At 58.4% G+C, this 112,766-nt stretch carries 104 protein-coding genes, 10 tRNA genes, 3 pseudogenes and 1 riboswitch (2 of these 118 only partly in view); of the genes and pseudogenes, 74 read left to right on the forward strand and 43 right to left on the reverse strand.

Going from position 1 to position 112,766, the window contains the following annotated elements; genetic code table 11:
• A protein-coding gene (locus tag WG29040_RS11300; RefSeq protein WP_003442847.1) for an ATP-binding protein crosses the window boundary here: on the forward strand, positions 1–879 show its 3' portion. The gene continues 468 nt to the left of window position 1, outside the view; only the last 879 of its 1,347 coding nucleotides appear in the window; its start codon lies beyond the left edge, outside the window; its stop codon occupies positions 877–879.
• Between the two features lie 309 nt (positions 880–1,188).
• Positions 1,189–2,523, forward strand: coding sequence for a dicarboxylate/amino acid:cation symporter (locus tag WG29040_RS11305; RefSeq protein WP_003442846.1), 1,335 nt, complete (start codon positions 1,189–1,191; stop codon positions 2,521–2,523).
• A 49-nt stretch (positions 2,524–2,572) separates the two neighbouring features.
• Here the strand turns inward: WG29040_RS11305 and WG29040_RS11310 are convergent, their stop codons facing one another.
• Both WG29040_RS11310 and WG29040_RS11315 read right to left on the reverse strand, forming a co-directional pair.
• Positions 2,573–3,067 (reverse strand): SprT family zinc-dependent metalloprotease, encoded by a 495-nt coding sequence (locus WG29040_RS11310; protein ID WP_010655746.1) that lies wholly within the window; start codon positions 3,065–3,067, stop codon positions 2,573–2,575.
• A 155-nt stretch (positions 3,068–3,222) separates the two neighbouring features.
• Positions 3,223–3,825 carry a Yip1 family protein gene (locus WG29040_RS11315; protein WP_003442844.1) on the reverse strand — a complete coding sequence of 201 codons (603 nt, stop codon included), beginning with the start codon at positions 3,823–3,825 and terminating at the stop codon, positions 3,223–3,225.
• Between the two features lie 268 nt (positions 3,826–4,093).
• Between WG29040_RS11315 and ttcA the strand changes: the two genes are divergently transcribed.
• Both ttcA and WG29040_RS11325 read left to right on the forward strand, forming a co-directional pair.
• Positions 4,094–4,918, forward strand: a complete 825-nt coding sequence (gene ttcA, locus WG29040_RS11320; protein WP_003442843.1) for a tRNA 2-thiocytidine(32) synthetase TtcA — start codon at positions 4,094–4,096, stop codon at positions 4,916–4,918.
• Positions 4,919–4,942: 24 nt separating this feature from the next.
• Positions 4,943–5,614, forward strand: coding sequence for a DNA-3-methyladenine glycosylase I (locus WG29040_RS11325; RefSeq protein ID WP_003442842.1), 672 nt, complete (start codon positions 4,943–4,945; stop codon positions 5,612–5,614).
• A gap of 368 nt (positions 5,615–5,982) precedes the next feature.
• Here the strand turns inward: WG29040_RS11325 and WG29040_RS11330 are convergent.
• From WG29040_RS11330 to arsC, 5 genes and pseudogenes are all read right to left on the reverse strand, one after another.
• Positions 5,983–6,069: pseudogene (locus tag WG29040_RS11330) on the reverse strand (DUF2069 domain-containing protein); the annotation flags it as partial.
• Between the two features lie 205 nt (positions 6,070–6,274).
• Positions 6,275–6,361 (reverse strand): annotated as a pseudogene (locus WG29040_RS11340) (DUF2069 domain-containing protein); the annotation flags it as partial.
• Positions 6,362–6,566: 205 nt separating this feature from the next.
• Positions 6,567–6,980 (reverse strand): DUF2069 domain-containing protein, encoded by a 414-nt coding sequence (locus tag WG29040_RS11350; protein ID WP_003442841.1) that lies wholly within the window; start codon positions 6,978–6,980, stop codon positions 6,567–6,569.
• Positions 6,973–7,578, reverse strand: coding sequence for an NAD(P)H:quinone oxidoreductase (wrbA, locus tag WG29040_RS11355; protein WP_010655748.1), 606 nt, complete (start codon positions 7,576–7,578; stop codon positions 6,973–6,975). Before wrbA ends, WG29040_RS11350 begins: the two co-directional genes overlap by 8 nt.
• Entirely contained in the window at positions 7,575–7,928 is a 354-nt protein-coding gene (arsC, locus tag WG29040_RS11360; RefSeq protein ID WP_003442835.1) for an arsenate reductase (glutaredoxin), read from the reverse strand. Before arsC ends, wrbA begins: the two co-directional genes overlap by 4 nt.
• A gap of 126 nt (positions 7,929–8,054) precedes the next feature.
• Here arsC and WG29040_RS11365 point away from each other — a divergent pair, with 126 nt between their 5' ends.
• A complete protein-coding gene (locus WG29040_RS11365; RefSeq protein WP_127196162.1) occupies positions 8,055–8,519 on the forward strand; it encodes a TlpA disulfide reductase family protein in 465 nt (154 codons plus the stop codon).
• 87 nt (positions 8,520–8,606) lie between these two features.
• Here WG29040_RS11365 and WG29040_RS11370 read toward each other — a convergent pair whose 3' ends face one another.
• The 4 genes from WG29040_RS11370 to WG29040_RS11385 are packed head-to-tail and all read right to left on the reverse strand — an operon-like array spanning position 8,607 to position 13,295.
• The gene (locus WG29040_RS11370; RefSeq protein ID WP_003442829.1) at positions 8,607–9,011 is read right to left on the reverse strand and encodes an META domain-containing protein; all 405 of its coding nucleotides are present in this window, start codon (positions 9,009–9,011) and stop codon (positions 8,607–8,609) included.
• Positions 9,008–9,445, reverse strand: coding sequence for a hypothetical protein (locus tag WG29040_RS11375; RefSeq protein ID WP_127196163.1), 438 nt, complete (start codon positions 9,443–9,445; stop codon positions 9,008–9,010). The genes WG29040_RS11370 and WG29040_RS11375 overlap by 4 nt, the downstream gene beginning before the upstream one ends.
• Before the next feature lie 50 nt (positions 9,446–9,495).
• Positions 9,496–10,485 (reverse strand): 2-hydroxyacid dehydrogenase, encoded by a 990-nt coding sequence (locus tag WG29040_RS11380; RefSeq protein WP_003442823.1) that lies wholly within the window; start codon positions 10,483–10,485, stop codon positions 9,496–9,498.
• Between the two features lie 44 nt (positions 10,486–10,529).
• A complete protein-coding gene (locus WG29040_RS11385) occupies positions 10,530–13,295 on the reverse strand; it encodes a response regulator (protein WP_003442820.1) in 2,766 nt (921 codons plus the stop codon).
• 200 nt (positions 13,296–13,495) lie between these two features.
• On the opposite strand from WG29040_RS11385, the gene WG29040_RS11390 reads away from it, so the two are divergent.
• The 7 genes from WG29040_RS11390 (at position 13,496) to WG29040_RS11420 (ending at position 21,903) form a co-directional block, all read left to right on the forward strand.
• Entirely contained in the window at positions 13,496–14,224 is a 729-nt protein-coding gene (locus WG29040_RS11390) for a response regulator transcription factor (RefSeq protein ID WP_010655749.1), read from the forward strand.
• Positions 14,214–15,578 (forward strand): sensor histidine kinase, encoded by a 1,365-nt coding sequence (locus WG29040_RS11395; RefSeq protein ID WP_127196164.1) that lies wholly within the window; start codon positions 14,214–14,216, stop codon positions 15,576–15,578. Before WG29040_RS11390 ends, WG29040_RS11395 begins: the two co-directional genes overlap by 11 nt.
• 201 nt (positions 15,579–15,779) lie before the next feature.
• A complete protein-coding gene (cysM, locus tag WG29040_RS11400) occupies positions 15,780–16,682 on the forward strand; it encodes a cysteine synthase CysM (protein ID WP_029612294.1) in 903 nt (300 codons plus the stop codon).
• Positions 16,682–18,034, forward strand: a complete 1,353-nt coding sequence (gene rlmD / locus WG29040_RS11405; protein WP_127196165.1) for a 23S rRNA (uracil(1939)-C(5))-methyltransferase RlmD — start codon at positions 16,682–16,684, stop codon at positions 18,032–18,034. Before cysM ends, rlmD begins: the two co-directional genes overlap by 1 nt.
• 119 nt (positions 18,035–18,153) lie before the next feature.
• Positions 18,154–20,406, forward strand: a complete 2,253-nt coding sequence (gene relA / locus WG29040_RS11410) for a GTP diphosphokinase (protein ID WP_003442805.1) — start codon at positions 18,154–18,156, stop codon at positions 20,404–20,406.
• A 95-nt stretch (positions 20,407–20,501) separates the two neighbouring features.
• Positions 20,502–21,335: a nucleoside triphosphate pyrophosphohydrolase gene (mazG, locus tag WG29040_RS11415; protein ID WP_003442803.1), complete on the forward strand. Its 834-nt coding sequence runs from the start codon at positions 20,502–20,504 to the stop codon at positions 21,333–21,335.
• Positions 21,336–21,357: 22 nt separating this feature from the next.
• Complete coding sequence (locus WG29040_RS11420) at positions 21,358–21,903, forward strand: DUF2058 domain-containing protein (protein WP_003442800.1); 546 nt, start codon at positions 21,358–21,360, stop codon at positions 21,901–21,903.
• 102 nt (positions 21,904–22,005) lie between these two features.
• On the opposite strand, the gene WG29040_RS11425 is transcribed toward WG29040_RS11420, so the two are convergent.
• The 4 genes from WG29040_RS11425 to purM all read right to left on the reverse strand — a co-directional run bounded on the left by WG29040_RS11425 (position 22,006) and on the right by purM (position 24,944).
• Positions 22,006–22,188, reverse strand: a complete 183-nt coding sequence (locus tag WG29040_RS11425) for a hypothetical protein (RefSeq protein WP_003442797.1) — start codon at positions 22,186–22,188, stop codon at positions 22,006–22,008.
• 325 nt (positions 22,189–22,513) lie between these two features.
• Positions 22,514–23,227 carry a DUF3108 domain-containing protein gene (locus WG29040_RS11430; RefSeq protein WP_003442792.1) on the reverse strand — a complete coding sequence of 238 codons (714 nt, stop codon included), beginning with the start codon at positions 23,225–23,227 and terminating at the stop codon, positions 22,514–22,516.
• Between the two features lie 8 nt (positions 23,228–23,235).
• The gene (gene purN, locus WG29040_RS11435; RefSeq protein ID WP_003442790.1) at positions 23,236–23,886 is read right to left on the reverse strand and encodes a phosphoribosylglycinamide formyltransferase; all 651 of its coding nucleotides are present in this window, start codon (positions 23,884–23,886) and stop codon (positions 23,236–23,238) included.
• Positions 23,886–24,944: a phosphoribosylformylglycinamidine cyclo-ligase gene (gene purM / locus WG29040_RS11440; RefSeq protein ID WP_003442788.1), complete on the reverse strand. Its 1,059-nt coding sequence runs from the start codon at positions 24,942–24,944 to the stop codon at positions 23,886–23,888. The genes purN and purM overlap by 1 nt, the downstream gene beginning before the upstream one ends.
• A 378-nt stretch (positions 24,945–25,322) precedes the next feature.
• Between purM and WG29040_RS11445 the strand changes: the two genes are divergently transcribed.
• The 5 genes from WG29040_RS11445 to WG29040_RS11465 all read left to right on the forward strand — a co-directional run bounded on the left by WG29040_RS11445 (position 25,323) and on the right by WG29040_RS11465 (position 29,912).
• Positions 25,323–26,330, forward strand: coding sequence for a DUF2066 domain-containing protein (locus tag WG29040_RS11445; protein ID WP_127196166.1), 1,008 nt, complete (start codon positions 25,323–25,325; stop codon positions 26,328–26,330).
• Positions 26,331–26,363: 33 nt separating this feature from the next.
• A complete protein-coding gene (locus WG29040_RS11450; RefSeq protein WP_003442784.1) occupies positions 26,364–27,437 on the forward strand; it encodes an AI-2E family transporter in 1,074 nt (357 codons plus the stop codon).
• A gap of 227 nt (positions 27,438–27,664) precedes the next feature.
• Entirely contained in the window at positions 27,665–28,369 is a 705-nt protein-coding gene (gene hda, locus WG29040_RS11455; protein WP_003442781.1) for a DnaA regulatory inactivator Hda, read from the forward strand.
• Positions 28,370–28,604: 235 nt separating this feature from the next.
• Positions 28,605–29,228 (forward strand): C40 family peptidase, encoded by a 624-nt coding sequence (locus tag WG29040_RS11460; protein WP_010655754.1) that lies wholly within the window; start codon positions 28,605–28,607, stop codon positions 29,226–29,228.
• 144 nt (positions 29,229–29,372) lie between these two features.
• The gene (locus tag WG29040_RS11465) at positions 29,373–29,912 is read left to right on the forward strand and encodes a C40 family peptidase (RefSeq protein WP_003442777.1); all 540 of its coding nucleotides are present in this window, start codon (positions 29,373–29,375) and stop codon (positions 29,910–29,912) included.
• A 51-nt stretch (positions 29,913–29,963) separates the two neighbouring features.
• Here the strand turns inward: WG29040_RS11465 and WG29040_RS11470 are convergent, their stop codons facing one another.
• Positions 29,964–31,271 carry a sorbosone dehydrogenase family protein gene (locus WG29040_RS11470; RefSeq protein ID WP_037001549.1) on the reverse strand — a complete coding sequence of 436 codons (1,308 nt, stop codon included), beginning with the start codon at positions 31,269–31,271 and terminating at the stop codon, positions 29,964–29,966.
• A 109-nt stretch (positions 31,272–31,380) separates the two neighbouring features.
• A riboswitch (cobalamin riboswitch) is annotated at positions 31,381–31,624 on the forward strand.
• 79 nt (positions 31,625–31,703) lie between these two features.
• On the opposite strand from WG29040_RS11470, the gene cobO reads away from it, so the two are divergent.
• The 14 genes from cobO to WG29040_RS11535 all read left to right on the forward strand — a co-directional run bounded on the left by cobO (position 31,704) and on the right by WG29040_RS11535 (position 43,102).
• Entirely contained in the window at positions 31,704–32,315 is a 612-nt protein-coding gene (gene cobO, locus WG29040_RS11475; protein ID WP_003442773.1) for a cob(I)yrinic acid a,c-diamide adenosyltransferase, read from the forward strand.
• A 10-nt stretch (positions 32,316–32,325) separates the two neighbouring features.
• Positions 32,326–33,639, forward strand: coding sequence for a cobyrinate a,c-diamide synthase (locus WG29040_RS11480; protein ID WP_010655756.1), 1,314 nt, complete (start codon positions 32,326–32,328; stop codon positions 33,637–33,639).
• A complete protein-coding gene (gene bluB / locus WG29040_RS11485) occupies positions 33,636–34,286 on the forward strand; it encodes a 5,6-dimethylbenzimidazole synthase (RefSeq protein WP_127196167.1) in 651 nt (216 codons plus the stop codon). The genes WG29040_RS11480 and bluB overlap by 4 nt, the downstream gene beginning before the upstream one ends.
• On the forward strand, positions 34,283–35,191 hold the full coding sequence (gene cbiB / locus WG29040_RS11490) for an adenosylcobinamide-phosphate synthase CbiB (protein ID WP_003442764.1): 909 nt from the start codon (positions 34,283–34,285) through the stop codon (positions 35,189–35,191). The genes bluB and cbiB overlap by 4 nt, the downstream gene beginning before the upstream one ends.
• Positions 35,184–36,176, forward strand: a complete 993-nt coding sequence (gene cobD, locus WG29040_RS11495) for a threonine-phosphate decarboxylase CobD (RefSeq protein ID WP_010655757.1) — start codon at positions 35,184–35,186, stop codon at positions 36,174–36,176. Before cbiB ends, cobD begins: the two co-directional genes overlap by 8 nt.
• Positions 36,173–37,624, forward strand: a complete 1,452-nt coding sequence (locus WG29040_RS11500; RefSeq protein ID WP_127196168.1) for a cobyric acid synthase — start codon at positions 36,173–36,175, stop codon at positions 37,622–37,624. The genes cobD and WG29040_RS11500 overlap by 4 nt, the downstream gene beginning before the upstream one ends.
• A 76-nt stretch (positions 37,625–37,700) precedes the next feature.
• Complete coding sequence (cobU, locus tag WG29040_RS11505; RefSeq protein WP_003442759.1) at positions 37,701–38,222, forward strand: bifunctional adenosylcobinamide kinase/adenosylcobinamide-phosphate guanylyltransferase; 522 nt, start codon at positions 37,701–37,703, stop codon at positions 38,220–38,222.
• A complete protein-coding gene (gene cobT / locus WG29040_RS11510) occupies positions 38,219–39,274 on the forward strand; it encodes a nicotinate-nucleotide--dimethylbenzimidazole phosphoribosyltransferase (protein ID WP_010655758.1) in 1,056 nt (351 codons plus the stop codon). Before cobU ends, cobT begins: the two co-directional genes overlap by 4 nt.
• Positions 39,271–39,846: an alpha-ribazole phosphatase family protein gene (cobC, locus tag WG29040_RS11515; protein WP_127196169.1), complete on the forward strand. Its 576-nt coding sequence runs from the start codon at positions 39,271–39,273 to the stop codon at positions 39,844–39,846. The genes cobT and cobC overlap by 4 nt, the downstream gene beginning before the upstream one ends.
• 2 nt (positions 39,847–39,848) lie before the next feature.
• Positions 39,849–40,586 carry an adenosylcobinamide-GDP ribazoletransferase gene (locus WG29040_RS11520; RefSeq protein ID WP_127196170.1) on the forward strand — a complete coding sequence of 246 codons (738 nt, stop codon included), beginning with the start codon at positions 39,849–39,851 and terminating at the stop codon, positions 40,584–40,586.
• A gap of 115 nt (positions 40,587–40,701) precedes the next feature.
• A complete protein-coding gene (locus tag WG29040_RS11525) occupies positions 40,702–41,115 on the forward strand; it encodes a MarR family winged helix-turn-helix transcriptional regulator (protein WP_003442752.1) in 414 nt (137 codons plus the stop codon).
• Positions 41,116–41,167: 52 nt separating this feature from the next.
• The gene (locus WG29040_RS11530; RefSeq protein WP_010655760.1) at positions 41,168–42,376 is read left to right on the forward strand and encodes an MFS transporter; all 1,209 of its coding nucleotides are present in this window, start codon (positions 41,168–41,170) and stop codon (positions 42,374–42,376) included.
• On the forward strand, positions 42,373–42,495 hold the full coding sequence (locus tag WG29040_RS24525; protein WP_256675183.1) for a hypothetical protein: 123 nt from the start codon (positions 42,373–42,375) through the stop codon (positions 42,493–42,495). Before WG29040_RS11530 ends, WG29040_RS24525 begins: the two co-directional genes overlap by 4 nt.
• A 55-nt stretch (positions 42,496–42,550) precedes the next feature.
• The gene (locus WG29040_RS11535) at positions 42,551–43,102 is read left to right on the forward strand and encodes a glutathione peroxidase (protein WP_010655761.1); all 552 of its coding nucleotides are present in this window, start codon (positions 42,551–42,553) and stop codon (positions 43,100–43,102) included.
• Positions 43,103–43,187: 85 nt separating this feature from the next.
• On the opposite strand, the gene WG29040_RS11540 is transcribed toward WG29040_RS11535, so the two are convergent.
• The 3 genes from WG29040_RS11540 to WG29040_RS11550 form a co-directional block, all read right to left on the reverse strand.
• A complete protein-coding gene (locus tag WG29040_RS11540; protein ID WP_010655762.1) occupies positions 43,188–44,456 on the reverse strand; it encodes an OmpP1/FadL family transporter in 1,269 nt (422 codons plus the stop codon).
• Positions 44,457–44,602: 146 nt separating this feature from the next.
• Entirely contained in the window at positions 44,603–45,082 is a 480-nt protein-coding gene (locus WG29040_RS11545) for a hypothetical protein (RefSeq protein ID WP_003442713.1), read from the reverse strand.
• A 266-nt stretch (positions 45,083–45,348) separates the two neighbouring features.
• Positions 45,349–45,573 carry a hypothetical protein gene (locus WG29040_RS11550; protein WP_003442709.1) on the reverse strand — a complete coding sequence of 75 codons (225 nt, stop codon included), beginning with the start codon at positions 45,571–45,573 and terminating at the stop codon, positions 45,349–45,351.
• A 971-nt stretch (positions 45,574–46,544) separates the two neighbouring features.
• Between WG29040_RS11550 and WG29040_RS11555 the strand changes: the two genes are divergently transcribed.
• Positions 46,545–46,868, forward strand: coding sequence for a hypothetical protein (locus tag WG29040_RS11555; RefSeq protein ID WP_039735148.1), 324 nt, complete (start codon positions 46,545–46,547; stop codon positions 46,866–46,868).
• Positions 46,869–47,041: 173 nt separating this feature from the next.
• Positions 47,042–48,406 (forward strand): DNA recombination protein RmuC, encoded by a 1,365-nt coding sequence (rmuC, locus tag WG29040_RS11560; protein ID WP_177412972.1) that lies wholly within the window; start codon positions 47,042–47,044, stop codon positions 48,404–48,406.
• A 99-nt stretch (positions 48,407–48,505) separates the two neighbouring features.
• On the opposite strand, the gene WG29040_RS11565 is transcribed toward rmuC, so the two are convergent.
• A complete protein-coding gene (locus WG29040_RS11565) occupies positions 48,506–51,976 on the reverse strand; it encodes a PAS domain-containing hybrid sensor histidine kinase/response regulator (RefSeq protein ID WP_003442704.1) in 3,471 nt (1,156 codons plus the stop codon).
• A 238-nt stretch (positions 51,977–52,214) separates the two neighbouring features.
• Between WG29040_RS11565 and WG29040_RS11570 the strand changes: the two genes are divergently transcribed.
• Both WG29040_RS11570 and WG29040_RS11575 read left to right on the forward strand, forming a co-directional pair.
• A complete protein-coding gene (locus tag WG29040_RS11570; protein ID WP_010655765.1) occupies positions 52,215–53,366 on the forward strand; it encodes a TDT family transporter in 1,152 nt (383 codons plus the stop codon).
• 133 nt (positions 53,367–53,499) lie between these two features.
• The gene (locus WG29040_RS11575) at positions 53,500–55,374 is read left to right on the forward strand and encodes an MFS transporter (protein WP_127196205.1); all 1,875 of its coding nucleotides are present in this window, start codon (positions 53,500–53,502) and stop codon (positions 55,372–55,374) included.
• A 71-nt stretch (positions 55,375–55,445) separates the two neighbouring features.
• On the opposite strand, the gene sugE is transcribed toward WG29040_RS11575, so the two are convergent.
• From sugE to rdgC, 3 genes are all read right to left on the reverse strand, one after another.
• Entirely contained in the window at positions 55,446–55,760 is a 315-nt protein-coding gene (gene sugE / locus WG29040_RS11580; RefSeq protein ID WP_003442696.1) for a quaternary ammonium compound efflux SMR transporter SugE, read from the reverse strand.
• Between the two features lie 118 nt (positions 55,761–55,878).
• On the reverse strand, positions 55,879–56,844 hold the full coding sequence (locus WG29040_RS11585; RefSeq protein WP_127196171.1) for a bile acid:sodium symporter family protein: 966 nt from the start codon (positions 56,842–56,844) through the stop codon (positions 55,879–55,881).
• A 72-nt stretch (positions 56,845–56,916) separates the two neighbouring features.
• Complete coding sequence (gene rdgC / locus WG29040_RS11590; protein ID WP_003442690.1) at positions 56,917–57,837, reverse strand: recombination-associated protein RdgC; 921 nt, start codon at positions 57,835–57,837, stop codon at positions 56,917–56,919.
• Positions 57,838–57,997: 160 nt separating this feature from the next.
• On the opposite strand from rdgC, the gene WG29040_RS11595 reads away from it, so the two are divergent.
• From WG29040_RS11595 to WG29040_RS11610, 4 genes are all read left to right on the forward strand, one after another.
• Positions 57,998–58,073 (forward strand) — tRNA-Val (locus WG29040_RS11595).
• A gap of 19 nt (positions 58,074–58,092) precedes the next feature.
• A tRNA-Asp gene (locus WG29040_RS11600) sits at positions 58,093–58,169 on the forward strand.
• Between the two features lie 219 nt (positions 58,170–58,388).
• Positions 58,389–58,464: transfer RNA gene (locus WG29040_RS11605), tRNA-Val, on the forward strand.
• A 19-nt stretch (positions 58,465–58,483) separates the two neighbouring features.
• Positions 58,484–58,560 (forward strand) — tRNA-Asp (locus WG29040_RS11610).
• A gap of 196 nt (positions 58,561–58,756) precedes the next feature.
• Here WG29040_RS11610 and WG29040_RS11615 read toward each other — a convergent pair.
• From WG29040_RS11615 to WG29040_RS11650, 8 genes are all read right to left on the reverse strand, one after another.
• Entirely contained in the window at positions 58,757–61,195 is a 2,439-nt protein-coding gene (locus WG29040_RS11615; RefSeq protein WP_127196172.1) for a TonB-dependent siderophore receptor, read from the reverse strand.
• A 76-nt stretch (positions 61,196–61,271) separates the two neighbouring features.
• Complete coding sequence (locus tag WG29040_RS11620) at positions 61,272–62,258, reverse strand: FecR family protein (protein ID WP_127196173.1); 987 nt, start codon at positions 62,256–62,258, stop codon at positions 61,272–61,274.
• 7 nt (positions 62,259–62,265) lie between these two features.
• Entirely contained in the window at positions 62,266–62,784 is a 519-nt protein-coding gene (locus WG29040_RS11625; RefSeq protein WP_003442682.1) for a sigma-70 family RNA polymerase sigma factor, read from the reverse strand.
• Positions 62,785–62,927: 143 nt separating this feature from the next.
• Positions 62,928–63,662: a phosphoadenylyl-sulfate reductase gene (locus WG29040_RS11630; RefSeq protein ID WP_003442671.1), complete on the reverse strand. Its 735-nt coding sequence runs from the start codon at positions 63,660–63,662 to the stop codon at positions 62,928–62,930.
• Between the two features lie 68 nt (positions 63,663–63,730).
• On the reverse strand, positions 63,731–65,074 hold the full coding sequence (pabB, locus tag WG29040_RS11635) for an aminodeoxychorismate synthase component I (protein ID WP_127196174.1): 1,344 nt from the start codon (positions 65,072–65,074) through the stop codon (positions 63,731–63,733).
• Positions 65,075–65,278: 204 nt separating this feature from the next.
• On the reverse strand, positions 65,279–66,262 hold the full coding sequence (locus tag WG29040_RS11640; RefSeq protein ID WP_003442658.1) for an alpha-L-glutamate ligase-like protein: 984 nt from the start codon (positions 66,260–66,262) through the stop codon (positions 65,279–65,281).
• Positions 66,262–67,794 carry an inactive transglutaminase family protein gene (locus WG29040_RS11645; protein WP_003442656.1) on the reverse strand — a complete coding sequence of 511 codons (1,533 nt, stop codon included), beginning with the start codon at positions 67,792–67,794 and terminating at the stop codon, positions 66,262–66,264. The genes WG29040_RS11640 and WG29040_RS11645 overlap by 1 nt, the downstream gene beginning before the upstream one ends.
• Positions 67,795–67,799: 5 nt before the next feature.
• Complete coding sequence (locus WG29040_RS11650) at positions 67,800–68,336, reverse strand: ATP-dependent zinc protease (protein WP_003442655.1); 537 nt, start codon at positions 68,334–68,336, stop codon at positions 67,800–67,802.
• Positions 68,337–68,615: 279 nt separating this feature from the next.
• On the opposite strand from WG29040_RS11650, the gene WG29040_RS11655 reads away from it, so the two are divergent.
• From WG29040_RS11655 to prpF, 5 genes are all read left to right on the forward strand, one after another.
• A complete protein-coding gene (locus tag WG29040_RS11655) occupies positions 68,616–69,338 on the forward strand; it encodes a GntR family transcriptional regulator (protein ID WP_003442652.1) in 723 nt (240 codons plus the stop codon).
• Positions 69,335–70,222, forward strand: a complete 888-nt coding sequence (gene prpB, locus WG29040_RS11660; protein WP_003442649.1) for a methylisocitrate lyase — start codon at positions 69,335–69,337, stop codon at positions 70,220–70,222. Before WG29040_RS11655 ends, prpB begins: the two co-directional genes overlap by 4 nt.
• A 101-nt stretch (positions 70,223–70,323) precedes the next feature.
• Positions 70,324–71,451: a 2-methylcitrate synthase gene (gene prpC, locus WG29040_RS11665; protein WP_003442646.1), complete on the forward strand. Its 1,128-nt coding sequence runs from the start codon at positions 70,324–70,326 to the stop codon at positions 71,449–71,451.
• Positions 71,452–71,585: 134 nt separating this feature from the next.
• Positions 71,586–74,177, forward strand: coding sequence for a Fe/S-dependent 2-methylisocitrate dehydratase AcnD (acnD, locus tag WG29040_RS11670; RefSeq protein WP_127196175.1), 2,592 nt, complete (start codon positions 71,586–71,588; stop codon positions 74,175–74,177).
• A gap of 47 nt (positions 74,178–74,224) precedes the next feature.
• Positions 74,225–75,415, forward strand: a complete 1,191-nt coding sequence (prpF, locus tag WG29040_RS11675) for a 2-methylaconitate cis-trans isomerase PrpF (protein WP_003442640.1) — start codon at positions 74,225–74,227, stop codon at positions 75,413–75,415.
• 252 nt (positions 75,416–75,667) lie between these two features.
• Here prpF and pyk read toward each other — a convergent pair whose 3' ends face one another.
• The gene (pyk, locus tag WG29040_RS11680) at positions 75,668–77,119 is read right to left on the reverse strand and encodes a pyruvate kinase (protein ID WP_003442637.1); all 1,452 of its coding nucleotides are present in this window, start codon (positions 77,117–77,119) and stop codon (positions 75,668–75,670) included.
• A 153-nt stretch (positions 77,120–77,272) separates the two neighbouring features.
• On the opposite strand from pyk, the gene WG29040_RS11685 reads away from it, so the two are divergent.
• The 3 genes from WG29040_RS11685 to sbcB all read left to right on the forward strand — a co-directional run bounded on the left by WG29040_RS11685 (position 77,273) and on the right by sbcB (position 79,696).
• Positions 77,273–77,653 carry a tol-pal system YbgF family protein gene (locus tag WG29040_RS11685; RefSeq protein WP_127196176.1) on the forward strand — a complete coding sequence of 127 codons (381 nt, stop codon included), beginning with the start codon at positions 77,273–77,275 and terminating at the stop codon, positions 77,651–77,653.
• A gap of 176 nt (positions 77,654–77,829) precedes the next feature.
• Entirely contained in the window at positions 77,830–78,189 is a 360-nt protein-coding gene (locus WG29040_RS11690; protein WP_003442630.1) for a PilZ domain-containing protein, read from the forward strand.
• A 61-nt stretch (positions 78,190–78,250) separates the two neighbouring features.
• Positions 78,251–79,696 (forward strand): exodeoxyribonuclease I, encoded by a 1,446-nt coding sequence (gene sbcB / locus WG29040_RS11695; protein ID WP_127196177.1) that lies wholly within the window; start codon positions 78,251–78,253, stop codon positions 79,694–79,696.
• Between the two features lie 80 nt (positions 79,697–79,776).
• Here the strand turns inward: sbcB and mvaT are convergent, their stop codons facing one another.
• Positions 79,777–80,154, reverse strand: coding sequence for a histone-like nucleoid-structuring protein MvaT (gene mvaT / locus WG29040_RS11700; protein WP_003442624.1), 378 nt, complete (start codon positions 80,152–80,154; stop codon positions 79,777–79,779).
• 348 nt (positions 80,155–80,502) lie between these two features.
• On the opposite strand from mvaT, the gene purU reads away from it, so the two are divergent.
• Positions 80,503–81,351, forward strand: coding sequence for a formyltetrahydrofolate deformylase (gene purU / locus WG29040_RS11705; RefSeq protein WP_003442621.1), 849 nt, complete (start codon positions 80,503–80,505; stop codon positions 81,349–81,351).
• A gap of 114 nt (positions 81,352–81,465) precedes the next feature.
• A complete protein-coding gene (locus WG29040_RS11710) occupies positions 81,466–81,663 on the forward strand; it encodes a hypothetical protein (RefSeq protein WP_127196178.1) in 198 nt (65 codons plus the stop codon).
• A 7-nt stretch (positions 81,664–81,670) separates the two neighbouring features.
• Here WG29040_RS11710 and WG29040_RS11715 read toward each other — a convergent pair whose 3' ends face one another.
• The 4 genes and pseudogenes from WG29040_RS11715 to WG29040_RS24715 all read right to left on the reverse strand — a co-directional run.
• A complete protein-coding gene (locus WG29040_RS11715) occupies positions 81,671–82,438 on the reverse strand; it encodes a DUF2334 domain-containing protein (RefSeq protein ID WP_127196179.1) in 768 nt (255 codons plus the stop codon).
• The gene (locus tag WG29040_RS11720; protein ID WP_010655776.1) at positions 82,431–83,543 is read right to left on the reverse strand and encodes a glycosyltransferase family 1 protein; all 1,113 of its coding nucleotides are present in this window, start codon (positions 83,541–83,543) and stop codon (positions 82,431–82,433) included. The genes WG29040_RS11715 and WG29040_RS11720 overlap by 8 nt, the downstream gene beginning before the upstream one ends.
• Positions 83,544–83,673: 130 nt before the next feature.
• Positions 83,674–84,513 carry a methyl-accepting chemotaxis protein gene (locus WG29040_RS24710; protein ID WP_369826387.1) on the reverse strand — a complete coding sequence of 280 codons (840 nt, stop codon included), beginning with the start codon at positions 84,511–84,513 and terminating at the stop codon, positions 83,674–83,676.
• Between the two features lie 18 nt (positions 84,514–84,531).
• A pseudogene (locus tag WG29040_RS24715) lies at positions 84,532–85,563 on the reverse strand (cache domain-containing protein); the annotation flags it as partial.
• A 196-nt stretch (positions 85,564–85,759) separates the two neighbouring features.
• Between WG29040_RS24715 and WG29040_RS11730 the strand changes: the two are divergent.
• Positions 85,760–87,232, forward strand: a complete 1,473-nt coding sequence (locus WG29040_RS11730) for a helicase HerA-like domain-containing protein (protein WP_127196181.1) — start codon at positions 85,760–85,762, stop codon at positions 87,230–87,232.
• Positions 87,233–87,328: 96 nt separating this feature from the next.
• Here the strand turns inward: WG29040_RS11730 and WG29040_RS11735 are convergent, their stop codons facing one another.
• Positions 87,329–87,787 (reverse strand): DUF721 domain-containing protein, encoded by a 459-nt coding sequence (locus tag WG29040_RS11735; protein ID WP_003442603.1) that lies wholly within the window; start codon positions 87,785–87,787, stop codon positions 87,329–87,331.
• A gap of 308 nt (positions 87,788–88,095) precedes the next feature.
• Between WG29040_RS11735 and secA the strand changes: the two genes are divergently transcribed.
• The 4 genes from secA (at position 88,096) to WG29040_RS11755 (ending at position 93,806) form a co-directional block, all read left to right on the forward strand.
• Positions 88,096–90,849 (forward strand): preprotein translocase subunit SecA, encoded by a 2,754-nt coding sequence (secA, locus tag WG29040_RS11740; RefSeq protein ID WP_010655778.1) that lies wholly within the window; start codon positions 88,096–88,098, stop codon positions 90,847–90,849.
• 116 nt (positions 90,850–90,965) lie between these two features.
• Positions 90,966–92,183, forward strand: a complete 1,218-nt coding sequence (gene argJ, locus WG29040_RS11745) for a bifunctional glutamate N-acetyltransferase/amino-acid acetyltransferase ArgJ (protein WP_003442593.1) — start codon at positions 90,966–90,968, stop codon at positions 92,181–92,183.
• 49 nt (positions 92,184–92,232) lie between these two features.
• Complete coding sequence (locus WG29040_RS11750; protein ID WP_003442582.1) at positions 92,233–92,865, forward strand: glutathione S-transferase; 633 nt, start codon at positions 92,233–92,235, stop codon at positions 92,863–92,865.
• Positions 92,862–93,806, forward strand: a complete 945-nt coding sequence (locus WG29040_RS11755) for a Nudix family hydrolase (RefSeq protein WP_127196182.1) — start codon at positions 92,862–92,864, stop codon at positions 93,804–93,806. Before WG29040_RS11750 ends, WG29040_RS11755 begins: the two co-directional genes overlap by 4 nt.
• 115 nt (positions 93,807–93,921) lie before the next feature.
• Here WG29040_RS11755 and WG29040_RS11760 read toward each other — a convergent pair whose 3' ends face one another.
• Entirely contained in the window at positions 93,922–94,677 is a 756-nt protein-coding gene (locus WG29040_RS11760) for a hypothetical protein (protein WP_177412966.1), read from the reverse strand.
• 307 nt (positions 94,678–94,984) lie between these two features.
• Here WG29040_RS11760 and WG29040_RS11765 point away from each other — a divergent pair.
• From WG29040_RS11765 to WG29040_RS11820, 12 genes are all read left to right on the forward strand, one after another.
• Positions 94,985–95,060 (forward strand) — tRNA-Glu (locus WG29040_RS11765).
• Between the two features lie 2 nt (positions 95,061–95,062).
• Positions 95,063–95,138: transfer RNA gene (locus tag WG29040_RS11770), tRNA-Gly, on the forward strand.
• A 103-nt stretch (positions 95,139–95,241) separates the two neighbouring features.
• Positions 95,242–95,317, forward strand: a tRNA-Glu gene (locus tag WG29040_RS11775).
• Positions 95,318–95,322: 5 nt separating this feature from the next.
• A tRNA-Gly gene (locus WG29040_RS11780) sits at positions 95,323–95,398 on the forward strand.
• Between the two features lie 173 nt (positions 95,399–95,571).
• Positions 95,572–95,647: transfer RNA gene (locus WG29040_RS11785), tRNA-Glu, on the forward strand.
• 5 nt (positions 95,648–95,652) lie between these two features.
• Positions 95,653–95,728: transfer RNA gene (locus tag WG29040_RS11790), tRNA-Gly, on the forward strand.
• A gap of 188 nt (positions 95,729–95,916) precedes the next feature.
• Complete coding sequence (locus WG29040_RS11795; RefSeq protein ID WP_127196184.1) at positions 95,917–96,858, forward strand: fatty acid desaturase; 942 nt, start codon at positions 95,917–95,919, stop codon at positions 96,856–96,858.
• Positions 96,859–96,876: 18 nt separating this feature from the next.
• Positions 96,877–97,668 carry a phosphate/phosphite/phosphonate ABC transporter substrate-binding protein gene (locus WG29040_RS11800; RefSeq protein ID WP_127196185.1) on the forward strand — a complete coding sequence of 264 codons (792 nt, stop codon included), beginning with the start codon at positions 96,877–96,879 and terminating at the stop codon, positions 97,666–97,668.
• 124 nt (positions 97,669–97,792) lie between these two features.
• The gene (locus tag WG29040_RS11805) at positions 97,793–98,341 is read left to right on the forward strand and encodes a sigma-70 family RNA polymerase sigma factor (protein WP_003442573.1); all 549 of its coding nucleotides are present in this window, start codon (positions 97,793–97,795) and stop codon (positions 98,339–98,341) included.
• Positions 98,338–99,360 (forward strand): ABC transporter substrate-binding protein, encoded by a 1,023-nt coding sequence (locus WG29040_RS11810; RefSeq protein ID WP_010655782.1) that lies wholly within the window; start codon positions 98,338–98,340, stop codon positions 99,358–99,360. The genes WG29040_RS11805 and WG29040_RS11810 overlap by 4 nt, the downstream gene beginning before the upstream one ends.
• Before the next feature lie 26 nt (positions 99,361–99,386).
• Positions 99,387–100,238, forward strand: coding sequence for a proline/glycine betaine ABC transporter permease (locus tag WG29040_RS11815; protein ID WP_003442571.1), 852 nt, complete (start codon positions 99,387–99,389; stop codon positions 100,236–100,238).
• Positions 100,235–101,068: a glycine betaine/L-proline ABC transporter ATP-binding protein gene (locus tag WG29040_RS11820; protein ID WP_127196186.1), complete on the forward strand. Its 834-nt coding sequence runs from the start codon at positions 100,235–100,237 to the stop codon at positions 101,066–101,068. Before WG29040_RS11815 ends, WG29040_RS11820 begins: the two co-directional genes overlap by 4 nt.
• Here WG29040_RS11820 and WG29040_RS11825 read toward each other — a convergent pair.
• A complete protein-coding gene (locus tag WG29040_RS11825; RefSeq protein ID WP_127196187.1) occupies positions 101,061–101,687 on the reverse strand; it encodes an alanyl-tRNA editing protein in 627 nt (208 codons plus the stop codon). The two genes, WG29040_RS11820 and WG29040_RS11825, sit on opposite strands and share 8 nt — an antisense overlap.
• 87 nt (positions 101,688–101,774) lie before the next feature.
• Between WG29040_RS11825 and WG29040_RS11830 the strand changes: the two genes are divergently transcribed.
• On the forward strand, positions 101,775–102,701 hold the full coding sequence (locus WG29040_RS11830) for a LysR family transcriptional regulator (protein WP_003442568.1): 927 nt from the start codon (positions 101,775–101,777) through the stop codon (positions 102,699–102,701).
• Positions 102,702–102,791: 90 nt separating this feature from the next.
• Here the strand turns inward: WG29040_RS11830 and WG29040_RS11835 are convergent, their stop codons facing one another.
• Positions 102,792–103,208, reverse strand: coding sequence for a PA2817 family protein (locus tag WG29040_RS11835; RefSeq protein WP_003442567.1), 417 nt, complete (start codon positions 103,206–103,208; stop codon positions 102,792–102,794).
• Between the two features lie 62 nt (positions 103,209–103,270).
• The gene (locus WG29040_RS11840; protein ID WP_003442566.1) at positions 103,271–105,718 is read right to left on the reverse strand and encodes an acyl-CoA dehydrogenase; all 2,448 of its coding nucleotides are present in this window, start codon (positions 105,716–105,718) and stop codon (positions 103,271–103,273) included.
• Between the two features lie 149 nt (positions 105,719–105,867).
• On the opposite strand from WG29040_RS11840, the gene WG29040_RS11845 reads away from it, so the two are divergent.
• The 3 genes from WG29040_RS11845 (at position 105,868) to WG29040_RS11855 (ending at position 108,346) form a co-directional block, all read left to right on the forward strand.
• A complete protein-coding gene (locus WG29040_RS11845; RefSeq protein WP_127196188.1) occupies positions 105,868–106,491 on the forward strand; it encodes a glutathione S-transferase family protein in 624 nt (207 codons plus the stop codon).
• Between the two features lie 146 nt (positions 106,492–106,637).
• Entirely contained in the window at positions 106,638–107,570 is a 933-nt protein-coding gene (locus tag WG29040_RS11850; RefSeq protein ID WP_003442562.1) for an ABC transporter ATP-binding protein, read from the forward strand.
• Positions 107,567–108,346, forward strand: a complete 780-nt coding sequence (locus WG29040_RS11855; RefSeq protein WP_003442560.1) for an ABC transporter permease — start codon at positions 107,567–107,569, stop codon at positions 108,344–108,346. Before WG29040_RS11850 ends, WG29040_RS11855 begins: the two co-directional genes overlap by 4 nt.
• Before the next feature lie 218 nt (positions 108,347–108,564).
• Here WG29040_RS11855 and WG29040_RS11860 read toward each other — a convergent pair whose 3' ends face one another.
• Positions 108,565–109,080 carry a DUF2062 domain-containing protein gene (locus WG29040_RS11860; RefSeq protein WP_003442559.1) on the reverse strand — a complete coding sequence of 172 codons (516 nt, stop codon included), beginning with the start codon at positions 109,078–109,080 and terminating at the stop codon, positions 108,565–108,567.
• A gap of 133 nt (positions 109,081–109,213) precedes the next feature.
• On the opposite strand from WG29040_RS11860, the gene WG29040_RS11865 reads away from it, so the two are divergent.
• The 4 genes from WG29040_RS11865 to lpxK all read left to right on the forward strand — a co-directional run.
• Entirely contained in the window at positions 109,214–111,430 is a 2,217-nt protein-coding gene (locus WG29040_RS11865; protein WP_177412967.1) for a DNA internalization-related competence protein ComEC/Rec2, read from the forward strand.
• 118 nt (positions 111,431–111,548) lie between these two features.
• Entirely contained in the window at positions 111,549–112,184 is a 636-nt protein-coding gene (locus tag WG29040_RS11870; RefSeq protein WP_003442555.1) for a MotA/TolQ/ExbB proton channel family protein, read from the forward strand.
• Positions 112,181–112,609, forward strand: coding sequence for a biopolymer transporter ExbD (locus tag WG29040_RS11875; RefSeq protein WP_003442553.1), 429 nt, complete (start codon positions 112,181–112,183; stop codon positions 112,607–112,609). The genes WG29040_RS11870 and WG29040_RS11875 overlap by 4 nt, the downstream gene beginning before the upstream one ends.
• Positions 112,609–112,766: the start of a tetraacyldisaccharide 4'-kinase gene (gene lpxK, locus WG29040_RS11880; protein WP_127196189.1), read on the forward strand. Its footprint extends 853 nt past the window's final position; only the first 158 of its 1,011 coding nucleotides appear in the window; it begins with the start codon at positions 112,609–112,611; its stop codon lies beyond the right edge, outside the window. Before WG29040_RS11875 ends, lpxK begins: the two co-directional genes overlap by 1 nt.

Consider the following 112,766-nt stretch of genomic DNA (forward strand, 5'->3'; position numbering starts at 1 on the left):
CTGACCCTCGAGGGGCTGCGTGAAAACCTCTATCTGGGGTTCGGTGCGGCCCTGGGTGTACTGCTGGCTTTGCTGTGGATCGGTTTGACTTGGGGGTTACGTGCCTTGCGACGTTTGAGCCAGGAGCTGGACCAGATTGAATCCGGTGAGCGCGAAAGCCTCAGCGAACAGCATCCTCGTGAGTTGCTGCGTTTGACCGGCTCATTGAACCGTCTGCTGCAAAGTGAGCGCGAGCAACGTACGCGTTATCGTGATTCCCTCGACGATCTGGCCCACAGCTTGAAAACCCCGTTGGCGGTGCTGCAAGGCGTCAGTGAAAGCATGGCCCAGCGTCCGCAAGATCGTGAACAGGCCTGGGTGCTGCAAAGTCAGATTGAACGCATGAATCAGCAAATCAGCTATCAGTTGCAGCGCGCCAGCTTGCGCAAGAGCGGTCTGGTACGCCACCAGGTGGAGCTGATTCCGGTGGTTGAAAGCCTGTGTAACACGCTGGACAAGGTCTACCGCGACAAACGGGTCAAGGTCAGTTGTGACATCCCGCCATTGAGTCATGTGCCCATTGAACAAAATGCGTTGCTGGAGTTACTGGGCAACCTGCTGGAAAACGCCTATCGACTGTGTCTTGGACAAGTGCGCATCAGCTTGCATCGCAATGCTTATGGGGTTGAAGTCTGCGTGGAAGACGATGGTCCCGGCGTACCGGCTGATCAGCGCGCTCGGATCTTGCGCCGCGGCGAACGTCTGGATCGCCAGCACCCGGGGCAGGGTATCGGGCTGGCAGTGGTCAAGGACATCATTGAAAGTTATGACGCCAAACTCACCCTGGATGACTCATCCCTGGGCGGGGCGGCATTTCGAATTCATTTCCCGGCATTGTAATCCCCAGCAGGGGCGGTCTTTTTAAGGCGGATATCCGCCATCTGCGCCGCCTCTCCCCTTCGAAAAGGCGGAAACCCGCCAACTATTGTCCGACAAAATCCCTGCGCTATTTCCCTCCAGGCGAGTCGCCTGCGCTATTGCGGGGCTTTTGTTCAATGTGGCCCGCGCCTTGCAAAGTGTGTTGTGAGAGGTCTGCCGCTTGAGCAGCTCAACACAACAAATCCCTCCAAGTACAGGAGGGTTCGCGCTTTGGGTATCACCGGTCTCAGATGGAATGACGACTGAGTGATGCACTTGAGGAACTTTGCAATGACGACTCGTCAGCCACTGTACAAATCCCTGTATTTGCAAGTGATCGTAGCGATTGCTATCGGTATTTTGCTGGGCCATTACTACCCGGAAACCGGGGTTGCACTCAAACCCCTGGGTGATGGCTTTATCAAACTGATCAAGATGGTAATCGCGCCCATTATTTTCTGTACGGTGGTGAGCGGTATCGCCGGCATGCAAAGCATGAAGTCGGTCGGCAAGACCGGTGGTTATGCGTTGCTCTACTTTGAAGTAGTGTCGACCATCGCCCTGCTGATCGGGCTGGTTGTGGTGAACGTGGTTCAACCGGGCGCGGGCATGCACATTGATGTGGCCACCCTGGACGCCTCCAAAGTAGCGGCCTACGTGACTGCCGGTGCGGACCAGAGCATCGTTGGTTTCATCCTTAACGTGATCCCTTCGACCATCGTCGGCGCGTTTGCCAATGGCGACATCCTGCAAGTGCTGATGTTCTCGGTGATCTTCGGTTTCGCCCTGCATCGACTGGGTGCTTACGGCAAGCCGGTGCTGGACTTTATCGATCGCTTCGCCCACGTGATGTTCAACATCATCAACATGATCATGAAGCTGGCGCCCCTGGGTGCGCTGGGTGCCATGGCGTTCACCATCGGTGCCTACGGTGTGGGTTCGCTGGTGCAACTGGGTCAGTTGATGATCTGCTTCTACATCACTTGCGTGTTGTTCGTACTGGTCGTACTGGGCGGCATCGCTCGCGCTCACGGCTTCAGCATCCTCAAGCTGATTCGCTACATCCGTGAAGAGCTGCTGATCGTTCTGGGCACCTCCTCGTCGGAATCGGCCCTGCCACGCATGCTGGTGAAGATGGAGCGTCTGGGGGCGAAGAAGTCGGTAGTGGGTCTGGTCATTCCGACCGGCTACTCGTTCAACCTCGATGGCACTTCGATCTACCTGACCATGGCTGCCGTGTTCATTGCGCAAGCGACTGACACCCACATGGACATCACCCACCAGATCACTCTGCTGCTGGTGCTGCTGCTGTCGTCCAAAGGTGCTGCAGGCGTGACCGGCAGTGGCTTTATCGTACTGGCCGCGACCTTGTCGGCTGTAGGCCACTTGCCGGTTGCCGGTCTGGCGCTGATTCTGGGTATCGACCGTTTCATGTCCGAAGCCCGTGCCCTGACCAACCTGATTGGTAACGCTGTCGCCACGCTGGTGGTTGCCAAGTGGGTCAAGGAACTGGACGAAGACAAGCTGCAGGTGGAGCTCAGCTCCGGTGGCAGCCCGTTGAATGACATGCGTCCTGTGGACGACCTGGGCGTAGCTGAAGGCGCGGCCCCGGTACTGTCGAAGTAAGCTCAGGCGGATAAAAAACCCATCTTCGGATGGGTTTTTTTATGCCTGTTCATTCGACGCGGGTTTCACCACTGAACACCAGCGTGTTGCGGCAGCGCCGGCACAGGTAGCCACGACCTTGCTTGACCAGGCCGTGGCGCTGGGCGGAAAACGCAAAATCGCTGTCCGGGCAAGGACAGCGGTAGATATAGCGCGTGGCGCTGCGGCGTTTGATGGCGTAGGTGTGGCAGCGGTTGGGCGGCAGTTCATAGACCCCGCGCATGATCAACTGCCACTCTTCGCCATGGGGGGTGATGCGGTCGCCAAACAATTGGTGGGCAATCAGGTGAGCGACCTCGTGAGCGACTGTTTGCTTGATGAAGTCTTCACTGTTTTCGCGGTACAGCTGTGGATTGAAACGCAGCAGGTTTTCGTGCAAATGCGCGACACCGGCCTTTTGCCCACGTAGCTTGAGGCTGACCACGGGGCGTTTGAAAGGGCGTTTGAAAAATTTTTCGGCCTGTTGAAAACAGTCTTCGACGCGGGTATTGAGCAACTCGGGCATGCGGTTCGGTTCTCCAGAGCTGGCGATTATGCCGCAAGCGGCAGGAGTTCCGAAGCTGATCACGCCCAATGGTCATACAACCATTCTGTACCTGCAGGAGCGAGCTTGCTCGCGAGGTTTTTCAACCCCAACCCTCGCGCCTGCAGGGTTTGCGCTCAGTTGGTATAGACCGGACCTACCCCCAGGCCCCAGATGATCACGGTAAACGCCATGATCGCGACCAGCACCACCAGGCCGACTGCCAGCACCGAACTGGAAAACAAAAACCCTTCGTCCGGGTCGATGTTCATAAAGGTCGGCAGGCCGACATAAAGCAGGTACACGGTGTAACAAATGGCCGCGGTGCCGACCATCATGCCCAGCCACATATGCGGATACAGAGCGGCCAGTCCCCCGATAAACAGGGGCGTAGCGGTGTAAGTGGCGAAGGCGATGCAACGGGCCATGCTTGGTTGCGCATCATAAGTACGCGCCATCCAGTGAATAAAGGCCCCCATCACGCCTACGCCCGCCAGCATCGCGATATAGGACATCAGGGTCATCCACAAGGCGCTGTCGGTGGTCAGCATCACTGCTGCCCGGCTGCCGATGGACCAGCCGACCTGTGTGGTGCCGATAAACGCCGAAATGGCCGGTATGGCAGCCAAAATCAGGGTGTGGGTGAAGTACATGTGGCCGATGCTTTCCTCTGCATCGCCACGGATTTCGCGCCACTCTTGATCGGGATGGGTGAAAAGCCCCACTACGTGATGGATCATGGCTATCGCTCCTGTAAAAAACGCATCGCCCCCAGAGGGACACGTGCCGGTCGCGCAGCCAGATGGTGGGTTCAGATACATGGGCATGCGGCCTTAGTCGCAGTATAGGAAAACTGATGCCCAATGAACCCGGGCCCTTAGAGCATATTGCGCTGTCAGGCGCCGGCTTATCGCGTTGCTGTCTTTAACCTTTGCAGGGGCTTCGTACAGCGGGTTTTTTTAAGTAAAATCCCCGGTTTTTGGTCTTAACTCGCGGGTTTGAAGCGCTATGGGCACTCTTTCGGTCTCTCAAAATAAACTCCAGAAACGCTTGCGCCGACTGACCGGTGAGGCTGTGGCCGACTTCAACATGATTGAGCACGGCGACAAGGTGATGGTCTGCCTGTCGGGTGGAAAAGACAGCTACACGCTGCTGGATGTGCTGCTGCACCTGCAAAAGGTCGCGCCCATCCAGTTCGAAATCGTCGCCGTGAACATGGACCAGAAACAGCCGGGCTTTCCCGAGGACGTGTTGCCGGCCTATCTGAAGTCATTGGGTGTGGAATATCACATCGTTGAAAAAGACACCTACTCGCTGGTCAAAGAACTGATTCCTGAAGGCAAAACCACCTGCTCGCTGTGCTCGCGCTTGCGGCGCGGCACGCTGTACACCTTTGCCGATGAGATAGGTGCGACCAAGATGGCCCTGGGGCATCATCGCGATGACATCGTTGAAACCTTCTTCCTCAACATGTTCTTCAATGGCAACCTCAAGGCGATGCCGCCCAAGCTGCGCTCCGATGACGGTCGCAACGTGGTCATCCGGCCGTTGGCCTACTGCAACGAGAAAGACATCCAGGCCTACTCCGATTGGCAGCAGTTCCCGATTATTCCGTGCAATTTGTGCGGCTCCCAGGAGAACCTGCAGCGTCAGGTGGTTAAAGACATGCTGGTGGAATGGGAGCGCAAGACGCCGGGCCGCACCGAGAGTATCTTTCGCAGCCTGCAAAACGTGATGCCGTCGCAACTGGCGGACCGTAACCTGTACGACTTCAAGAGCCTGAAGATTGACCAAAACGCCGCACCGCGGTTCGTCAATCTGCTCAATCTGTAAGTCTGATAGCCAAGAGGAGAGGGCATGCGCGACTACAAATGGCTGCATGAATATTGTTTGAATCGCTTTGGTTCGTCAGCCGCCCTGGAAGCCGAGTTGCCCGTCCCCAAAACTGCTGAGCAGTTGCGCCGGATCAGTGACGATCGCTACCTGTCGACCCTGGCCTTGCGGGTGTTTCGCGCGGGGCTCAAGCACAGTGTGGTGGATGCCAAGTGGCCGGTATTTGAACAGGTTTTTTTCGGTTTCGACCCTGAAAAAGTGGTGCTGATGGGGGCCGAGCATCTGGAGCGTCTGATGCAGGATGCGCGGATCATCCGTCACCTGGGCAAGCTCAAAAGCGTGCCGCGCAACGCGCAGATGGTGCTCGACATTGCCAGGGAACACGGCAGTTTCGGCGCCTTTATTGCCGACTGGCCGGTGACCGATATTGTTGGGCTGTGGAAATACCTGGCCAAGCACGGGCACCAGTTGGGCGGGCTGTCGGCGCCGCGCTTTTTACGCATGGTCGGCAAGGACACTTTTGTGCCGAGCTATGACGTGGTGGCGGCGCTGAATGCGCAGCAACTGGTGGACAAGGCACCGACCAGCTTGCGCGACCTGGCGATAGTGCAGAACGCTTTCAATCAATGGCACGCCGAAAGCGGCCGGCCCATGTGTCAGTTGTCACAGATGCTGGCGTTCACGGTTAATCACTGACATTAGGTCGTTTTTATCGCTGGCAAGCCAGCTCCCACAGAGTATGCATTTAACTTATGGGAGCTGGCTTGCCAGCGATGGAATCAAGCGCCTTCACCCGCCAGCCGGCGGTCCAGTTGATAGCGCTAGCGCACATGCTGCATGGCGCTGCCAAACACTGCCACGCTGGTAAGCCAGCTCCCACAGAGTATGCATTTAACTAGTGGGAGCTGGCTTGCCAGCGATGGAATCAAGCGCCTTCACCCGCTAGCCGGCGGTCCAGTTGATAGCGCCAGCGCACATGCCGCTGCCAAACACTGCCACGCTGGCAAGTCAGCTCCCACAGAGAGTGCATTTAGCTTGTGGGAGCTGGCTTGCCAGCGATGGAGTCAAGCGCCTTCACCCGCCAGCCGGCGGTCCAGTTGATAGCGCCAGCGCACATACAGCATGGCACTGCAAAACACTGCCACGCTGGCAAATCAGCTCCCACAGAGAGTGCATTTAGCTTGTGGGAGCAGGCTTGCCAGCGATGGATTCAAGCACCTTCACCCGCCAGCCGGCGCTCAAGTTGATAGCGCCAGCGCACATGCAGCATGCCGCTGCCAAACACTGCCACGCTGGCGAGTCAGCTCCCACAGAGAGTGCATTTAACTTGTGGGAGCTGGCTTGCCAGCGATGGAATCAAGCACCTTCACCCGCCAGCCGGCGGTCCAGTTGATAGCGCCAGCGTACATACAGCATGGCACTGCAAAACACTGCCACGCTGGCAAGTCAGCTCCCACAGAGCGTGCATTTAGCTTGTGGGAGCTGGCTTGCCAGCGATGGAATCAAGCACCTTCACCCGCCAGCCGGCGGTCCAGTTGATAGCGCCAGCGCACATACAGCATGGCACTGCCAAACACTGACATGCTGGCAAGTCAGCTCCCACAGAGAGTGTATTTAACTTGTGGGAGCTGGCTTGCCAGCGATGGAATCAAGCGCCTTCACCCGCCAGCCGGCGGTCCAGTTGATAGCGCCAGCGCACATACAGCATGGCACTGCAAAACACTGCCACGCTGGCTGCGATTTCCAGCAAACCGAACACCTGCCGGTTCGGGTCGAATGCGGCCAGTGCACCTTTGATCAAGTACAGGTTGACCACATAGCAGGTGAACGAGTGCCCGCGTGCGCTGCCCATCAGCATGCCCGGCACCAGAAACATCAGCGGCACCAGTTCGATCAGCAAGATCACCCAGGGGCGCGCGCCATGCAGGTTGGCGAACCCCAGGTAATAGACGCAGAGCAGGCCGACCAGCCCGAAGAAGCTCACCAGGCTCAGTACCCGCATCAGCTTTACCCGGGGTGCCAGCCACTCGATGGAAGGCAACACTTTTGGCTTTTTAGCCACGGGTGTTCTCCAGTCTCAGGGCGGTGGTCGCCAGGCGCTGCCCCAGTGCCCGGCACAGGGCTACTTCGTGCTCGTCCAGCTTGCGCTTGCCATCGGCTCCGGCATGGTGGCTGGGACCGTAGGGAGTGCCGCCGCCCGTGGTATTGAGCAGCGATGTCTCACTGTAAGGCAGGCCGGTGATCAGCATGCCGTGATGCAGCAAGGGCATCATCATCGACAGCAGGGTGGTTTCCTGGCCGCCGTGCAGGCTGGCGGTGGAGGTGAACACGCCGGCAGGCTTGCCGACCAGGGCACCGGTCAGCCACAGGTTGCTGGTGCCATCCAGAAAGTACTTGAGCGGGGCGGCCATGTTGCCGAAACGGGTCGGGCTGCCGAGCGCCAGACCGGCGCAGTTTTTCAGGTCGTCAAGGCTGGCATACAGCGCGCCCTCGGCCGGAATGTCCGCAGCCACGGCTTCGCATTCGCTGGAGACGGCCGGCACGGTGCGCAAGCGCGCTTCAAGGCCGCCCTGCTCGATGCCCCGGGCGATTTGCCGGGCCATTTCATTGGTCGAGCCATTGCGGCTGTAATACAGCACCAGAATGTAGGGTGTGCTCACGGCAGGATCTCCAGGACTTTTTCAGGCGGACGGCCAATGACCGCTTTATCACCTGCCACCAGAATCGGACGTTCGATCAATTTCGGGTGTGCGGCCATCGCGGCGATCAAATCCTCGTCACTGAGGCCGGCATCGCCCAGGTTGAGGGTTTTGTATTCCTCTTCGCCGGTGCGCAGCAACTGGCGCGGGCTGATGTCGAGTTTGCCCAGCAGGCTGTGCAATTGCGCAGCGTCCAGAGGGGTATCGAGGTAGCGCACCACGGTCGGGGTGAGGCCGCGGGCTTCAAGGATTTCCAGCGCACCGCGGGATTTCGAGCAGCGCGGATTGTGATAAAGCGTCAGATCGGTCATGTGCGGGTCGCATCTTGCGTAAGGTGGCGGCTATTCTACCCGTCTGGCGAGCGTGTCTGAACCGCATGCGGTGATTGGCCGCCGTACAAAGACTTTTTGACTGTATTTACCCACAAGGATCAACACATGTTTAAGCGGCTTTTCGCGGTAGTTACCGTCGCCACCACGTTACTGCTGAGCGGTTGCGGTATTGATTACGGGGTCGATCAACATGGACAGAAGGTCGCATCCGAGCGTCTGGACAAGCAATGGAAGGTCATTAATTACTGGGCCGAGTGGTGTGGCCCGTGCCGCATTGAAATCCCGGAACTCAATGAGCTGGAGAAGCAGTTGCAGGGGCAGTCGGTGGGCGTGTTCGGGGTGAACTACGATGGCTTGCAGGGCAAGGAACTGAGCGATGCCAGTTCTGCGATGGGCATTACCTTCACCGTGCTGGCGCAAGATCCGGCCGAGCATTTTGATCTGCCGCGCAGCGAAGCATTGCCGGTGACCTACATCATTGATGAGAAGGGCAAGGTCATGGCGCAGATGATGGGCGAGCAGACCGCCGCCGGGGTATTGGCCAAGATCAAGGAACTACGCGGTAATTAAGCCCGCTGCCCTGTAGAAGCGAGCGTGCTCGTGATCTTTTAATCTTCAAAGATCACGAACCGGCCCGCTGCTGCAGTGGCGCGGCAATCAGCCTTCTTCAGGCCACAGCCGCAACGGCTTGCCTTCGGCAGGCCAGAAACGCACCTGTTCGATCGGGGAGATGTCCCAGCGCTGTACGGTTTGCAGGGCTTCGAAGAATCGTTGCTCCTGCTCCATCAACGCCGGAGCACAGGCTTTGCGGGTGCTGCCGACGCCACCAAAGGTCAGTTTGTCGCCGTCCAGAGTGTAGGGCGCAAACCAATGATTACAACCACCGTTGCCATAGGCCCGGCCGCCTTCATCGAAGGTCACGGTCAGATGGCTGTAATCCATCAGTGGCCGCTCGCCAATCCATTCCACGACGTAGGCACGGTTGTGCTGCAATTGCACCGGATCGCCTGCGCAGCCTGCCAGGCTTGCGCCCAGCAATGCCAACAGGGTCAGGTGTTTCATAGCGCGGCCTTTCGGCATTGCGGGCACTGGTGCTTGCTGCCTTCAGTGCTCCAGCCCAGCTCGGCAATGCGCAGGCTGGCGGCAGGTTTCTGCGCTTTGGTACCGAGCTTGGCGTCTACCGCGAACTCGAACTTCAGTTCTTTGCCACAGGCATCGCAATTGACTTGCCATTGATGAATCGCCAACTCACCGAAAACCGGTCCTTTGGTGACGGCAACCCACTGGCCGCGCGGGTTGATCAGGTGGCGCACTTTGTCGACGGTCAGGCGCATGGACAAGTCCTTGCTGCCTTTGAGCGTCACGATCAGTACGTCACCGGTCTGGATCGAGCCACCGTTGCCGGTGACTTGATACAGGCCTGGCGCCAGGGCGCGGCATTCAATCAGGGTGTGCTGCGGGTTAAGCAGGCTGTAGCGAAAATCGTGTTCGACCATGGGTCCTCCAAATAGGCCGCTATGCTAGCACGCAGCCGAGGTCTGGCCTTTCAACCTTCGATCAGGTTTTGTGGCGTGCCGTTGCTCCAGGCCGCAATGTTGTCCAGTGTGGTGCCGGCAATCGCGCTGAGTGCCTCGCGGGTGAGAAAGGCCTGGTGCGCAGTAATGATCACGTTGGGGAAGGTCAGCAGCCGCGCCAGCACGTCATCCTGCAACGGTAAATCGGAGCGGTCCTCAAAGAACAGCTGGGCTTCCTCCTCGTACACATCCAGTCCCAGGTAGCCCAACTGACCACTTTTCAGCGCCTCGATCAGTGCCGGTGTGTTGACCAGTGCACCGCGCCCGGTATTGATCAGCATGGCGCCATGTTTGAGGGTCGCCAGCGACTGGCTGTTGATCAGGTGCTTGTTATCCGCAGTCAGCGGGCAGTGCAGGCTGATGATATGCGAGCCTGCCAGCAGCTCGGGCAAGCTTACATACTGCGCACCCAGTGCCAGCAGTTGTGCATTTGGATACGGGTCAAAGCACAGCAGCTTGCAGCCGAAGCCGGCCATGATTTTGCCGAAGGTCGCGCCGATCTGGCCGGTTCCGACCACGCCGACGGTCTTGCCGACCAGGTCAAAGCCGGTCAGCCCGTGCAGGGTGAAGTCGCCTTCGCGGGTTCGGTTGTAGGCGCGGTGCAGGCGGCGGTTAAGCGCCAGGATCAGGGCCACGGCATGTTCGGCCACAGCATGGGGCGAGTAGGCGGGAACCCGCACAACGCTCAAACCCAGGCGCTTGGCGGCGGCAAGATCGACATGGTTGTAGCCGGCCGAGCGCAGGGCGATCAGGCGGGTTCCTCCAGCGGCCAGTTGCTCCAGTACCGGGGCACTCAAATCGTCGTTGATAAACGGGCAGACCACCTCGTAATCATGGGCAATGGCCGCAGTATCGAGGCTCAGGCGCGCCGGTTGAAAGTGCAGTTCAAGACCCTCGGGTTGCGCGGCGGCAGTAAAACTGTCGCGGTCGTAGGTCTGGCTGCTGAACAGGATCGTGCGCATGAGATCTTCCTTGGGGTGTGTGGGGTGGTGACGGTCTTGCCTGGTTACGCGGTACTGCGTGCCTCTTTGGCCAGGCGGATAATGGCCTCGTCCAGTTCGTTGAGGGCGGCGTAGGCGTGCGGGCTTTCTTGCTTGAGCAGGGTTTCGCTGCGCTGGCAGGCGGCACGCAATTGCGGTACCCCGCAGTAACGTGTTGCACCGTGCAGACGGTGTACGCGTTCGATCAGTGCATTGTTGTCCTGGTCCTTGCGCGCCAACAGGATCGCTTCACGATCTGCCTCCAGCGAGGCCAGAAGCATGGCCAGCATGTCGATAGCCAGATCGGCTTTGCCAGCGGCCAGTCGCAGGCCTTCTTCGTGATCAAGAATCGGTAGTTTGGCGTTGGGGCGGGCAGGCTCGTAGCCGCTGTCCTGGACTTGATTGCGCAACGCCAGCCCGGTCCACTTCAGCACCACTTGCGCCAACTGCCGTTCGCTGATGGGTTTGGTCAGGTAGTCGTCCATGCCGCTCTGCAGCAGGGCGCGTTTTTCGTTGGCCATGGCGTGGGCCGTCAGCGCGACAATGGGCAGCGGCGCATTGTGCTGCCCGGTTTCCCACTGGCGCACCACTTCGGTGGTTTCCCGCCCGTCCATGCCGGGCATCTGGACGTCCATCAGCACCAGGTCGAAGGCTTCATTCTTGACCGCTTCAATGGCGGCATAGCCGCTGTCCACGGCCGTTACCTTGGACCCCATGTCTTCCAGAAGGGTTTGCACCAGCAACAGGTTGGCCGGGTTGTCATCGACGCACAAAATCCGCGGTGCACGGCTGGCCAGCAGTTCGCCGGGCTCGGTGCGGGCCTGTCGCGGGTTGATCAGGTCGGCCAGGGTGCGCCGCAGTTTTCGGGTGCAGGCAGGTTTGGATTGCAACTGGCTGTGGGGATTGGGCACCGCCGTATTGAACAGTACCTGCTCGGTGGTCGGGCACAGCACCAGGACTTTGCAGCCCATATGTTCGAGGTCCCAAATATGCTGGTTGAGGCGCTCGGGCGGCATGTCTTTGGCCGTGACCCCAAGGACCGCCAGATCAATGGCCTGAGGCGTCTGATGGGCACCGGTCACGCAATTGGTGAGCTTCTCCAGGGTGGTAAACGGCGTGACTTCAAGTCCGCAGTCTTCCAGTTGATGCTGCAATGCCTGGCGTGCCAGATCGTGTTTCTCCAGCAAGGCTACGCGCCGGCCCGGCAGCGGGGCAGCGGGCAAATCTTCAGCATCGTCCCGGGCTTTGGGCAGCTTGACGCTGATCCAGAACACCGAGCCTTCGCCGGGGGTGCTCTCAACGCCAATTTCGCCGCCCATCTGTTCCACCAGACGCTTGGAAATGACCAGTCCCAGGCCAGTACCGCCGGGTTGGCGTGACAGGGAATTGTCGGCCTGGCTAAAGGCCTGGAACAGTGCCCGTACATCCTGGCTGGTCAGGCCGATACCTGTGTCTTGCACGCTGATGCGCAACTGCACGCAGCCGTCGGCATTATTGTCATCTTCATCTTCGAGCATGGCCCGCACCGCAATCGTGCCCTCGCGGGTGAACTTGATGGCGTTGTTGACCAGGTTGGTGAGGATTTGCTTGAGCCGTAACGGATCGCCAATCAGCGACAGGGGGGTGTCGCGGTAGACCAGACTGACCAGCTCCAGGCTTTTTTCGTGGGCTGACGGGGCAAGGATGGTCAAGGTGTCCTGCAACAGGTCGCGCAGGTTGAACGGGGTACTGTCCAGTACCAGCTTGCCGGCTTCGATTTTCGAGAAGTCCAGAATCTCGTTGATGATGCCCAGCAGGCTGTCGGCAGATTTCTCTATGGTGCTCAGGTAATCGTACTGGCGGGGTGTCAGCTCGCTTTTTTGCAGCAAGTGGGTGAAGCCCAGGATGCCATTGAGCGGGGTGCGGATTTCGTGGCTCATGTTGGCCAGAAATTCGGACTTGATGCGGCTGGCCTCAAGCGCTTCCTTGCGGGCCAGATCGAGCTCCAGGTTCTGGATCTCGATGGTTTCGAGGTTTTGACGCACGTCCTCGGTGGCTTGGTCGACGCTGTGTTGCAGTTCTTCCTGGGCATTTTGCAGGGTTTCGGCCATGCGGTTGATGCCTGAGGCCAGTTCGTCCAGCTCGTGGCTGCCCAGGGGTGGCAAGCGGGTTTGCAACTTGCCGTCCTTGAGCTGGGACACGGCATGTTTGATCCGGTCCAGGGGAGCATTGATCGTGCGACTCAAACGCAATGCCAGCAGCGTGGTAAACACCAGTCCGCTGACAATCAGCATCAAGCTGGCAAACAGGCTGCGGTAGCCGCGCAGCAGCATGTTGTTATGGGACAGTTCAAGCTCGACCCAGCCCAGCAGGCGATGGGCTTCGTTAGGTATTACATCGCCCGCCAGGTTGCGATGACGACCAAATACGGGCAACAGATAGCGTGTGGCATCGTTGTCGGAGCGCTGCTGTAGTTGGGTGCCGTAACCCAGTGGCGGCTGGTTGATCATGGTCGGGCCGGCATGCACCAGAGGCTCGTGGTTGGCATCAAGGAATGCCACGGACCTTACATCTTGTTGTTCCAGGGCTTCGTTGGCGATGCGGGTCAGCAGGGCAATGTCATTGCGGCCCATTGCGGGGGCAGCCAGGGGGGCGAGCTGTTCGGCGATCATTTCGCCGCGTTGCAACAGTTGCGCTTGCAGCTCTGACTGCTGCAACCACGTGAAGTAGCCACCCAGTACCATCGCCATCAGCGTGACGGGCAATAACGTGAGCAACAACACACGACCTTTGATACCCAGGTTCTTAAGCACGCAACTCTCCAGCCCTACATTTTTATAAGTGTTTCCTGAGCGTCCGGCGCAGGCCAGGTGCCAGTGTAGCCATTTGAAGCATGGCAAATCCGTGAAAATTTGTCGTCAAGGCCTGGATCAGGCTTTGTAGACCCTGTGCCGGTTGCTCGTGGTGGCCCAATATTGAATAATCGATGATTGAGAATTACTTGCAGACGCTAATGAATCCCGTAGCTGTTAGCCCGTCCCGCCTGTTGGCGATTGAAGACGACCCTGTACTGGGCGCCTACCTGCATGAGCAGTTGCTGCGCTGCGGGTTTGAGGTTGTTTGGTGTCAAAACGGTCAGGAGGGGCTGGCACGTGCCCGGCAAGAACCGTTTGACGTGGTGCTGATGGATATCCTGCTGCCGGGCATGAATGGCCTGCAGGTGCTCACGCAATTGCGCCAGACCCATGCACTGCCAGTGATTCTGATGTCCGCCCTGGGGGCCGAGGCGGATCGTATCAGCGGCTTTCAGCTGGGAGCCGATGACTACTTGCCCAAACCGTTCAGCATGGCCGAATTGCGGGTGCGGATTCAGGCCATCCTGCGCCGGGTCGCGCTGGACCGCATGCCGCGCCAGGCACCGGTGGCGGATGGGGCCCCGGGCGAGTGCGAGCTGTTTGTCGATGAAGAAACTGCCGATGTGCGCTATGGCCAGCAATGGGCCGGCCTGACCCGCAGTGAATACCGTTTGCTCGACACGCTGCAGCGCAATCCTGATGAAGTACTGAGCAAGGCATTCCTCTATCAACAGGTGCTGCAGCGTGGCTATGCGGCCCACGACCGCAGCCTGGACATGCATATCAGCCAGATCCGGCGAAAACTCAAAACCATCGGCTACCACACACGGGAAGTGCGTACCGTGTGGGGCAAGGGGTACGTCTTGAGTGCCAGCGATGCGCTGTAAGGTGCCCGGCAAGCATTCGGTGTTCTGGAAACTGGCGTGTTTGCTGGTGGCTTTTTGTTTGTTGATGATCTGGCTCAGTTGGTCATGGGGCCGCTACATGGACAAGCGCACCGGCTATTTAACCGAGCTGGCACAGAGCACCCTGGTGCGCTATGCGGGGGAGGCCGAACGCGCCTGGGAGACCGGCCAGCAAGCGGGTGTCGACCAGTGGTTGCAGAAGATGGGGCGCAAGGAACCGGGCTGGATCGGTGTGGTGGGGCAGGACCTGCAAGCACTCAGCAGTTATCCGTTGAGCGAGACCGAAAGTCAGCGAATGACCTTTCTGCGCGGTCTGGACTGGCCCATCAGCCACGTCAGAACGGCCCGGCCGTGGATCAAGGTGCCGTTCCCCAAGGATAGTTCTGCGGGGTACCTGATTATTGAACTGCCCCAGCGCTTTATGCCGGGCCATTCGCAACTGATCTGGCGCATTCTCACCAATGGTGTGATTCCGGGCCTGTTCACGTTGCTGCTATGTGTGGGGCTGTACCGCTTACTGATCGTGCCGCTGAACCATTTGCGCGAGCAGGCCAGCGCCTGGCGGGCCGATCAGCTGGGTACAAGGCTGTCGAGCCAGACCACCAGCCGTCAGGACGAGCTGGGGGACCTGGGGCGGGCATTCGATCAAATGTCCGAGCGCCTGCAAAGTACCGTCAACCAGCAGCAACAACTGCTGCGCGACTTGTCCCATGAGCTGCGAACGCCTTTGAGTCGGCTGCGGGTGGCCTGCGACAGCGAGCAGGACCTTGAGGCCCTGCGCGAACGCCTGGGCCGTGAAGTTGATGGCATGCAGCGGCTGGTCGAAGACACCCTGCAACTGGCCTGGCTGGATGCCGAACGCGGGCCGTTGCCGGTGGAAGACATTCAGATCCAGGCGCTGTGGGAGATGCTCACTGAAAACGCCGGCTTTGAAAGTGGCTGGCCGCAATCGCGGTTGCCCTGCTTTGTTGAAGCTGATTGTTGGGTGCGAGGGCATTTGAACAGCCTGGCCCAGGCCCTGGAGAACATCCTGCGTAATGCCATTCGTCACTCTCCGGCCCAAGGTACTGTCAGTCTGAACGGGCAGCGCGAGGGCGAGATGTGGCATTTGTGGCTCGATGATCAGGGCGGCGGGGTGGCGGCTGAAGAGCTGGAACGGATCTTCGCCCCCTTTACCCGGCTCGATGGTTCACGCCCGGGTGATGGTGGCTTTGGTCTGGGCTTGAGCATTGCGCGCAATGCGCTGCGGCTGCAGGGCGGCAGTTTGTGGGCGGAAAATGTCGGGCCGGGCTTGCGGGTGCATATCCGGTTACCGGCCAGTTCCGGGCAGTCCTAATTACTTGTGGGGGCTTGCCGGCGCTGGGGGTTTTCCAGCCCGGGTTGTTCACCTCACAGGCAAGCCGTCTGCCACCGGGTTTGCAGTGTTTGCCCGGGAGGCTTATAGCCTTTCGCCATAAGCACCGTACTTTGCGTGATATGGGCTGTGGGCGTTTGTCGGTATGATGTGCGGCCCCGCGGTCTGGATTGCGAATACGCCATGATATTGCAGTACCCAACTATCGCCGATTGCGTCGGCAACACCCCGCTGGTGCGCTTGCAGCGCCTGGCGGGAGACACCACCAATACCTTGTTGCTCAAGCTCGAAGGGAATAACCCTGCGGGTTCGGTCAAGGATCGCCCGGCTCTGTCGATGATCAGCCGCGCCGAAAACCGCGGCCAGATCCAGGCCGGCGATACCTTGATTGAAGCCACCTCGGGCAATACCGGGATTGCGCTGGCGATGGCTGCCGCGATCAAGGGCTACAAGATGATCCTGATCATGCCCGACAATTCCAGTGCCGAGCGCAAGGCCGCCATGACCGCCTATGGCGCCGAGCTGATTCTGGTCAGCCAGGAAGAGGGCATGGAAGGGGCCCGCGATCTGGCCGACAAGATGCAGGCCGAAGGCCGTGGCAAGGTGCTCGATCAGTTCGCCAACGGTGATAACCCCGAGGCGCATTACACCAGCACCGGCCCGGAAATCTGGCGCCAGACCCAGGGTACGATCACCCACTTCATCAGTTCGATGGGTACCACCGGCACCATCATGGGCGTTTCGCGCTATCTCAAAGAGCAAAACCCGAACGTGCAGATCGTCGGTTTGCAGCCGATGGAGGGCGCCGCCATTCCGGGCATCCGTCGTTGGCCACATGAGTATCTGCCCAAGATTTATCAGGCCGACCGGGTTGACCGGATCGTCGACATGGCCCAGCGCGAAGCCGAAGACGTGACGCGTCGCCTGGCCCGGGAAGAAGGCATTTTCTGCGGTGTGTCTTCAGGCGGGGCAGTGGCAGCGATGCTGCGCTTGTCCCAGGAAGTCGAAAATGCGGTGATGGTCGCGATCATTTGCGACCGGGGCGATCGTTATCTGTCGACCGGCATTTACGATGAGCCGAACTGATGGCTAAGCAAGAAAGAGGGCTGCGCTTCCAGCCAGCTGGCGGTACCAAGGCTGCGCAAGTGCCTGTGGGCAAAAAACAGCGTTTGAACATCGAGCGTCTGGCCAACGATGGCCGTGGCATAGCCTTTGTAGAAGGGCGTACCTGGTTTGTCTCGGGCGCCCTGGCCGCAGAGGAAGTAGAAGCACGGGTTCTGGGGGCGCACGGTAAAGTCGTCGAAGCGCGCACCGAGCGCGTGTTCAAGGCCAGCGACGTACGGCGCGTGGCCCCTTGTGCCCATGCAGGTAAATGCGGTGGTTGCAGCCTGCAACACTTGCCCCATGAAGAGCAGCTTGCACTTAAACAGCGCATGCTCGCCGAGCAACTGTCCCGCGTGGCCGGTGTCGAACCTCAGGAGTGGGCGCCGCCGCTGACCGGCCCCGAGTTTGGCTATCGCCGCCGGGCACGCATTGCCGTGCGCTGGGATGCGCGGGCCAAGCACCTGGAGGTCGGTTTCCGCGCTGCCGGCAGTCAGGACATCGTGGCCATCGATCACTGTTTGGTGTTGGTACAGGCATTGCAACCTATCATGGCCGGGTTGCCTGCCATGTTGCGTCAACTGAGCAATCCCAAGGCTTTGGGGCATGTCGAACTGTTCAGCGGTTCGGCGATTGCCGTGTTGCTGCGTCATATGGCACCGCTTAACGATGCCGACATGCAGGTTTTACAAGCATTTTGCCTCACCCATGACGCCCAGCTGTGGCTGCATGGCGACGCCGGGCCACAGCCGGTCGATGTGAACCAGAACCTGGGCTACCGTTTGCAGACGTGGAATCTGGAGTTGGCCTATCGCCCGGGCGATTTTGTTCAGGTCAACGCCGGCGTCAACGAAGCGATGGTGTCCCAAGCATTAGCGTGGCTTGCTCCGCAAGCTGATGAACGGGTTCTTGACTTGTTCTGTGGGCTGGGTAACTTCGCATTACCGCTGGCGAGCCACGTGCGCGAGGTGGTGGCTGTCGAAGGTGTTGCGACCATGGTCGAACGCGCCGCGCAAAACGCGGTCAGTAACAAGCTGAATAATGCAGCGTTTTTCCAGGCGGACTTGTCGCAGCCGCTGGACGACGCAGCCTGGGCCAAAGAGGGCTTTGCCGCCGTACTGCTCGACCCGCCGCGTGACGGGGCTTATGAAGTGGTGCGCAAACTGGCGGGGCTGGGAGCCAAACGTTTGGTGTATGTGTCGTGCAACCCGGCAACGCTGGCGCGCGACACCCTTGAGTTGATGAAGCAGGGTTATCGGTTAAAACGTGCCGCAATCCTCGATATGTTCCCGCAAACAGCGCATGTCGAGGCGATGGCGTTATTTGAAGCAGACTAGGACGTCTGTCTATTTCAACTGGCCCGCAACCCCGTGCTGCTGAGCCCTGCAGCGCGTGGTTGGTATTAGGGGCGGTGATTTTGACACATTGAATCTGTGTCGTAGGGAAGGTAAGCAAGATGGTACAGGTCAGAGCACACCAGCCGATCAACACCGACGGCAGTCTCAACCTCGAGGCATGGCTTGATCACGCGGTGAGTGTCGATGCGGCGCTGGACCGTGAAGCCTTGAAGGAAGCGTGCGAGTTTGCGCGTGAGGCGGAACAGCAGGCCAATGCGGCTAAAAACCTGTGGGCCGAAGGCATGTCGAGCTTTCGCACCGGTTTGGAAATCGCCGAGATTCTCGCTGATCTCAAGCTGGATCAAGACTCTCTGGTGGCAGCGATTCTTTACCGCTGTGTTCGCGAAGGGCAGGTGCAGTTGCCTGCCGTCAGTCAGCGCTTTGGTCCGGTGGTGGCCAAACTGATTGATGGCGTGCTGCGCATGGCGGCCATCAGCGCCAGTCTCAGTCCCCGTCAGTCCATGGTGCTGGGCACCCAGGGCCAGGTCGAAAACCTGCGCAAGATGCTGGTCGCCATGGTCGATGACGTGCGTGTGGCACTGATCAAGCTGGCCGAGCGTACCTGCGCCATTCGTGCGGTCAAGAATGCGCCGGATGAAAAGCGCAACCGGGTTGCCCGCGAAGTGTTCGATATTTACGCGCCGCTGGCACACCGTCTGGGTATCGGCCATATCAAGTGGGAACTGGAGGACTTGTCCTTCCGCTACCTCGAGCCTGAACAGTACAAACAGATTGCCACTTTGCTGCATGAGCGCCGGCTTGATCGCGAGCGCTTTATCAGTGACGTGATGAACCAGTTGCGCACTGAACTGGTGGCCACCGGGGTTGACGCCGATATCAGCGGCCGGGCCAAACATATCTATTCCATCTGGCGCAAAATGCAGCGCAAGGGCCTGGCCTTCAGCCAGATCTACGACGTGCGTGCGGTCCGGGTTCTGGTCCCGGAGATGCGCGACTGCTATACCGCGCTGGGTATCGTCCACACGTTGTGGCGACACATTCCCAAAGAGTTCGACGATTACATCGCCAACCCCAAAGAAAACGGCTACCGCTCGCTGCACACTGCGGTGATCGGGCCTGAAGGCAAGGTGCTGGAAGTTCAGATCCGCACCCACGCCATGCACGAAGAAGCGGAACTGGGGGTTTGCGCACACTGGCGTTACAAGGGCACCGACGTAAAAGCCGGGTCCAACCAGTACGAAGAGAAAATTTCGTGGTTGCGTCAGGTGCTGGAATGGCACGAAGAGCTGGGAGACATTGGCGGCCTTGCCGAGCAGCTGCGGGTCGATATCGAGCCGGACCGGGTTTATATCTTCACCCCTGACGGTCATGCGATCGACTTGCCCAAAGGCTCCACTCCGCTGGACTTCGCTTATCGGGTGCATACCGAGATCGGCCACAACTGCCGTGGCGCCAAGATCAACGGGCGCATCGTGCCGCTCAACTACACCCTGCAAACGGGTGAGCAAGTCGAGATCATCACCAGCAAGCACGGCACGCCGAGCCGCGACTGGCTGAACCCGAACCTGGGCTACATCACCACGTCCCGGGCGCGGGCCAAGATCGTTCACTGGTACAAGTTGCAGGCCCGCGACCAGAACGTTGCCGCCGGTAAAACCTTGCTCGAGCGCGAGCTGAGCCGTTTGGGCTTGCCGGGTGTGGACTACGAGAAGCTCGCTGACAAAGCCAACATGCGAACCGCCGAGGACATGTACGCGGCCCTCGGTGCCGGCGATCTGCGGTTGGCGCAACTGATCAACCTGGCGCAACAGCTGGTGGAGCCGGAGCGCGGCAACGAGCAGATGGAGCTCATTCCCCGCAAGGCCACCGGCTACAAGCCGGGCAAGCGTGGAGATATCCAGATCGAGGGCGTGGGCAACCTGCTGACCCAAATGGCCGGATGCTGCCAGCCACTGCCGGGCGATGCGATTGTCGGCTACATCACCCAGGGTCGTGGTGTGAGCATTCACCGTCAGGACTGCGCCTCGGTGCTGCAACTGGGCAGTCGTGAGCCAGAGCGGATCATTCAGGTCAATTGGGGGCCGATCCCGGTCTCGACCTATCCGGTCGATATCGAGATCCGTGCCTACGACCGTTCGGGATTGTTGCGTGACGTGTCCCAGGTGCTGCTCAATGAGCGGATCAACGTGCTGGCGGTCAACACCCGCTCGAACAAGGAGAACAACACGGCGTTGATGTCCTTGACCATCGAGATCCCGGGGCTGGATGCATTGGGGCGTTTGCTGGGGCGGATTTCGCAGCTGCCGAACATCATCGAAACCCGCCGCATAGGGCGCAGCGAGCCACGCTAGCGGCGAGCTTTGAGCAGCAAGCAGCAAGTTAAAGCCGGGCGCGGTCTGTCTTGGTTTTCTCTTGCAGCTTGCCGCTAAAAAACTGAAGGATCCTGATGCATACCTTGGACGATTTGCTGTTTTTGATGACCCGACTGCGGGATCCGCAGTACGGCTGCCCGTGGGATATCAAGCAAACCTACGCCACGATCGTGCCCTATACCCTCGAAGAAGCCTACGAAGTGGCTGATGCCATTGAGCGCAGCGACTTCGAGCATTTACAGGGCGAACTGGGCGATCTGCTGTTTCAGGTGGTGTATTACAGCCAACTGGCCCGCGAAGAAGGGCGGTTTGAATTCGCCGGGGTGATCGACAGCATTACCCGCAAGCTGATTCGTCGTCATCCCCATGTATTCCCGACTGGCGATCTGTATGCGCCGCTGGATGTGCCGCGCCTGAGCGAAGAGCAGGTCAAGGTGCGCTGGGATGAGATCAAGGCCCAGGAGCGAGCAGAAAAGTCTGCGGCACCCGAGCAGTTGTCGTTGCTCGATGACGTGCCTGTGGCCTTGCCGGCCTTGTCCCGGGCCGCCAAGTTACAAAAGCGCGCGGCTCAGGTCGGGTTTGACTGGCCTGCTGCTTTGCCGGTACTGGACAAGGTTCGTGAAGAGCTGGACGAAGTGCTGGAGGCCATGGCGGATAACGATTCGGTGGCGATCCATGATGAGATTGGAGACCTGCTGTTTTCAGTGGTAAACCTCGCCCGGCACCTTAAAGTTGATCCCGAAACAGCCTTGCGCGGTGCCAATGCTAAATTTGACCGACGTTTCCGGTTTATTGAGCAGGCATTGCGCGATACCCTGCGTCCCATTGAAGATTGCACCCTTGAAGACTTGGACGCCCTGTGGGGCGAAGCCAAGCGTCAGGAAAAGAATTTACCCAGCTGCGGCTGAGTTTGCCTAAGTGAGTAAGTAGATGAGCATTTCCCTACGCGACCAGTTGCTCAAAGCCGGACTGGTCAACGAGAAGCAGGCCAAACAGGCCGGCAAAGAAAAGCAAAAGCAGCAACGCCTGGTACACAAAGGCCAGATTGAGCAGGACGATACTCAGCAGCGTCTGGCTGCCGAAGCCAAGGCCGAAAAGGTCAAGCGCGACCAGGAGCTCAATCGTCAGCAACAGGAAAAGGTCGAGCAAAAGGCCCGCGCGGCGCAGATCAAGCAACTGATCGAAGTATCGCGTCTGCCCAAGCTGACCACCGAGGACTATTACAACTTCGTTGACGACAAGAAGGTCAAGCGCCTGTCGGTCAACACCTTGATGCGCAACAAGCTGGCCAATGGTTCGCTGGCAATTGTGCAGCACCAGGGTGGTTACGAAGTGATTCCCCGTGAGGCCGCACTGAAGATCCAGGAGCGCGACCCGCGCCGTATTGTCCAGCTCAACATCCTGGTGGAGTCGAAGACGCCGGAAGAAGACGATCCGTACGCGGCTTATCAGATTCCGGACGACCTGATGTGGTAACCCCGCAGGAGCGAGCTCGCTCCTGCAGGTGTTGATTGCCCCGGATACGACAAACCCCGCTTCGGCGGGGTTTGTGTTTTTCAAGTCTGTGGTTTTAGTGACTCATGCCTGATGTTTCTGCGCTTCCAGCTTTTCCAGCTCAGCCTTGTAGCTTTGAGCGTCGCTTTCGCGGTGGAACATACCAACCAGTACGTCTTCCTGATGCACGTCCCACAGGTGAATACCGTGGGCCACAAGCTGGTGGAACATACGTGAATCGTCGCGTTCAGTTACTTTGATAGTCATCTGCTTGCTCCAAATTCTGATGGGGATCTGCGGCAAGGCGTCGCAGGTCTTCTTTATAGAATTTGTTAGCTTCCTAAGTAAATAGCCAATTGTCATGCTGTCATGTTGTTAAAAACGTCATATCGCTGCAGCCCTTTAACTACGGGGTGTTTACGAAATGATCCAATAGTTTTATGACAAATGTTTCATGTTGGAAGGCTTTCTGATGGCAGGAGAGGCGGCTCCTGCGGGGATAGCGCTTTGCACTCAGATATGAGGTTCAGAAACGAAAAAACCTCGCCGAAGCGAGGTTTTGTCTTACAGCTTGCAGCTCAGGGCTTGCCGCTTAGTTGCCCTTGACTGTTTTGCCATTCACCGTGCCGTCCAGCAGCATGATGTTGTATTCCTTGCCGTCTTTTTCGACCTGACGCAGTTTTACCAGCAGACCATCCCAGTTCTTGGCGAACCACATTTCAGTGATGCGCTTGTTCTGGGACGGGTCGCGAACACGTTCGACCTTGATCGCGTCTACCTTGCCGGCTTTGGTCTCGACCACTTCCGGGCCGATGACGCGGAAGTCATAGGTATCAACATCGTTGCCATCGACCACCTGATAGCTCATCGACTTTTTGCCCGCAGCCACATCGCGCTGCAGGGCCAGTTGGTAGGTGGACTTGTCGAGCATGCCGGTCAGCAACTTCACGTTCACCGGCTCTTTATTGTCGGTGCCGGTGACGGTCATGTCGGACCAGTCGAAATTGAGATCGATGTTCTTGGCCTTGCCCAGACCTCCACGTTCGAAGTGGTAGGTCAGCGGAACCGGCTTGTCTTTTTCCAGCTTGAGGGTGCTTTCTTCGTTCAGACTGGCCACCAGCATCGAGGCCTTGAAGTTCAAGGTCCAGTTGCCGTCGCTGTTTTTAGTCAGGCTACGCTCGGCAGAACCGCTCATTGGCAACTGTTTCCAGTCTGCGGTGTAGCTGGCGTTGAAAGGCTGAAGATCGGCCGCCTGCACTGCTGGAATAGTCAGCAGGCTGAGGGCGAGGAGCAGGGCACGACGCATAATGTCTCCTAGGTTCGTATCAAGTGGCCGCTGGCCGCAAGTAATTGACCGTCTAATAATGCGCCTTGCTCGTCAAGTGCCAAACGACCTTCGGCAAACCAGCGCACTGCAAGCGGATAAATCCGGTGTTCCTGGGTATGAACCCGTTGCGCCAGACTGTGTGGCGAGTCGTCGGACTTTACCGGCACTACTGCCTGTACGACCAGAGGCCCGCCATCGAGTTCCTCGGTTACAAAGTGCACGCTGCAGCCGTGCTCGCGATCACCCGCCTCCAGCGCGCGCTGATGGGTATGCAAGCCTTTGTATTTGGGCAGCAACGAGGGGTGGATATTGAGCAGGCGACCCTGATAGTGGCGTACGAAGTCTGCGCTGAGAATGCGCATGAATCCGGCCAGAACCACCAGTTGCGGTTTGAAAGTGTCAATGACTTCGATCAGTGCAGCATCGAAGGCCTCGCGGCCCTCGAATGCTTTGTGATCCAGTACGCAGGTATCGATACCTGCGTCTTTGGCGCGTTGCAGGCCGTAGGCATCTGCGCGGTTGGAAATCACCGCGCGAATTTTAGCCGGGCTGTCCTTGATGTCATTGCTGTCGATCAAGGCCTGCAAGTTGCTGCCGGTGCCGGAAAGCAGCACCACTACATCACAGGTGTCAGGCATTAGTGCGCCTTGAGGTTTTGCAGCTCAACTTGTGGCGCGCCTTCGGCGGCCGTTTCGATATGGCCGATCACCCATGGCTGCTCGCCAGCTTCACGCAGTACGTTCAGGGCGGTCTCTACGTCGGCCTGGGCTACGCAGATCACCATGCCTACGCCGCAGTTCAGCACGCGATGCATTTCGGTTTCGGCCACGTTGCCTTTTTCCTGCAACCAGTCGAATACCGCCGGGCGCTGCCAGCTGGCAACATCAACTACCGCCTGAGCGCCTTTTGGCAGAACGCGCGGGATGTTGTCGAGCAGGCCGCCACCGGTGATGTGGGCCATGGCTTTGACAACGCCGGTGTCTTTGATCAGCTTGAGCAGCGGCTTGACGTAGATGCGGGTCGGAGCCATCAGCAGATCGGTCAGCGGCTTGCCGTCGAGCTGGATGTTTTCGATGTCGGCACCGGACACTTCGATGATCTTGCGGATCAGCGAGTAACCGTTGGAGTGCGGGCCCGAAGATGGCAGGGCGAGCAGGGCATCACCGGCAGCAACCCGGGAGCCGTCGATGATTTCGGACTTCTCTACAACGCCAACGCAGAAACCGGCCAGGTCGTAGTCTTCGCCTTCGTACATGCCCGGCATTTCAGCGGTTTCGCCGCCTACCAGCGAGCAGCCGGACAGTTCACAGCCAGCGCCGATACCGGTAACCACCTGGGTCGCGGTTTCTACGTTGAGCTTGCCGGTGGCGTAGTAATCGAGGAAGAACAGTGGCTCTGCGCCGCACACGATCAGGTCGTTAACGCACATTGCAACCAGGTCGATGCCGATGCTGTCGTGTTTGTTCAGGTTCAGTGCCAGGCGCAGCTTGGTACCTACACCGTCGGTGCCGGAAACCAGAACAGGCTGCTTGTAGCCAGCCGGAATTTCGCAGAGGGCGCCAAAACCGCCGAGGCCGCCCATCACTTCCGGGCGTGCAGTGCGCTTGGCCACGCTCTTGATGCGTTCGACCAATGCTTCACCGGCGTCGATGTCTACACCGGCGTCTTTGTAGCTCAGGGATGGTTGCTTGCTCATAATCCAGGCCTTTAGGGGGGATTCGGGGGTATCGACCGAGTTCAGAGGGCTGGCTTGCACGTGCTCAGGTATTGAACGGAGCATTTACATGGCGCCCGGCTGTTGCCGGTCTGCGAAGGCGCGCGATTTTATCAGGCTTGAAGGGCAGCGGCCATCCTCGGGCCGACAGGCAGGGTTATATCTGTCGAAAAAAACCTTTTTTAGTCGTATTAGGGTCTGTGCCCGGGCCTGTATAAGGTATAGATGTCTGGTTTCTATTTGTTATACCGAATGAAAACTGCTGGGTTGGGGTGAATGATTCGGCTGCGGCCCTGTCTGAAGCCTTGTCGAGTGTTTTTATACGGCTTTTATAGTGTCTTTTGCCGTCGGGAATTTTTCATGCGCTTTCATCAATTTTTAGCTGTGGGCTGTTTGTCATTTTTTAGCCTGGCCAGTCACGCCGAAATTCTGACCGGTCTGTATCAAGTTCGGGAACCGGTCTCCAGTCAAACTCCAGAAGAACGTACCCAAGCCACGCAAAAAGCCCTGGAAACCCTGGTTTTGCGCCTCACGGGCGATGCCAAGGCTGTACAGAACCCGGCACTGGAAGCGATTCGCAAAGACCCGCAGCAAATCATCAGCCAATACGGTTATGACGCGGGCCCGCCCGAAATCCTGCAAGTTGACTTCGATCCTGTGAGCACTGACCGGGCTCTGCGCCAGGCCGGATTGTCGCTGTGGGGCACCAACCGTCCGGCGCTGCTCGGCTGGTGGTTGAATGATTCGGTTGACGGATCGAGCCTGGTCGGTGATGGCCAGTCGGCTGCCGGACCTTTGCGGCTCGCGGCGCAACACCGCGGCTTGCCGCTGCGCCTGCCGTTGGCGGACTTGAGTGAGCAACTGGTCGGAACTGCGGAAAATCTCGAGGGCAGTAACCCGGCCCCCTTGAAGGATGCTTCCGAGCGTTACGGCGCAGATGCATTGCTGGCCGTGCATGCCCGTGAGGATGATGGCAAGTGGAGCGCCAAGTGGCGTCTATGGGTTGGCGATCAGCAAGAACAAGGCACTGCTGAAGCGTCCGATCAGGCCGCTCTGGCTGATGCGGTGATGCTGGCCGTGAGTCAGCGGCTGGCCCCGCGCTATGCAGTCAAGCCCGGTATTTCCACTGAGCAGTTGCTGCAGGTGCAGGGCATGACGCTGGAGCGTTACGCGCAGTTGGGGCGTTTGCTCGAGCCGTTTGGTGGTCAGCTCAAAAGCGTCGAGGGTGACCGCATTGTTTATCAGGTCAACGGTAGTGCCGAACAGTTGCGCTCACAGCTGGGCCTGGCCCAGTTGCATGAAGTGACTGCTGATCAGGCGCAGGGCGCAACTGATGCGCCGGGCGTGCAGTTACGGTTTCGCTGGTAGGTTTTTTTCTTCTATATAAAGGATGGGTAGTTCATGGCAGATTCGCGGCGTTGGGTATGGTGGGGCGTAGCGTTTGCAGCGGCCTTGTTCGTGTATTTTTTGCATCCAATACTCACGCCGTTTCTGGTCGCGATCGTTCTGGCCTACATGTTCGACCCTGTGGTTGATCGTCTTGAAAAGTACGGTTTTTCAAGAACCTGGGGCGTCGTCACGGTTTTCGCGCTGTTCACCGTCATTTTCATGACTCTGCTCCTGGTGTTGGTGCCGTTGCTGGCCAAGCAGTTGCTGAAACTCTATCAATTGGCACCTCTGGTGCTGGATTGGCTGCAGCACACGGCCATGCCCTGGGTACAGGCCAAGTTCGGGTTGAGTGACGGTTTCTGGCAGTTTGACAAGATCAAGGCGGCGATCACCGAGCACGTGGGGCAGGCCGGCGACATCGTCGGGGTGGTGTTGTCCAAGGCGACCGCTTCAAGTCTGGCGCTGGTAGGCTTTCTGGCGAATCTGGTGCTGATTCCGGTGGTGGCGTTTTACCTGTTGCGGGACTGGAACATCTTGCTGGAAAAAATCCGCAATTTGCTGCCGCGTGACAGTGAAGAGCGGATTGTGTCCCTGGCCAAAGAATGTCACGACGTACTAGGTGCGTTTGTTCGCGGTCAGTTGCTGGTGATGCTGGCGCTGGGGGTTATCTACTCGGCCGGGCTGATGCTGGTCGGGCTTGAGCTGGGGCTGTTGATTGGACTGATGGCAGGTCTGGCGGCCATCGTGCCCTACATGGGCTTTATCATCGGGATCGGCGCGGCGTTGACCGCAGGCCTGTTCCAGTTCGGCGGTGACCTGTACCCGATGCTCGGCATCGTGGCGGTGTTCATGGTCGGGCAGGCGCTGGAAGGCATGGTGCTGACGCCATTACTGGTGGGAGACCGGATCGGCCTGCACCCGGTAGCGGTGATCTTTGCCATTCTGGCCGGTGGCGAGCTGTTCGGTTTCACCGGGGTGTTGCTGGCGCTGCCGGTGGCGGCCGTGATCATGGTGCTGGTGCGCCATGTGCAGGATGCGTACAAGGACTCCCAGGTATACAAAGGCGATGAGGACCCTCAGCTGTAACGGTGTGAGGGTTTGACGAAGGCCGGTTCATTCTGCAATGAACCGGCCTTTTTTCTTGCCCCGTGATTTTGCCGATCCATGAGATAAAGCTCATTCAATCCAAGACCTTAACGCAAACCTTTGATTTTGTTCGTGGTCTGTTACATTGTGCGCCCGGCTACACGGGTATAAACTTTGCAAACTTTACACAGAGGCCACTAACGGTTCGTTTGAACTGTTCAGTCAGCATGAAACCGATTCAGCTGCCCCTAGGTGTGCGTCTGCGTGATGACGCTACCTTCATAAACTACTATCCAGGCGCCAATGCCGCTGCACTAGGCTATGTCGAGCGTCTGTGCGAAGCCGACGCCGGCTGGACAGAAAGCCTGATCTATCTTTGGGGCAAGCAGGGCGTAGGCCGTACGCACTTGCTACAGGCGGCATGCCTGCGCTTTGAACAGATGGGGGAGCCGGCAGTCTATCTGCCGCTGGCCGAGTTGCAGGATCGCGGGATTGAAATCCTCGATAACCTTGAACAGTACGAGCTGGTCTGCCTGGACGACCTGCAGGCGGTGGCCGGACGTGCTGATTGGGAAGAAGCGCTGTTTCACCTGTTCAATCGTCTGCGCGACAGCGGGCGCCGCCTGTTGATTGCAGCTTCGGCATCGCCCCGTGAGTTGCCGATCAAGCTGGCCGATCTCAAGTCACGTCTGACCATGGCTCTGGTTTTCCAGATGCGCCCCCTGTCCGATGAAGACAAATTGCGCGCCTTGCAATTGCGTGCATCCCGTCGCGGCCTGCACCTGACCGACGAGGTGGGGCATTTTATCCTCACCCGCGGTACCCGCAGCATGAGCGCGCTGTTTGATCTGCTGGAGCGGCTTGATCAGGCGTCCCTGCAAGCGCAACGCAAGCTGACCATCCCCTTCCTGAAAGAAACCCTCGGCTGGTAACTCGCCCTCGTTCGTCCACGCCTTGTCATGATTGCCTGCAGGGCTGCTGACAATATCCAGGCGTCAGAAAACCTGCGTGGCAGAGGGCTGCGCGCACAAAATCGATTGTCAGGGGTGTAAAGCCTTAGATGTCATGACAAAACGCTCAGGTCACATTTAGATCGATTGAATTTGCAAATGAGGATCATAGAAGGCATAGTCGCGGCTACTTTTCTTTCAAGCCACGGTCGTGCCCATGCTAAAGCGCTTCGCACCCCTCGTGCCCCTCGCACTCGTTACCCTGTTGTTCGGCTGCGCTGCACACACACCAGTGTCACAGCAAGTTGTGCAACAACAGGTTCAAAAGCCATCAGCGTCCCAGGCTTCCGCTGTTTATCAGGAAGAACTGGCGACTGAAAAAGAACTGGCCCAATTTTCCGCCAACAGCAAGCCTTATGAACTGCCAGCCCTGGCTGACAGCATTCTTGAGCGTGGCATGTCCTTGATCGGTACCCGTTACCGTTTTGGCGGCACCTCTGAGGCAGGCTTTGATTGCAGCGGGTTCATCGGCTACCTGTTCAAAGAAGAAGCGGGCATGCAACTGCCCCGTTCAACGCGGGAAATGATCAACGTAAAAGCACCGTTGGTCGCGCGAAACAACCTCAAACCGGGTGACTTGCTGTTCTTCAGCACCAATGGTCGCGGTCGTGTCAGCCATGCCGGGATTTACCTGGGCGATGACCAGTTTATTCACTCCAGCAGCCGCCGTAGCGGTGGTGTGCGGATCGACAGCCTGGGCGATACCTACTGGAACAAGACCTTTATGGAAGCCAAGCGTGCATTGGCGATGGCGCCTACAAACGTTGTAGCGCGCAAGTAAAGTTAAAGTCTTACTTGAAGTTTGGCCTCTAAGGTCTAGAATTCAGTCGCATAGTTAATTCCTGAAGCCGCGAAGGTGCCCCCTGTCGCGGTTTCGGGTTTCGCGGCCCCAGTAGCCGTATCCAGAATCAGGAACATTCTGTTTATGTCGACCATGGCCCGCGTTGCCCTTCTGACTCTAGCAGCACTGCTCAGTGCCTGCGCCAGCCACCCCCCGCCAGCCCCCGTGGTGCAAAAGCAGGTGGTGTTTTCCAACTCCCCTGAAGACGCTTCGCCGATTGCTGCGGATGTGCTGTTCCGTGCCCTGGGGCTGGTCGGTACGCCTTATCGCTGGGGCGGTAATACCCCGGATTCCGGTTTTGATTGCAGTGGTTTGATCAAGTACGTCTACAACGATGCCGCAGGTATTTCCTTGCCCCGTACCACTCGCGAGATGATCGTGATGCGGGTGCAGAGTGTTGGCAAAGACAAGCTGCAAACCGGTGACTTGCTGTTTTTCGCTACCAGTGGTGGTTCCCGGGTCAGTCATGCCGGGATTTATGTCGGCGAGGGCCGCTTCGTGCATGCGCCTGCAACAGGCGGCACGGTCAAGCTGGACAGCCTGAACAAGGCCTACTGGCAGAAAGCCTATCTGGAGGCCAAGCGTGTACTGCCGACCGAGCAGCATCTGGCCCACAACCCGTAAGCCAAAGCCGAACCAGTAGGAGCGAGCCCTTGAGCGGCTCGCTCCTGCAGTTTATTTCCCGGACACCCGCCAGATCTTGTTGCCAACATCATCGGCAACCAGCAGATCCCCCTGTTTATCAATCACTACCCCTACCGGGCGGCCCATGGCTTTCTCATCGGCATTGAGAAAACCGGTCAGCACGTCCACCGGCATGCCGGCAGGTTTGCCTTCAGTGAACGGCACGAAAATCACTTTATAGCCACTGTGGGGTTTGCGGTTCCAGGAGCCGTGCTGGCCAATAAATGCGCCCTCGGTAAAGTTGGGCAGCTTGCTGTTTGTCGCAAAACTGAGCCCCAGGGATGCCGTATGCGGGCCCACGGCATAGTCCGGCGCAATGGCTTTGGCTACTAGCTCCGGGTTTTGTGGATTAACCCGTGTATCCACGTGTTGCCCGTAGTAGCTGAAAGGCCAGCCATAGAAGCCGCCATCCTGTACCGAGGTGATGTAGTCAGGCACCAGATCGCTGCCGATTTCGTCGCGTTCGTTAACCGCAGTCCAGAGTTTTCCTGATTTTGGCTCCCAGTCCATGCCGTTGGGGTTGCGCAGGCCCGAAGCGAAAATACGGTGGCTGCCAGTAGCCGGGTCCACTTCCCAGATCGCGGCGCGGCCTTGCTCTTTGTCCAGGCCGTTTTCGCCCACGTTGCTGTTGGAACCCACGCTGACATAGAGTTTTTTGCCATCCGGGCTGGCGATGACGTTTTTGGTCCAGTGGTGGTTCAACGGGCCGCCGGGCAGGTCGACGACCTTGGTAGGCGGGGCGCTGATGGATTGCTCGCCGGCCTGATAGGGGAAGCGCAGCAGTTTGTCGGCGTCTGCGACATACAGATCATTGCCCACCAGGGTCATGCCGAACGGGGAGTTGAGCTTGTCGATAAAAACCGTGCGGGTTTCTGCCACGCCGTCATGGTTGCTGTCGCGCAGCAGCGTGATTCTGTTGGCGCTGGGGACTGCGGCCCCGGCCCGGCCCATGACTTTCTCCATTACCCAGCCGCGGATGCCCTTGCTGTCATCCGGCTTGGGCGGTGCATTGGTTTCTGCCACCAGTACATCACCATTGGGTAGCACGTAGAGCCAGCGGGGGTGGTCGAGGCCTTCGGCGAAGGCTGCCACTTTCAGTCCCTGGGCGGCAGTCGGCGTAGTGCCCTCGGGCCAGCCTATGGCCGGTGCGATGTTGACTGTCGGAATCAGCGTCTTGTTCGGTTCCGGCAGCTTGGGTGAAGGGCCGGTGCCATCCACCACTTGCAGGGTCGAACTCTCGCCACAGGCGGCCAACCCTGCTGCAAGTACGATGACAATGGCGTGCTGGCGCTTGAGCATGAAGATCTCCATCAGTTCTTGGGCTTGTCAGTCATAGAGGAGCGTAGCTGCTCAAAGGTTCAAGTCGTTGCTGCCGGCTTTAATTGACGCTCCACCCCCAACCCTCTAACCTTCGCGGCTTGTTTCAGGTGCTCTGTGGCCAAAGGTCGACAGGGTGAAACAGGGAAGCCGGTGAGGGCGTGTTTGATCCACACAACCGCTTTGATCCCGGCGCTGCCCCCGCAACGGTAAATGAGTAAAGGCTGCGCTCGATGTCACTGTGTTTTTGCACGGGAAGACGCGTGGTCAGGGTTGCTCCGTCTGGAGTATCCCGCTTGTGAGCCCGGAGACCGGCCTGATCCATCCAACACCTCGCGGCGGGCGATGGTGTGCTTTTTGTTGCAATGTCCCCCGCCTCCCGTTTGCATGATTGAGCCCCAACGGAGAGCTGCCATGAACGAATCCCCCGAACGCGACGAACGTCACCAGGCGCGCATGCTGCGCAAAAAAGCCGTAATGGATGAGCGCATTGCCAGCGCCCCTAACGAGTGCGGGCTGCTGCTGGTACTGACCGGCAACGGTAAAGGCAAAAGCAGTTCGGCCTTTGGCATGCTGGCACGGGCCATGGGCCACGGCATGCAGTGCGGTGTGGTGCAATTCATCAAGGGTCGCAACAGCACCGGCGAAGAGATTTTCTTCCGCCGTTTCCCGGAACAGGTGCGTTACCACGTGATGGGTGAAGGCTTTACCTGGGAAACCCAGGATCGCCAGCGTGATATCGCCGCGGCCGAGGCTGCGTGGGAAGTATCCCGCGAGATGCTGCGCGACCCCTCCATCGGTCTGGTGGTGCTGGATGAACTGAATATTGCGCTCAAGCACGGCTATCTCGACCTCGAGCAAGTGTTGAGCGACCTGCAAGCCCGTCCGCCGATGCAGCATGTATTGGTCACCGGACGCGGCGCTAAACCTGAACTGATAGACCTGGCCGATACCGTGACCGAAATGGGTGTGATCAAACATGCCTTCCAGTCCGGGATCAAAGCCCAGAAAGGCATCGAATTGTGAGTGTTCAAGCATGAGAGAGTCGCGTCATTGCCCGGCGGTATTGATCGCCGCACCGGCCTCGGGCCAGGGCAAGACCACCGTCACCGCCGCCCTGGCCCGATTGCATCGCAATCAAGGGCGCAAGGTGCGGGTATTCAAGTGTGGCCCGGATTTTCTCGATCCCATGATCCTCGAGCGCGCCAGCGGGGCGCCGGTGTATCAGGTGGATTTGTGGATGGTGGGCGCCGATGAAAGCCGCCGCCTGTTGTGGGAAGCCGCAGGTGAAGCGGACCTGATTCTGATTGAAGGGGTGATGGGCTTGTTCGACGGCACGCCGTCCAGCGCTGATCTGGCGCGTCATTTTGGCGTGCCGGTGTTGGGCGTGATTGATGGCACTGCCATGGCCCAGACCTTTGGTGCGCTGGCGTTGGGCCTGGCGCGGTATCAGCCGGACTTGCCGTTTGCCGGGGTGCTGGCCAACCGCGTCGGTACCGTGCGCCATGCGCAGTTGCTGGAGGGAAGCCTGACTGAAGGTCTGCGCTGGTATGGCGCGCTGTCCCGTGAAACCGCAATCGAACTGCCAAGCCGTCACCTGGGCCTGGTCCAGGCCAGCGAGTTGAATGATCTGGATGCACGCCTTGATGCGGCAGCCGCAGCCCTGGCCAGCACCTGTGAGGTAGCGCTGCCACCGGCGGTGGAGTTCGCTGCACCGCAGTTGGTACCTGCCGAGCCATTATTGGCCGGAGTGCGTATTGCCGTGGCCCGGGATGAAGCCTTCGCCTTCACCTATGGCGCGAGCCTGGCGCTGTTGCGGGACATGGGCGCCGAATTGCTGTTCTTCTCGCCGATTCACGATGCCCGCTTGCCCGAGGCTGACAGTCTGTATTTGCCGGGCGGTTATCCTGAACTGCATCACCTTGAGCTGTCGCGTAATACGCCGATGCTGCAGGCCATTCGCGCGCACCATGCTGCGGGCAAACCCTTGCTTGCGGAATGCGGTGGCATGCTCTATCTGCTGGATGCCCTGACCGACGTCGACGGCCAGCGTGCCGAGCTGGTGGGGCTGCTGGCCGGTGAAGCGACCATGCAAAAGCGCCTGGCGGCACTGGCGTTGCAGGCGGTCGAGATGCCCGAAGGGCTGCTGCGCGGTCACACCTACCATCACTCGTTGACCACTACTGAGCTTGAGCCCATTGCCCGGGGCCTGAGCCCCAATGGCGGGCGTGGTGCTGAAGCGGTGTATCGTGACGGGCGGATGACAGCGTCTTATGTGCACTTTTACTTTCCGTCCAATCCCCAGGCCATTGCTGCGTTGTTCGCGCCCTGTGCCGTGAAGGTGTCATGAGCGACAACGCATTCAGTCCTGACGAGCGAGCCGCTGTCTATCGCGCCATCGCCGAACGCCGCGACATGCGGCACTTCAGCGGTGGCACGGTGGCTCCTCAACTGTTATCACGGCTGCTTGAAGCCGCGCATCAGGCCCCCAGTGTGGGCCTGATGCAGCCGTGGCGGTTCATCCGCATCAGCGATCGCCAGTTGCGCAGCAAGGTGCAAGCCCTGGTGGAAGAAGAGCGGGTACGCACTGCTGAAGCGTTGGGTGAGCGCTCCGATGAGTTCATGACCCTCAAAGTAGAGGGGATCAACGATTGCGCCGAAGTGTTGGTGGCTGCGTTGATGGATGATCGTGAGAAGCACATTTTCGGTCGCCGGACCTTGCCGGAGATGGACATGGCATCCTTGTCCTGTGCGATCCAGAACCTGTGGCTGGCCGCCCGGGTCGAGGGCTTGGGCATGGGCTGGGTGTCGCTGTTCGAACCCCGGGCGCTGGCCGAGCTGCTGGGTTTGCCTGCGGGCGCCAAGCCGTTGGCTGTACTGTGCCTGGGCCCGGTCGAGAGCTTTTATCCAGCACCTATGCTGATACTCGAAGGATGGGCCAAAGCGCGTCCCTTGAGTGAACTGGTCTATGAGAATTATTGGGGAGTGAGCCCATGAGTGTGGCGTTGCTGTGCGTCGCCGGAGTGGCACTGGACGCGCTGTTCGGTGAGCCCAAGCGCAGGCATCCGCTGGTTGCGTTTGGCCGGATGGCTGAGCGTATCGAACAACGTTTCAATTCCGGTGGCCGGGGCTGGCGCAGCCATGGCGTGACAGCCTGGGTGCTGGCGGTTGTGCCATTTACGATCCTGGCCACAGCCTTGTCGTGGCTGCCTTACATCGGCTGGCTGGTGGACATTCTGGCGCTGTATTGCGCACTGGGCATGCGCAGTCTGGGCGAGCATGTGCAGCCGGTGGCACAAGCCCTGCGCAGCAATGATCTGGACGAAGCCCGTACCCGGGTCGGCTACCTGGTCAGTCGCCAGACCAGCGAACTGGATGCGACTGAAGTGGCCCGCGCCGCCACTGAATCGGTACTGGAGAACGGCAGCGATGCAGTGTTCGCCGCCTTGTTCTGGTTTGCCGTGGCCGGTGCGCCGGGTGTAGTGCTCTATCGTTTGAGTAATACCCTGGATGCCATGTGGGGCTATCGCAACGAACGCTTCGAGCGTTTTGGCTGGGCGGCTGCGCGGATCGATGATGTGCTGAACTACATTCCTGCGCGTCTGGTTGCGTTGACCTACGCCGTACTGGGTAAAACCCGACTCGCCCTTAAGTGCTGGCGCAAACAGGCGCCGCAATGGGACAGCCCTAATGCAGGGCCGGTGATGGCGGCGGGCGCAGGTGCCCTGGAGGTCGAGTTGGGCGGCCCGGCGATTTACCACGGCGAACTGCACGAGCGCGGGCAATTGGGCGAAGGTGCGCCGGCGGATGCCGATTCGATCAATCGTGGCTGGCAGTTGGTGCAACGCGGGGTGTGGTTGTGGTTATTGATCCTGTGCGTGGGGAGTGAATTCTATGCTTGAGCACGGCGGACGTTTACGCCAGGCAGTCCTGCACTACGGCATTGCCGAGGCCGACTGGCTGGACCTGTCCAGTGGCCTGGCGCCCTGGCCATTCGCAATTCCCGAGATTGATCAGCGTGCCTGGGCGCGCTTGCCGGAAACCGACGACGGGCTTGAGCATGCGGCCTGTGCCTATTACGGCGCACCCAATGTGTTGCCGGTGCCGGGTTCGCAGTGCGCCATTCAGTTACTGCCGCGCCTGCGTCGGGGGGGCAAGGTCGGAGTGCTGTCGCCCTGTTATGCCGAGCACGCTGAGGCATGGCGGCGCAGCGGGCACATCGTGCGCGAAATCATGGAACAGGAAGTCGATTTCTACCTCGATACCCTGGATGTACTGGTGGTGGTTAACCCCAATAACCCCACAGGCTTGAGCCTGTCCGCCGAGCGCCTGCTGGAATGGCACGCCAGGCTGGCCCAGCGCGGAGGCTGGCTGGTGGTGGACGAGGCCTTTATGGACAACACGCCGGATTTGAGTCTGTCGGCCCAGAGCTGGCGTACCGGACTGATTGTGTTGCGCTCCTTCGGCAAGTTCTTTGGCCTGGCCGGCATACGCCTGGGCTTTGTTCTGGCGGAACTCAAATTGCTCAAATTGCTGGCCGAACAAGTCGGGCCATGGGCCGTCAGCGGGCCGACCCGGATTGTCGGTCAGGCCTGCCTGCTAGACACCGCAGCCCAGGCGCTGCAGCGCGAGCGCAGCGTACTGGCCAGCGGGCGTCTGGCGCGATTGCTTGGCGTACATGATTTGCCGCCCCAGGGCGGATGCGCGCTGTTTCAGTGGCTGATTACGCCCCATGCCGACCGTCTTTACGAATTCATGGCCCAGCGCGGCATTTTGCTGCGTCTGTTTGCCCATAACAGCAGCGTACGTTTCGGTCTGCCGGCCACCGAGGCTGACTGGTTGCGGCTGGAGCAGACGTTGCTGGCCTACACCAAGGAAGTTGCATGAGTACTTTGATGGTGCAGGGCACCACCTCCGATGCCGGTAAAAGTACCCTGGTCACGGCCTTGTGCCGCTGGCTGACCCGTGAGGGTGTGCGTGTGGTGCCGTTCAAGCCGCAGAACATGGCACTCAACAGTGCCGTAACCGCTGAGGGCGGCGAGATCGGCCGGGCTCAGGCAGTTCAGGCGCAGGCGGCCGGCCTGGCGCCGCACACGGATATGAATCCGGTGCTGCTCAAGCCCAACAGTGACACCGGCGCGCAAGTGATTATCCATGGTCGTGCGGTGACCAGCATGAACGCGGTGGCCTACCACGACTACAAGGCCATTGCCATGCAGGCGGTGCTGGCCTCGCATCGACGTTTGAGTGCCGAGTACCCGGTGGTGATGGTCGAGGGCGCGGGTTCGCCTGCCGAGATCAACCTGCGTGCCGGTGACATCGCCAACATGGGCTTTGCCGAAGCCGTGGATTGCCCGGTGATCCTGATCGCCGATATCAACCGCGGCGGCGTGTTCGCGCATCTGGTCGGCACTCTGGAGTTGCTCAGCGAAACCGAGCAGGCACGGGTCAAGGGCTTCATCATCAACCGTTTCCGTGGCGACATTGCCTTGCTCCAGCCCGGTCTTGACTGGCTCGAGCAGCGCACGGGCAAGCCGGTGATCGGGGTCTTGCCCTATGTGATGGATTTGCACCTCGAGGCTGAAGACGGCATTGATCAGCGTCAGACCGACAAGGCGGATCAAGTGCTCAGGGTGGTAGTGCCGGTGCTGCCGCGTATCAGTAACCACACCGACTTCGACCCGCTGCGTTTACACCCGCAGGTGGACTTGCAGTTTGTCGGGCCGGGCCAGCCCATCCCGGCTGCAGACTTGATCATTCTGCCGGGCTCCAAGAGCGTGCGCAGCGATCTGGCCTATTTGCGGGCCAATGGCTGGGACACTGCCATCAACCGTCACTTGCGCTATGGCGGCAAGTTGCTGGGGATTTGCGGCGGTTTACAGATGCTCGGCGAGCAGGTACACGACCCGTTGGGCCTGGAAGGTACTGCGGGTTCAAGCGCGGGGCTGGGGTTGCTGGCATTCAGCACCGAGCTCGCCGCCGAGAAGCAGCTGCGCAATGTGCGCGGGCATCTGGCTCTGGAAAACGCTGAAGTCTGTGGTTACGAAATCCATGCGGGGGTGACTACCGGCGTGGCGCTGGAGCGGCCGGCGGTGCAACTGGAAGATGGCCGCTGTGACGGCGCGCAAAGCGCCGACGGGCAAATTTTCGGCACCTATTTGCATGGCTTGTTCGAGTCGCCTGCGGCCTGCAGTGCCTTGCTGCGCTGGGCCGGCTTGCAGGACGTGCAATCGGTGGATTACCACGCCCTGCGTGAGCGGGATATCGAACGCCTGGCGGACCTGGTGCAAAACCATCTGGATACCGGGCTGCTTCGTCAATTATGCGGGCTCTGATATCCCTGCGGGGGCCCGGCTTGCCTGCGTTAGCGTCAGTGGCCAGAGCGCCTTCTTCTGCTAGAGGTTCCAAAACATGCTGCAACTGATTCTGGGCGGAGCCCGCTCGGGGAAAAGTCGCCTGGCCGAGAAGCTCGCGGCCGGGTCCGGTCTGGCCGTCACCTATATTGCCACCAGCCAGCCGCTGGACGGTGAGATGAACGAGCGCGTGCGTCACCATCGTGAGCGCCGCCCCGGGCATTGGGCGCTGGTTGAAGAGCCGGTGGAGCTGGCCCGGGTACTGCGCGACAACGCCCGGGCAGATTCTTTTCTGCTGGTGGATTGCCTGACGCTATGGCTGACCAACCTGTTGCTGCTTGAAGATCCACAGCGCCTGAGCGCCGAGCGTGATGCGCTGCTGGAGTGCCTGGCTGAACTGCCGGGTGAAATCGTGTTGGTCAGCAACGAAACCGGAATGGGTGTCGTACCGCTGGGCGAATTGACTCGCCGCTATGTCGATGAAGCCGGTTGGTTGCATCAAGCCTTGGCCGAGCGCTGTCAGCGAGTAGTGCTGACGGTGGCGGGCCTGCCCCTGACGTTGAAAGGAACTGCACTATGAATACCCCGTGGTGGCTGACCCCGTGCAAGCCGGTTGATCATGCAATGTCGACGGCAGCGGCCGAGCGTCAGCAGCAATTGACCAAGCCGGCAGGTTCTTTGGGCCAGCTGGAAGCTTTGGCAGTGCAGCTGGCCGGGTTGCAGGGGCGGTTGAAACCCCGTGCCGATCAAATATGGGTTGCGATTTTTGCAGGTGATCACGGCGTGGTGGCGGAGGGTGTATCGGCTTATCCGCAAGCGGTCACCGGGCAAATGCTGCACAACTTTGTCAGCGGCGGCGCGGCAATCAGCGTGCTGGCCCGTCAGTTGGGCGCGCAACTGGATGTGGTGGATCTGGGCACTGTTACCCCGATGCTCAATCTGGCGGGGGTCCGGCATTTGCAGCTGGGGGCCGGCACGGCCAACTTTGCCACGGGCGCGGCGATGACTGACAGTCAGGGCTTGAAAGCTCTGCAGGCGGGTCGTGACAGCGTATTGCGTGCACTGGCAGCGGGCAGTGAGTTGTTTATCGGCGGTGAAATGGGTATCGGCAATACGGCGTCGGCCAGTGCCGTGGCCTGTGCGCTGCTCGATTGCCCGGCTGCGCATTTGACCGGGCCGGGTACCGGTCTGGATGCGGCGGGTGTGAGCCATAAAGCCCGGGTGATCGATCAGGCGCTGGCGTTTCACGACGGGCTGCTGGATGACCCGTTGCAGACTCTGTTTCGCTTGGGCGGCTTTGAAATTGCAGCCTTGGCCGGGGCCTATGTGGCGTGTGCGCAAGAAGGCCTGGTGGCGCTGGTCGATGGCTTTATTTGCACGGTTGCGGCCATGGTCGCCGTACGCTTGAATCCCGAATGCCGAGAGTGGCTGATCTTCGCCCATCGCGGCGCCGAGCAGGGGCATCGCCATGTGCTGGAAAGCCTGCAGGCACAACCGTTGCTCGACCTCGGCTTGCGCCTGGGCGAGGGCAGCGGTGCTGCGCTGGCGGTCCCCTTGGTGCGTCTTGCCTGCGACCTGCACGGGCAGATGGCGACCTTTGCCGAGGCCTCCGTGGCGGACCGCCCGGCATGAGTGTGCAGCTGGATCTGTTGCGCCATGGTGAAACCGAACTGGGCGGCGGTCTGCGTGGCAGTCTCGATGACGCGCTGACGGCCCTGGGCTGGGAGCAGATGCGGGAGGCGGTCAAAGGCCGCGGGCCGTGGGATCGTATTGTCAGCTCGCCATTGCAGCGTTGTGCCTTGTTCGCGCGGGAATTGAGCCAGCAGCTGGCGTTACCGGTGTCTTTCGACAAGGACCTGCAGGAGCTGCATTTTGGTGCATGGGAGGGCTGTAGTCCTGCCGCGCTGATGGAGACCGATGCCGAGGCGCTGGGCTTGTTCTGGACAGACCCCTACGGCTTTACTCCGCCGCAAGGCGAGCCAGTGCTGGCGTTCTCGGCGCGGGTGCTGTCAGCGGTCAGCCGTTTGCAGCAACAGTTTGCCGGCGAGCGGGTGCTGGTGGTGTGCCACGGCGGGGTGATGAAACTGCTGCTGGCCCGGGCCCGGGGTCTGCCCCGTGAGCACTTGTTGCAGGTGCAGGTGGTCAATGGTGCGCTGTTCGGCCTGCGTGTCACAGCGAGCGGCGTATTGTGCGAAGAGGGTTGAGCATGCTGCCATTCTGGATCGCCCTGCAGTTTTTAAGCAGTTTGCCGATTCGCCTGCCCGGCATGCCTGCGCCGCAGGAGCTGGGGCGTTCGCTGCTGTTCTATCCGCTGGTGGGTTTGTTGTTCGGCCTGTTGCTGTGGGGGCTCAATGGCTTGCTGGCCGGTGCACCGTTGATGCTGCACGGGGCCTTGCTGCTGACGGCGTGGGTGCTGCTCAGCGGCGGGCTGCACCTGGACGGTCTGGCTGACAGTGCAGATGCCTGGCTGGGCGGTTTTGGTGATCGCGAGCGCACCCTGAGTATCATGAAAGACCCGCGCAGCGGACCGATTGCCGTGGTCACCCTGGTGTTGCTGTTATTGCTCAAGTTTTGCGCGCTGCTGGCATTGATAGAGCAACAACAGACGGCGGTCTTGCTGATTGTACCGTTGATCGGCCGCAGCGCTTTGCTGGGAGTGTTCCTTACCACGCCCTATGTTCGTGCCGGTGGCCTGGGGCAGGCGCTGGCTGATCACTTGCCACGCAAGGCGGGATGGCAGGTGCTGGGGCTCAGTGCTGTGGCGTGTGTGGTGATAGCCGGTTATGCAGGGTTGTACGCGCTGGTGCTGGCTGCGCTTGGGTTTGTTTGGCTGCGCAAGGTGATGCTGCGTCGTTTGGCCGGCACCACGGGTGATACCGCCGGCGCCTTGCTTGAATTGCTTGAGGTTCTGCTGTTGGTGGGGCTGGCGCTTATTCAAGTGTGACCCTGCTATGCGTCAGCCTGGATATCCTGAGAAGCCGTGTCGCTGGCATACCGGCCCCCTCAAGGGTGTGTTTATAAATCTTGATTCTGTTTAATTGCGGGTATATACATACAAAATGTTACCGACCCAGTGTTTATGCACCAATCTGCGTCGCGCTTCCCGCGGCATCAGCAGGCATTACGACGGCGCTCTTGATGGCTTCGGGATCAACGTTGCCCAGTATTCCTTGTTGTGCAATCTCAAGCGTCTCGATCAGCCGAGTATTTCCACTCTGGCCGAAGCCATGGGGCTGGATCGCAGTACCTTGGGCCGTAATTTGCGGGTGCTCGAAGCTGCAGGCCTGGTGAAGCTGGCCGAGGGCGAAGACCATCGCAATCGACTGGTGTGCCTGACCAAGGCCGGTGAAGAGCGGCTCGAGGCTGCCCTGCCTGCCTGGGAGGCTGCACAACAGCGTCTGATTGACCGTTTGGGCGAAGACCGGCGTGAACAACTGTTGCAGCTGCTGGATGAGTTGGCGGGCGCGGACTGAGCGCCTGTTTCACGAATAGAAATGGGTATATACCCGCATTAGGAGAATAATAATGACATCGGTGTGGCGTACCAGCGGCTGGGTGCTTTTGGGCAGTGCATTGATTCTGGCGCTGTCCCTGGGGGTAAGGCATGGTTTCGGGCTGTTTCTGCCGCCCATGAGTGCGCAGTTTGGCTGGGGCCGTGAGGTTTTTGCGTTTGCCATCGCCCTGCAAAACCTGATCTGGGGCCTGGCACAACCGTTCACCGGTGCTCTGGCTGACCGTTTCGGTGCAGCCAGGGTGGTGATCATTGGGGGCATTTTGTATGCCGCCGGTTTGATTCTGATGGGCATGTCGGACTCATTGATGACCTTGTCACTGAGTGCGGGGTTGTTGATTGGTATCGGTCTGTCCGGTACTTCTTTTTCGGTGATTCTGGGGGTGGTGGGGCGCGCCTTGCCCCCGGAAAAACGCAGCATGGGCATGGGGATTGCCAGTGCGGCGGGGTCGTTCGGTCAGTTCGCCATGCTGCCAGGCACCCTGGGTTTGATCGGCTGGCTCGGCTGGTCGTCGGCTTTGCTGGTTCTGGGCTTGCTGGTGGCGCTGATCGTGCCCCTGGTGAGCATGCTCAAGGATCGCCCGCTGCCGAGTCTGGGGGGCGAGCAAACCCTCAAGGAAGCCCTGGGTGAGGCCTGCTCGCACTCCGGCTTCTGGTTGTTGTCCTTCGGTTTTTTTGTCTGCGGGTTTCAGGTGGTGTTTATCGGCATCCACCTGCCGGCCTATCTGGTAGACCAGCATCTGCCAGCGACCGTTGGTACGACTGTGCTGGCGCTGATTGGGCTGTTCAATATCTTCGGCACCTACACGGCGGGCTGGCTCGGCGGACGCATGTCCAAGCCGCGTTTGCTGACCGCCCTGTATCTGGCGCGAGCGGTAGTGATTGTGCTGTTTTTGTGGGCACCGGTGACGCAATTCAGTGCCTATCTGTTTGGTATGACCATGGGTTTCTTGTGGCTGTCGACGGTGCCGTTGACCAATGGCACCGTCGCCACTCTGTTTGGTGTGCGTAACCTGTCAATGCTGGGAGGCATCGTGTTCCTGTTCCATCAGTTGGGCGCGTTCCTTGGCGGCTGGCTGGGCGGTGTGGTCTATGATCGAACCGGTAGCTACGATCTGATCTGGCAGGTTTCGATATTCTTGAGTCTATTGGCTGCAGCCTTGAACTGGCCGGTGCGTGAGCGTCCTGTTGCCCGTTTGCAGGCGCAGGGGAGTATGGCGTGAGCTCGATGTGGTTGTGGGTCGCGGGCCTGGGCGGCGGTTCATTGCTGCTGGCTCTGGTGTGGTGGGGCTGGCATCAAGGCGGGCTGGCGCTGATGCAGTTGGGCATGGGTGCTTGCTAGTATGTTGTCGGGGCGAGTAAGTTCTGGGTCTGCCTCTATTTAAAGGACTTTCATAATGCTCAAGCGCTGGATTGCGATGCCCGTACTGTTATTGGCGTGCGCCGGTTCGGTATGGGCGACAGATTGCCCACCGTTACTGGAGGGCTCGTTGCCCAAGTTGCGGGCCAAGGAGTCTATCGATCTGTGCCAGCGTTTTGCCGGTAAACCGCTGTTGATCGTCAATACCGCGAGCTTCTGTGGCTTTGCTCCACAGTTCAAAGGGCTTGAGGCGTTGAATCAGCGCTTTAAGGGGCAAGGGCTGGAGTTGATCGGGGTGCCGTCCGATGACTTTAAACAAGAAGCCAAGAGTGGCGAGGAAACAGCCAAGGTCTGCTACGTTAATTACGGCGTCACATTCACCATGATTGATCCGCAACATGTACGTGGCCCTGACGCCGCACACGTGTTTAAAGTGCTGGCTGAACAGAGCAGTGCTCCGAAGTGGAATTTCTATAAGTACGTTGTTGATCGCAAAGGTAACGTAGTTGCCAACTTTTCGAGTCTGACCAAACCCGACAGTCCCGAGTTGATTGACGCGATAGAAAAAGCCATTGCTTCAAAACCCTGACTTCCGTTCATTAAAAATCCCCGCCTCGGTATCGAGAGCGGGGATTTTTTAATTCAGTTGGCGAGGGGTCAAGTCTCGCGCTGAATTAGAACTTGTAGGTTGCACCTACACCAAACCCGTTTGCACTGTTGTGGTAAGAGGATTTGTAGTTGCCTTTGGCTGGCAGGTTGACGCTAACCGACTCTTCCTTGAGGTAGGAATAAGCGGCATCAATAGTCAGATCATCAGTTGGGCTCCAGCCGACGCCAAAGCTGATTGCTTTACGGTCGCCAGTCGGGATGCGAACCGAACGGTCAGTATTGTTGGTAGGTGACTGATCAACCGACAAGCCGGTGCGCACTGTCCATTGCTTGTTGATCTTATAGGCAGCACCAATGGCCGAAGCCCAGGTGTCATGCCAGTTCTGATCCTCTTTAATGGTCCCGATCGGGCCGACACTGCCGCCTAGCGCAGGTGGAACACCATTGTTTTCAACGGTGATGTCTTTCAGGCGGCTCCAGCGAGTCCAGGTACTACCTGCATAGATGGTCCACTGGTCATTCAGCTCATGGGTAACCGAGAAGTCAACAGATTCGGGCGTAGTGATATCCAGGCCGGCATCGTATTTAGTGCCATTGAAAGGCCCGAAGCCTATGCCCGAGATTTTGGTGTTTCCATCCAGGCTGTATTTGACTTTAGAGTGATAAGTCAGACCCAGGCGCGTCCTGTCAGTGGCCTGAACCAGGATGCCGGCGTTGAAACCAAGTGCAGTATCGTCACCCTTGATTTTAACTTCACCGTCGCTGGCGGGGCCGCGTGGACCAGGCGTAGCGGAAGTCAGGGTGCCGTCAATGCGGTTGATGGTAGGACCAAAACCGATCGAAACTACATCGTTGAAGGCGTAGCTGACAGTAGGCTGGAAGGTAATAACCTGAACCTTGCTCTCTTTACCAGCATAGCGACCGGCAAAGCTGCTTTCGTAGTCAGTGACCAGGCCGAAAGGAGCATACAGGCCTACACCAAATGCCCAGTGCTCATCAATTGGCTTCACGTAGAAGCCCATTGGCACTGCGGTGAAAGGAACCATGTCGCCTTTGTTGGTGCCGCCTGGAGCGCCGCCACTTGCGTGCTTGATATCGGTGCTTGCGTCGATTGCAGCAACACCACCGGTAACTTGTTCGCGCTTGATGCGGGACATGCCTGCCGGGTTGCCGAAAACGGTGCTCGCATCTTCAGCAGAAGACGAACGCCCTGCGAAGCCGGTCCCCATACCGCTAATGCTTTGTTCGTTGAGGGCGAAGCCACTTGCGAAAATATGGCTGGAAGCCAAAGTGACGGCGAGGCTAAGTGTGGTCTTGAGCATTACTTTTTTCATTATTAGAACTCCTTTTGATCACCGGACGAAAACTACCAACATTTTTGTTTAAGCGCTATAGGCTAAATCGCAGAAGTTAGCGTTGTTTTGTAGGACAATCCGACCGGTTTCCGATCATTTAAATATTATTGTAGGTGGGTGAAATCTCAGGCGACATGGCCAAGAGGAGAAACAAAGTTGTTCCATGCGTGAGTGAAATCACGCAAACGTCCTTGTGGTTCAAAGGCTTGGCGCCAAACTCTGGCCATACCGAGCAGGTCATCTGCAGCGGGTATGGTTAGTTGCTGCTGTTCTATCAGCAACCACGCTATGGCCGTTGCGTAACGTAAATTAACCGTGAGTTCCAAATGCGGGCTGCACAAGAATGCATGCTGACTGGCCAGTCCGCGAACCAGGCTCGCCAGTTCGGGGTCTTGCGCCAGGTACTGATCCCACAAGGCGGCGTGACGGGGTTCGCGAATGCAGTACAGGCCATGGCCGCGCCGATCATGCAGGGCTGAGCCCAAACTTGACTGGCTGGCTGCAATACCCAGCAACAATGCTTCTGCATCCGGGTTGTTCTGGCCCAGATACATCAGCGTTGGCCGAATTACATAAAGGCTCAACTCCCTGGCAGCGATACCCATATCGTCCTCGACGCCTGAAAATGGCCGGCGGTCCCAAGAGCTTGGCAGCAGTGGGTCGTAAGGGATCGCCGGAAGCGGATTATGCCGCTTGAGTTGAAGTGTAGTCTCATATCTTTGTTCTAAAGTTCTGTTTTTAAAACATTTATAGCTTCGAGTTGTTAGCTATATATCCGCAAGTAATTAAACAATGCCGGATATTTCTTAAATTTTTAGCAACAAAAAGCCCTGCGGATCAGGCAGGGCTTGTTGGGTTACCGCTTATCAGATCAGGCAATAAGTGCCTGACGAGTACGCTCGATCACAGCTTGCAGAGGTGCTGCGCTGGAATATTGATCGGGGTACAGGCGTTCGCTGTGACGAGCGATGCCGTGTTCGTTGACCAGGGTGAAGCTGAAGCATCCTTTGCGAGCGGCCATAATCAGGCAGTTCATTGGAGCAAAGGCGTTGGTTAGGGTGCGAATGGCATCCTGAGTATGGATTTGAGTAGACATAGTTATTAGGTGTTCCTACAAATGACACGGATTAGAACCGTGCAACGTTAAAACGTTCCAGTGACGTCGAGCCATCTTTGGCTGGACGAAGAACCTGACTGGAACAAAGCCGCCAGTTGGAGCGCATTAAGTATGTGGCGCTTGGGCTGGCAGGTAGGTACTTAGGAGGGCAGGCAATCACAACAGGAGCTAAGGTTCCGTGCTCCGGGTGAAGATCCTGATCAATTTGCAGGTTGGTTCGGTCAGAGTAAGAGCTTCGCGATACCCTTTGCTTTTCAAAGGCAGTATCGTCGCAAGATTTACCTGGAAACCATCGAGGGGGTCGATCCCGTTTTATCAGCGTGTCTTCAATTTATTGAAGAGTGCTTGAGGGATTTGTTCGGCCCGAATTGACTTTCAGCTTGGTACTAACGCTGCGGATACTAACGGGTTGAAAAATTAAACGCAAGTGTGCTAGCGAAAAATACCTGATAAAGCCCTTGGGTATGGGCTTGTCGCGGCTGCCGATGGGCGCTTTTAGCCCATTTTTACCGGTGCGCCAGCCCGGTCCGGCAAGCAATGGCCGCTTGAACCTGCGTTGGAGGCTGCTCATTAGCAGTGCGCAGACCTACAGGTTCTGCCCTGCATTTGTCCTGTTTACTGGGGTGAGTGTGAACTTGTGCACATTTAAGGTGCTGCGTACAAAATGCCAGCAGGGGCTGGATTTACCCCGCTCATAGCCTGTTCGCCAAATTTAAGTCAATGAAAAACATCGTTTTTTTTAATTGGTGAAAAAATCGTCAGTTTGACCTGAGGCCCCGTAGGGTGGGCGTTTGCGGCGGTTAAATGCAGGTTGTCCACTGACTTATCCACAGGATCTGTGGATTGTCCCGTGGGCTTGCTCTAGATCGCGGGTGTAGTACTTTTTCGACTTTACCCAAACGAAAAAAGGAGTAGAGTTGCGCGCCTTCTGTTCTGCCCTACAGTGTCATATGAAGTTTCGCACAGCTACTTCCTCCGTTACCCGTCCTGCTACTCCAGCAGAAGCCCCAAAACGCTTTTCTCTGCGGGTGGCAATCTGGTTACTGGATAATCCTCGATTGGGCGCTAACCCCAGCGTCAAGCACGTTGCAGGGCATTTGCTGAAACAACCCGCGCGACAAGGCGTAGTACTGGCCCAGAGTCGTCTGGGGCAATTGATGTGCCGTGATTGCGGGAGTGCCCGGGATCAACGAATCGGTCATGAACTCTTGCGCCAGGCAGCCCGTGCCGGTGACCGCGCCGCACAACAGGAACTGAGCAAAACCGAAGACTGAGCTGTCTTCAGGCCTGTTGCTTGGTTAACCTTGCTCTTTTATCTCGTGCGGAGGGGGCTATGGCCCTGGACTTGAGCAGCATTTTGCTGGGCCTGGCGTTGGCAGGTGTGCCGCTGCTGGCAGTTTTATGGCAGGTGCAGCGGCGCGCCAGTAGCCTTGATGCAGAGCTGGCGATGTTCAGCGAGCGCCTGAGTACGGCGCAGTTGGCCCAGGAAGGCCTGAGCGCCCAACTTGATGCCAGTCGCGATGAAATCAGTGATCTGGGCCAGGCCAATGCGGCCAAGCAGGCAGAGCTCGCGGCATTGCGGCGAGAGGTCGAGTTGTTGCAGCTGGAGCGTGACAATACCCGCGATGCAGCCCATGCCTGGAGCCTGGAGCGCAGCCAGAAAGAAACCGAGTTAAGGCGTCTGGACGCGCATGGGGCCGCCCTGGCCGCTGAACTGCGGGAGCAGCAAGACAGCCATCAACAACGATTGAACGATCTGCAAGGCTCCCGTGATGAGTTGCGGGCTCAATTTGCGGAACTGGCCGGCAAGATTTTCGATGAGCGCGAGCAGCGTTTTGCCGACACCAGCAGTGAACGCCTGGGGCAGTTGCTCGACCCCCTCAAAGAGCGCATCCAGTCGTTTGAAAAGCGGGTCGAAGAAAGCTATCAGCAAGAAGCCCGGGAACGATTTTCCTTGGGTAAAGAGCTGGAGCGTCTGCAGCAGCTCAACCTGCGCCTGAGTGATGAAGCCACCAACCTGACCCGGGCCCTGAAAGGTCAGAAAACCCAGGGCAACTGGGGGGAGCTGATTCTGGAACGGGTGCTTGAACATGCCGGGCTTGAGAAAGGCCGCGAGTACCAGACCCAGGTCAGCCTCAAGGGACCGGACGGCGAGCGTTTTCAGCCCGATGTCCTGATCATGCTGCCGGGTGACAAGCAGGTGGTGGTCGACTCCAAGGTCAGCCTTACGGCGTATCAGCAATATGTAGGGGCAGATGACGAGGTCATCGGCCAGGCGGCACTCAAACAGCATGTACTGTCGTTGCGCAATCATGTGAAGGGGCTGGCCGGTAAGGACTACAAGCGACTCGAGGGGCTGCACAGTCTGGACTTCGTGTTGCTGTTTGTACCGATCGAAGCGGCCTTTTCCGCCGCGTTGCAAGCCGAGCCCAATCTGTTTCAGGAAGCATTCGATCGCAATATCGTGATTGTCAGCCCGACCACCTTGCTCGCGACCTTGCGGGTCATTGACAGCCTGTGGAAGCAGGAGCGGCAAAGTCAGAACGCGCGGGAAATTGCCGAGCGGGCAGGCTGGCTATATGACAAATTCGTGCTGTTTATTCAGGATCTGGATGAGGTCGGCAATCGACTGCAGCAACTGGATAAAGCCTATGCCGCCGCGCGTAACAAGCTGACAGAAGGTCGGGGCAACCTCGTCAGTCGCAGCGAACAGCTCAAACTGCTGGGCGCAAGGGCCAGTAAAAGCCTGCCGGCAGACCTGCTGGAACGGGCGATGACCGATGTGGATGGCGTGGCGCACCCGGCTGAGTGAGCGGGGGATGGTATCTCTGTAGTCGCTGCCGAGGCCCCGTTGCAAAACCCAAGGCCCTTCGGTCCTTTCGGCAGCGACTACAGATTTAATACGGCGTGATCACAGCGGTACATGCCGACTCAGCAGGGCCCGCAATACTGCGGGTTTTACCGGCTTGGGCAGATACTCCAGACCTGCGGCATGCACTTCGGCAATCATCTCCGGGCGTCCATCAGCGCTGATCACCACTCCAGGCACTGGCTCCCCCAGCTGGGCCCGCAGCCAGCGCATCAGGTCGGTTCCCACTTCGCCGTCATCCAGATGGTAATCAACCAGCACCAGCTGTGGACGTACGCCCTCATTGAGCAGGGCCGCGCATTCGTCGCGATTGCGTGCGGTCCAGACCCGGCAGCCCCAGCGTGTCAGCAAGCTCTGCATGCCGATCAGAATGCTGTCTTCGTTATCGATGCACAGCACTTGGGCGCCATTGACCGGCTGACCATTTTGCTCCGCAGCCACGGGCTGTGGCGCAGCCTGGGTCCTGGCCAGCGGCACCCTGACACTGAACACGCTGCCTTTTCCCTGCCATGAACGCACTTGCAAACTGTGCCCCAGCACGTGGCACAAGCCGTCGGCAATCGCCAGGCCCAGGCCCAGGCCTTTTTCGGCGCGGGTCTGGTGGCTGTCCAGGCGTTTGAACTCTTCAAAAATGACTTGCAGCTTGTCGGCAGGAATACCCGGTCCGCGATCCCACACTTCAAGGCACAGCTCTCCCCCGCGGCGGCGTACGCCCAGCAACACCGGACCTTTGGCGTAGCGGAAGGCATTGGTCAGGAAGTTCTGCAAGATGCGCCGCAGCAGCTTGATATCGCTACTGACGCGCAAACGACTGCTGCGAACCCTGAAACTCAGGCCTTGTTCCTGCGCTTGGGCGGTGAATTCATTGCCCAGGGTCTCAAACAGGTCATTCAGTGCAAAAGGCTTGATGTCCGGAGTTATTTTTCCGTTTTCCAGGCGCGAAATATCCAGCAGGTCACTGATCAGGTCTTCGGCGGAACGCAAGGAACTGTCCAGATGCTGCACCAGTTTCTGCGCTTCCGGACTCAGCCCTTCATCCTGGTGGGACAGCGCGGAGGAGAACAGGCGTGCCGCATTCATGGGCTGCATCAGGTCATGGCTGACGGCTGCCAGAAAACGGGTCTTGGACTGGTTGGCCGCTTCGGCCACGCCTTTGGCGTCGGTCAGCTCCTGATTAAGCTGCGACAACTCATGGGTGCGCTCGGCCACCCGTTGCTCAAGGCCTTCGTTGGCCTCGGTCAGCGCCTGCTCGGCTTCGCGGAACGCCGTAATGTCGGTGAAACTCATGACAAAGCCGCCGCCCGGCATGGGGTTGCCAATCAGTTCGATCACCCGGCCATTGGGGAACAGGCGTTCGGATGTATGCGCCCGGCCTTGACGCATCCAGTGCAGGCGGCGGGCCACATGCACTTCGGCTTCACCGGGGCCGCACAGGCCGCGTTCAGCATTGTGGCGAATGATGTCGGCAATCGGCCGTCCTACGCTGATCAGCCCGTCCGGATAGTTGAACAATTCCAGATAGCGACGATTCCAGGCCACCAGCTTGAGCGACTGGTCGACCACGCTAATCCCCTGGGTGATGTTTTCAATGGCGCCCTGCAGTAATGCGCGGTTGAACTGCAGCACTTCCGATGCTTCGTCGGCAATGCGTACCACGTCTTCGAGCTGCATCTCCCGGCCTTCAATGGCCGCTTTGACCACCGCCCGGGTAGAAGAGGCGCCGAGTACCCCGGCCAGCAGGCGTTCGGTGTGGGCGATCCATTCGCCGTTGGCATTCTGGTTCGGATTAAAGCCTTTGCCCTGGCGATAGGCGAAACGGATGAAGCTCTGGTGGGCACGTTCCTCGCCGACAAAACGCGCCGCGAGGGCCAGCAAGTCGTTGATCTGCACCGCGAGCATGGAGCGTCCGCTAGGGTGACTGCTCAGCTCCTGGCCGATAAAGCGTCCGGCTTGCCAGTGCTCCGAAACCCGGGTGCGCGACAGCACCGAAACCCAGGCAAACAGAGTGAAGTTACCGGCCAGCGACAACACCACGCCTTGGGTCAATGGTGTGATCGACAGCCCCAGCGGGTTGCTGTGCAGCCAGGTCAGACCCGGGAAAAGGCTCAAAGGCCAGCCGGCACTGTGGGCGATGAGCGGCAGCACCAGGGTGTAGAACCAAATGAAGGTACCGGTGGCGAGGCCGGCAAATACGCCCCGGCGGTTGGCTTGCTTCCAGTACAGGGCGCCGAGCATGGCAGGGGCCAGCTGGGTGACTGCGGCGAAGGCAATCTGGCCGATGGTGGCAAGGCTCGCCGTGGAGCCCAGCAGGCGGTAACTCACATACGCCAGCAGCAAGATCACCACAATCGTTACGCGGCGTACCGAAAGCATCCAGTGGCGGAACACCTCGAACGGGCGCTCGGCGTTTTTGTGGCGCAGCAGCCAGGGCAGCAGCATGTCGTTGGAGACCATGGTCGACAGTGCCACGCTGGCGACGATCACCATGCCGGTGGCCGCCGATGCGCCGCCAATAAATGCCAGCAATGCCAGTGCCGGGTGAGCCTGGGCCAGTGGCAGGCTGATCACGAACGAATCCGGCAGCACCGAGCTGGGCAGCAGCATTTGTCCGGCCAGTGCAATCGGCACCACGAACAGGCCGGCCAGAATCAAATAGGCCGGAAACACCCATTTGGCCAGTTGCAGGTCCTGCGGCTCGATATTCTCGACCACGGTTACGTGAAACTGTCGGGGCAGGCAGATGATTGCCATCATTGCCACGCCGGTTTGTACCACCATCGACGGCCAGTTGATGGTTTCCTTCCAGTACTGCTCAAGGCGCGGTGCAAGCATGGCCTGGTTGAAAAGATCGTCGAAACCGTCATACAGGCCGTAGGTCACAAAGGCACCTACGGCAAGAAAGGCGAACAGTTTGACCAGCGACTCGAAAGCAATCGCCAGCACCATGCCGCGGTGGTGTTCGGTGGCATCGAGGTTGCGCGTGCCGAATACGATAGTGAACAGCGCCAGAATCAGGGTCACAATCAGGGCCGTGTCCTGGGCGCGGGTCCCCGTGGCGTCTGCTCCGGCACCGATCAGCAGGTTCACGCCGAGCACAATGCCCTTGAGCTGCAGGGCGATGTAGGGCAGCACGCCCACCAGACAGATCAGTGCCACCACAATCGCCAGAGATTGGGACTTCCCGTAGCGCGCGGCAATAAAGTCGGCAATCGAGGTGATGTTCTCCTGCTTGCTGATCAGCACCATCTTTTGCAGGACCCAGGGCGCGCACACCAGCAGCAGCACCGGCCCCAGGTAAATCGGCAAAAAGGCCCAAAGCTGCTCGGCGGCCTGGCCGACGGCGCCGAAGAATGTCCAGCTGGTGCAGTACACCGCCAGCGACAAGCTATACACCCACGCGCGGACCCGCGGCGGCAGCGGTTTGCTGCGCCGGTCACCATAAAAGGCAATGGCAAACATAATGGCCATATAGGCCAGGGCGACGGCGGCAATGAGCCCGCTGGACAGCGACATGGTGACTCCTGGAGGTGTAAGGCCACAGCAATCCGGCTGTGGCGGGCTAGTCTCGCATGATGTTTATGCGCCGTCAGTGTCGACCATGGTCTGATCGCGGCCAAGGGTCGCAGGGTTTGCAGCGGGATGCAGTGACGAATATCTGCAAAATAGATAAGTGTTAGAGAAATTACCCGTTATATAGATATTCGATTTGGTTCTACTCTAATTTCACCTCATGAGAGGAAAGGAGGAACCCATGACTTGCCCAAACAAAGCCCAGCCCGGATTTCGGCCATTCAGCCAGTTGCAGCACCCTCGGGAAGTGATTCGCCAGTTCACCCCGAACTGGTTTGCAGCCACCATGGGCACGGGGGTTCTGGCGTTGGCGTTGGCCCAGTTGCCGGTGCATATCCCCGGCATGCATGTCTTTGCCGAAGGGTTGTGGCTGTTCAATATCGGTTTGTTCATTCTGTTCAGCGTGCTCTATGGCGCGCGCTGGGTGCTGTACTTCGACGAAGCGCGGCGGATTTTCGGGCACTCCACCGTGTCGATGTTTTTCGGCACCATTCCCATGGGGCTGGCGACCATCATCAATGGTTTTCTGGTGTTTGGAGTCCCGCGTTGGGGCAGCGACATGGTGCAGGTGGCCGAGTTTTTGTGGTGGATAGATGTAGCCATGGCCCTGGGTTTCGGGGTGATCATCCCGTACCTGATGTTCACCCGGCAGGACCACAGCATTGATCAAATGACCGCGGTCTGGTTGCTGCCAGTGGTGGCGGCGGAGGTAGCCGCGGCCAGCGGCGGGCTGTTGGCACCGCATTTGAGCGACACCCTCGCGCAGTTTCATGTGTTGATTACCAGCTATGTACTGTGGGCGTTCTCGGTACCGGTGGCGTTCAGCATTCTGACTATCCTGATTTTGCGCATGGCACTGCATAAATTGCCCCACGAAAGCATGGCCGCTTCAAGCTGGCTGGCTTTGGGGCCGATCGGCACTGGCGCCCTGGGTTTGCTGCTGCTGGGTAGCGATGCTCCGGCGATTTTCGCGGCCAATGGCCTGGGCCGGGTCGGTGAAATTGTCGAGGGCCTGGGCCTTATCTCTGGCGTGATCCTGTGGGGCGTGGGCTTGTGGTGGATTGTGATGGCTTTGATGATCACGGTGCGCTACTTCCGGGCGGGTATCCCGTTCAATCTTGGCTGGTGGGGCTTTACCTTCCCGCTGGGCGTGTACTCATTGGCCACTTTGCGTCTGGGTAGCGTTCTGCATCTGGCATTTTTTGATATTGCCGGCTGCGTGCTGGTGGTGATGCTGGTGCTGATGTGGTTGATCGTTGGCACGCGAACCGTGAAGGGTGCCTACCGTGGCGAGTTGTTTGTGTCGCCCTGCATCGCCGGGTTGAAGAAGTAGATACGGCGCTCAGGTTCTGTGCGAAATGGCTGAACAGGCTGATTTAGTACAGAACCTGAGCAAGCTTGTGCCCTGAGTGATACAACGGCCCTCCAATGAGAAAGCCGTTCGGCGCAACGTGAGTACATGGATGATGAGTCACCCCTCGCAGTTCAGTTTGCTGAGGAAGCGCCGCTTCCTGCCCTTCTTCGTGACCCAGTCCCTGGGCGCACTCAATGACAACCTGTTTAAACAGTCGCTGATTCTGGCCATCCTTTACAAATTGAACATCGAAGGTGATCGCGGGATCTGGATCAACCTGTGTGCGCTGCTCTTTATAGTGCCGTTCTTTTTGTTTTCGGCACTGGCCGGGCAGTTTGGCGAAAAGTACCCGAAGGATCGTTTGATCCGCCTGATTAAACTGGGCGAGATTGCGATCATGGTGGTGGGTGCCATCGGCTTTGCCTTCGATCACCTGGCGTTGATGCTGGTGGCGCTGTTCGCGATGGGGACCCACTCGGCACTGTTTGGGCCGGTGAAGTATTCGATCCTGCCGCAGACCTTGCATGAAGACGAGTTGGTGGGCGGCAATGGCCTGGTCGAGATGGGCACTTTTCTGTCGATTCTGGCCGGCACTATTGGTGCCGGGATCATGCTCTCATCCAGCAACTACACGGCGATTGTGTCCGTGGTGATAGTGTCGGTCGCAGTGCTCGGCTATCTGGCCAGTCGCGCAATTCCGCGGGCGGCGGCGGACACCCCGGACCTGAAGTTGAACTGGAATATCTTCAGCGAGTCCTGGGCCACCTTACGGATGGGGTTGAACCAGACGCCTGCGGTGTCGCGTTCTGTAGTCGGAAACTCATGGTTCTGGTTTGTCGGCGCGATTTACCTGACGCAGATCCCGGCCTACGCCAAAGAGTGGCTGTATGGCGATGAAACCGTGGTCACCCTGATTCTTACTGTGTTTTCGGTGGGGATTGCGCTGGGCTCGATGCTCTGTGAAAAGCTCTCGGGACATAAGGTCGAGATTGGCCTGGTGCCCTTTGGCTCGTTTGGTCTGACCCTGTTTGGCTTGTTGCTGTGGTGGCATTCGGGGCACATGCCACAAAACATTCAAGCCAATGACTGGCTGGGCGTGCTGGGCTTCAGTCAGGCCTGGTGGGTACTGTTGGATATTCTCGGCCTGGGCGTGTTCGGCGGCTTCTACATTGTGCCGCTGTATGCGCTGATTCAGTCGCGCACGGCCGAAAACGAGCGGGCCCGGGTGATTGCGGCCAACAACATCCTCAATGCGCTATTCATGGTGGTGTCGGCAATTGTCACCATCCTGCTGCTGAGCGTGGCCAGGCTGACGATTCCCGAGCTGTTCCTCGTGGTCTCGTTGATGAATATCGCGGTCAACACTTATATCTTCAAAATCGTCCCTGAATTCAGCATGCGTTTCATGATCTGGCTGCTCGGCCATTCCATGTACCGGGTGGAGCACAAGAATCTGCAGCTGATTCCGGATGAAGGCGCCGCGTTGCTGGTGTGTAACCACGTTTCGTTTGTCGATGCGCTCTTGATTGGTGGCGCTGTACGCCGGCCGATTCGCTTTGTGATGTATTACAAAATCTACAACTTGCCGGTACTCAACTTTATCTTCCGCACCGCGGGCACGATTCCGATTGCCGGGCGGGCTGAAGATGAAGCGATTTATGAGAAAGCCTTCAGCCGCATTGCCAGGTATCTGGAAGATGGCGAGTTAGTGTGCATCTTTCCCGAGGGCAAGTTGACCACCGATGGCGAGATTGGCGAGTTCAAGGCCGGGGTGACGCGGATTCTGGAGCACACGCCGGTGCCGGTGATTCCGCTGGCGTTGCAGGGATTGTGGGGCAGCTTCTTCAGCCGGGATCCGCACAAGGGTTTTTTCCATCGACTCTGGTCGCGGGTGACATTGGTTGCAGGTGCACCGATACCGGCCAGTGAGGCCAGTCAAAAGCTGTTGCGCGAAAGGGTCTGTGAGCTGCGGGCGCAGAAGAGGTAGATAGTGCTGGCGGGGCGGGAAGCGGTTTGCCGGCGATGGCGTCGATGCCATCGCCGGCAAATTGTGCCGGATCAAGTGCTTATTTTGAGACCAACCAGGCCGGCAATGATCAGCGCAACACTGGCCAGTCGGAACAGCGCCATGGATTCGCCAAACAGGATGATCCCGGCGATCACGGTACCGACTGCACCTACCCCGGTCCATATGGCGTAGGCAGTGCCCAGCGGCAGGTCTTTCATGGCCAGCCCGAGCAAGCCGAGGCTGATAATCATGGCGCCGACCGTCAGGGCTGTCGGCAGCGGGCGACTGAAGCCGTCGGTGTATTTGAGGCCTACGGCCCAGCCAACTTCAAACAGGCCGGCGAAAAACAGAATAATCCAGGGCATTGCAATCTCCATCAACGGATGGGGCCGTCCCCAGAAAAATCACTCGATGAGTCGCGAGGTCGTCCTCGCAGTGCGCAGTATATTGCACATGATTGATCTGATAGACAACCCCGAAGCGTTACTCGGTAACAGTTTTTTCTGCCGCGAGGCGGTCTTCTTTCTCGCTCATGCGTCGGAAGTACGTCGAAAGCAGTGCCCCTGAGATGTTGTGCCAAACGCTGAACAGCGCACTGGGTACCGCCGCCAGAGGCGAAAAGTGCGCGCTGGCCAGGGCCGCTCCCAGGCCGGAGTTCTGCATGCCGACTTCCAGAGCCAGGGATTTACGCTGGGCCAGGGGCAGTTTGAACAGGCGGCCGGTAAAGTAGCCAAGCAAATAGCCGAAGCTGTTGTGCAGTATGACCACGGCCATGATCAGCAAACCGGACTTGGCGATCTGGGCCTGACTGGCCGCCACCACGGCCGCCACGATAATCACGATGCTGATCACCGAAACCAGCGGCAGTACGTCCACCGCGAAGCGTACGCGGGCGCCAAGCAGTCGCTGGGCCACAACCCCCAGTACGATCGGCAGCAAAACCACCTGCAGAATCGACCAGAACAGTTCCATGAACGAAACCGGAAGCCATGCCGAAGCCAGCAACCAGATCAGCGCCGGCGTCAGTAGCGGAGCGAGCAGGGTGGTGACGGCAGCAATGGCAACGGACAGGGCCAGGTCGCCCCGGGCCAGCCAGGTCATGACATTGGACGAGGTGCCGCTCGGGCAGCAGCCGACGAGAATCACGCCAACGGCAATTTCGGGCGGCAGGTGGAAAACCTGGCACAGCAACCACGCCACACCGGGCATGATCACGAAATGAGCAACCACGCCCAGTGCCACGCGCCACGGGTGGCGGGCAACTTCGGCGAAGTCTTCGAGTTTGAGGGTCAGGCCCATGCCGAACATCACCAGGCCCAGCAGCGGCACGATGAAGCCTTTAAGGCCGACAAACCAGGCGGGTTCAAGAAACGCCAGTACGGCGAATATCAGTACCCAATAAGCAAAGGTATTACCGACAAAGCGGCTTAAAGCAGCAAGTGCGCGCATGGTGTTCCTTTATTGTGATTATGGGATATCCCCTGCAGTAGCACGCTCGCTCCTGCAGGGGATATGGGTGGGTCAGATTCCCTGGGGAATCTCTTCGCCACCCAGTGCTTCAAACAGCTGCGGCAAGAACTCGCCGAATGTCAGCATCATCAGGGTGAAACTGGCGTCCTGCTGGCCCAGGTCGTCGTCACCGCCGTCCTGTTCAGCCTGGTCTTGCAGCAGATCTTCAAACTTGAGGCGTTTGACCACCAGTTTGTCGTCCAGTACGAATGACAGCTTGTCCTGCCAGGCCAGTGACAGTTGAGTCACGACTTTTCCGGTGCTCAGATGCAGCTGGATTTCGTCGCTGGTCAGGTCCTGACGTTTGCAGCGAATGATGCCGCCATCTTCGTGGGTATCGCGCAACTCGCATTCATCAAGGACAAAGAAGTTGTCGGCAGCTTTTTGGGTTTTGACCCATTCGGTCATGACCGCGCTTGGAGCCATTTTCACCGCCAGCGGGCGAACCGGTAATGAACCGATGACTTCCCGCAGGGTGGAGAGCAAGTCTTCGGCACGTTTAGGGCTCGAAGCATTAACCAGGATCAGGCCCTGTTTAGGGGCAATGGCAGCAAAGGTTGCCGAGCGACGAATAAAGGCGCGGGGCAAGAAGGCCTGGATGATTTCATCCTTGAGCTGATCGCGCTCCTTCTTATAGACCTTGCGCATTTGTTCGGCTTCGATCTCTTCGACCTTGTCCTTTAATGCATCGCGAACAACGCTGCCCGGCAGGATGCGTTCTTCTTTACGGGCCGCGATCAGCAGGAAGTCCTGGCTGACGTGAACCAGCGGTGCGTCCTCACCTTTACCGAAAGGGGCAACGAAACCGTAGGTGGCTAATTCCTGGCTTGAACACGAGCGGGCCGGTTTGGTGGCCAGTGCAGTTTCCAGCACCTGCGCATCAAAAGGCAGATCTTGGGTCAGGCGATAGATAAGCAGGTTTTTGAACCACATGGGGTGAATCACTCCTATATACAAAGCAGGCATTATTCGCTTCATGGAGCCATAGGCCAACCCTGCGCTAACCCTTTGGCAGGCTTAGAAAAATTATTTTAAAAAGTGCTTGCCAGACTATAGGTCGCTCCGTAGAATGCGCGCCACACCGAGAGTGAAAGGGTGATTAGCTCAGCTGGGAGAGCATCTGCCTTACAAGCAGAGGGTCGGCGGTTCGATCCCGTCATCACCCACCATTCGCTCACAGTGTTACGCGCAGCGGTAGTTCAGTCGGTTAGAATACCGGCCTGTCACGCCGGGGGTCGCGGGTTCGAGTCCCGTCCGCTGCGCCATATTTTTACCACAAGCCCCTTGAACGCTTGTGGTTGGGGAAAGCCCGCTGAATGCGGGTTTTTTCTTGAAAGTCTTCGGTTCTGCAGTTCGCTGCCGGATCAAAGTGCAGGACGCAGGAAACGGAAGTTTTTACCGAGTTTTTAAAAAAACTTGAATAAAAACAACCACTTACACGAAAAGTGTGAGAGAATGCGCCCCGCAACGAGAGTGAAGTGAAAGGGTGATTAGCTCAGCTGGGAGAGCATCTGCCTTACAAGCAGAGGGTCGGCGGTTCGATCCCGTCATCACCCACCATTCGCTTTCAGTGTTACGCGCAGCGGTAGTTCAGTCGGTTAGAATACCGGCCTGTCACGCCGGGGGTCGCGGGTTCGAGTCCCGTCCGCTGCGCCATATTAGAGTCACAAGCCCCTTGAACGCTTGTGACACGCGAAAAAGCCTGCCTTGTGCAGGCTTTTTTGTGCGCCCGGGTTTTGTAGATCCTGTAGGAGCGAGCTTGCTCGCGAGCATTTCAACGCAGCAACGAAGAGCTCGCGAGCAAGCTCGCTCCTACAGGGGGGTTATTGCAAAAAATTCAGTTCAGCCTGTTTTAGAAATCCCAGCGGGTACTGACCATCACATTGCGCGGGTCACCGTAGTACGACGAGTTATAGAAGCCGATGTTGGTGTAGTACGACTTGTCGAACAGGTTGTTCAGGTTGACGCTGGCCGAGAGGTTTTTCGTAAACTGGTAGCGAGCCATCAGGTCAACCAGCCAGTACGGATCCTGTGAAAACTTCTCCTCGACCCCGCCTTTATTCCAGTTGGTCAGCATTTGCCAGCCCGTACCCTGCCAGCGAACCCCGCCACCCAGGGTCAGTTTGTCGAGGTCGCCGGTGAGCTTGTAGCTGGTGTACAGATTGATTTGATCCTCGGGCTCCCAGGTCGATACCTTTTTACCGTTCTGATCACGGCTGATCTTGTGCGTATAACCCGCCTGCAACTGCCAGCCGGGCATGAGCTCGCCAGAAATTTCCGCTTCGTAGCCTCTGGTTTTGGCTTTGATGCCTTTATAGGCGTATTCAATGTCCGGATTGGTCGGATGGGCGTTGTAGGCAGTGTCTGCTTCAGGCCGGTTGTCCTGATGGACCTCGAAGTAGGCCAGACTTGAATTGAGGCGACCATCAAAGAACTCGCCCTTCAAGCCCAGTTCATAGTTGGTGCCTTCATCGGGCTCAAGCATCTTGTTGTCGCGATCGCGGTAATACGACTGCGGCAAAAAGATTTCGGTATAGCTGGCATAGGCAGAAATATTTTCGTTGAGGTCGTAGATCACCCCGGCGTAGGGCAGTACCTTGCCGGTGTCTTTTGCATGGCTGGTGCCCGTCAGGGTGTAATCGGCCACCCGTGTACCGAGCATTAGCGTCAGATCATCGGTGAGGCTCAAGCGTGCGGTCATGTAAGTGCCGGTCTGGCGCGTTGTTTCATCGTTGTAGGAGGTTACGTTGCCCCAGTCCGGTTCCAGGCTGTCGCCATCCCAGTTGTAGTAGTCATAGGCGTTGTCGACCATTTTGGCGTTGGTGTAGTCCTTGCCGGTCCAGTGCGATTTAGCTACCGAGCCGCCGACCACCAATTGATGTTCGCGCCCCAGCAAGCTGAATGGACCGCTGGCAAACAGGTCGCCACTGTCGCTGACGTATTCGCCGGTGTACTTGCGGGCCAGCATTGGCGCCAGTCCGGTGCTTGCGTCCGGGTCCAGCAATGCGCCGAGCGGTGCGTTGTAGCCGTTGACCTGGTGGTTGTACTGGCCTTTGACTACCCAGCCGTTATCAAAGCTGTGCTCCAGGGTTGAAAAAACCGTGCGTGTGTATTGCTCCCAACTGCTCCATTTGGCGCCGTTGTTGAACGAACGAGGGGTGCTGATGCGCTCGCCGGCGGAGTTGAACAGCGAGGCACTGCCCGACCAGCTGGAGCCTTTTGGATGGTTGTTCTGATAATCGGCGCCGAGAGTCAGCAGGGTGTCCGGGGTCAGGTCCACTTCCAAAATGCCGTAGTAAACCTCGCTGTCGCGCTGGTAGTGGTCCATGAACGAGTGCTTGTCCTGATAGGCCGCTACGGCCCGGCCACGCACATTGCCGCTTTCGGTCAGCGGGCCGCTGACGTCGATCTCGGAACGGTAGTTGTCCCAGGACCCTGCGCCCACATCCACGTGGGCCTTGAACTCGCTTGTCGGTTTTTTGCGCACCATATTGATGGTGCCGCCGGGGCCGCCTGCGCCGGTGAGCAACCCGGTTGCACCCTTGAGAACTTCGACCCGGTCGTAAATTGCCGTGTCGGTAAGGGTGTGCCCGGCAGAGTACTGCGGGTCTTGCAGGATCGGGATGCCGTCGTACTGAAAGTTCTTGATCGCAAAACCGCGGGAATAGTAGCTGGTGCGGTCACTGTCATAGGTCGCAACGGTGATGCCGGGGGTGTGGCGCATCACGTCATCGATCGAGTTGAGACCGAAATCGTCCATCGCCTGGCGTGTTACCACAGAGATCGACTGTGGGGTTTCGCGCGGTGTCAGCACCATGCGCGTAGCAGTCGCAATGCTGCCGGGGGTGTAGGAGCCCGAACCTTCAGTGATGGTGCCCAATTGGTTGGCGCTGACTTGGGTGGCGCCCAGTTCCAGGCTGCCGCCCGCCGCAGGCAGTGCCTCGAGCATGTAGCCATTGGCACTTTTTACTGCGGTATAGCCACTGCCACGCAACAAGGCTTCGAATCCGGAAGGCTCGTTGTAGGTGCCGTGCAGGCCGGGAGTCGTCAGCCCCTCAAGGTTGGCGGGCTGAAAAATAATCGCTACCCCGGCCTGTTGTGCAAAACGGTTCAGGGCACTGCTCAGCGGGCCGGATGGAATGTCATAGGTCTGTACCGATGCCGACTGCGCCTGGGCGACGGTGCTGCACAGCACGCCAGTCGCCGAAGCGACAATCAAGTGAATGGCCAGGGCCAGCGGGGTGCAGGCCCGCGGGCTAAAACGCCCGCGAGGGTGGGAGGAAGTCAGCATGGAGAGCGCAGTCCTTTAGGGTTCTATGTATCTACCTTGACGGCTGGCTAGAAAAAAGCGGAACTAATGCGAATAATTATTCTTTAGATTGTTGCGCCTGGCTGATCACCACCAGCCACGGGGTATAGGTTTTTATCGTCAGCGGCAGGGTTTCAGCGATCAATTGCAGCGCCCGATCGATGTTATCCAGCGGCAATACAGCCGATACGCGCAAATTGGCCAGGGCCTGACGGTCAAACTGGATATGGCCGCGCCGATGTCGGGAAATTTCATCGAGCACCCGGGTCAGGGGCTGGTTATCCACCACCAGTTGGTGATCTCGCCATGCCTGATCAATGCTGGCGGGGTCGAGCGTACCGGAAAGTTCGACCGAGTCGCGGCGGATCAGCGCCCGGGAGCCAGTGTCGACCTCCAGGGTCTGTCGTTCGTCAGCGCTCTGTGCGGCGACGCGCGACTGCAGCATGCTCAAAACAGTGGTGTCGTGCAGATGTTTGACCACGAAGCGGGTGCCCAGCGCGCGCATGCTGCCCTCGTCGGTCTGCACAATAAAGGGCCGGGCGCTGTCGTGAGCAACCTCCACCAGGACTTCGCCTAGCAGTACCTCGATACGCCGTTCCTGGCCGTTGAAGTGCACATTCACTGCACTGGTACCGCTAAGAGTGAGCGTTGAGTTGTCGGCCAGACGCAGGGTTTTCCAGTCATTGGGGCCGGTTCTGATGTCGGCCATCCATTGCTTTGGATACTGGCTTTGCAAGAGCAGTGCGCCGGGTAGGCCCAGGCAGCCGGCAATCAGTAATGCGCGTAATACCCGCTTGCCTCGGGCTGCAGGTTTGCGCCCGCCAAAGGCGGCAGTGAGTGCGGCCTTGGCTGGGGCGGATTGCCCACGCAACGCTTGCAGGCGGCTGATCACCTCTTGCATGCGCAGGGCGGCGGCTGCGTGTTGCGCACTTTGTTGTTTCCAGCACTCGAACTGCAGACGCAGCGCATCGTTGGCGGCCTCTTCATGCAGTTGAAGAATCCACTCGGCGGCTTGCTCGTCAATGGTCGGGTGGGGCTCGGGCATGGCTTTATCAGGTATCCAGGCTATGGCTGCAGTGCAGCAAGGCCTGGATCAGGTACTTGCGCACCGTGCGATCAGACAGTGCCAGTTGCCGGGCGATCTCGCTCTGTTTCAGGCCATCGAGGTAGTACAGGACAAAGGCTTGGCGAACCTTGTCCTGCATGCCTTCCAGAATGAACGCGATGTGTTCGAGAGCTTCCAGTGTGGTGAGGATCTGCTCGGGGGATTGAAAGCCTTCAAGGGCTTGTGCGGTAAGCGCAAGTTCTTGCAGATAGGCGTTTTCGATTTGTTTGCGGCGCACCTGATCAATGATCAGGCGTCGTGCCGTGGTGCTCAAAAACGCCCGGGGCTCACGCAGAGTGGCTACCGACTCGCGGGCGTTGAGGATTCGGGTAAAGGTGTCTTGTGCCAGGTCTGCGGCATTCTGGGCGCAGCCGAGTTTTCTGCGCAGCCAGCCAAACAGCCAGCCGTGATGCTCGCTGTACAGATTGGAAATCGCGGCCTGGAACGCGGGTTCACCCGTTGACATAGGTCGTGGCTCAGACGTTATTGAGAATTATTACTAATTCTGAATGCAAGTCCGGGGTAAACGCAACTGAGAATGAATGCAGGAGCAAGCTTGTTTGTAGGCGCGAGCTGTTCAAGAGCTCGCACCTACAGGGGAGGGGGGGATCAGTTTTTGGCGATCAGGTTGCCGGCATGCAGGCCGCACTCTTTTTGCGTGGCTTCTTCCCACCACCAGCGACCTTCGCGCTCGTGCTGATTTGGCAGCACCGGGCGGGTGCAGGGTTCGCAGCCGATGCTGATAAAACCGCGCTCGTGGAGGCTGTTGTACGGCAACTCCAGCATGCGGATGTAGCCCCAGACTTCCTCGCTGGTCATTTGTGCCAGCGGGTTGAATTTGTACAGCGCACGTTCGGGGGTGGAGAACGCACCGTCAATTTCCAGTGCTGCCACCTGGCTGCGGGTGCCCGGGCTCTGGTCGCGACGCTGGCCGGTGGCCCAGGCCTTTACGGTCGACAGTTTGCGGCGTAGCGGCTCGATTTTGCGCACGCCACAGCACTCGCCGTGGCCGTCCTTATAGAAGCTGAACAGGCCTTTTTCTTTAACGAACGGCTCAAGTTTGCTTTGATCCGGCGAAATCAGCTCGATCTGGATCTGGTAGTGCTCGCGCACCTGCTCGATAAACCTGTAGGTCTCGGGGTGCAGCCGGCCGGTGTCGAGGCTGAAGACTTTGACGTTCTTGTTCAGCTTCCAGGCCATGTCCACCAGCACCACATCTTCGGCGCCGCTGAAGGAAATCCAGAGCTCGTCGCCAAAATGTTCAAAGGCGAGTTTGAGAATGTCCTGGGGGGACTTGCTGGCGTATGTCGCGGCGAGTTCGGCGACGTTGAACGTATGGCTCATCAGGCGGCTTCCTACAGTGAATGGCGCTTGGCGCTCTCTAGTGCGGCGATGTTAGCAAAAACCGCGGGCTACAGGGTTTGCAGCGTATCGAGCAGCACTTTGACCTTGGTGATCGATTCCTGGTATTCGTCCTGCCAGTGCGAGTCGGCGACGATACCGCCGCCGCCCCAGCAGCTCACTTGCCCGTCCTTGATCAGCAGGCTGCGAATCGCAATGGAACTGTCCATCTCGCCGCGTACGTCCAGATACATGAGCGAGCCGCAGTAAATGCTGCGTCTTGTCGGTTCCAGCTGATCAATGATTTGCATCGCGCGGATTTTCGGGGCACCGGTAATCGAGCCGCCAGGGAAGCTGTCGCCGATCAGGTCGAGGGCGTCTTTGCCTTCAGCCAGTTGCCCGGTCACGCTGCTCACCAGGTGGTGAACATTGGGATAGCTTTCGAGGCTAAACAGCTGCGGGACGCTGACCGAGCCAGTACGGCAGGTACGCCCCAGGTCATTGCGCAGCAAATCGACAATCATCAGGTTTTCAGCGCGGTCCTTGGGGCTGGCGAGCAGTTCGGCGGCGTTCGCCGCATCTTCGCTGCTGTCTTTGCCCCGCGGGCGGGTGCCTTTGATCGGGCGGGTTTCCACCTGATTGTTGCTGACCCGCACAAAGCGCTCCGGTGACAGGCTCAAAATCGCGTTGCTGTCCGTCAGGCGCATAAATCCTGAAAAGGGTGTCGGGCAGGCGGCCCGCAGTGCGCAATAGGCGGTCCAGCTATCGCCCTGGCAAGGGGCGCTGAAGCGCTGGGTGTAGTTGACCTGGTAGCAGTCGCCGGCCTGGATGTAGCGCTGAATCTGTTCCAGTGCCTGCTCATACTGGCTGGCGCTGATATCCGGCTGCATGGGCCGCTTGAGCGAGAACCCCGGGTTCGCCGCCGGCGCCGGCTGGCTGAACAGCGCAATCAGGCGTTCGCGTTCGCCGTCAGCCAGGCGCGGGTGAAACACCAGTTGGCTGGTGAGTTGCTGGTGATCGCTGATCAATGCCCAGGCGTACAGGCCCAGTTGCGCGTCGGGCAATTGCAGGTCATCCCGTGACCGGGCAGGGAGCTGCTCAAGCCGACGGCTGAAGTCGTAGCTCAGGTAGCCGATCAGGCCGCCGGCAAACGGCAGTTCATAGTTGGCCGGAAGGCTGGCGTTGCCGAGCTGGTTCAGGTTTTCCCGCAGGCGCTGTAAAAACTCGCGCCCCGACTCGCTTGGCCCCACAGTCAGCTCTTGCAGTGGCCAGGCGCTCAGCAGGTCATAACGGCCGCGCTCGGCTGCAGGGCGGCCGCTGTCGAGCAGTACGGCACCGGGCGCATGGCGTATCGCCGCAAAATACTCGGCGGGATTGGCGTGGTAGGGCAGGGGGTGTACAGAGCAGGTCAACATGCGAAGCCAATCAGCCATCGGAGCGGGGTGGCGATTGTAATCCTGTGCAGGGCAGCAACCAAGCCTTGAGGGTGCGGTGGCAAGAGTCTGTGGGAGCCGGCTTGCCAGCGATGCCTGTAATGCGGTTGTCTGTCGGGCCGCATTGAGGCCATCGCCGGCAAGCCGGCCCCCGCCGGGCTTGTCAGCGTCTTGTGGGGGCCGGCTTTATTCGGCGGAGTGAATATGCCCGAACAATTCCTGGGCAAAGCGCATGCGCTCTTCCGGGGTTTCCTTGATGCCTTTGGCGGCCAGCTCTTCGAGGTGTGCTTCTACTGCGTGGGTACGCAGCGTCAGGCCACAGTCGTTGGCAATCTGGATATTCAGGCCCGGGCGGGCATTGAGCTCCAGAATCAGCGGGCCTTTTTCCTGGTCGAGCACCATGTCGACCCCGATATAGCCCAGCCCGCACAACTCATAGCAGCCGGCAGCCAGCTTCATGAAGCCGTCCCAGTTGGGCAGTTGCACGCCGTCCACCGCATTGGTGGTGTCGGGGTGTTTGCTGATGATGTTGTTTAGCCAGGTGCCCCGCAGGGTCAGGCCGGTCGCCAGATCGACCCCGACCCCGATCGCGCCCTGGTGCAGGTTGGCCTTGCCCCCCGATTGTCGGGTTGGCAGGCGCAACATGGCCATCACCGGGTAGCCCATCAAGACAATGATGCGAATATCCGGCACGCCTTCGTAGCTGATGCTTTTGAATATCTGGTCCGGGATCACCCGGTACTCGATCAGTGCCCGGTCGCGGTGGCCGCCCAGCGAGTAAAGGCCGGTCAGAATGCTCGAAACCTGATGCTCGATTTCTTCGTGGCTGATGATCTTGCCCGAGACCGTGCGAAAACGGTCTTCGAAACGGTCAGCTATCACCAGAATGCCGTCGCCGCCCGCACCCTGGGCGGGCTTGATCACAAAGTCGTTACGGCCACCGATGATCTCGTCGAGTTTTTCGATTTCTTTTTCGGTGGAAATCACGCCATACATTTCCGGTACGTGAATGCCGGCTGCAATGGCGCGTTCCTTGGTGATGATCTTGTCATCCACAATCGGATACAGGCTGCGCTTGTTGTACTTGAGTACATAGTCCGCGTTGCGCCGATTGATGCCCATGATGCCTCGGGCTTCCAGGGCCTTCCAGGTTTTCCAGAAGCCAAACATCAGGAGTCAGCCTTCAGGAAGGCCTTGAAACGCACCAGTTCGGTCAGGCGGTAGCCGCGATAGCGACCCATGGCCAGCATGAAGCCCACCAGAATCAGCAGCACTGCCGGGAAGGTGAAGATGAAGTACACCAGCTCCGGAATGCTCATGATCAGGTACGCCAGCGTAGCGGCAAACAGGGTTCCGACTGCGACTTTCATCGCATGGCCGCCGCCACGTTCTTCCCAGGTAATCGACAGGCGCTCGATGGTCATGGTCAGAATCACCATCGGGAACAGTGCCACCGACAGTCCGCGTTCCAGACCCAGTTTGTGACTGAACAGACTGATGGCAGCGATCAGTATCACCACGAAGGTCAGTACCACGGACAGTCGCGGCAGCATTTGCAGCTTCAGGTGCTCCAGATAGGAGCGCAACATTAATCCGAGTGCCGTTATCACCGTAAACAGGATGATGCCGAACTCCAGCTGGGTTTCGCGGAACGCCAGGGCTATCAGTACCGGGGTGAAGGTACCCAGGGTTTGCAGGCCGATCAGGTTGCGCAGTACCAGAATCACCAGCACGCCAATCGGGATCATCACCATGATCATGAAGGTTTGCTGGGTTTGCAGTGGCAAGCCGTACAGCGAGTACTCAAGGAAGTTGGCGTCGGTGTTCTCGTCCGTCAGCTTGGCCAGGCGAATGGCGTTCATTTCGCTGTTGTTCAGGCTGAAGGTCACGTTGGGCTTCTTGCCGCCATCGACGGTGACCATTGGCTCGTCGCCGATCCACCACAGCAGGCGATCGGAGGGCAGGCCCTGCTCACCGGTTTCCGGGTTGAAATACAGCCAGTCGTTACCGTTGAAGCTGCGCAGCCACAGTTCAGGGTTCTGTGGTTGATCGGCCACCAGGCGGATGGTGTGGACTTTTTCCATCGGCACGTGGGCAATCGACAACAGCAGCTCGATGACCTGGGCTTTGTGCGGGGTGGAGGGGTCACCCGCCAGCAGCAGTTTCACGTTGTCATCGTTAGGGTTGTTCACCCGTTTGATGGTTTCGCTGATAAAGGTTTCGACGTCGGCAGAGTGCTGGCGAATGGGCGCCAGCAGTGCTTCGGCGGCGATTTTTTCCGGGCCTTCAACGGCAATGCTGTCACGGAAGACCGGGCCTTTGAGCTTGGTCTTGTCACCCGAATAGCGCTTGGTCAGCACCAGGCGGTAATAAAGGGTCTGCTTGCCGCTGACCCGGCGTGCGGACCAGGTCACCTTGCGGTTGCCATCCACCCGGTTGACGCTGACACCGTAGTTATTGGAGATAAAGCTTTCGTTCAGGCTGACGTAGTCGCGGTTGAGCGGCGGTACGAACATCTGGATCTTGACCGGGTCTTTAGAGCTGGCGACGAACTCGACTTTGGCATCGATGTTCCACAGGTCGTCGGTCGCGTCTTCGGTCACAGGAATGCCGAGAGCAAAAATCTGATAGGCAGTAATCGAAATGCCCAGCACCACGAGGACGGTGATCAGGATTTTCAGGTGAAGGGTAAGCGCGCGCATTTCAATTACTCTGCGGTTTGAGCGTTAGCGACGCAGGCAGGTTTGCCAGCAGCGTATTTAAGACTTGGGTCGACCAGCGCATCAAAGCGCTTGAGTGCTTCGGAGCCGATCAGCAGCGGGTATTGGAACGCACTTCTATCAGTCAAGTTCACTTCGATTGTGCGTAAAGCTTTGCCCATGCAGATTTCCAGGGCAATGACCGGGCGCGAGGTGTAGTTCTTGTCGGACTGGGGATCATAGTCACCCGAGCGGCGTTTGATCTTGCTGACCCGGGCCAGCGGGCGTTCGATGGGGTGCGAGTGGGCGTCATCGATGGCCAGATAAAAGCGGACCCAGCTCTCTCCATCGCGTTTGAAACGCTTTATGTCGCGTGCGCTGAGGGATGCGGTTTTGGCTCCGGTATCGAGTTTGGCGGCCACTTGCAGATCGATGCCGGCCAGTTCGGCATATTCATTGAGGCCGTACACGGTTTTCTCGGCACCAAGGCTCAAGCCCGGTACGCACAGCAGACAAAGAAGGGTGTAGAGGGGGAAAAATTTCATAAATCGGGGCACGTCTCTTGCAATCTTCAGTTCAAGGCACTGGCAGTACAGAGCAAGTTTCCTCGTGCGGCTGCCCGTGGACGGGGCAGGGCGGATGCGGCCGGCATTCTAACATGAAGGTTTTATGGCGCCAGCGTTGCGGCGCTTTTATGGGGGGGAACTGGCTGTCGATTAAACTAAGGTCGTATCGGGATATTGTCGACAATACCTATTTATACTTTGACTATTTGGCGTTGAATCGCTAGTTTTGGCGTCATTGATTTGAAAGGTGTCGACAATATGCTGCAAGCACTAGAACCCGCCGCTATCGCCCAGGACGATTCTGAAACCCTGTCGGAGAACGTGTTTCGGCGTATTCAGGCGGCTATTGTCAAAGGTGAAATCGCCCCCGGCAGCAAGATCTCCGAGCCCGAACTGGCCCGCACCTACGGCATCAGCCGTGGGCCATTGCGTGAAGCCATTCACCGTCTCGAAGGTCAGCGCCTGCTGGTGCGTATCCCCCATGTCGGGGCCCGGGTGGTGTCGCTGAACCACGCCGAACTGATCGAACTCTACGAAATTCGCGAGTCCCTCGAAGGTATGGCCTGCCGCCTGGCCGCCGAGCGCATGAGTGATGAAGACATCGCCGAGTTGCGTCGGGTGCTCGAAACCCATGAGCGCGATGAGGCGTTCCAGGCGGGTGTCGGTTACTACCAGCAGGAAGGCGACTTCGATTTTCATTACAAGATCATTCAAGGCAGCGGTAATCGCACCCTGACCCAGATGCTGTGCGGCGAGCTGTACCAGCTGGTGCGCATGTACCGCATCCAGTTTTCCACCACCCCCAATCGCCCGCACCAGGCATTCGCCGAGCACCACCGGATTCTTGATGCCATTGCCGATCGCGACGGCGAACTGGCCGAGTTATTGATGCGCCGCCATATCGGCGCGTCGAAACGCAATATTGCGCGTCACTACCAAGACAGCGCCCAGCAGACAGCCACTCCACGAGGTGAGTCATGAGCAATAAAAACAGTCCAGGCCAGCGTTTCCGTGACGCAGTCGCCAGTGAACATCCGCTGCAGGTTGTGGGTGCGATCAACGCCAACCATGCACTGCTGGCCAAGCGTGCCGGCTTCAAGGCAATTTATCTGTCGGGTGGCGGTGTTGCAGCGGGATCTTTGGGGGTGCCGGACCTGGGCATTACCGGCCTGGACGATGTGCTGACCGACGTCCGTCGCATTACCGACGTCTGCGACCTGCCGCTGCTGGTGGACGTGGATACCGGCTTTGGCTCCTCGTTCTTCAACGTGTCGCGCACCGTCAAGTCGATGATCAAGTTTGGCGCGGCGGCGATTCATATCGAAGACCAGGTCGGTGCCAAGCGTTGCGGTCATCGCCCGAACAAGGAAATCGTCTCGCTGCAAGAGATGGTCGACCGCATCAAAGCAGCAGTTGACGCCCGTACCGATGACAGCTTCGTGATCATGGCGCGCACCGATGCGCTGGCGGTCGAGGGCCTGGAGTCGGCGCTGGAACGTGCAGCAGCCTGTGTTGAAGCCGGTGCCGACATGGTCTTCCCGGAAGCCATTACCGAACTCGAGATGTACAAACTGTTCGCCAATCGGGTGAAGGCGCCGATTCTGGCCAACATCACCGAGTTTGGCTCGACACCGCTGTACACCACCGAGCAACTGGCCGGTGCCGATGTATCGCTGGTGCTGTACCCGCTCTCGGCTTTCCGGGCGATGAACAAGGCTGCTGAAAACGTCTACGGCGCCATCCGCCGTGACGGCACCCAGCAGAACGTGATCGACACCATGCAAACCCGCATGGAACTGTACGACGCCATCAACTACCACAGCTTCGAGCAAAAGCTCGACGCCGTGTTTGCCGCCAAGAAGTAACACAATTCCATGATCCTGCAGGAGCGAGCTTGCTCCTGCAGGGATAGGTATAGAACCCTGTAGTTGCCGAATCCCTAACAAATTCAAGATTGGAGAGCGCAATGGCCGAAGCAAAAGTATTGAGTGGCGCCGGATTACGCGGCCAGGTGGCCGGGCAAACAGCCTTGTCGACCGTTGGCCAGGAAGGCGCAGGTCTCACTTATCGTGGTTATGACGTCCGTGAACTGGCCGCCGAAGCCCGCTTTGAAGAAGTAGCCTATCTGCTGCTGTACGGTGAACTGCCGAACAAAACCGAGCTGGCGGCCTATATGGCCAAACTCAAAACCCTGCGTGATTTGCCGCAGGCCCTTAAGGAAGTGCTGGAGCGCATCCCCGCCGACGCCCATCCGATGGATGTGATGCGTACCGGCTGCTCGTTCCTGGGCAACCTTGAGCCCGAGCTGGATTTTGCCCGTGAGCGCGATGTAACCGATCGCCTGCTGGCCGCTTTCCCGGCAATCATGTGCTACTGGTATCGCTTCAGCCATGACGGTCTGCGCATCAATTGCGTGACCGATGAAGAGTCCATTGGCGGGCACTTCCTGCACCTGCTGCACGACAAGAAGCCGAGCGAACTGCACGTCAAAGTGATGAACGTGTCGCTGATTCTGTATGCCGAGCACGAATTCAACGCCTCGACATTCACCGCCCGGGTCTGTGCTTCGACCCTGTCCGACCTGTACTCGTGCGTCACGGCCGCCATCGGCACGTTGCGCGGGCCACTGCACGGTGGCGCCAACGAAGCGGCAATGGAAATGATCGAGCGTTTCGGCTCGGCAGAAGAGGCGGTCAAGGGCACCCTCGAGATGCTGGCGCGCAAAGACAAGATCATGGGCTTTGGCCACGCGATCTATAAAGACAGCGATCCGCGTAACGAAGTGATCAAGGGCTGGTCGAAAAAACTCGCTGACGAAGTGGGTGACACCACGTTGTTCCCGGTTTCCGAAGCCATCGACCAAACCATGTGGGAGCAAAAGAAGCTGTTCCCCAACGCCGACTTCTACCATGCCTCGGCGTATCACTTCATGGGCATTCCAACCAAGCTGTTCACCCCGATCTTTGTCTGCTCACGCCTGACCGGCTGGGCTGCGCACGTGTTCGAACAGCGCGCCAACAACCGCATCATCCGCCCGAGTGCCGAGTACATCGGCGTCGAACAGCGCAAGTTCGTGCCAATCGAGCGCCGCTGACCAGCAGGCGGCTTGAACCTGTCCACCCTGCAGGAGCGAGCTTGCCCGTGAGCTCTTTGAAAAGCTCGCGAGCAAGCCCGCTCCTGCAGGAGGGGTGAGCCGCCTCAGACCTAACCGTGATCGAGTCCCACGCCATGAATACTGAATTTCGCAAAACACTACCGGGCACCCGGCTGGATTATTTCGACACCCGCGCGGCAGTCGATGCGATCAAACCCGGTGCTTATGACACCCTGCCATACACCTCCCGGGTACTGGCCGAAAACCTGGTGCGTCGCTGTGATCCTGCGACCCTGAACGCCTCATTGAGCCAGTTGATTGAACGCAAACGCGATCTCGACTTTCCGTGGTTCCCGGCGCGAGTGGTGTGCCACGACATTCTCGGGCAGACCGCGCTGGTCGACCTCGCCGGTTTGCGCGACGCCATTGCCCTGCAAGGGGGCGACCCGGCGCAAGTGAACCCGGTGGTCCCGACCCAGCTGATTGTCGATCATTCGTTGGCGGTTGAGCGTGACGGCACCGATCCCGAGGCGTTTGAAAAGAACCGCGCCATCGAGGATCGCCGTAACGAAGACCGGTTCCACTTTATCGAGTGGACCAAAAAAGCCTTCAAAAACGTCGATGTGATCCCGCCAGGCAACGGCATCATGCACCAGATCAACCTGGAGAAAATGTCTCCGGTGATTCAGGTGCGTGACGGTGTGGCATTCCCCGATACCTGCGTCGGCACCGACAGCCACACCCCCCACGTTGATTCGCTGGGCGTCATTGCCATTGGCGTCGGCGGTCTTGAAGCCGAGAGCGTGATGCTCGGTCGTGCCTCCTGGATGCGCCTGCCGGAAATCGTCGGCGTCGAGCTGACCGGCAAGCTGCAGCCGGGCATTACCGCTACCGATATGGTGCTGGCGCTGACCGAGTATCTGCGCAAGCAAAAAGTCGTCGGTGCCTGGCTGGAGTTCTTCGGCGAAGGTGCTGCGGCGCTGACCCTGGGGGACCGCGCCACCATCTCCAACATGGCCCCGGAATACGGCGCCACGGCTGCGATGTTCTACATCGACCAACAAACCATCGACTACCTCAAGCTGACCGGTCGTGAAGACCAGCAAGTGCAGTTGGTCGAAAACTACGCCAGGCTCACCGGGCTGTGGGGCGACAGTCTCAAGCATGCTGAGTATGAGCGTGGCTTGAGCTTTGACCTGTCCAGTGTCGTGCGCAACATGGCCGGCCCGAGCAACCCCCACGCCCGAGTCGCCACCAGCGACCTCGCGGCCAAGGGCATTGCCGGTCAGTGGGAAGACGTGCCGGGGCAAATGCCTGACGGCGCGGTAATTATTGCGGCCATCACCAGCTGCACCAACACGAGCAACCCGCGTAATGTGATTGCGGCAGGCCTGATCGCCCGCAACGCCAACAAACTGGGGCTGACCCGCAAGCCTTGGGTCAAGTCGTCGTTGGCACCGGGTTCGAAAACCGTCGCGCTGTATCTGGACGAAGCCGGTCTGACCGATGAGCTTGAGCAACTGGGCTTTGGTGTGGTCGCTTTTGCCTGTACCACCTGCAATGGCATGTCCGGTGCGCTGGATCCGCAAGTGCAACAGGAAATCATCGATCGCGATCTCTACGCGACGGCCGTGCTCTCGGGTAACCGCAACTTTGACGGGCGGATTCACCCGTACGCCAAGCAGGCATTTCTGGCTTCGCCGCCTTTGGTAGTGGCCTATGCAATTGCCGGGACCATCCGTTTCGATATCGAAAAAGATGTGTTGGGTCTGGATTCCAGCGGCAACGAAGTGCGTCTGAAAGATATCTGGCCAAGCGACGAAGAAATCGACGCCGTGGTCAAGCGCTCGGTCAAGCCGGAGCAGTTCCGCCAGGTTTATATTCCGATGTTCGCCATTCACGAAGACACCGGCCCGAAAGTCGAGCCGCTCTACGACTGGCGCCCGCAAAGCACTTACATTCGTCGTCCGCCGTATTGGGAAGGGGCACTGGCCGGTGCACGTCCGCTCAAGGGCATGCGCCCGCTGGCAGTGCTGCCGGACAACATCACCACCGATCACCTGTCGCCGTCCAACGCGATCATGCTCGACAGTGCCGCAGGTGAGTATCTGGCGAAAATGGGCCTGCCGGAAGTCGACTTCAACTCCTATGCAACCCACCGTGGCGACCACCTGACCGCGCAACGTGCCACCTTTGCCAACCCCAAACTGTTCAACGAAATGGTGATCGAGGACGGCAAGGTCAAGCAGGGCTCATTGACCCGTCTTGAGCCTGAAGGCCAGGTGATGCGCATGTGGGAAGCGATTGAAACCTACATGGATCGCAAGCAGCCGTTGATCATCATTGCCGGCGCCGACTACGGTCAGGGCTCGTCCCGTGACTGGGCGGCCAAGGGCGTGCGTCTGGCCGGGGTCGAAGCCATTGCGGCAGAGGGCTTTGAGCGGATTCACCGTACCAACCTGGTCGGCATGGGCGTGTTGCCGCTGGAGTTCATGCCGGGCACCAACCGTAAAACCCTGCAGATTGACGGCAGCGAGACTTACGACGTGATCGGCGAGCGCACCCCGCGTGCCACGCTGACCCTGGTGATTACCCGCAACAACGGCGAGCGCGTCGAGGTGCCGGTGATGTGCCGTCTGGACACCGCTGAAGAAGTCTCGATCTACGAAGCGGGCGGCGTGTTGCAGCGCTTTGCCCAGGACTTCCTGGAATCGGCCACGGCTTAATAGCAGTGCCGGGGCCTGGCGCCCCGGCCCTAACAGGAATCAGTTTTATGGCCTATGCAGCGCAAATCAAAATCCCTGCGACTTATATGCGCGGCGGTACCAGTAAAGGGGTATTTTTCAGTCTGCTTGACTTGCCCGCCGTGGCCCAGGTTCCGGGCGCGGCCCGTGATGCCCTGTTGTTGCGGGTAATCGGCAGCCCGGACCCGTACGAAAAGCAAATTGACGGCATGGGCGCGGCGACCTCCAGTACCAGCAAAACCGTGATCGTCAGCCAAAGCCTGCAAGCCGATCATGATGTCGACTATCTGTTTGGCCAGGTGTCGATCGACAAGCCGTTCGTGGACTGGAGCGGCAACTGCGGCAACCTGTCGGCGGCCGTCGGTTCGTTTGCCATCAGCAGCGGCCTGGTGGATGCGGCCCGTATCCCGCAAAACGGCACGGCCGTGGTGCGTATCTGGCAAGCCAATATTGGCAAAACCATTATTGCCCATGTACCGATCACCGATGGCGCAGTCCAGGAAACCGGTGATTTTGAGCTCGACGGGGTGACCTTTCCTGCCGCCGAGGTGCAGCTGGAGTTCATTAATCCGGCGGCTGACGAGGAGGGTGCAGGGGGTTCGATGTTCCCTACCGGCAACCTGGTTGACGACCTTGAAGTGCCAGGGCTCGGCACCTTGAAAGTCACCATGATCAACGCCGGTATCCCGACCATTTTCGTCAATGCCCAAGCCATCGGTTACACCGGTGCCGAGCTGCAAAACGACATCAACGGCGATCCGAAAGCCCTGGCCATGTTCGAAACCATTCGTGCCCATGGTGCGTTGCGCATGGGCCTGATTGAAAGGCTCGAAGATGCGGCCAAGCGTCAGCACACGCCCAAGGTGGCCTTTGTTGCCGGGCCGACCGATTACCTGTCATCCAGCGGCAAGCCGGTACCTGCACAGAGTGTGGACTTGCTGGTGCGGGCATTGTCGATGGGCAAGTTGCACCACGCGATGATGGGGACGGCGGCGGTGGCGATTGGCACTGCGGCAGCGATTCCGGGCACCCTGGTCAACCTTGCCGCGGGCGGCGAGTTGCGCAGCGCCGTGCGTTTTGGTCATCCCTCGGGCACCTTGCGGGTGGGCGCGCAGGCGCAGCAGGTTGATGGCGAATGGACAGTTACCAAAGCCATCATGAGCCGCAGCGCGCGGGTTTTGATGGAAGGTTGGGTGCGGGTACCGGGCGATGCCTTTTAACCCTGATTGCTGAATCCGACGCATAAAAAACCCCGCATCGCTGCGCAATGCTGTTCGCCTAAACGACTGCTATCTCAACTGTAGGAGCGAGCTTGCCTCGCGATGGTCTCGAAATGCCGTGTTTAATCTGTAAACACGGCGTTTTCGTTAACAATCATCGCGAGACAAGCTCGCTCCTACAACGGCAGGGTTTAGTTCTGTGAACAGCTTTGCTCATCGTTGCGGGGCTTTTTAGTTCAAGTCCTGTGGGACTTAAACCATTTTGTCGCCGACATGCAGAATCTTCATGCCGTTGGTGCCACCGATGGTGTGGTAGCTGTCGCCCTTGGTCAGGATGACCCAGTCGCCATTTTCTACGACGCCACGCTTGAGCAGTTCGTCGATGGCAGCCTGGCTGACTTGTTCTGGCGGCAGCGATGCCGGGTCGAACGGCACGGTGTAAACGCCACGGAACATGGCAGCACGGGCCTGGGTTTCACGGTGCGGGGAGAACGCGTAGATCGGCACCGAAGAACGGATGCGCGACATGATCAACGGCGTGTAACCACTTTCGGTCAGCGCGATGATCGCTTTGACGCCAGGGAAATGGTTGGCGGTGTACATGGCCGCCAGCGCAATGCTCTGGTCGCAGCTTTCGAAAACCTTGCCGATACGGTGGCTGGAGGTTTTGCTGGTCGGATGCTTTTCAGCGCCGACACAGATCCGCGCCATGGCCTGTACCGCTTCCAGCGGGTAAGCGCCGGCAGCACTTTCAGCCGAGAGCATCACGGCGTCGGTGTAGTCGAGAACGGCGTTGGCAACGTCGGACACTTCGGCGCGAGTCGGCATCGGGTTCTGGATCATCGACTCCATCATCTGGGTCGCAACGATCACCGCTTTATTGTGGCGGCGTGCATGCAGAATGATTTTCTTCTGAATGCCCACCAGCTCGGCATCGCCGATTTCCACGCCCAGGTCGCCACGGGCAACCATTACTGCGTCACTGGCCTTGATCAGCCCGTCGAGGGTTTCGTCATCCGCTACGGCTTCAGCGCGTTCAATCTTCGCGACCAGCCAGGCAGTACCGCCGGCTTCGTCACGCAGTTGACGGGCGTATTCCATGTCGGCGGCGTCCCGCGGGAACGACACGGCCAGGTAGTCGACTTGCATTTCGGCAGCCAGCTTGATGTCAGCCTTGTCTTTTTCAGTCAGGGCCGGCGCGGTCAGACCACCGCCGCGACGGTTGATGCCCTTGTGGTCAGACAGTGGGCCGCCGATCAGCACGGTGCAGTGCAGGGCGTCATCGGTGGCGGTGTCTACACGCATTACGACACGGCCGTCATCGAGCAGCAGCTCGTCGCCGACGCCGCAGTCCTTGACCAGATCCGGGTAGTCGATGCCGACTACTTGCTGGGTGCCTTCGGTCAACGGATGGCTGGTGGAGAAGGTGAATTGATCACCGACCTTCAGCTCGATCTTCTTGTTGGCGAATTTGGCGATACGAATTTTCGGGCCTTGCAGGTCACCCAAGAGGGCAACGAAACGGCCATGTTTGGCAGCGATTTCACGCACCAGCTTGGCACGAGCCTTATGCTCATCCGGGGTTCCGTGGGAAAAGTTCAGACGGGCGACGTCCAGGCCAGCGAGGATCAGCTGTTCCAGCATCTCCGGTGAATTGCTGGCAGGGCCAAGTGTGGCAACGATTTTAGTTCGACGAACGGACATGCAAAGACTCCTGAGTTCAAGCGCAGCCAAAGGCTACTATGGTCTTTGGCTGTAGTCATTGTTCCTCTGCACTACTTTCGACTTAAGTTGTGGTGCCGCAGCTTGAAGAATTTTCCCGCGGGGTCGATACAGTGTTAAGAACAGGAGATCCCCATGCGTTTTTTGCTCATTCTATTGATGGCCGGCAGTGTCGTCGGTTGTACCCGCTGGTCGATGAATCATCACCTGAACAGTGCCTACCGTGCCTATGACCGGGGTAATTGCGAAGCGGTGATGCTGGAGTTGTCCGAGGTGGATCGCGAGAGCCGCAGTCGCCCGTATATCTGGCCGCAGACTGCAATGTTGCGCGGACTATGCCTGGAACGAACCAAGTTCTATCTGGACGCTGCCCAGACCTATCAATACATCATCAATGAGTTCCCGAAGAGCGAGTATGCCTATCGCGCCAAGGCGAGGATCGAGACGTTGAGAATTCTTAAATTCATTCCGGGCCCCGGTGCAGGAGTGACTCCGGCACTGCCTGCTACCATTTGATGAAGTATCAACTGGCTAGTGGCTATATGATATCGCTGTGCTGCTGTTAGAGTATTCCGGGCTTTTTATGGATTAATAAAGGTATCGATGTCTGCTGGTTGGCCTGAGAGCGAGCTGCGGAACATTTCAGGCAGTAGCGCGGTCATGCTTAATGGCCTTTCAAAGTGATATTCGCCATGGTTATAGATCGCCGTATCCAGCGTCATCAACTGACAGGCTTCCTGGGCGTGCTCAATCGGTTTACAGGCAAACCCATCGGGTATCTGGGCAATGTGTCCGAGGGTGGGCTGATGCTGATCAGCCAGTTGCCGCTGCTGGTGGGGGCTGATTTTGAACTCAGGCTGCAAGTGCCCGGGCCTGACGGGGAGCTGCAGCTGGTGGATCTGACGGCACGATGCCTGTGGTGCATTGAAGACGTCAGCCCACAGTGCTACGACTCCGGGTTTATGCTGTATCAGCCTCCTGCGCAATACCTCGTGCTGATCGACAGCTTGCGCGAGTATTTCAGTTTCCTGCCGTTACAGGCCTCGGCTTAGGTCTGGCCTTGCACCGGTTTGAGCGCCTAGACTGACGGGGTCTACAGCTCAGGAACACCCCGTGACCTCTATTTTTTGGTACGACTATGAAACCACCGGCATCAACCCGCGCTGCGATCGGGCTGTGCAGGTTGCCGGTATCCGCACCGATGTCGACCTCAATGAGATTGATCAGCCGCTCAATCTGTATTGCCAGCCCAGTGACGATATTCTTCCTCACCCCATGGCTTGCCTGATCACCGGTATTACCCCCGGGCGCCTGGAAGACAAGGGCCTGGGGGAGGCCGAGTTCATGACCCGCACCCACGCGCAACTGGCATTGCCCGGCACCTGTGGCGCAGGCTACAACTCCTTGCGTTTCGATGACGAAGTCACGCGCTACAGCCTGTACCGGAATTTCTTCGATCCTTATGCCCGCGAGTGGCAGGGCGGCAACAGTCGCTGGGATTTGATTGATGTAGTGCGAACCGCTTATGCCCTGCGTCCGGAAGGAATTGTCTGGCCTGAAGACGAGGGCCGAGTGACCCTCAAGCTCGAGCGTTTGACGGCTGCCAACGGGATTGATCATGGCCAGGCCCATGATGCCTTGTCCGATGTGAGGGCCACCATCGCGTTGGCGCGGCTGATTCGTGACAAGCAACCCAAGTTGTATGAGTGGTTATTCAAGCTGCGCACGAAACAGCGGGTGCTTGATCAAGTTCGGTTATTGCAACCCATGCTGCATATTTCGGGGCGCTTCTCTGCGGCCAGGCATTATGCGGGGGTGGTATTGCCGCTGGCCTGGCATCCGAAAAACCGTAATGCACTGATTGTGTACGATCTGCATTTTGATCCTCAGCCATTACTGGACATGGATGCAGAGTCCCTGCGCCAGATGCTCTATACCCGGCGCGAAGACTTGGCTGAAGGCCAGCAGCCGGTTGCGCTGAAGCTGATACATGTTAACCGTTGTCCGGTGGTGGCCCCCTTGAATGTAGTGCGGGCCCAGGATCAACAGCGTTTGCAACTGGACATGGCGCTTTATCAAGCGCGTGCGGCGACGCTTATTGAGGCTCAGCAAGTTTGGCAGGACAAGTTATCGGCTATTTATGCCAGCGAAGATTTCGTCCCCGCTGCCGATCCCGAGCAACAGTTGTATGACGGTTTTCTCGGTGAGCGTGATCGTCGATTGTGTGAGCAAGTCAGGCTCAGTGATCCGGAGCAATTAGCAGGTACTACTTGGCCTTTTGATGACGAGCGTTTACCTGAATTATTGTTTCGCTACCGTGCGCGAAACTTCCCCCATACCTTGAGCGCGGAAGAACTTGAGCGTTGGCAATTGTTCTGTCGGCAGCGCTTGACCGACCCGGCCATGGGCGCGCCCCTGACCCTGGATGACTTCACCCGCGCAGCGCTGGAGCTGTCACGCAGTGCCAAGCCCGCCCAACTGAAGCTGTTGAGTGAATGGCAGCGCTATGCGCAAGGTCTTGGCCGCCGTCTGGGGATGGACTCGCAGGCGCAGGATTGACACTAAAAGGCAGGCAATAAAAAACGCCAGCAAGCTGGCGTTTTTTATTAGCGGTGCATAACGCAGCGCGAAGGGGGCACTTAGTCCAGCAGAGTTGCCCAGCCTTCAACTACGTCGCCGCCCCACTTGGCTTTCCACTCTTTCAGGGTCTTGTGGTTGCCACCTTTGGTTTCAATCACTTCACCGTTATGCGGGTTTTTGTATTGTTTAACCTTGCGGGCACGTTTGGTGCCGGTGGTTTTAACAACACCGCGTGGTGCTTTGCTTACTTTGGCTTCTGGATCCAGAAGGGCGATAATATCGCGCAGCGATTTTTGGTATTCGCCCATCAGCGTGCGCAGTTTGCCTTCGAATTCCAGCTCGGTTTGAAGTTTGTCGTCTTCCGACAGGTTTTTCAGGCGAGCTTGCAGTTCTTTGATCGCTTCTTCAGTTGCACGGTATTCGTTGATCAGGGACATGAGGATAACCTTATGTTGGAAAGGGTTTACAGGGAGACAGTGATGCAATAATAGTCAGACAGTTACTGCAAGTAAATATGCAAGGCTCGATTAATTTTAAAATTTAATTATTAACATTTTCCCATTCCTATATCAGCGCTATTAAATAAGCCGTTGTCAGGTGAATGTTAAGAAAGATTAATAAATGTCCTGGTTCACCAATAAAAACCCTGAAGGCCCCGCTCCCGAAGGCGTAGCAGGTGGGTGATGCGACCCTGGGGCGCACGCAATAAGCCTCAAGGAAGACTGTAGTTTTGCTGCGCACTCGCTAGAATGGCGGCCTTAGTAAAGTTTTGGAGTTTTTCCCTGATGCGCACTTTTCGGTTGGTGATCGCCTGCCCCGACGGCGTTGGTATTGTTGCCAAGGTCAGTAATTTCCTGGCCTCACACAATGGCTGGATCACTGAAGCGAGCCACCACTCGGATGATCAAAGCGGCTGGTTCTTTATGCGTCACGAAATTCGTGCCGACTCCCTGCCATTTGGACTTGACGCTTTTCGCGAGGCGTTTGCCCCGATCGCCGAAGAGTTTTCGATGGAGTGGCGCATTACCGATACCGCACAAAAAAAACGCGTGGTCTTGATGGCCAGCCGCGAATCCCACTGTCTGGCAGATTTGTTGCACCGCTGGCACAGCGATGAACTGGACTGTGATATCTCGTGCGTGATTTCCAACCACAATGACTTGCGCAGCATGGTCGAGTGGCACGGCATTCCTTTTTACCATGTGCCGGTTGACCCGAAAGACAAAGAGCCGGCCTTCGCCGAAGTCTCGCGTCTGGTTAAGCATCATGCTGCCGAGGTCGTGGTTCTGGCGCGCTACATGCAAATTCTGCCGCCGGATCTGTGTCGCGAATATGCCGGCCAGGTCATCAACATTCACCACAGCTTCCTGCCGTCATTTGTCGGGGCCAAGCCTTATCACCAGGCTTCGATGCGCGGTGTAAAGTTGATTGGTGCAACCTGCCACTATGTGACCGAAGAACTGGACGCCGGTCCCATCATCGAGCAGGACGTCGTACGCGTCAGCCATAGCGACAGTATTGAAGACATGGTGCGTTTCGGTCGTGATGTCGAGAAGATGGTGCTGGCCCGTGGCCTGCGCTATCACCTCGAAGACCGTGTACTGGTGCACGGCAATAAAACCGTAGTGTTCTGATGCCGCAATCGATTACAGGGGTCGGCTGACCGGCTCCTGTATCGCCGCCTTCGTTGCTCTGCAGCGACTACACCCAGGGTTAGTGCAACATAAAACCTTCAAAGGATTTGTGTCATGACCGATCCGTTCGATAAAGCCACTTCCACGGCACCGGCAACCCTGGGTGAGGGCTGTCTAAGCCGTTACGACCCGCAAGCGTTAAGCCCGCAGGACGGCACAGAGTTTTCAGATGCCCGGGCCTTGTGGCTGGCGTTACACCCGCAACTTCCCGACGATCAACCCTCGGATACGCTCTCACCGGCTGCTGACTGAGATGAACTCATGCTGGCGACGAGCCTGTGGGCGCACTTAAAGAGTCGAGCCATGCGCTTTTGGTGACGGGCCTGCGGCCGCTGTCGATCAGACGCTTGAGGGTTTCAAGCCAGTAATCGCGGGAGAATCCATGGCGCATATCCACAGGATGCAGGCCCAGTCGTATCAAGGGTGCATTTTGCCACTGGCGTTCACGCAGATCGCACACCACTTTTGACACCCCTCGACGCCATGCACTGCCAGCACTCCAGACCAGCCCCGGCGCATCAATGGCTGAAAAATCGGGCAGACGATAAAGGTGCTGTTGATCGCTGGTATAACTCAAGGGCAGTTGGCGCAAGGCCAGGCGTGTGCCTTCGCTCATCAGCCACGCCGGGGCAACAAAGCCGCGGACTGGCCATTGATAGCGCTCAAATACTTCAAGCCCACGCTCCAGCCGGTTCAGTGCCTGGGTTTCGGACAATTTGTAGAACTCCCCCTCCCAGGTATACACCCGGCGCATGAACCAATCGCGCGGGGTGCGCGGTGCAGGCATGTCATCGGCATGGAAGTAACCATGCAGTACCAGTTCGTCGCCCCTGGCCACGCGGCTGTCGAGCGTGTTGCGCAATTGGTCGGCACCGGCCAAAGAGCCGCCATGGTGAAAGTCCGGAACCACCAGCCAGGTGATCGGGATTGCGCCCATGGCATCGACAGCTTCGACAAACGGTTGATAATCGGCCCAGGTTTGCGGGGCGACATCGTGCAGCACCAGCGCCACCACCGGATCAGACATGGACAGGTACAGCCTGATGGGTGCCGGTCAATGCGTGATAATGAACCAGCAGGTCCTGCACCACGCGATCCCAGGAGTAATGCAGTTCGGCCCGTTGGCGGGCCTGCCGGCCAAGTTGCGCCGGATTGTTGGCGAACAGCTCACGGACGGCGTTGGCCATCGCCTCAGGGTTGTTCGGTTGGCACAGCAGACCCACCTCATCGTGCACGATTTCCCTGAAGGCCCCGGCGTCAACGGCCACCACCGGAATGCCGCTGGCCATGGCCTCGAGAATGACCAGGCCAAAGGTTTCCTGGTCTCCGGCATGTACCAGAGCATCGGCACTGGCCATGAGGCGGGCCAGTTGAGCGGGGGGGCAGAAGTCGTCAATGACTGTCACGTTATCCGGCACCAGGGATGGCATCTGTGAGCCCACCAGCAGCAGGTGCCAGTTCTGGCCCAAGTCGCGCATGCAGTCGAGCAGAACCGGGAGATTTTTTTCCTTGGCGCCGCGCCCGGCAAAAATCAGCAAATGGGCGTCAGGACTTATCTGCAGCTCTGCACGCAGATCGGGGTCGCGGTGCTGAGGATTGAATGTCTGCAAGTCGACGCCCAGGGGTTGCACGAACACATTGTCGACCCCCAGGCCGATAAGTTTGTTGGCCATGACCTGGCTCGGGGCCAGGACCCGGTCGAAATGCCGGTACAGCCGGCTGACATAGGCTTCTACATTGGGTGTCAGCCAGTTGCCCATGCGGTTGCGCACCAGCAGCGGCAGATCCGAGTGATAAAAGCCAATGACCGGTACGTCCAGCTGCCGCCGGGCATCGAGTGCGGCCCAGGCGGTGAGGTAGGGGTCGCCGACTTCGATCAGGTCCGGTTGCAGGTCTTGCAAAATATTGCACCAGGGCGCCAGGCGGATCGGGAACCGAAAACCGTTGCCAAATGGCAGGGCCGGGGAGGGGACCTGGTATATGCCGTCGTGCACTGTCCGGTTGCTGCCCGGCACCAGCAGGCTGTGACGGGTGCCCGGCAAACGGCTCAGGCGTCGGTGCTTGGCGTCCAGATAAGTGCGCACGCCGCCACTGGCGGGCGCATAGAACATGGTGATGTCAGCAATATGCACGGCCTTGAGCCCTTTAAATGTCTATCGTCCATGGGGTTGACCTTAATGGATGATAGATGTTCGCAGGAATTGAGCCGGGTAAAAAACGCGTAACCGCCAAGTGCGGGGTTACGCGTTGAGTGCAGGGCGATCAGATGCGGAAACTGCCCACCAGTTGCTTGAGGCGTGCGGCCTGTTGTTCAAGGTCCGTACAGGCTCGCAGGGTGGATTGCAGGTTCTCGACGCCCTCCTGGTTCAGGGTGTTGATCTCGGTGATGTCCATATTGATCGACTCAACCACCGAGGTTTGCTCTTCCGTGGCGGTAGCGACCGACTGGTTCATGCCGTCAATTTCGCCAATGCGCTCGGTGACGCTGACCAGACGTTCGCCTGCACGGTTGGCGATTTCCACACTGTCCTGACTGTGGCGCTGACTTTCCTCCATGGTGCTCACCGATGCGCGCGCGCTGACTTGCAGCTCCTCGATCATGGTTTGTACTTGCTGCGCCGACTCCTGGGTGCGGTGCGCCAGGTTGCGCACCTCGTCAGCGACCACGGCAAAGCCGCGTCCGGCTTCACCGGCACGGGCGGCTTCAATCGCGGCATTGAGCGCCAACAGGTTGGTTTGCCGGGAAATGCTGGTAATCACTTCAAGGATCTGGCCGATGTTCACTGTCTTGTCATTCAGTGATTCGATGTGGCTACTGGAGGTGCCCAGCATTTGCGACAGTTGCTGCATCGAACCGATGCTGCGCTCGACCACTTGCTGACCTTCTTCTGCCAGGCCGCGGGCGTCGCTGGCTTGATGCGAGGCCAGGGCAGCGTTGCGGGCGATTTCCTGGGCAGCTGCGCCCAGCTCGTTGATCGCTGCTGCAACACTGTTAGTGCGGCTTGCCTGTTCGTCAGAGTTGAGCATCGATGAGTTGGAAGCACTGACCACCCGCAGGGCGACTTCGTTTACCTGTTCGGTAGCCGATGATACTTCGCTCATGGAGGTATGAATGCGCTCGACAAAGCGGTTGAAAGCGCTGCCCAGGGTGCCGAACTCGTCGTTGGATTCAACCACCAGGCGCCGGGTCAAGTCACCTTCACCTTCAGCGATGTCTTGCATCGCGCGGGTCATCACATGCAAAGGTTGCAACAACAAGCGAATCAACAGGCCGAGCAGGGCGATGATCGAGACCAGGGCAATGCTGGTGGCAATGATCGCTGATGTGCGAAATGTGCTGAGCATTGCGAAGGCTTGTTCTTTATCTATAGACAGCCCGACATACCAGTTGACCGAACCCAGCCCTTTGACCGGGCTAAAGGTCACGATCCGTGTTTGGCCATTGGCTTCGGTTTCGCTGATAACCGGACTGATCGATGGTGTGTTTTGCGGGTAAATATCCTTCAGGTTCTTTGACACCAGATCCTTGTCCGGGTGAACCAGGATTTTGCCGTCGGCACTCACCAGGAAGGCAAAGCCCATGCCATCGAAATCCAGGGTGTTGATACTGTCAGCGATGGTTTTCAGGGTCAGGTCCGAGCCGACCACGCCCAGGGTTTGCCCGGCCTTTTTCACCGCGGTACCGATGGAGATAATCATCTGCCCGGTTACAGCATCTATATAAGGTTCGGTCAGGCTTGCGCTGCTGCTGTTGAGCGCGTCCTTGTACCAGGGCCGCGTGCGGGCGTCGAAGCCCTCGGGCATCTTGCTGTTGGGGCGAATGGTAAAGTCGCCCTGGCTGTCGCCAAAGTAGACTGCCATAAAGGTGCTGCCCAGGGCTTTTTGTTCCAGCAGGCTGGCCACTTGCGCTGGGTCTGAAGCAATGGCTATGGATTCTGCAAGATTTTCCGTGAGCAGAATCCGCCCTCCCATCCAGGTTTGAATGTTATTGGCTGTGATGTTGCCCATCTCGTGCAGATAGTTATCCAGATCATTGCGAATGGCATTGCGTTGCAGGTAATCGTTGTACAGCGTAAATAGCGAGAAGGCGGCTATTACGATCAGGGACGCGGCAAGCAGGATTTTATGGCTGAAACGCAGGTTTTTATTCATGGCTTGAAGGGTCCGCTAAGGTCTAAAAGTTTGAGGCCTACTCTGTGGAAACATGCCCATGCGACAAATCACTGTCAGAACCTGAATGGGCTCTATATTTGTCAGTACTGTTTCCTACGCTAAATCCGGTTTTATCTGATCTAGCATTAAGGATGTATCGACTCGCGATCGCGAAAGATTAATCAAAGGTGGAAAAATGCCGGACTTATCTGCTCTTGTTCTTGGTGCTGACCTTGCGGGTCAGCCCGTGGCCCAGTCTTTGCGCCTGGCAAACCGTCATGGCCTGGTGGCGGGCGCCACGGGGACAGGTAAAACCGTGACCCTTCAGCGCCTGGCTGAACAGTTCAGCGATGCTGGCGTGGCTGTATTTGCCGCTGACATCAAGGGCGATCTTTGTGGGCTGGGTGCGGCAGGCAACCCTCAGGGCAAAATTGCCGAGCGGATTGCCGGCATGCCATGGCTCGATTATCAGCCGAAGGCGTATCCGGTTACGTTGTGGGACATACAAGACAAGACCGGTCATCCATTACGCACAACATTGAGTGAAATGGGACCGCTGCTACTGGGCAGTCTGCTGGAGTTGACGGACAGCCAGCAGTCGGCCCTGTATGCCGCGTTCAAAGTGGCAGATCGCGAGGGTTTGCTGCTGCTTGATCTAAAAGACCTGAAAGCCTTGCTTAATCATCTGCGCGACAACCCCCAGGTGCTGGGCGATGACGCGGCTTTGATGACCACCGGTTCCAGCCAGGCCCTGCTGCGGCGCCTGGCAACACTTGAACAGCAGGGCGCCGAGGCCTTGTTCGGCGAGCCGGCGCTGCAACTGGAAGACATTCTGCAGCCGACCAGTGACGGTCGCGGCCGGATTCACCTGCTCGATGCCAGTCGCCTGGTGCATGAAGCGCCCAAGGTTTACGCCACGTTCCTGTTGTGGCTGTTGGCGGAGCTTTTTGAACAGTTGCCGGAGCGCGGGGATGCCGACAAGCCTTTGCTGGCGCTGTTTTTCGATGAGGCCCATTTGCTGTTTGCCGGGACGCCCAAAGCATTGCAGGACCGTCTTGAGCAAGTGGTACGTCTGATTCGTTCCAAAGGTGTTGGTGTGTACTTTGTAACGCAATCGCCAGCGGACTTGCCGGACACTGTGCTCGCGCAACTGGGTTTGCGGATTCAGCATGGACTGCGGGCTTTTACCTCTAAAGAGCAGAGATCGTTACGGGCTGTAGCCGACGGATTTCGGCCTAACCCGGCTTTCGATGCGCTGGCGGTGCTGACCGAGTTGGGCACCGGCGAAGCGTTGGTGGGCATGCTTGAAGAAAAAGGCACGCCGGCCATGGTTCAGCGAGTATTGATTGCACCGCCGCAATCGCGGATCGGCCCGCTGACCGAGGCTGAGCGGGCGGCCTTGATTGTCGGTTCGCCGTTGCAAGGGCGCTATGACAAACCGATTGACCGGGAGTCGGCCTACGAAGTGTTGCTGGCCCGCAAGGGCGTAGCACCGCAGGAGCAAGTCAAGCCACAGGAACCGGGTCTTCTGGATCAGGCCGGGGACTTCCTGGGCTCAACGGCTGGCAAAGCACTGCAATCCATGGCGCGTCAGGCGGCGGGCCAGATGGGGCGGCAGTTGGTTCGCGGGTTGCTGGGCTCATTGCTGGGTGGCAGCAAACGCAAGTAGTGGCTGGCGTCGGCTGGGAAGGGTTGCGCAGCAGCCCGACTCAGCTGATGGGCCGGGCATTTTCATCGCTGGCAAGCCAGCTCCCGCACGTATCGGTTACTGAGGCTTGGGCTTGGCGTGACTGGCCAGCCGCTCAAGGGCGGCGCGCAGGGCCGGGTCGCTGATACCATCGGCCGTTGCCTGGATGGTCTGGGCGGCATTGACCGAAAGGTCGAGCGTATGTCCGGCAACTTTGGCCTGCACCGTCGGTGGCTGCACTTTAAACAGGATCCGGGTCAGGCTGGCGAACTCGTCAAATGCCTGCAACTGGCGCTGCAGGCGCTTTTGCTGATAGCGCAGGCGAGTGGCCCAGTGGCCATCGGTCACAATCAGCAACAGGCTGCCTTCACGCCATGAAGCGACGTGGCAATGTTCGCGGGCGGCCGGCTGGAGCTGGCTTTCAAGAAGGCGTTGCAAGTGTGCCAGACGTTTGGCGTGGCCAAAAATGGCCTTCAGGGGCTTGGCCTCGCGGAGCAGAACGGAGGGTGCCCGTGCTGGGTGTGGGCGAAATGCCATGTTCAGACACCTGAGGAAACAGAGCCGCAATCTTAGCAGAAACCGCCTGTTTCACTCGATATGATCCTGATTTCAAAAACTTTATTTGTGGAATCAATGAGTAACTTCTGCTCTCCATGGGTTGAAGTTCAGCAAAAAGCCCTTATTTTAGTGAGGCCCCGTCACAACGCTGCACCAGTATCGTGGAATAACGCCACTTTCCTCACCGACGTTTCCGGGTAGAATGCTCGCTCGCATGCGGCCATCAGGGCTGCTCGGGCGACTCTCGGGGCCGCCCTCCATCCCTATGTGTGGAAGATCCTGCCGATATGTTTGCGCCTTTGTTAAAGAAACTTTTTGGAAGCAAGAACGAGCGCGAAGTCAAACGCATGCTCAAGACAGTACAGGTCGTCAATTCCTTCGAAGAGCAGATGGTTGCCCTGACCGATGAGCAATTGCGCGCCAAGACCGAAGAGTTCAAGGCCCGCATAGCCAAAGGTGAGACCCTCGACCAGTTGTTGCCAGAAGCCTTTGCGGTGTGCCGCGAAGCGGGTAAGCGGGTCATGGGCATGCGCCACTTTGATGTCCAGCTGATCGGCGGCATGACCTTGCACGAAGGCATGATCGCAGAAATGCGCACCGGTGAAGGCAAGACCCTGGTAGCAACCCTGGGTGTTTATCTCAACGCATTGTCGGGCAAGGGCGTACACGTTGTAACCGTGAACGACTACCTGGCTCGTCGAGATGCCAACTGGATGCGTCCGCTCTATGAATTCCTGGGCCTGACGGTCGGTGTTGTCACGCCGTTCCAGCCGCCTCAGGAAAAGCGTGAAGCCTATGCTGCCGACATCACTTACGGCACCAACAACGAATTCGGTTTCGATTACCTGCGCGACAACATGGCTTTCAGCATGGAAGAGAAATTCCAGCGCGAGCTCAATTTTGCCGTAATCGACGAAGTCGACTCGATCCTGATCGACGAAGCCCGTACTCCGCTGATCATCTCCGGCCAGGCCGAAGACAGCTCCAAGCTGTACACCGAAATCAACAAGCTGATCCCGCGCCTTGAGTTGCATGTCGAGGAAGTCGAGGGCGAAGTGACCAAAGCCGGTCATTTCACTATCGATGAAAAGACCCGTCAGGTTGAGTTGAACGAAGCCGGTCACCAGTTCGTTGAAGACATGCTGACCCAGATCGGTCTGCTGGCAGAGGGCGAGAGCCTGTACTCCGCACACAATCTGGGCCTGCTGACCCACGTCTATGCCGCATTGCGCGCCCACAAGCTGTTCAACCGCAACGTTGAATACATTGTTGAAGACGGTCAGGTATTGCTGGTCGACGAACACACCGGCCGTACCATGCCGGGCCGTCGTCTGTCCGAAGGCTTGCACCAGGCTATCGAGGCCAAAGAAGGCCTGAACATTCAGGCTGAAAGCCAGACCCTGGCATCGACCACCTTCCAGAACTACTTCCGTCTGTACAACAAGCTGTCCGGCATGACCGGTACGGCTGATACCGAAGCGTTCGAATTCCACCAGATCTACGGTCTGTCGGTGATGGTCATTCCGCCGAACAAGCCCCTGGCACGTAAAGACTTCAACGACCTGGTGTTCCTCACCGCTGACGAGAAGTACGCGGCGATTGTGGCTGACATCAAGGACTGCATGGCCAAGGGCCGTCCGGTGCTGGTAGGTACGGCCACCATCGAAACCTCCGAGCACATGTCCAACCTGTTGAAGCAGGAAGGTATCGAGCACAAGGTTCTGAACGCCAAGTTCCACGAAAAAGAAGCTGAAATCATTGCCCAGGCCGGTAGTCCTGGGGCACTGACCATCGCTACCAACATGGCCGGTCGTGGTACTGACATCCTGTTGGGCGGCAACTGGGAAGTGGAAGTGGCTTCCCTTGAGAACCCGACTCCGGAGCAGATCGCACAGATCAAGGCCGACTGGCAAAAGCGTCACCAGCAAGTGCTGGAATCGGGCGGCCTGCATGTGATCGCTTCCGAGCGTCACGAGTCGCGCCGTATCGACAACCAATTGCGCGGTCGTGCCGGTCGTCAGGGTGATGCGGGTTCCAGCCGTTTCTACCTGTCCCTTGAAGACAGCCTGATGCGCATCTTCGCCTCTGATCGGGTGAAGAACTTCATGAAGGCCCTGGGCATGCAGTCCGGCGAAGCGATTGAGCACCGTATGGTGACCAACGCGATCGAAAAGGCGCAGCGCAAGGTTGAAGGCCGCAACTTCGACATCCGCAAGCAATTGCTGGAGTTCGATGACGTCAACAACGAACAGCGTAAAGTGATTTATCACATGCGTAACACGTTGCTTGCTGCGGACAATATCGGTGAAACCATCGCCGACTTCCGCAAGGACGTTCTTGAAAGCACTGTCAGCGCGCATATTCCACCGCAGTCGTTGCCGGAACAGTGGGACGTCAAAGGTCTGGAGTCGGCTATCGAAACCGGTTTCGGGGTGAAGCTGCCGATCCAGCAATGGCTCGATGAAGACGACCACCTGTACGAAGAAACCCTGCGTGAGAAGCTGCTGAACGAGTTGCTGGCGGCTTATAACGAGAAAGAAGAGCAGGCGAGCCCGGAAGCGCTGCGCACCTTCGAGAAACAAATTGTGCTGCGTGTACTGGATGACTTGTGGAAAGACCACCTGTCGACCATGGATCACCTGCGCCACGGTATCCATTTGCGCGGCTATGCGCAGAAGAACCCGAAGCAGGAGTACAAGCGCGAGTCGTTCAACCTGTTCTCCGAGCTGCTTGATTCGATCAAGCGCGATTCGATCCGTGTGCTGTCCCATGTACAGGTTCGTCGCGAAGACCCGGAAGCAGAAGAGGCTCGTCTGCGTCAGGAAGCGGAAGACCTGGCTTCGCGCATGCAGTTCCAGCATGCCGAAGCACCGGGCCTTGATCAGCCCGAAGCGCTGGCTGAAGTGCTGCAGGGTGCCGATGTTGAAGACGTCGTACCGGCTACCGAGCCTGTTCGTAATGAGCCGAAGCTGGGTCGCAATGAGCTGTGCTACTGCGGCTCGGGCAAGAAATACAAGCATTGCCACGGGCAAATCAATTAAAACCCGTTCCAACTGCTGAAGTACCTGCGCCGCGACCGGCATTAGCCGTCGCGGCGTTTTACCATTGAATTTGCGTGCTTTCGCGGCGGCGCACAGAACTTATTTAGGAGCGCGTCATGGCTGTTGGTCTTGGTCCTTTGCCTACTTTGCACCCGGTTGCCGGTTTTGAACTGGGTATTGCTTCTGCCGGTATCAAGCGTGTGGGGCGCAAGGATGTCGTGGTAATGCGCTGCGCCGAAGGCTCCAGCGTTGCGGGCGTATTCACTTTGAATGCGTTTTGCGCTGCGCCGGTGATCCTGGCCAAGCAACGTTTTCAGGGCGCGATCCGCTACCTGCTGACCAACACCGGCAATGCCAATGCGGGCACCGGTACCCCGGGGCTGATCGCGGCTGCCCGTACCTGCGACAAACTCGCTGAACTGGCAGGGGTTGATGCCAATTCGGTTCTGCCGTATTCCACGGGGGTAATCGGTGAGCCGCTGCCGGTCGAGAAAATCGAAGGCGCACTGCAAGCCGCGCTGGACGACCTTTCCGAGGACAACTGGGCACAAGCGGCCACCGGTATCATGACTACTGACACTTTGCCCAAAGGTGCCAGCCGCCAGTTCGAGCACGAGGGTGTAACCATCACCGTGACCGGTATCAGCAAAGGCGCGGGGATGATTCGTCCCAACATGGCCACCATGCTCGGGTACATCGCGACCGACGCCAAGGTTTCCCGTGAAGTGCTGCAAAACCTGCTGCTTGACGGCGCCAACAAGTCGTTCAACCGCATCACCATCGATGGTGATACGTCGACCAACGATTGCTGCATGTTGATTGCTACCGGCAAAGCCGACCTGCCTGAGATCACCGAAGCCAACGGCCCGCTGTTCGCTGCCCTGAAACAGGCAGTGTTAGAGGTCTGCATGGAAGTGGCGCAAGCCATTGTGCGTGACGGTGAAGGTGCAACCAAGTTCGTCACTGTTGAAGTGAATGGCGGCGCTAACCATCAGGAATGCCTGGACGTGGGTTACACCGTTGCCCATTCGCCACTGATCAAAACGGCACTCTTTGCATCTGATCCGAACTGGGGTCGCATCCTGGCCGCTGTAGGCCGTGCTGGCGTACCTGATCTGGACGTGAGCAAAATCGATGTGTACCTGGGTGAAGTATGTATCGCCAGCGGTGGTGCGCGTTCGGTCAGTTATACCGAAGAGCAGGGCTCGGCAGTGATGGCCCGGGAAGAAATCACCATTCGTATCGAACTGGGTCGCGGTGTGTGCAGTGAAACCATCTGGACCACCGACCTGTCCCACGAGTACGTGAAAATCAACGCCGAATACCGCACTTAAATCCGGTTCTGCAACAAGTACCCTGTATTCGTCAAAAGGACGGCCCACCATGAGCTTGCATCTGATCATTGGCGACAAGTTGTACTCATCCTGGTCCTTGCGTGCCGCTCTGGCGCTGGAACTTGCAGGTGTTTCGTATAGCGAACAGATGATCAAGCTGGGTCAGCCCGATACCCGGGCTTTGATCCTGCAGTACTCGGCAACGGGCAAAGTACCCCTGTTGCAGACCGAACACGGCACCATTGCCGATTCTCTGGCAATTGCCGAATACCTGAATGAGCAATTCCCGGCTGCTCAATTGTGGCCGGCAGATATCGCCGCGCGGGCCCAGGCCCGATCGGCATGTGCGCAAATGCACAGCGGCTTTTTTGGCTTGCGGGCAAACTTGCCCTTTGATTTGAGCCACGATCAGGCGTTGGCGTCCATGCCTGCCGAAGCTCGGGCCGATATCGAAAGAATCAGTGCGTTGTGGGCAGAGTGCCGCGCACTGGCAATCGAAAGCGGGCCGTATCTGTTCGGGCCTCCGAGCCTGGTGGACGCTTTTTTCGCACCGGTGGCAGTCCGTCTTCATACCTATCGTGTAGCTCTGTCGGCTGAAGATGCCGCCTATGTTGAAGCCATTTACCAATGGCCCGCGTTCAAAGCCTGGCAACAGGCCGGATTAGAGGAAGTACAAGGGTGAAACGAGTTCATGTGGCTGCGGCCGTTATTCGAGGTACAGACGGTAAAATCCTGATCGCACGTCGTGCAGATTCCCAGCATCAAGGCGGGCTTTGGGAGTTTCCTGGCGGCAAGGTTGAGGCTGGTGAGTCGGTTGAGGCTGCTCTGGGTCGTGAACTGCAAGAAGAGTTGGGGATCAGGGTTGAATCGGCTCGGCCCTTGATCAAGGTGCTGCATGATTACCCTGACAAACAGGTCTTGCTGGATGTCTGGGAAGTCTCGGCCTTTGCAGGTGAGCCACATGGGGTAGAAGGCCAGCCAGTGGCCTGGGTCTCTGCGCGCGAATTGGCTGATTACCAGTTTCCGGCGGCTAACGAGCCGATCGTGGCCGCTGCCCGCTTGTCTGATCAGTACCTGATTACTCCGGACGGGCTGGAAACGCCGGAACTGCTACGGGGGCTGAAGAAGGCCATTGCTGGCGGCATCAAACTGGTTCAGCTGCGAGCCCCCAATGGTTATGACCCCAAGTACCGTGATCTGGCTGTAGATGCTACGGGGTTGTGTGCGAGCAAGGCGCAACTGATGCTCAAGGGGCCACTGGAGTGGCTGGGTGACTTTCCTTCGGCGGGCTGGCATTTAACTGCTGCGCAACTGCGCAAGTACGCGTCCAAGGGGCGGCCTCTGGCGAAAGATCGCTGGCTGGCAGCCTCATGTCACAACGCAGAAGAGTTGGCGTTGGCTGAGCAAATGGATGTGGATTTCGTGACCCTGTCACCAGTTCTGCCCACTCAGACCCACCCTGATGCGCAACCTTTGGGTTGGGAGCAGGCTCAGCAACTGGTTGCCGGCTTCAGCAAGCCGGTATTTTTGCTGGGCGGCCTGGGGCCGGATGATCTTCAACAGGCATGGGCGATTGGTGCGCAAGGTGTTGCCGGGATTCGCGCACTCTGGCCTGAGGCTTGATACGCAATCTGCAGGGGTTCTGGCAGTCGAGTGATTGCGCCCTGATTTAAAACGCTGTGCCTGAATAACCAAACCCGGCGCCTGCCGGGTTTGGTTATTCAGGGCGCGTCGGCCTTCAGTCGTAAATGGCTTTTTTCTTCCAGTCGCCGTCGGTCTCATCTGTTCTGAGTCCCTCGGTCAGTTCATTGACCTCGTCCGTGGACGGCTCAAGCCCGTTCTGCAACATTGCGTTGGCGCGGGCCAGCTGAGCTTCAAACGCCTTGAGCTGGGCGCTGTACTGCGCGTCAGGCTGTTTACGCAGGTATTGCACGCCACGCTCAAAGGCCAGGCGCGCCTGGCCCGGCTGATTCTGCTGCAGGGCCAGCTGGCCAAGGTTGTTGAAAAATTCGATATGCAAGATCACCAGCAGGTGACGGATTTCTTTGAGCCACTGCTTGGCTTCGTTGGTCGCCAGCACTCGATCCTTGGTGGCACGGGTGATCTGGCCGTGCAGTGTTTCCAGCTGGAAACGCACATCCTTGGCTTTGGCTTCGGTGAGAATCGGGCGCGGAGGGTTGTTGACCGGTATCGACTCGCCTTGCGCGAGCAGGGCATTGAGCTCGGTAACCCGGGCTTTCAATGCAGCACTGGATTTGTTCAGGAGTAACAGTCGCTGGGTGGCGTTGAGCTCGAGCCGAGTCAGTAGAAGTTTCAGGGCAGGGGACATCATTTGCCCTGGAAACGTTTCGTTCACTTCACTCAGGCGACGGATGCGGTCGTTGAGCTCGACCTTGAGGCGGGCCTTTTCCAGGTTTTTGTTTTCCACCACATGGTTCATGTAACCGATGGCGATCAGAAGTGCGATCCCGCCTATGACAAGCAGGGCGATCATGGAAGGAGTCAACGTTAGAACCTCTTCAGGGTGGTCTGCCGGCTCTATAAAAAGAAGCTGGGAATCGATAGGTACAAATTGCCATCACCTAATGCTGTCAATCATAACGCCTTGAGAGATGACGGAATATAGACGTCAGGAGTTCGGCGACATACTGCGCATGAAAAAGCCTAAAGGAGAGGGAAGTCATTGATTTCAATATATTTTAAGAATGGGGTTGACGACTTCCCAATCCATCCCTAGAATGCGCGCCAATTGCAGCGTAAAGCGAACAGCCAAACGCATGTAACCAGTGAAGTTGTAGCGTGTCCCCTTCGTCTAGTGGCCTAGGACACCGCCCTTTCACGGCGGTAACAGGGGTTCGAGTCCCCTAGGGGACGCCATTGCGGGAATAGCTCAGTTGGTAGAGCACGACCTTGCCAAGGTCGGGGTCGCGAGTTCGAGTCTCGTTTCCCGCTCCATTTTTAAGCAATCACGCTCTCGGGCGGGGTTGAGTGAAAGCCAAAGCATTAACTTCGGTAAATGCGGTTGGCACTGAAATATACAGTGTATGTTTCGGGCAACGTCCCCTTCGTCTAGTGGCCTAGGACACCGCCCTTTCACGGCGGTAACAGGGGTTCGAGTCCCCTAGGGGACGCCATTATTGCGGGAATAGCTCAGTTGGTAGAGCACGACCTTGCCAAGGTCGGGGTCGCGAGTTCGAGTCTCGTTTCCCGCTCCAAATTTTGTTTTTTGGAGCTACGCATAGTCCAGGAAACATGAAAAATCAGCCATTGGCTGTTTTTTTTTGCTTCACCCAGCAACTTTGTTTCGACAAGGTTGAGTGAAAAGTCAGAGCGTTAACTGCGGTTAATGCGGCTGACACTGAAATGTACAGTGTACGTTTCGGGCAACGTCCCCTTCGTCTAGTGGCCTAGGACACCGCCCTTTCACGGCGGTAACAGGGGTTCGAGTCCCCTAGGGGACGCCATTATTGCGGGAATAGCTCAGTTGGTAGAGCACGACCTTGCCAAGGTCGGGGTCGCGAGTTCGAGTCTCGTTTCCCGCTCCAAATTTTGTTTTTTGGAGCTACGCAGTTGCAAAAAACACCAGAAAGCAGCCTTAGGGCTGCTTTTTGCGTTTCAGCGTTTTAATCCCCCCGGTACCCCCGCCAAACGCTCTAAGCCCATAACCAAACGATCTGCAAGAAAAGTACGACTCGCGCCACAGATGGATTCAAACCTGTGTTGAGTTCCGCAGATGTCGCATTATTTCGATAGCGCCCAGCGCCGGGACATCCTGGCCTTGTCCCGCACATTCACCGGCCGTACCCAATGGCCCACATGGTTATTGTTGATTGCCGTGCCCGGCGCATGGTTTGCCTTGCTGCTCGGCAGTTCGCTGATTGGCAGTTGGTGGACCAGCGGATTGCTGATTCCGGTTGTAGTGTTGTGGATGTCGCTGCAGCACGAGTTGCTGCACGGTCATCCCACCCGCTTTGAGTGGTTCAACAAGCTGCTGGGCTATGCCCCTTTTGCCGTGTGGTATCCATACACCCTGTACCGCGACAGCCATTTGTTGCATCACCGCGACCATGACCTGACTGTGCCGGGGGTTGATCCGGAAAGCCGCTATTTGAGCCAGGCGCGATGGCAGGGCAGCTCTAAAATGCTGCGCGGCGTGCACTGGTTGAACAAAACCGTGCTGGGACGACTGCTGCTGGGGGCGCCTCTGTCGTTGGCCGGCCTGGCTGGACAAGAACTGCAGCGCTTGCTCAGTGGTGATGCCCAGGCCTGGCGCATGTGGCTGACCCACGGTTGTCTGACGCTGCTGATGTTTGTTTTTATTGCCCGCTACAGTGAAGTGACAGTTTGCCAGTATGTATTTTTTGTCAGCGTGCCGGCGCTGTCGGTGGGCGCCATTCGCTCCTTTTATGAACATCGGCCCGCTGTACGTCCCGAGCAGCGCACGGTGCTTAACGAAGCGGGCTGGCCCTGGACCTGGCTGTTCCTGAATCTGAACCTGCATCTGGTGCACCATGATCTGCCTGGTGTGCCATGGTTCTACTTGCCCGCAATCTATCAGGCGCGGCGTGCCCAATGGCAACAACGCAGTGGCGGCTTTCTGGTACGGGGGTATGGCGAATTGATTCGTGGTCACGGCCTGCAGCCGATTGATAGCCCGCAGCACCCGTTCAATTGAACCCACAGGGAGCACCCGATGCCGGGACGTTATGCAGAACTCGTGATGTACGTTGCGCCGCAACCGGTGAAGGTTGCCAGTGAGCAGTGGCTGACTCGAATTGTGGAGCTACTGGATGTACCTCGTCGTGATGGCCGGGGGCTGGAGTTGCTTGAGTTGTTCAGGTCCCCGGATCTGTTGCTGACCCAGACCTGTGGTTACCCGCTGATGACCCTGTTGCGCGGTCAGGTGCAGCTGGTGGGTCGCCCGCGCTATGAACTGAATGACAGCAGCGCGGGCAACCACTGCAGTTTGATCGTCAGCCGCGCCACCGACCCGCGTACCGATCTGGCTGACTTCAAGGGCAGTCGCGGGGTGATCAACGACCTGCACTCCAACAGCGGCATGAACCTGTTTCGTCACCGTCTGGCGCCGTTGCAGCAGGGTGGACGATTCTTTGCCAGCGTGGCCATCAGCGGTGCCCATCAACAAAGCCTGCGCCATGTGCGTGAAGGATGGGCTGACCTGGCTTGCATCGACAGTGTCACCTTTGACTGTCTGGCCCGTTACGCCCCGGCAGAGGTTGCGGGCTTACGCACTGTGGCACGTACTGAAAACAGCCCCACCTTGCCTTACATCACCGCGCTCGGCACCGGGCGCGGTGGTGCAGAGCAGATTCGCCGGGCAATGAATCAGGCTTTGCAGCAATTGCCGCAGGTCAGGGCTGTATTGGGTGTGCAGGAGGTATTGCCGGTCAGCGAAGTGGATTATCAACCCGTGCTCAATCTTCAGCGAGTCGCCACCGAATGTGGGTATGCAGTACTGGCTTAGATGTTTTTTAGTCAAATAACGAATAACTAAATGTGTTTTTAGTATTTAAATTGAATAAAGGCCTTTGATAGGATCGCCGCACCGGATCACCGGACATACCGTTTTTACTTCTTTTGGAGCCTTTATGTCCGGCGCCGACACCTCTCACCGAGACTATGTGGGACTGCTTTATCGCACCCATCATGGCTGGCTGCAGGCGCGTTTGCGCCGCTACCCCGGTTCCAGCAGCTACGCTGAAGACATTGCGGCCGAAACCTTTACCCAGCTTTTGAGCGTCGGGCAGGGGATGTCGATCCGCGAACCCCGTGCCCTTTTGACCACCATTGCCCGACGCTTGATTTACCAGCGCTGGCGCCGCCGAGACGTGGAGCAGGCGTATCTGATGAAGATGCAGCATGAACTTGCGCTTTGTTCGCCATCACCCGAGGCGCTGGCCCAGGCTCATCAAGCCTTGCAGATGATTGACGCGCTGCTCGACGGTTTGCCGCAAAAGGTTCGGAACACTTTTCTGCTCTCAAGGGTCAATGGTCTTACGTATCCAGAAATAGCGGCGCAGTTGGGTATTTCCCGGCGCTCTGTCAGCGATTACATGAGCCTTGCCCTTGGCCGCTGCTTGATAAGCGACGCTGCACTGCCGAAACAAAGCCCCTTCATAACAAGAGACTCGCTATGAACAACCTTAAACAATGGCTCGGCGGCACGCTGCTGGCACTGGGGATCGCAACGCAACCGGTATTGGCCGCGCCTGCGGCTGCACCCGTGCACTTCGGTGATATCACTTGGGAAAGCGGCAGCCTGATCACTGAAGTACTGCGTTTAATTACCGAAAAAGGCTACGGCGTTGCCACGGATACCTTGCCCGGCAGTACCGTCAGCCTCGAAGCGGCGCTGGCCAAAAACGACATCCAGGTGATTGGCGAAGAATGGGCAGGGCGCAGCCCGGTGTGGGTCAAGGCCGAGGCTGAAGGCAAGGTATTCGGTCTGGGTGACATCGTCAAAAACGCCAGTGAGGGTTGGTGGGTGCCGGAGTACGTGGTCAAGGGCGACCCTGAAAAAGGCATCAAGGCCGTGGCCCCCGACTTGAAGTCGGTAAAGGATCTGGCGCGCTATAAAGAAGTGTTCCGCGATCAGGAAGACCCGAGCCGCGGGCGTTTTCTCAATAGTCCGACCGGCTGGACCTCTGAAATTGTAAACAGTCAAAAGCTCAAGGCTTATGGCCTGGACAAGGATTTTGTAAATTTCCGCACCGGCTCGGGCGCTGCGCTGGACGCAGAAGTCAGTTCTTCGATTCGCCGTGGCAAGCCCGTGTTGTTTTACTACTGGTCGCCAACCCCGCTGATCGGGCGCTATAAGCTGATCAAGCTGGAAGAACCGGCGTTTGATGCCGAAGCCTGGAAAACCCTGGCTGATGCCAACAACCCCAATCCCAAAGGTACGAGCTCATTACCGGCAAAACTGGCCATTGGTGTATCGGCCCCCTTTAAAGCTCAATACCCGCAGTTAGTGGAGTTTTATGAAAAAGTCGATTTCCCTATCGACCTGTTGAACACCACCCTGGCCCGGATGAGCGAAAAACGTACCGAGCCACGCAAGGCGGCAGAAGCCTTTTTACGTGAACAGCCGCAGATCTGGCATGCCTGGGTCACCCCCGATGCCGCGGCCAAGGTCGATGCGGCCCTCAAAGCCGATTAACGCTTTCAATCAAGCAAGAGCACGGCATGTTCCCTGAAAATTTGACGTTTTCCATCGCCGGTTGGGTCAATGATGGAGTTGATGCACTGGTGAGCAATTACGGGGATGTGTTCCGGCACATCTCCGACACTTTGCTTTGGGCCATTATCAACCTCGAAACCCTGCTGCGCCTGACACCCTGGTGGTTGATGCTGGCCATTGTCGGTGCCATAGGCTGGCACGCCACACGTAAAATCCTCAGTACCCTGTTGATTGTCGGCCTGTTGTTTTTAGTGGGGGCGGTCGGCCTGTGGGACAAACTCATGCAAACCCTGGCATTGATGATGGTGGCCACGGTTATTTCGGTGTTGCTGGGGATTCCGCTGGGGATTCTGGCGGCCCGCAGCAATCGCTTGCGTGCGGTGATGATGCCGTTGCTGGACATCATGCAAACCATGCCCAGTTTTGTGTACCTGATTCCGGTGCTGATGCTGTTCGGCCTGGGCAAGGTTCCGGCGATCTTTGCCACGGTGATCTATGCCGTGCCGCCACTGATCCGTCTGACTGATCTGGGCTTGCGCCAGGTCGACCGGGAAGTGATGGAAGCGATCAACGCTTTTGGTGCCAATCCATGGCAGCAACTGTTCGGTGTGCAATTGCCGCTGGCCATGCCCAGCATCATGGCCGGGATTAACCAGACCACCATGATGGCGCTGTCGATGGTAGTCATCGCCTCAATGATCGGTGCCCGGGGGCTGGGTGAGGATGTGCTGGTGGGCATTCAGACACTCAACGTCGGCAAAGGCCTTGAAGCGGGGCTGGCGATTGTGATTCTGGCCGTGGTTATCGACCGGATCACCCAGGCCTATGGCCGTACTCGGCACGGGGAGCAAAAATGACCCCGGTGGCGCTCGACAAGATCGAAGTACGCAACGTTTTCAAGGTGTTTGGCAGCCGCGAAAAAGAAGTCATGACCCTGCTCCGGGAGGGCCTGAAAAAGGAACAGGTACTGGCGCAAACCGGTTGTGTGGTGGGGGTCAATGATCTGTCCTTGTCGATTCGCGCGGGTGAGGTGTTCGTCATCATGGGGTTGTCCGGCTCGGGCAAGTCGACGCTGGTGCGCCACCTCAACCGTCTGATCGACCCCACCAGCGGCCAGATCCTGGTGGATGGTGAAAACATCCTGGATTACGACATGCCTGCCTTGCGCCAGTTTCGACGGCACAAAATCAGCATGGTGTTTCAGGGCTTTGGCTTGCTGCCCCATCGCAACGTGCTGGAAAACGTGGCCTACGGCCTCAAGGTGCGCGGCGAGAGTAAAGGTCAGTGCAATGAGCGGGCGCGGCACTGGATATCGATGGTAGGGCTGCAGGGCTATGAACAGGCTTTCGTGCAGCAACTGTCGGGAGGCATGCGCCAGCGAGTAGGGCTGGCGCGGGCTCTGGCGACTGACACCGACATTATTCTGATGGATGAAGCCTTCAGCGCGCTGGACCCGTTAATCCGTGCAGAAATGCAGGATCAGCTGTTGGAGCTGCAGCGAACCCTGGAAAAAACCATTGTTTTTATCACCCACGACCTGGATGAAGCGCTGCGTATTGGTAATCGCATCGCCATGCTCAAGGACGGGCAGCTGATTCAGGTGGGGACGCCGCAGGAAATCCTGCTGAGCCCCGCGGACGATTACGTGGAGCGTTTTGTACAACGTCACCGGGCCAGGCTTATTTGACCTCATAGCGCACGGACAGCACGCCCTTTTTCTGGCCAACCGACAGCACGCTGACGGCATGTAACGCGGCCAGTGAGCGGACATGGGTGCCGCCACAGGGATAACCCGGCAAGTCGCCAAAGCGGATAACCCGTTGCCCGGAGTCGTGCTGCATGTGCCTTGGCAAGTCGGCTCTGATCCATTGCTCAAGATGCTGTTCGATGGTTTCGGGCTCCAGCTCTTGCGGATTATCGCCGGGGGTGAAGCTTACCCGGCATTCGCCCGGCCAGTGGTGGGCCTTGGCGGGAATCCAGCCTGCCTGCTCACCCAGAACGCCAATCAAGTGCCCGGCCGAGTGCAGGCGCGCATTTAGATGGCGGCGTGTCGCGTCAACTTCTGCCCGTGCCGGGCCTGGCAAAACCGGCTGTTTGAGGTAATGCACGATGGCGTCCTGTTCTTGCAGTACTTTCACCACTTCACTGTCTGCAATCCAGCCAGTATCAGATGGCTGCCCGCCGCCCTGAGGGTGGAAGGGCGTGGCATTGAGGACCACTGCAAAGCCGTCTTCGTGGGGCGTACAGCGCAGAACCTCGACCTCTGCGGTCAGTGCGTCATCGGTAAAAAACAGGCGTTGGGTCATGGTTCTATCCTGGAGGGTTTCTTTTTCCAGTATAGGGGCGGCCCTTGAGTGTGATAATCCATCCAAATTTCAATGGACCTGTGCGTTGTGAGCATAAATCTCCCGCTGTCGTTATTGGCTGAAATGGTGATTTTCGTAAAGGTGGTCGAGGCCGGGAGTTTTTCCGCAGCTTCGCGTCAGCTTTCAATGTCGCCTTCAGCGGTCAGTCGCAGTATTTCGCGGCTGGAAAAAGCTCTGGCCATCCGTTTGCTGCAACGGACTACGCGCAAGTTGCGCCTCAGCGATGCCGGAGAAGAGGTTTTCAAGCGCTGCCTTGAGGTAACGGGCGCGGCGCAGTCAGTGATGGATTTAAGCGGGCGCTTTACCCTGGAGGCCGAAGGGCTGATCCGGGTCAGCGTGCCCAAAGCCGTGGGTCGCTATGTGATACACCCGCATATGCCCGAGTTCTTGCGGCGCTATCCCGGGGTTGATGTGCAATTAATTCTTGAAGATCGCTATGTCGACCTGATCGATGACAACGTTGACCTGAGCATCCGCATTACCGATCAGCCGCCACCGGGCCTGGTGGGACGCCAGCTGTTTGTGATTGAGCATTTGCTGTGTGCCACGCCGGGTTATCTGGCAGAGCACGGGGTGCCGCAACAGCCTGAGGACCTGCGTGATCACAGCTGTATTTATCTGGGGGAGACCCCGGCGGATGCGCGCTGGAAGTTCAGGCAGGGCGCCAAGTCAGTGACAGTCGGGGTACGTGGCCGTTATGCGGCCAACCATACGGGCGTAAGGCTGGACGCGGTGTTGCAGCATATCGGGATTGGCAGTCTGCCGTACTTCACGGCGTGTCAGGCGCTGGAGCAGGGGCTGATTGTACAAGTGCTGCCGGCGTGGAATTTTATCGCCTCCTACCACGGAGCTGCGTGGTTGTTGCATGCCCCTTCGCGCTATATGCCACCCAAATTGCGGGTGTTTATCGATTATCTGGTGGAGCGCCTGGGGCAAGAACCGCTGCGGCCCTGACAGTGGCATGGGGGCATCAGTACTGGAGGCACAAAAAAGCCCGCCAGGTAAACCGGGCGGGCTTTTAGAATCGGGCGCCTGGCGCGTCAATCAGTGCTGCGGGCTGTCTTCGTTGGTCGGCAGCGCCATAAATTGCTTTTCCTGGTTCCAGTCGAATGGTTCGCCGTTTTGTTCGGCTTCAAAGCGACGTTCTTCCAGGGCTTCGTACATGTCCAGCTCTTCATCGGACAAGAAGTTAAAGCACGCGCCGCCGAAGAACCACAGCAAATCGCGAGGTACCAGGTGGGCGATTTGCGGATAGCGTTCGATCACCTGACACAGGATGTCCTGGCCCAGATACTGGCTGCTGTCAAAGTCGGTCAGCAGGCCGCTTTTCATTTCATCGAAGCGTTCCAGGAACAGGGCATGGCTTTCTTCCGGGATCTGTTCGGCATCACCGACAGCAACCAGGATACTGCGCAACATATCGAGCAGGGCTAGGTTATGGTTGAGATCGTTGGTGGCCATTGCGGTGTCCTCTAGAGCAAAACGGGCGCCGGAGTATAAAGCCCCCGGCGCCTGCTGTCCTGCTAGCGAATCTTTCCTTCGCTGTGGGTGAGCTGCTCTTTGCTGAAGTCATCCACGTCGATCACCTTGCGCCGCGCGGCTTCTGCGGTGCGTAAAGTCTCGGCTTCGGCCGGTTGCAGTACACCTGCCTGCAATGCCGAATCGATAGGCGGTTCGCCCGCAGCCGGTTTGACCTGGCCGCTTTTCAATCCGTCGTGGAGTTTTTTGTGCAGTGGATGTGCGGCTTTGAGCAGGTCGCAGGCGTGTTGCAGGGCGCCTACCGCATCGTCCGGTGACTGCGGGCGATAGCAGCCGGCAAGCACGGCTTCCAGGGCCGGATCGCCTTTGGTGCGACCCAGTACGGCGGCCACTTCAGCATCCAGTGCATCCGACGGCCCGGTATGGCGACGGCCGAACGGGAACACCACGACCCGCAACGCACAGCCCAGCGCACGGCTCGGGAAGTTTTTCAGCAGTTCGTCCAGGGCACGTTCGGCGTGGCCCAGGCTTTCTTCCATGGCCCACCGGAACAGCGGGTTGAGGTACTCGGGGGAGTCCAGATCGTGATAGCGCTTCAGGGCGGCCGAGGCCAGATACATGTGGCTGAGCACATCACCCAGGCGCGCCGACAAGCGCTCGCGACGTTTAAGTTCACCACCGAGCAGCATCATGCTCAAGTCTGCGAGCATCGCAAAGGCCGCTGCCTGACGGTTCAGGGCGCGGAAGTAACCCTGGCTCAGGGCATTGCCGGGGGCGTGTTCGAAACGGCCAAGGCCCAGGTTCAGCACCAGGGTGCTGGCCGCATTACTCACGGCAAAGCCGATGTGCTTGAGCAGCAGGCCATCAAACTCCAGCAGGGCCTGGTCTTTGTCTTCACGCCCGGCCAGGGCCATTTCCTTGAGTACAAAAGGATGGCAACGAATCGCGCCCTGACCAAAGATCATCAGGTTGCGCGACAGAATGTTCGCACCTTCCACGGTGATGAAAATCGGCGCCCCTTGCCAGTTGCGCCCCAGGTAATTGTTGGGCCCCATGATGATGCCCTTGCCGCCATGCACGTCCATGGCGTGGCCGATGCATTCACGGCCGCGCTCGGTGAGGTGGTACTTGAGGATGGCCGACAGCACTGAAGGTTTTTCGCCCAGGTCCACGGCATTGGCAGTCAGCATGCGCGCGCTGTCCATCAGCCAGGCATTGCCGCCAATCCGTGCCAGGGCTTCCTGGATGCCTTCAAAAGCGGCCAGGGGCACGTTGAACTGTTCACGTACTTGCGCGTACTGGCCGGTCACCAGGCTGGTGAACTTGGCAGCCCCGGTGCCGACCGCGGGCAGTGATATGGAGCGCCCGACCGACAGGCAGTTCATCAACATCATCCAGCCTTTGCCGAGCATTTCCTGGCCACCGATCAGGTAGTCCAGCGGGATAAACACGTCTTTGCCCGAGTTCGGGCCATTCATGAATGCCGCGCCCAGCGGCAAGTGCCGGCGCCCGATCTCAACCCCCGGGGTATCTGTGGGGATCAGTGCCAGGCTGATGCCCAGGTCTTCTTTGTCGCCCAGCAGGTGGTCCGGGTCGTGGGCCTTGAACGCCAGGCCCAGCAGGGTGGCAACGGGGCCCAGGGTGATATAGCGCTTTTCCCAGTTCAGGCGCAGGCCGAGTACTTCTTCGCCTTGCCACTGGCCTTTGCAAATGATCCCGGTGTCGGGCATGGCGCCCGCATCGGAGCCCGCCAGTGGACCGGTCAGGGCAAAACAGGGGATATCATCGCCGCGGGCCAGTCGTGGCAGATAATGGTTGCGCTGCTCGTCGGTGCCGTAATGCAGCAGCAGTTCCGCCGGGCCCAGGGAGTTGGGGACCATTACCGTAGAGGCCAGATCACCGCTGCGGGTAGCCAGTTTCATGGCGACCTGGGAATGGGCGTAGGCCGAGAAACCCTTACCGCCGAACTCCTTGGGAATGATCAGGGCAAAAAAACCGTGGGTTTTGATATGGGCCCAGGCCTCGGGTGGCAAATCCATGGCCTGACCGATTTCCCAGTCGCTGACCATTGCACACAGTTCTTCGGTCGGGCCATCGATGAAGGCTTGCTCTTCTTCGGTCAACTGCACCTTGGGGTAGGCCAGCAACTGTTCCCAGTCGGGACGGCCACTGAACAGCTGGCCATCCCACCATACGGTCCCGGCATCGATGGCATCGCGTTCGGTTTGCGACATGGGCGGCAGGGTTTTCTGAAACCAGCTGAACAGGGGCGCGGTGAACAGTTTGCGGCGCAGGTCGGGCAGCAGAAGCAGGGCAGCGGGAACCGCCAGTAATACCCACAAAATAACCAGTAGCCAGCCTGGTACATGGCCGATGATGCCCATGGCCAGCAGATAAACCGCCACCACGGCCATGGACGTCAGGGGCGCGATGCGGCGGTGGGCCAACCAGGCTACACCCACGATCAAAACCAGAATCCACAACAACAGCATATTCAATCCTCCGTGAGGCCATTCAGGCACCCTTGTGAGCTTAGTCGCAAGTCCATATCAAGGTAGTTGCAATAGTGACCTCATGCGGGAGACGGAGTTCGACGTCCCGGCGTAGACTCCTGTGGCGTCTATCAATCAGGAGTTGAGTCATGCTGAAAGTGTGGGGTCGCAAGAATTCGTCAAATGTCAGAAAGGCCTTGTGGTGTATTGAAGAGCTGGCACTGCCCTACAGTCGGGAAGAGGCAGGTGGTGCGTTCGGCGTGGTAAACAGCCCGCAATACCGGGCGTTGAACCCGAATGGACAAGTGCCGACGATCGAGGATGACGGCTTCGTGCTGTGGGAATCCAACGTCATCGTGCGTTATCTGACCGCCCAATATGGCGCGGACACGTCCTGGTATCCCACCGATCCCAAGGTGCGGGCCCAGGCGGACAAATGGATGGACTGGACCAGCACTTCCTTTGCCGCAGCCTTCCGCCCGCTATTTTGGGGTGTCTTGCGTACTCCGGCCGAGCAGCAGGACTGGGTGGCGATCAATGCCGCCATCCAGGCTTGCGGGCAGTTGCTGGAAATCGTGGATCAGGCCCTGTCTGAAAAACCTTACTTGTCGGGTGATGAAATCGGTATGGGTGACATCCCGCTTGGCTCGTTCATCTACGCCTGGTTTGAAATGCCCATCGAACGTCCGTCCCTGCCGCATCTCAGTGCCTGGTATGAGCGTTTGAAACTGCGTCCCGCCTACCGCAGTGCGGTCATGACTGCGTTGACTTAATACCTACTATTAATACGGGCGACTGTACTTGTGCGGCCGGGCCAAGCACCATACGAGGTGTTTAAAGGCCTTGCCGGACTTGTCATGCAGACAGTTCGTCCTTACTTGGGTCTCTCCCTTTCCTTCATCTTGGTGCGTAATCCGATATGAGTTCCGCTCTGTCCATACGGCAGCTAACCAAAACCTACGGCAACGGTTTCCAGGCCCTGAGTGGTATCGATCTGGATGTTGCTGAAGGTGACTTTTTTGCCTTGCTGGGCCCCAACGGCGCCGGCAAATCCACCACCATCGGCATTCTCTCTACCCTGGTCAACAAGACCAGCGGCACAGTGAATATCTTCGGCCATGATCTCGATCGTGACCCTGCAGCACTCAAACGCTGTATTGGCGTGGTGCCGCAGGAGTTCAACTTCAATCAGTTTGAAAAGACCTTCGATATCGTGGTGACCCAGGCCGGGTATTACGGTATCCCGCCGAAAATCGCCAAGGAACGCGCCGAGAAGTACCTGACGCAACTGGGGCTCTGGGACAAGCGCGAAACCCCTTCGCGTTCGTTGTCGGGCGGCATGAAGCGGCGCCTGATGATTGCCCGGGCACTGGTGCACGAGCCGCGGCTGTTGATTCTCGACGAGCCCACTGCAGGCGTGGACATTGAGCTGCGTCGTTCAATGTGGACCTTCCTCACCGAATTGAATGAGCAGGGCACCACCATCATCCTCACCACGCATTACCTGGAAGAGGCTGAGCAGCTGTGCCGCAACATCGGGATCATCGATCACGGCACCATTGTCGAGAACACCAGCATGCGTCAATTGCTGGGTCAGCTGCATGTCGAGACCTTCTTGCTTGACCTGAAGAAGCCGCAGGCGGTGCCGGTGCAACTGATCGGTTATCCGAGCCAGTTGCTCGACGATCACACCCTGGAAGTGCAGGTGGATAAAGCGGTGGGCATTACCGGTCTGTTCACTCAGTTGGCCGCTCAAAACGTTGAAGTGGTCAGCCTGCGTAATAAAACCAATCGTCTTGAGGAGTTATTCGTGTCGCTGGTCGAGAAAAACCTGGCAAAGGTGGCGATATGAGCTCGGAGCTGCGCCCCAACCTGATTGCGTTGAACACCATTATTTATCGTGAGGTGCGGCGTTTTACCCGCATCTGGCCGCAAACCCTGCTGCCGCCTGCGATTACCATGGTTTTGTATTTTGTAATTTTCGGCAACCTGATCGGTCGGCAAATCGGTGATATGGGTGGCTTCACCTATATGGAGTACATCGTACCGGGCCTGATCATGATGTCGGTGATCACCAACTCCTACGGCAACGTGGTGTCGAGCTTCTTTGGCGCCAAGTTCCAGCGCTCGATTGAAGAGCTGATGGTATCGCCGGTATCGCCCCACACTATTTTGATCGGCTTCACGGTCGGCGGGATTCTGCGCGGGTTGATGGTGGGCGTGATCGTGACCCTGCTGTCACTGTTCTTCACCCATTTGCAGGTGCATCACCTGGGCCTGACCATAGTTGTGGTGGTGCTGACGGCAACGATCTTCTCTCTGCTGGGGTTTATCAACGCCGTATTTGCGCGCAACTTCGACGATATCTCGATCATCCCGACGTTCGTGCTGACGCCGCTGACGTACCTGGGCGGGGTGTTTTATTCAATTACCCTGCTGCCGCCGTTCTGGCAGACCGTATCGCTGGCCAACCCGGTGCTGCACATGGTCAACGCCTTCCGCTACGGCATTCTTGGGGTTTCGGACATCAAGATCAGCGTGGCCCTGACCTTTATGGTGGTGGCAACGATCGTGCTGTACATCGCTTGCGCACGCTTGCTGGTCAGTGGTCGCGGGATGCGCCAGTAGTCTTTCATCAGCATGCAAAAGGCCCCGTAGCGGCTAATGCTGTTCACATGAATAAACCCTGCCTTGGCAGGAGCGAGCTTGTCTCGCGATGATTGTTAACAAGAATGCGTGTTTACAGGTTGAACACGGCGCTCTGGAGACCATCGCGAAACAAGCTTGCTCCTGCAGTTGAGACAGCAGGCGTTTAAGTGAGCAGCATTACCCTTACGGGGCCTTTTTTATGGGCGCTTGTTATGGCGGCGTTTCCATTGGCGGCTGACCCACCAGCGCCAGTACAACTGGGTCAGGCAATAGGCCAGCGCCCCGAGTACGACGCCACACACCACTGACCCAAGCAAAAATGGCTGCCACAGGGTGGACAACTGGCTGCTGATCCATTCCCAGGTCAGTTCGTCGGGCAGTGAGCGGGCTGGGACATTCATCAGCCATGCCCCCATTTGGTAAGTGCAATAGAACACGGGCGGCATGGTGATCGGGTTGGTCAGCCAGACCAGACTCACCGAAATGGGCATGTTGCTGCGCACCGTGATCGCCAGAAAGGCGGCCAGCAGCATCTGGAAAGGCATGGGAATAAACGCGGCGAAGATCCCCACCGCCATTGCACGGGAAACGGAGTGCCGATTGAGGTGCCAGAGGTTGGGATCGTGCAGCAAGGTGCCCAGGAAACGTAAGGACTTGTGTTCCCTGATGCTGGCCGGATCCGGCATGTAGCGTTTGAAAATCCGCCGTGGCATAGGCTTCTCGCTCGGAGTAAGAGTGCAGTATGCCCAAGTTAAGCTAGCCGCTTGTTCAGACTTTGTGACAATTCTTAAAACCTGGAGCGCAGCTTCCGACTAATCCGATTAAACGGCTTTATTGGATCGGGTTATGCATACGGGAATGTTGGCACTGGCGTCGGGTTTGATGGCGTTGCGGTTTTTACCCGGGTTGCCACCGGGCGGGTGGTTGTTGTCAATGCTTGTTGCGGGACTGTTGCTGCTCATCATTCGTTTCTATCCGGTGGGGCTGTTCCTGATCGGGCTGACATGGGCCTGTTTTCAGGGGCAGAGTGCACTGGATGATCGATTGCCCGGCGCACTGGATGGTCGAACGCTGTGGGTTGAAGGGCGTGTAGTCGGGTTGCCCCGGCAGACTGATAGCACCGTGCGCTTTGAATTGCGCGATGCCCGCTCGCGGCACACTGCTTTGCCCGGGACTATCCGGCTGGGCTGGTACGGCGGGCCGCCGGTCAACAGTGGCGAGCGCTGGCGGCTGGCGGTGAAACTCAAGCAGCCCCGGGGTCTGCTTAACCCCCAGGGCTTTGATTATCAGGCCTGGTTGCTGGCGCAGCGGATTGGCGCGACTGGAACTGTCAAGGCGGGTCAACTGCTCGAACCGGCCAGTCATGCCTGGCGCGACGATTTGCGCAAGCGTGTGCTGCACACCGATGCCAATGGGCGAGCGCCGTGGCTCGCCGCGCTGGTCATGGGCGACAGCTCGGGCCTGAGCAGTGATGACTGGAGGCTGCTGCAGGCTACCGGAACCGTGCACTTGCTGGTGATCTCGGGTCAGCACATTGGGCTGTGTGCCGGACTGATTTACGGCCTGGTCGCCTGGTTGGCACGCCGTGGCTGGTGGCCGCGGCGTCTGCCATGGCTGCCATGGGCCTGCGGCCTGGGGTTTGCCGGCGCGCTGGGTTACGGCTTGCTGGCAGGCTTTGAAGTACCGGTTCAGCGGGCATGCGTCATGCTGGGGCTGGTGCTGATATGGCGTCTGCGGTTTCGTCATCTGGGGGTTTGGCTACCGTTTTTGCTGGCGCTCAACGGGGTGTTGATCATTGAGCCGCTGGCCAGTCTGATGCCGGGATTCTGGCTGTCCTTCGCCGCCGTGGCGGTGCTGATTTTCACCTTCAGTGGACGCCTGGGGCCCTGGGACTGGCACGTGGCATGGGCCCGGCCCCAAGCAATGATTGCCCTGGGGCTGTTTCCGATGCTCTGGATCCTGGGCTTGCCCATCAGCCTGAGCGGCCCGCTGGCCAATCTGGTGGCTGTGCCGTGGATCAGTCTGCTGGTATTGCCCACGGCACTTCTGGGCACGTTGCTGTTACCGGTGCCCTGGCTTGGCGAAACCCTGCTTTGGGTGTCAGGCGGTTTGCTTGATGGGTTGATCAGGGGGCTGACCTTGCTGGCCGGGTATTTTTCCCCCTGGTTGCCTGTAACAGTTCCCTTGGCAGTGTGGCTGTTGAGTGCTTTCGGGGCGCTGCTGTTGATGCTGCCGGCAGGCGTGATACTGCGGCCGCTGGGGTGGCCGCTGGTGCTGCTCGCAGTTTTCAGCCCGCGTGAGCAAATCCCTCGCGGTCAGGTTGAAGTGTGGCAGCTGGATGTGGGGCAGGGGCTGGCCATTGTGCTGCGCACCCGCAATCACGCCGTGCTTTATGACGCGGGACCGAAAGTCAGGGATTTTGACCAGGGCGAGCGGGTGGTGGTGCCGGTGTTGCGTTCCCTGGGGATAGCCAGGCTGGACCTGATGCTGATCAGTCACGCGCACGCCGATCACGCCGGCGGGGCCCTGGCGGTACAGCAGGAAGTCGGTGCCCTGCGGGTCATCGGCGGTGAGTTGCCGGGGTTGGCGGAGCCATTGCGGGCGCAGCCTTGTACCAGCGGCGAGAGTTGGGAGTGGGATGGCGTGAAGTTTTCGCTCTGGCAGTGGTCAGGGGCGAGTGACAGCAATCAGAGGTCCTGTGTGATGCAGGTTGAAGCCGGCGGCGAGCGGCTTCTGCTGACGGGGGATATTGACGCCCGGGCCGAACGGGCCTTGTTGCAAACTTCGTTGGGCGTTCCCACCCGCTGGCTGCAAGCCCCGCACCACGGCAGTCGCACGTCATCCTCGGTGGATTTGCTCAAGGCCCTGGCACCCCGGGTGGTGCTGATCTCCCGGGGCCACGGCAACAGCTTTGGCCATCCGCACCCTCAAGTGCTGGCGCGCTATCAGGGGTTGGGGGTGCAGATACTGGACAGTGCCGAGCAGGGAGCGCTGCGGTTTCGCTTGGGCACCTTCGGCAAGGCTGAGAGTCTGCGCGATCAACCCCGTTTCTGGCGTGACTGATGCTTGAAGCCGGCTGCTGTGCGTTGCATGCCCAAGCGGCGAGACAGGCATGGCTGCTACAAGAGGGAGAGTTCAATCATGTGGTAAAGTGGCGCACTTTTTCGAGGGGATTTTCACTGTGTGGGAACTGGTCAAATCCGGCGGCTGGATGATGCTGCCGATCATTCTGAGCTCTGTTGCCGCGCTGGGCATTATTGTCGAGCGCCTGTGGACCCTGCGTGCCAGCCGCGTGACTCCGCCTCATCTGCTCGGGCAGGTCTGGGTCTGGATCAAGGACAAGCAGCTGGACAAGGAAAAACTCAAGCAATTGCGCGCCGATTCGCCATTGGGTGAAATCCTGGCTGCCGGCCTGGCCAACTCCAAACATGGTCGCGAGATCATGAAAGAATGCATCGAAGAGGCCGCCGCCCGGGTCATTCACGAGCTTGAACGTTACCTCAATGCATTGGGCACCATTGCCGCCATGGCGCCGTTGCTGGGACTGCTGGGCACGGTTCTGGGCATGATCGATATTTTCAGTTCGTTCATGGGCTCGGGCATGACCACCAACGCTGCGATACTCGCGGGCGGTATTTCCAAAGCGCTGATTACCACTGCTGCGGGACTGATGGTCGGTATTCCGGCGGTGTTCTTCCATCGCTTTTTGCAGCGCCGGGTCGATGAACTGGTGGTTGGCATGGAGCAGGAAGCGATCAAACTGGTCGAAGTGGTGCAAGGCGACCGCGAAGTCGACATGGTCGGGAGCAAAGTGTGAAGTTTCGCCGCAAGCCACGGGAAACGGTCGATATCAACCTCGCGTCGTTGATTGACGTGGTGTTTATCCTGTTGCTGTTCTTTGTCGTAACCACCACCTTTACCCGCGAAACCCAGTTGCGGGTGGATCTGCCGGAAGCCGTCACCGGCTCGCCCAGTGACGAGCAGAACACCAGGCAGCTGGATATCGCCATCAGCGCAGACGGGGTGTTTTCGGTGAACGACCAATTGCTGCCAAAAAACGATCTGGCGAGCCTGATCGAGGCCCTGCAGAGGGAGTCCGGTGGCGATACCAGCTTGCCATTGTCGATCAGTGCCGATGGCAAGACCCAGCATCAGGCGGTCATTATTGCGATGGATGCGGCCGGCAAGCTCGGCTTCAGCCATTTGCGCATGACCACCGTTGAGGCGCAGGCGCCTCACTGATGGCCATGTCAGATCGTTTGCTGCGTGCCTGGTATGCCGGGCATCCGCTGCTCAAGCTGTTGAGCCCGCTGGAATGCCTGTACCGCAAAGTGGTAGAGCGCAAGCGCGCGCGTTTTATCGCGGGAGAGGGCGAGATCTATCGTGCGCCCGTACCGCT

Origin of the sequence: Pseudomonas sp. PAMC 29040 (assembly GCF_003994535.1) — a bacterium.
Classification (GTDB): domain Bacteria; phylum Pseudomonadota; class Gammaproteobacteria; order Pseudomonadales; family Pseudomonadaceae; genus Aquipseudomonas; species Aquipseudomonas paraversuta.

Bases quoted from the DNA above. Each gene is read 5' to 3' on its own strand.
- WG29040_RS11305 (WP_003442846.1), top strand. From the start codon at position 1,189: ATGACGACTCGTCAGCCACTGTACAAATCCCTGTATTTGCAAGTGATC.
- WG29040_RS11310 (WP_010655746.1), bottom strand. From the start codon at position 3,067: ATGCCCGAGTTGCTCAATACCCGCGTCGAAGACTGTTTTCAACAGGCC.
- WG29040_RS11315 (WP_003442844.1), bottom strand. From the start codon at position 3,825: ATGATCCATCACGTAGTGGGGCTTTTCACCCATCCCGATCAAGAGTGG.
- ttcA (WP_003442843.1), top strand. From the start codon at position 4,094: ATGGGCACTCTTTCGGTCTCTCAAAATAAACTCCAGAAACGCTTGCGC.
- WG29040_RS11325 (WP_003442842.1), top strand. From the start codon at position 4,943: ATGCGCGACTACAAATGGCTGCATGAATATTGTTTGAATCGCTTTGGT.
- arsC (WP_003442835.1), bottom strand. From the start codon at position 7,928: ATGACCGATCTGACGCTTTATCACAATCCGCGCTGCTCGAAATCCCGC.
- WG29040_RS11365 (WP_127196162.1), top strand. From the start codon at position 8,055: ATGTTTAAGCGGCTTTTCGCGGTAGTTACCGTCGCCACCACGTTACTG.
- WG29040_RS11370 (WP_003442829.1), bottom strand. From the start codon at position 9,011: ATGAAACACCTGACCCTGTTGGCATTGCTGGGCGCAAGCCTGGCAGGC.
- WG29040_RS11375 (WP_127196163.1), bottom strand. From the start codon at position 9,445: ATGGTCGAACACGATTTTCGCTACAGCCTGCTTAACCCGCAGCACACC.
- WG29040_RS11380 (WP_003442823.1), bottom strand. From the start codon at position 10,485: ATGCGCACGATCCTGTTCAGCAGCCAGACCTACGACCGCGACAGTTTT.
- WG29040_RS11390 (WP_010655749.1), top strand. From the start codon at position 13,496: ATGAATCCCGTAGCTGTTAGCCCGTCCCGCCTGTTGGCGATTGAAGAC.
- WG29040_RS11395 (WP_127196164.1), top strand. From the start codon at position 14,214: ATGCGCTGTAAGGTGCCCGGCAAGCATTCGGTGTTCTGGAAACTGGCG.
- cysM (WP_029612294.1), top strand. From the start codon at position 15,780: ATGATATTGCAGTACCCAACTATCGCCGATTGCGTCGGCAACACCCCG.
- rlmD (WP_127196165.1), top strand. From the start codon at position 16,682: ATGGCTAAGCAAGAAAGAGGGCTGCGCTTCCAGCCAGCTGGCGGTACC.
- relA (WP_003442805.1), top strand. From the start codon at position 18,154: ATGGTACAGGTCAGAGCACACCAGCCGATCAACACCGACGGCAGTCTC.
- mazG (WP_003442803.1), top strand. From the start codon at position 20,502: ATGCATACCTTGGACGATTTGCTGTTTTTGATGACCCGACTGCGGGAT.
- WG29040_RS11420 (WP_003442800.1), top strand. From the start codon at position 21,358: ATGAGCATTTCCCTACGCGACCAGTTGCTCAAAGCCGGACTGGTCAAC.
- WG29040_RS11425 (WP_003442797.1), bottom strand. From the start codon at position 22,188: ATGACTATCAAAGTAACTGAACGCGACGATTCACGTATGTTCCACCAG.
- WG29040_RS11430 (WP_003442792.1), bottom strand. From the start codon at position 23,227: ATGCGTCGTGCCCTGCTCCTCGCCCTCAGCCTGCTGACTATTCCAGCA.
- purN (WP_003442790.1), bottom strand. From the start codon at position 23,886: ATGCCTGACACCTGTGATGTAGTGGTGCTGCTTTCCGGCACCGGCAGC.
- purM (WP_003442788.1), bottom strand. From the start codon at position 24,944: ATGAGCAAGCAACCATCCCTGAGCTACAAAGACGCCGGTGTAGACATC.
- WG29040_RS11445 (WP_127196166.1), top strand. From the start codon at position 25,323: ATGCGCTTTCATCAATTTTTAGCTGTGGGCTGTTTGTCATTTTTTAGC.
- WG29040_RS11450 (WP_003442784.1), top strand. From the start codon at position 26,364: ATGGCAGATTCGCGGCGTTGGGTATGGTGGGGCGTAGCGTTTGCAGCG.
- hda (WP_003442781.1), top strand. From the start codon at position 27,665: ATGAAACCGATTCAGCTGCCCCTAGGTGTGCGTCTGCGTGATGACGCT.
- WG29040_RS11460 (WP_010655754.1), top strand. From the start codon at position 28,605: ATGCTAAAGCGCTTCGCACCCCTCGTGCCCCTCGCACTCGTTACCCTG.
- WG29040_RS11465 (WP_003442777.1), top strand. From the start codon at position 29,373: ATGTCGACCATGGCCCGCGTTGCCCTTCTGACTCTAGCAGCACTGCTC.
- WG29040_RS11470 (WP_037001549.1), bottom strand. From the start codon at position 31,271: ATGCTCAAGCGCCAGCACGCCATTGTCATCGTACTTGCAGCAGGGTTG.
- cobO (WP_003442773.1), top strand. From the start codon at position 31,704: ATGAACGAATCCCCCGAACGCGACGAACGTCACCAGGCGCGCATGCTG.
- WG29040_RS11480 (WP_010655756.1), top strand. From the start codon at position 32,326: ATGAGAGAGTCGCGTCATTGCCCGGCGGTATTGATCGCCGCACCGGCC.
- bluB (WP_127196167.1), top strand. From the start codon at position 33,636: ATGAGCGACAACGCATTCAGTCCTGACGAGCGAGCCGCTGTCTATCGC.
- cbiB (WP_003442764.1), top strand. From the start codon at position 34,283: ATGAGTGTGGCGTTGCTGTGCGTCGCCGGAGTGGCACTGGACGCGCTG.
- cobD (WP_010655757.1), top strand. From the start codon at position 35,184: ATGCTTGAGCACGGCGGACGTTTACGCCAGGCAGTCCTGCACTACGGC.
- WG29040_RS11500 (WP_127196168.1), top strand. From the start codon at position 36,173: ATGAGTACTTTGATGGTGCAGGGCACCACCTCCGATGCCGGTAAAAGT.
- cobU (WP_003442759.1), top strand. From the start codon at position 37,701: ATGCTGCAACTGATTCTGGGCGGAGCCCGCTCGGGGAAAAGTCGCCTG.
- cobT (WP_010655758.1), top strand. From the start codon at position 38,219: ATGAATACCCCGTGGTGGCTGACCCCGTGCAAGCCGGTTGATCATGCA.
- cobC (WP_127196169.1), top strand. From the start codon at position 39,271: ATGAGTGTGCAGCTGGATCTGTTGCGCCATGGTGAAACCGAACTGGGC.
- WG29040_RS11520 (WP_127196170.1), top strand. From the start codon at position 39,849: ATGCTGCCATTCTGGATCGCCCTGCAGTTTTTAAGCAGTTTGCCGATT.
- WG29040_RS11525 (WP_003442752.1), top strand. From the start codon at position 40,702: ATGTTACCGACCCAGTGTTTATGCACCAATCTGCGTCGCGCTTCCCGC.
- WG29040_RS11530 (WP_010655760.1), top strand. From the start codon at position 41,168: ATGACATCGGTGTGGCGTACCAGCGGCTGGGTGCTTTTGGGCAGTGCA.
- WG29040_RS11535 (WP_010655761.1), top strand. From the start codon at position 42,551: ATGCTCAAGCGCTGGATTGCGATGCCCGTACTGTTATTGGCGTGCGCC.
- WG29040_RS11540 (WP_010655762.1), bottom strand. From the start codon at position 44,456: ATGAAAAAAGTAATGCTCAAGACCACACTTAGCCTCGCCGTCACTTTG.
- WG29040_RS11545 (WP_003442713.1), bottom strand. From the start codon at position 45,082: ATGGGTATCGCTGCCAGGGAGTTGAGCCTTTATGTAATTCGGCCAACG.
- WG29040_RS11550 (WP_003442709.1), bottom strand. From the start codon at position 45,573: ATGTCTACTCAAATCCATACTCAGGATGCCATTCGCACCCTAACCAAC.
- WG29040_RS11555 (WP_039735148.1), top strand. From the start codon at position 46,545: ATGAAGTTTCGCACAGCTACTTCCTCCGTTACCCGTCCTGCTACTCCA.
- rmuC (WP_177412972.1), top strand. From the start codon at position 47,042: ATGTTCAGCGAGCGCCTGAGTACGGCGCAGTTGGCCCAGGAAGGCCTG.
- WG29040_RS11565 (WP_003442704.1), bottom strand. From the start codon at position 51,976: ATGTCGCTGTCCAGCGGGCTCATTGCCGCCGTCGCCCTGGCCTATATG.
- WG29040_RS11570 (WP_010655765.1), top strand. From the start codon at position 52,215: ATGACTTGCCCAAACAAAGCCCAGCCCGGATTTCGGCCATTCAGCCAG.
- WG29040_RS11575 (WP_127196205.1), top strand. From the start codon at position 53,500: ATGAGTCACCCCTCGCAGTTCAGTTTGCTGAGGAAGCGCCGCTTCCTG.
- sugE (WP_003442696.1), bottom strand. From the start codon at position 55,760: ATGCCCTGGATTATTCTGTTTTTCGCCGGCCTGTTTGAAGTTGGCTGG.
- WG29040_RS11585 (WP_127196171.1), bottom strand. From the start codon at position 56,844: ATGCGCGCACTTGCTGCTTTAAGCCGCTTTGTCGGTAATACCTTTGCT.
- rdgC (WP_003442690.1), bottom strand. From the start codon at position 57,837: ATGTGGTTCAAAAACCTGCTTATCTATCGCCTGACCCAAGATCTGCCT.
- WG29040_RS11615 (WP_127196172.1), bottom strand. From the start codon at position 61,195: ATGCTGACTTCCTCCCACCCTCGCGGGCGTTTTAGCCCGCGGGCCTGC.
- WG29040_RS11620 (WP_127196173.1), bottom strand. From the start codon at position 62,258: ATGCCCGAGCCCCACCCGACCATTGACGAGCAAGCCGCCGAGTGGATT.
- WG29040_RS11625 (WP_003442682.1), bottom strand. From the start codon at position 62,784: ATGTCAACGGGTGAACCCGCGTTCCAGGCCGCGATTTCCAATCTGTAC.
- WG29040_RS11630 (WP_003442671.1), bottom strand. From the start codon at position 63,662: ATGAGCCATACGTTCAACGTCGCCGAACTCGCCGCGACATACGCCAGC.
- pabB (WP_127196174.1), bottom strand. From the start codon at position 65,074: ATGTTGACCTGCTCTGTACACCCCCTGCCCTACCACGCCAATCCCGCC.
- WG29040_RS11640 (WP_003442658.1), bottom strand. From the start codon at position 66,262: ATGTTTGGCTTCTGGAAAACCTGGAAGGCCCTGGAAGCCCGAGGCATC.
- WG29040_RS11645 (WP_003442656.1), bottom strand. From the start codon at position 67,794: ATGCGCGCGCTTACCCTTCACCTGAAAATCCTGATCACCGTCCTCGTG.
- WG29040_RS11650 (WP_003442655.1), bottom strand. From the start codon at position 68,336: ATGAAATTTTTCCCCCTCTACACCCTTCTTTGTCTGCTGTGCGTACCG.
- WG29040_RS11655 (WP_003442652.1), top strand. From the start codon at position 68,616: ATGCTGCAAGCACTAGAACCCGCCGCTATCGCCCAGGACGATTCTGAA.
- prpB (WP_003442649.1), top strand. From the start codon at position 69,335: ATGAGCAATAAAAACAGTCCAGGCCAGCGTTTCCGTGACGCAGTCGCC.
- prpC (WP_003442646.1), top strand. From the start codon at position 70,324: ATGGCCGAAGCAAAAGTATTGAGTGGCGCCGGATTACGCGGCCAGGTG.
- acnD (WP_127196175.1), top strand. From the start codon at position 71,586: ATGAATACTGAATTTCGCAAAACACTACCGGGCACCCGGCTGGATTAT.
- prpF (WP_003442640.1), top strand. From the start codon at position 74,225: ATGGCCTATGCAGCGCAAATCAAAATCCCTGCGACTTATATGCGCGGC.
- pyk (WP_003442637.1), bottom strand. From the start codon at position 77,119: ATGTCCGTTCGTCGAACTAAAATCGTTGCCACACTTGGCCCTGCCAGC.
- WG29040_RS11685 (WP_127196176.1), top strand. From the start codon at position 77,273: ATGCGTTTTTTGCTCATTCTATTGATGGCCGGCAGTGTCGTCGGTTGT.
- WG29040_RS11690 (WP_003442630.1), top strand. From the start codon at position 77,830: ATGGTTATAGATCGCCGTATCCAGCGTCATCAACTGACAGGCTTCCTG.
- mvaT (WP_003442624.1), bottom strand. From the start codon at position 80,154: ATGTCCCTGATCAACGAATACCGTGCAACTGAAGAAGCGATCAAAGAA.
- purU (WP_003442621.1), top strand. From the start codon at position 80,503: ATGCGCACTTTTCGGTTGGTGATCGCCTGCCCCGACGGCGTTGGTATT.
- WG29040_RS11710 (WP_127196178.1), top strand. From the start codon at position 81,466: ATGACCGATCCGTTCGATAAAGCCACTTCCACGGCACCGGCAACCCTG.
- WG29040_RS11715 (WP_127196179.1), bottom strand. From the start codon at position 82,438: ATGTCTGATCCGGTGGTGGCGCTGGTGCTGCACGATGTCGCCCCGCAA.
- WG29040_RS24710 (WP_369826387.1), bottom strand. From the start codon at position 84,513: ATGAGCGAAGTATCATCGGCTACCGAACAGGTAAACGAAGTCGCCCTG.
- WG29040_RS11730 (WP_127196181.1), top strand. From the start codon at position 85,760: ATGCCGGACTTATCTGCTCTTGTTCTTGGTGCTGACCTTGCGGGTCAG.
- WG29040_RS11735 (WP_003442603.1), bottom strand. From the start codon at position 87,787: ATGGCATTTCGCCCACACCCAGCACGGGCACCCTCCGTTCTGCTCCGC.
- secA (WP_010655778.1), top strand. From the start codon at position 88,096: ATGTTTGCGCCTTTGTTAAAGAAACTTTTTGGAAGCAAGAACGAGCGC.
- argJ (WP_003442593.1), top strand. From the start codon at position 90,966: ATGGCTGTTGGTCTTGGTCCTTTGCCTACTTTGCACCCGGTTGCCGGT.
- WG29040_RS11750 (WP_003442582.1), top strand. From the start codon at position 92,233: ATGAGCTTGCATCTGATCATTGGCGACAAGTTGTACTCATCCTGGTCC.
- WG29040_RS11760 (WP_177412966.1), bottom strand. From the start codon at position 94,677: ATGATCGCCCTGCTTGTCATAGGCGGGATCGCACTTCTGATCGCCATC.
- WG29040_RS11795 (WP_127196184.1), top strand. From the start codon at position 95,917: ATGTCGCATTATTTCGATAGCGCCCAGCGCCGGGACATCCTGGCCTTG.
- WG29040_RS11800 (WP_127196185.1), top strand. From the start codon at position 96,877: ATGCCGGGACGTTATGCAGAACTCGTGATGTACGTTGCGCCGCAACCG.
- WG29040_RS11805 (WP_003442573.1), top strand. From the start codon at position 97,793: ATGTCCGGCGCCGACACCTCTCACCGAGACTATGTGGGACTGCTTTAT.
- WG29040_RS11810 (WP_010655782.1), top strand. From the start codon at position 98,338: ATGAACAACCTTAAACAATGGCTCGGCGGCACGCTGCTGGCACTGGGG.
- WG29040_RS11815 (WP_003442571.1), top strand. From the start codon at position 99,387: ATGTTCCCTGAAAATTTGACGTTTTCCATCGCCGGTTGGGTCAATGAT.
- WG29040_RS11820 (WP_127196186.1), top strand. From the start codon at position 100,235: ATGACCCCGGTGGCGCTCGACAAGATCGAAGTACGCAACGTTTTCAAG.
- WG29040_RS11825 (WP_127196187.1), bottom strand. From the start codon at position 101,687: ATGACCCAACGCCTGTTTTTTACCGATGACGCACTGACCGCAGAGGTC.
- WG29040_RS11835 (WP_003442567.1), bottom strand. From the start codon at position 103,208: ATGGCCACCAACGATCTCAACCATAACCTAGCCCTGCTCGATATGTTG.
- WG29040_RS11840 (WP_003442566.1), bottom strand. From the start codon at position 105,718: ATGCTGTTGTTGTGGATTCTGGTTTTGATCGTGGGTGTAGCCTGGTTG.
- WG29040_RS11845 (WP_127196188.1), top strand. From the start codon at position 105,868: ATGCTGAAAGTGTGGGGTCGCAAGAATTCGTCAAATGTCAGAAAGGCC.
- WG29040_RS11850 (WP_003442562.1), top strand. From the start codon at position 106,638: ATGAGTTCCGCTCTGTCCATACGGCAGCTAACCAAAACCTACGGCAAC.
- WG29040_RS11855 (WP_003442560.1), top strand. From the start codon at position 107,567: ATGAGCTCGGAGCTGCGCCCCAACCTGATTGCGTTGAACACCATTATT.
- WG29040_RS11860 (WP_003442559.1), bottom strand. From the start codon at position 109,080: ATGCCACGGCGGATTTTCAAACGCTACATGCCGGATCCGGCCAGCATC.
- WG29040_RS11865 (WP_177412967.1), top strand. From the start codon at position 109,214: ATGCATACGGGAATGTTGGCACTGGCGTCGGGTTTGATGGCGTTGCGG.